Below are 112,626 nucleotides of genomic sequence, written 5' to 3'. Positions count from 1 at the left end.
ATCTCCTCCTCGGCGGTCGCCTCCAGGTGCACGTAGGCGAGGTCGAAGCGGGCGAGTTCGGCGAGCAGGGCCGCGTACAACTCCGGCACCTCCCTCTCCTCGACGCCCCAGAAGGTGCCTCCGGGGGAGAGCCGGATCGCGGTGCGGGCCGCGCCCACGGCGTCGACGGTGGCGGCGACCGCCTCGACGGCGAAGCGGATGCGGTGGGCGATCGGGCCGCCGTAGGAGTCGGTGCGCAGGTTGGCGCTGGACGACAGGAACTGCGAGATCAAGTAGCCGTTCGCGCCGTGCAGTTCGACGCCGTCGAAGCCGGCGTCGACGGCGCGCCGGGCGGCCTCGGCGTACGACCGGGCCTGCTCGGGCACCTCGGAGAGGTCCAGGGCGCGCGGGACCGGCGCGGGCTGCGGCCCGCTGGGGGTGAACACGTCGCCCACGGCGGCGACGGCGGAGGGTCCGACCGGCTGAAGGCCGGTGGTGTCGGGGTGCGAGACCCGGCCGCCGTGCATGATCTGGGCGAAGATCCGCCCGCCGTTGGCGTGCACGGCCTCGGTGACGGGCCGCCAGGAGGCCACGTGCTCGTCGGTGTACAGGCCCGGGGTGCCCGGGTTGGACTGCCCGGCCAGGCTGGGCTGCACGCCCTCGGTGACGATCAGTCCGGCGGTGGCCCGCTGGGCGTAGTAGACCGCCATGGACGGGGTGGCAAGGTCTCCGGCCGCGGCCCGGACCCGGGTCATCGGGGCCATCACGACCCGGTTGGGCAGCTCCAGAGCGCCGAGGCGGTAGCGGTCGAACAACGTGGTCCTGCCGGTCATGCCAGAACTCCTTCATAAGGGTCGAAGGCCCGGGAACGGCGGGCCCGACCGGTACGCTAAAACCTGACATCAATGTGAGGGTCAAGTCCTGAGGCGGGGCACCATCGGGAGGGTGAGATGCGGATCGGCGACCTCGCGGCGCGGACCGGAGCCAGTGTCCGTTCACTGCGTTACTACGAGGAGCAGGGACTGCTCACCAGCACCCGCAGCGGCGGCGGGCAACGGCACTACGCGGAAGAGGACATCGATCGGGTGGACTTCATCCAGCGCCTGTACGCGGCCGGGCTGTCCAGCCGCACCATCCTGGCCCTGATGCCGTGCCGCGACGCGCCCAGCGACGAGAACTCCGACGCCGCGCTGGAACGTATGGCCGAGGAGCGCGACCGGCTCTCCGCCCATGTCGAGGACCTGCTGAACACCCGCGACGCGCTCGACGGCCTGATGGCCGCGGCCCGGGCCCACCGCGACGCACGCCGGACCGCGGCATGAGGGAACCTTTGAACTGAACTTCTCAGCGCACGATGCCGTTCTCCGCGCCGCCGACGACAAAGCCGAAAGCCGCCCCGGGGTCTGCTTGCACGATCTGGGAGCGGCTGGTCCACTCCTTGCCGTTCCTGCGGTCACGGCCACTGAACCAGGCGCCGACCCAGGGGCCTGCACCCGGATCGAAGGCTACGTGGTCGGCGCTCGGACTCCAGCGGTCGGTCGCGGACACATCACTGACCAGTTCGTAGACACGGGCGGGCGCCGCGTCGGCCCAGGCGCGCCGGGTGAAGGCGGAGTCTGCCGCGTCCAGAGCGTCGAAGGGGTCGGTTTCGGCGGTGGCGATACTCAAGGCGCCCTCCCGGGTGCGTACGGGGTGCCGGATTCGGCGGCCTCCCACTGGCTGCCTCCCACTTCATCGATGGTGCCGGCGGGGATCCAGACCCGCCGTTGCCTATCCACAGCCGGGTCAGGCTGGATGTCGAACGGCGGCCCACACTGGGAGCCATGGACGGAAAGACTCGACTCGGGGACTTCCTGCAGACGCGGCGCTCCCAGCTGCGCCCGGAGGCTGTCGGGGTGCCCACCTACGGGGAGCGCCGGCGGGTACCGGGGCTTCGACGCGAGGAGCTGGCGCTGCTGGCGGGCGTGAGCGCCTCTTACTACTCCCGACTGGAGCAGGGCCAGTCGCTGAGCGCATCACCTGAGGTTCTGGATGCGATCGCCAGGGCCCTTCGGCTGGACGAGTCCGAGCGGCGGTACCTGCACGACCTGGCCCGAGCGGACAGGCAGCGCACCCGGGGCCGACGGCCGGCGCCGGAGCGGGTGACAGAAGCGATGCGCCAGCTGCTGAACGTGCTGGGCGACGTTCCGGCGGTCGTGCTGGGCCGGCGCAGCGACGTGCTGGCGTGGAACCGCCTGGGCCACGCGTTGTTCGCCGGACACCTGGACCCCGGTGCCCCCGACCTGCCGGCGCAGCGCCCCGACATGGCCAGGCTGGTGTTCCTCGACTCCCATGTCCGTGACCTGTACGTGGACTGGCCGAGCAAAGCCAGGGCGGTGGTCGGGAATCTCCGCATAGTGGCGGCCCGGCATCCGGAGGACGTGGCACTGCACGCGCTCCTGGGCGAACTGTCCGCGAAGAGCACCGAGTTCGCCTCCATGTGGGCCGACCACCGCATCAAGGCCTGCACCGTCGCCCCCTACGAGATGCGCCATCCGCTGGTCGGGTCCCTGACGGTCGTGCAGCAGACCCTGAGCAGCGGGCCCGGCCCCGGCGTGGTCGTCGCCACCACAGAACCGGGCTCGCCCTCGCGAGCCGCGCTCACCCTGCTCGCCCAGGCGACCGGTGAGGCCACCACGCAGGACAGCCCCTCCTCCGCCCCGGCACGGACGCGGCCCCGCACCGGCAAGGACTGACCTCACACGACGTCACCGGGCGCTCGGCCACAGCGAGTCGGCACCCGTCCCACCCAGGCACGGCCGCCGGCCGACTCTGCCGCGGACAGCCGCGGACAGCCGCGCGCGGCCAGAAGAACCGCCTGTTCCCACCCACGCGTCGCAGTGCCGCTGCGCCATGCCCCAGAACACCCCGAAACCAGAGAAGGAACCATGTTCAAGAAGCTCTCCCCCTCCGCCGTGACACTGGGCGCCCTGGTCGCGACCGCTGCCGCGGCGCTCAGCCCCGCTCCGGCCTCGGCCGTCTCCGCGCCGCTGAGCAGCCCGCGGATCGCCGCGCACTTCGACCTGGCCAAGGGCCAGACGCCGGAGAACGTCGCCCTGGCACCGGGCGGCCGCGCGTACGTCACCTTCGCCAAGGGCCGCCAGATCGCCGAGGTCTCCCGCGGAGGAGCCGTCCGGATCCTGGCCACGCTGCCCGAGCCCGCCGACGGCGGTGTCCGCACCCCGGCCCTGGGCTTCCCGCTGACCGCCGGCATCGTCCGAGCCCACGACGGAACCCTGTACTTCCTGTACGCCACCGGCACCGCCGACCTCACCGGTGTGTGGCGCCTGCGTCCGGGCGGGCAACCGCAGCGGATCGCCGCGCTGCCCGCAAACGGCCTGCCCAACGGCCTGGCACTCGACCCGCACACCCACACCCTCTACGTCGCCGACTCCGCGCTCGGCACCATCTGGAGCGTGCCCACGACCGGCGGCACCCCCACCGCCTGGTCCACCGCCCCCGAACTGGCCCCCACCGGCTTCCTCGGCGCCAACGGCCTGAAGATCCACAACGGCGCGGTCTGGGCCACCAACCTCGACAAGGGCACCGTCCTGCGCATCCCCGTCCTCCGGGACGGACGCGCCGGCAGGCTCCGGACCCGGGCCGACGGCATGCCGGGGATCGATGACATCGCCTTCACCGGCCGCGGCGACCAGCTCCTGGCCGCCCTCGACACACCGAACGAAGTCGCCCTCGTCCAGTCCGACGGCACCCGCTCCACCGTGCTGTCCTCGGCCGACGGCCTGCAGAACCCCACGTCCATCGCCCTGCGCGGCCACACCGTCTACGTGCTGAACGCCGGCTGGCTCACCGCCGAGGACCCCAACCTGACCCTCGCCCACCTGAGCCGGTAGGCCCCGGCCACGGATGACCGTGTCGACCTGGGCCGCGGTCGGCGGGTCCCCGCGCGGATGGTCTCGTCCCCCCTCGCGCTGGTCTTCCCGGTAGTGGTCCTCGCTCTCGCGGGTCTGCTCGCGGTCATGGCCTCCGGGTGGCCCGGTGCACGAAAGCGGGCGGCAGGTTCGCCCACACCGTCTTCGAGCGTTCCAACCGGTCGAAACGGCAGGCCAGTTCGGCGGTGAAGTGACGGGCGGGCGGGGTCCAGGCCGCGTGCAGGTAGGCGAAGGTGGTGAACCGGCCGCCGGGCGCGAGGACTTCGGTCACGGCATCCAGGATGTACCCGCGCTGTTCCCGTGGCATGACCGTCCACGGCAGCCCGGAGACCACCGCGTCGACCGGTTCGCCGACCGCGGCGGCCAGTTCGGCCGCCGTGCCCTGGACCACGGTCAGCCGTGTGTCGCGCCGGGTGGCCGACAGCCGGGCGGCGAGCACCGGGTTGAGCTCGACGGCGACGAGCCGTGCGTCGGAGGCGAGCCGGGCGAGGACCGCGTCGGTGAACACCCCGGTCCCCGGGCCGAGCTCGGCAACGGTCCGGGCCTGCTCCAGGCCGATGCCCTCGGTCATCGCGTACGCCAGTCGTCGTGAACTGGCCGCCACGGCACCGGTCATGAGGGGCCGTCTGAGGAACTCGGTGGTGATCGACATGGCGGCCATGGTGGAAACGCCCCGGGTGGCCGCACGTCGTATCCCCGGCCGGTGTCCGTACGACTGCGGGAGGACCCCGTGACGCCCGCCAGGACGATGCCGGGGAGCGGGCCCCGGCCGTAGCGTGAGGCGGTGCAACGGCTGATTGAGACCCTGCCCCGTCTGCGGCGCGGACATCCGTGGCTGACGGACCTGCTGCTGGTCGTGCTGGTGGCCGTGCCCCCGGTGATCCGCCCGCAGCCGGGCTGGCGGCCGGTCTGGGTGCAGACGGTCGTGTACGCCGCCCTGGTGCTGCCCCTGCTGTGGCGCCGCCGCCGGCCGGTGCTCGTCGCGGCCCTGGTGACGGCCGGGTTCTGGGCGCAGTACCTCGGGCAGGTGTGGGGACAGGAACCGGGACGCGGCGCCGTCGCCCTGGCCGCGGTCCTGGCCACCCTCACGGTGCGCGGCCTGCGCCGGGCCGCCGCGGCGACGGTGGTCTGTGCCGCCGGCTGCGTCGTGCTGTGGATTCCCGCCTGGCAGCGGGACTACGGGGGCCCGGGTGCCCGCGGTGCCTGGCTCACCCCGCTCGCCGTGGGGCTCCTGCTGGCCGGGGCCTGGGTGTTCGGCGAGTACGTCCGTGCCCGGCGCGCCTATGTCGCCGAGTTCGAGCGGCGGGCCGCGCTCGCCGAGTCGGAACGCCTCGCCCTGGCCCGGGTCGCCGTCGCCGAGGAGCGGGCTCGCATCGCCCGCGAGATCCACGACGTCCTCGCACACAGCGTGAGCGTGATGGTGCTGAACGCCGAGGGCGGCAGGCTGATGCGGCACGCCGACCCCACGGTCGTCGACCGCACGCTCGGTGTCATCAGCGCGACCGGCCGCGACGCCCTGGACGAACTGCGCCGGCTGCTGGAGGTGCTGCGCGCCCCCGACGCGGACGCCCCATCCGGCGCCCCCGGACCCGGCAACGGTGGGGCCGGCGAGTCGCTCTCGGCCGATCTGCGGCGGCTGGTCGGGCGCCTCAACACGAACGGCACGCGCGCCCGGCTGGACCTTCGCGGAGAGCCAGGCGGCCTTCCGGCGGACCTCAGCGTGCAGACGTACCGCATCGTGCAGGAGGCGCTCACCAACGTCGTCAAGCACGCGCCGCCGAACGCCACGATCCACGTACGGGTCGACACCGGTACCGAGGGGCCCGCACGGCTGGTCCGCGTCCGGGTGGAGAACTCGGCCGGAGCCGGAGCGGTGGCCGTCCCGGAGCACCCCGCCCGACTGCTCTCCTGCGGTCACGGACTCACCGGCATGCGCGAACGCACCGCCCTGTACGGCGGGAGCGTCGACGCCGGACCCACACCCGACGGGGGCTACCGGGTCACCGCCTCCCTGCGCCCCACCGAGCCCGAGCCCACCACGGCGACGCCATGACCGGCCAGAGCCCGTCATCGTCCCGGGTGCTGATCTGCGACGACCAGGAACTGATCCGGATGGGACTGCGCATGGTCATCGACAGCCAGCCCGATCTCACCGTGGTGGGCGAGGCCGCCGACGGCGACGCGGCGATCGCGGGTGTGGCCGCCCTGGGGCCGGACCTCGTCCTGATGGACGTACGCATGCCCGGCCTGGACGGGCTCGCCGCGACCGAACACCTCTGCGCGCAGCCCCATGGGCCCCGGATCCTCGTCGTCACCACCTTCGACCTCGACGAGTACGCCTACGCGGCCCTGCGTGCCGGCGCGAACGGCTTCCTCGTCAAGGACGCCCCTGCCGAGGAGATCCTGGTGACCGTCCGTGCGGTGCTGCGGGGCGAGGTCGTGGTGGCGCCCTCGCTGACCCGGCGCCTGGTCGAACGCTTCGTCCTGCAATCCCCCGCGTCCGCGGCCGCGCCCGCCCAGCGCAGCCGCCTGGCCGCGCTCACCGAGCGGGAACGGGAAGTCCTCGCCCTGGTCGCCCGGGGACTGGCCAACGGCGAGATCGCCGACCGCCTCTTCGTCGGGGAGACGACCGTGAAGACCCACCTCGGCCGGATCCTGACCAAACTCGGCCTCCGCGACCGTATCCACGCGGTGATCTTCGCCTACGAGAGCGGGCTGATACGGGCCGGGGACTGACTGCCCGGCAGACCGCCCGCGGCTGAGACCGGGGTTCGCGAACGGCCGGAGCTGTTCGTCGACCGGCGGCCACTGCGAGGGGTCCATCGGGGAGCAGTTTCCCCTTCGGGCTGTTTCCTGGATCCATCGGCACACAGCCCGCCGCCCCCGTCCTGCGCCCACGCACCCGCCATTCACTGTCGCCGCTGGGGATGCCCCGAGCACCGTCAGACTTCAAACTCACGAGCAGCGGATTCAGCCCGTTCAGGGAAAGTTGACGTTCCGACACCCCAAAAATGGGCGCGTTTCCACAGGCCAGAGACCTGCGCTGGTGGGGCGGGCGGGGCTCGAACCCACGGCCGACGGATCATGAGTCCTTCGGGGATCCTGGCGGTCCGGAGCGACACGAACGTCAACCGCGCGCAGCCGAGCCGCACCGCGCCCTGAACTCTCCACACCCCGCCGGCGACCTGTCGGCTCCGGCCATTCGGCTCGCCCGAGGTCGGGGTCGCCCTCCTTCTTGGGGAAAACCAGACCTGCTTGGTGAAGCCCCGACCGCCCATTCCGGGTGTGTTCACAGCTGCGCCGGTTCCGGTACACAGGGCGCGACTCTGATGAGCCCGGCACCCGCAGCACGCCCCGAACACCCGGGAGAGACCAGATGTCCAGACGTTACGTCAGACCCGCAGCCGTCCTCGCCGCCACCGGAGTCCTGGCCGGAGTGACCGCCGCCCAGCCCTCCGCGTTCGCCGCCTCCCCCCACCGGGCCGCCACCAGGCATGTCCTGCTGGTCTCCGTCGACGGGCTGCACCAGTCGGACCTGGCCTGGTACATCGCCAGACACCCGGAGTCCGCGCTGGCCCGGCTGGTCGGCGGCGGCGTGGAGTACACCCACGCCAGGACCACCACGCCGTCCGACTCCTTCCCCGGCATGGTCGCCCAGGCGACCGGCGGCAGCCCCGGCACCACGGGCGTCTACTACGACGACACCTACGACGCCGCGCTTCTCCCGGCGGGAACCACCAGTTGCAAGGGCGTCAGGCCCGGGGTCGAGGTGGACCTCACCGAGGACCTGGACAAGAACCAGGCCTCCATCGACGCCGGTCAGGGCCTCGCGGGCCTGCCGGACAGCATCCTGTCGATGACCGGCCACCCGGAGAGCCTGATCAACGCGTCGAAGCTGCCCGTCGACCCGAAGACCTGCAAGCCGGTCTACCCGCACTCGTATCTCAAGGTGAACACGATCTTCGAGGTGGCCCGCCGGGCGGGGCTGCGTACCGCCTGGTCGGACAAGCACGCCGCCTACGAGATCCTCAACGGCCCCTCGGGCACGGGCGTCCAGGACCTGTTCACCCCGGAGATCAACAGCGCCGCCCTCGGCTACGCCACCGGCGACGACTGGACCAAGGACAACAAGGCCACCGAGCAGTACGACGGCTACAAGGTGAAGGCCGTCCTCAACGAGATCGACGGCTACGACCACAGCCGCACCCACAAGGTCGGCACCCCGGCGATCTTCGGCCTCAACTTCCAGTCCGTCTCCACCGCACAGAAGCTGCCCGCCTCCGACGGCCTCACCGGCGGCTACACCGCCAAGAACGTCCCGGGCCCGCTGCTGGTGAAGAACCTGGACTTCGTCAACACGGAGATCGGCGCCCTGACCGCCGAGATCCGCAAGCGGCACCTTTCCGGCAGCACCACCGTCATCCTCTCCGCCAAGCACGGCCAGTCGCCCACCGACCCCGCCGCGCTCACCCGCGTCGACGACGGCCCGCTGCTGGACGGCCTCAACGCCGCCTGGAAGAAGCTGCACCCCGGCGCCGCCGACCTGGTGGCGCACGCGGTGGACGACGACGCCATGCTGCTCTGGCTCTCCGACCGCTCCGCGGCCGCCACCGCCTTCGCCAAGAAGTACCTGCTCGCACAGAGCGGCACCGGCACCGACATCAACGCCGCACCCAAGGCCTACACCCACAGCGGGCTCAGCAAGGTCTACGCCGGCAAGGCCGCGGCCGACTACTTCCACGTCAAGGCCGGCGACGCCCGGGTCCCTGACCTCCTCGGTGTCGCGCAGTACGGCGTCGTCTACACCGGCGGCACCAAGAAGGTCGCCGAGCACGGCGGCGGCCACTCCGACGACCTCGACGTCCCCCTCGTCGTGTCCGGCTCCTCCGTCCCGGGCGGCGTGCGCGACTCCGCGGACGTGCAGACCAAACAGATCGCGCCGACGATCCTGAGCCTCCTCGGTCTCGACCCCCGCTCCCTCAAGGCCGTGCGCGAGGAGCACACCGCCGTGCTGCCGGTCCGCTGACCCGTTCGGTGCGCCCCGGCCGCACACCACGGGGCACACCGGCCTCGGTCCCACCGTCCGGCCGGGCCGTCACAGCCGACGCCCCCGGTGCGCTGCGCCGGGGGCCGGGGGCTCGGGGCCGGGCCCCAACCTCCCGCTGCCGACCGGACGTTCGCGACCGGCCATGAGCTCGCCCGGGTGCCCGGGGAGCGGCTGCGCAACCATCGACCTGACGCGCAGCACACAACAAAGCCGCAGCTCAGAAGGTTTCTCCTCGCGTAGCAAGTGGTAGGGCGGGTGGGACTCGAACCCACGGCCGACGGATTATGAGTCCTTCGAGGATCTCGACAGTCCTTGCCGATCATTGCCGATTCGCGCCGTTCTTGCAGGTCAGACGTGCTGATCGGGGTCAGCCCTGTGCAGTGCTTGTCGGTCTGTTCCTGTCCTTGTGGCCCCTCAATGACCCCTGAGGGTCTTCGAGATGGACGCCGACCGGAGCAACCGCCGCATCCACCCAGTTCAGCCAGAAAGACGGAACCTGCGCACAGCGGATTCCCTTACCGACGAGATGATGCTCCCCCCTGTCCCGGGTGGAGCATCGTCCCTGACGGGTTCATCTGCCGGACATTGTCGTTCCAGCGCATGGCAGGACGTGCCTCCCTCAGCGCGCGACCCTGGTCGCCTCCGATCGTCGTACGCGCAGCTCGGCGATGTACGCCTCGTAGTCCGCGGCCTTCTGCTGGAAGCGGACCGGTGTGGTCGGGTGGGTGTAGATCATGAACTGTTCGTCGCGGAGTGCCTGGATCACGGTTTCCGCCACTGCCTCGACGGTGATCGCATTGCTCAGCAGGTACGGAGCCGCGTCGAGGATCGGGGTGCGGACCGCCTCCGGGCAGAGCACCGAGGTGCGGATGCCCCGGTCGGCATAGGTGAACGCGAGCCATTCGGCGAATCCCACCGCCGCGTGCTTGGAGGCCGCGTAACCGGGGCTGGTGAGTTCGGTGAGCAGCCCGGAGGCCGAGGCCGTGTTGAGCAGATAGCCCTCGCCCCGCTCCAGCATGTGCGGCAGGACGTGCCGGGCCGCCCAGACGTGGCTCATCACGTTGACGGCGAACACCTTGTCCCAGACGCCCTGGGGGGTCATCGGGTCCATCTCGTGGCCGATCCCGGCGTTGGAACAGAACAGGTCGATACGGCCCTCGTGGTCGAGGACGTCGGCGACGAGCCGTTCGATGTCGGCTTCTTTGCTGACGTCGGCCTGGACGTACCGGAGTCCGGCGGTCCCCGCCGGGGTCTGCGCCGCGAGGTCGGAAACGACCACCCGTGCCCCCTCGGCCGCGAACCGGGTCGCGAGGCCCTGACCGATGCCACTGGCGCCGCCGGTCACGACGACGGTCCTTCCGTTCACGTCCACTGCGGGCTTCCTTCGTCCTGGTTCCGGCCGGGCTGTGTACGGGGTGCGGTGTGCGCGGCCGTCACCAGGGCGGAGACGCCGTGGACGATCGCGTAGAAACCGAAGAGGGTGGCAAGGGTGAGCACGCCGACGTCGGGGCGGATGGCGAGGACGACACCGAAGGCCAGGGTGGCCAGGCCGCTCAGGATCCACATCGCGCGGTTGCCTGCGGGCGCGCCGCGCCGGAAGCCGAACCCGACCTCGAACAGACCTGCGACGACCGCCCAGATCGCGATCCACACGGCGAGCGCCAGGGCGGTGATGCCGGGCCACACGAGCGCGGTCACCCCGGCGGCGAGCGAGATGAACGCCAGCAGGAGATGGCCGACGACGGGGCCGGCGCGGTCACCGCGGAACGCGACGGCGGCGTCGTTCCCGGCGCTCATGAAACAGTTCACGGCGAAAAGGATCACCAGGGCGCCGACGGTGATGCCCGGCCAGACGACCGCGGTCAGGCCGAGGACGACGGCCACGACGCCTCTCCAGGCGTAGGGGGAGGACCACACGTTTCTTCTCCTCGTGGATTCATGACTGGACTCGCGGATGAACCGACGGATCTCACCAGCGGCCCTCGGCCAGGTACTGCAGGCCGTTGACGCCGGGCAGGAAGACGTGTTCGCCGCCCTTGGTCACGACGAACGCGGGCAGGCCGCGCAGGCGGCGCCGTACCGGCTTCGCCGCGTAGCTGAAGTCGGCGTCGGTGACGTGGTTGCCCGCGAGCGGGTCCTGGTCGGCGCCGGCCGAGATGAAGTCGCCGTCGTTGACCCACTGGGACTGGACGAACTCGAACTGCCGGGCCGGGTCGGCGTTGGCGAAGGCCAGGATCACGCCCCGGTCGATGCCGTCGTCCTCCAGGACGCCCTCGGGGAGCATCGGCCCGTAGGCGGCCCCCCGGCGCAGAAGCTGGTGGAGGCGGACGTCGACGATGGTGTCCTTGAGCGCGTCCCGCGGGTTGACCCGGCGGATGTGGGAGGCGATCGGGGTCCGCAGACCGCGCGGGTCGTCGTCGTAGTAGGCGAAGTCGTTGAGCCGCTCGGGCTCCACGGTCATGTCCTTCTCCGGCGACAGGGCCAGCGGGCAGCCGCTGCGCCAGCGGCCGGCCATCTTCGCGGCGAGCAGTTCGGCGCCGTACTCGTCCTCGGACCGCGCCGTCAGGAAGCGGCGGAACTCCGCGACCTTCTGGTGGAGTTTGCGGATGGACAGATACGTGCCATTGCGCCACAGCGCCTCGGGGCCCGGGCCGGTGGCGGTCCGGCCCAGTTCGTTGACGTAGCCGAGGACGAACTCCCCCGGTTTCGCGAGGCTCTGGCCGCGCCTCGGGGTGCCGCCCTGGCCCTCGATGTACGGGCGGCTGATGCCGTCGGCGTAACCGAAGTGCTCGCGCAGGTTGTCCGGGGTGCGGATGTCGAGACGGCTCACCCGGCGCACGGAGGGCAGGTCCTCCTGGGCGCCGTGGCCGATCGCCAGCTTCTCGGCGAACGCGGTCTCGTCCGGGGCCATGAGCAGCACCCCTATGTCGAAGGAGCCGTGCTCGGGCAGGTCCCAGTGCGCCGGGTCGCTCTCACCGATGTCGCCCAGGAACTCCTTGCGGGTGCGCATCGGCTCGCGCAGCTCGCGGGGGAAGCCGTCGAGGATCTCGCGCGGAAGCCCGATGCGGGCCAGACCCGGGTGGGTGAGGACGACGTTGAGCCAAGCGTCCTGGGCCGGGTGCTCCCAGCCGGCGGCGGTGGTCACGTGGGGCAGCAGCCGGCGCAGCATGGCACGGCCCTCGGCGGCGTCGCCGACCTCGTACAGCAGGTAGGAGCCGAAGTAGGGCAGCGGCCGTTCGCGGAGGATGGTGCCCTGGATCCGGTCCAGATCCAGGGCACCGACGGCGTCAGTTGGCCGCATCGAGAACCTCGGAGAGGGCGTCGTTGAGACGCTTCATGCGCTTCACGTCGTGGACGCTGCTGTCCGAGGTGGCGTGGAAGTACAGGTCCGCCGAGTAGGAACGGGAGATCACCAGCTCCGGGGTGCCCGGGTCGTCGTAACCGTGGTAGCCCTCGACGATCTCGCCGAAGATCTCGTCCAGCCAGGGCTGGGCGCGGCCGATGTCGGCGAGGTAGGGCTTGAAGTCGCCGTCGTAGACGAGGGTGATGAGCATCCGGGTGTCGTTGTCGATGAGCAGGATGCGGAAGTTGTCGACCGTGCCGACCTTGGTCTCCCAGTAGCCGGCCTGGGCCTGGATGCTCGCCACCCGCTCGCGGAAGATCTTGCCCCCGTCCGGGGTCAGCGGCGTGATGATGGTGAGCTCGCCCTTCTTTCCGATGCGGCGGCCCGGGCCGTCGGGCTGGTCGCTGACGGGCTGGGCATGGGCGTAACGCTCGTCGGTGACATCGATGGCCGGGGCGGTGGTGTCGGTCATGGCGTGCTTCTCCTCGAAGGCTGTTCTCAGTCGTGATACGTGGATGGTCCGGGTCACTTTTTTCATGGGCGTGTCACTCGTAGTGCTTGGCGAACGGGCAGGTGTGCCAGCCGCCGGTCCGGTAGGCGGCGGAGACCTCGTAGACCCCGCGACGGGCCTGGAGGATGGGGTCGTCGTTGAGCTCGATGCCATCGGTGACCTTGGTCGGGTCGTGGTTCATCACGGGGTCGCCGAGCTCTTCGGGTGTGACGGGAGCGGTGATCTGGAGGGTGCCGACGGTGACCCGCTCCCGATCCTCGGGCCACAGGGCGGTCGGGTCGTCGAGGGGGTCGCCGTCCTGGCCGATCTCCAGGACCAGGTCGAAGCCGACCGGGCCGGTCGCCAGGCGCTCGTCGAACTCGTCCAGGAGGACCTCGCGCGACATCGCCGCCAGTTCCTCGACGGGCCGGCCCTCGACCCCGGCCCGCGGGATCCAGTGGCAGCGGACGTTGGTGAGGACGTCGTCCTCGTTGAGGTAGCGGAAGACGTGCACGGCGTGGAACTCGCTGTGCGCGAAGCTGGTCGGGGCCAGCGAGGCGGCGCGCATCCGCAGGACGTTCGCGACCTCGGGGTGTTTCGCCAGGAAGGGCCGCAGGGCCGCCTTGTCCAGCGGGCCGCCGGGCTCCGGAGGCGCCGCCAGCGCGATGGCTTCGAGGAGGTCCTCGGGACTGCGGGCCGGGAACAGGAGCTGGCTGAGCATCACCAGGTTGGTGGTGCGGCCGTTGGGCAGGTAGAAGCGGGTGGCCATGCCGACGGTGGCGCCGAACGGCGCGTCCGGGCGGCCGCCGCCCTTGGAGAAGCGCACCGAGGCCGGGATCAGGTCGCCCTGGAGGTGGGCGGCGCGGGTGTAGTGACGGGCAGCCGGCAGGGCGCGGAAGGCGCCGCGGTAGATCCGGCCGTCGGCGTGCAGGGCACGGTATCCGGGATGGAAGCCGAAGACTTCGTGGGCTCCGTCGACCAGGGCTTCCGCGTGGTCGTACTGGCTGAGTTGCGCCATGGGTACCTTCCGATGTCGCTGGGAACGCCCTCATCGTGGGCTGCGACAGCCGCCGTCCGGATGCGTCAAATGACGATGAGCTGCGACGGCTCCGCCACGGGCCCGGCATCGTCGGATGACCGAGGCGGGCGGGGCGCGGATCGGGGAGGATGGGATGCGCCGGAGAGCGCCTCGCGCGGCGGGCCGGGGGCGGATACGCGTCAGGGCGTGTGCGGCCGGTCCGGCACTCGCACGGCGACGCGTCGGAGCACGTACCGCAGGTCCGTCACTCGCACGGCGAACGGAGGCGACGCCCCTTCAGCCCGCGTGCGGCCGGTCCCGGTACTCGCGTGGGGTCATGCCGTACGCCTCCTTGAAGGACCGGCCGAACCGGGAGGCGTCGGTGAAGCCCCAGCGGTGGGCCACGGCGGCGATGGTGTCGCGACGGGCCCCGGGCGCGGCCAGTTCCCGGCGGGCCCCGTCGAGGCGCTGCCGGCGGATCCACTCGCCGGGGCTGACGCCCTCGCGGGCGAGTACGGCGTAGAGGTGGCGCAGGGAGATGTGGTGGGCCTTCGCCACCGCGCCCGGTGTGAGGTCACGGTCGGTCAGATGGCGGCGCAGGTACTCCAGGATGCGTGGGCCGAGGGTCTCCTCGCGGGCCGCGCGGGCCGCCACCTCCAGGTCACAGGCGTCGGCGATCACGGCCCGGACCATCTCCAGGGTGGTCGCGGCCAGGTGCTCCGCCGCCGGGCCGGTGTGCAGGTCGGGGGCGGCCGCCAGCCGGGAGAGGTAGGAGGCGCCGAGTGCCGCGACCGAGTCGCCGTCGCCGAGCACGCGCGCGGTGACGTCGCCGAGCACGGCGTCCGGCAGGCCCAGTTCGGCCACCGGTATCCGGAAGAAGTGCGTGTCCACCCCACCGTCGAAGAGCAGGGTGTACGGACGGCGGGTGTCGTAGAAGCCGAGGGTGCCGGGCCGGATGGTGGCAGCCCTGCCGTCCTGGACGACGCTGCTGGTGCCGACGTGCTGGAGGCCGAGAAAGAGGCAGGGTTCCCAGTCGGCCGCGGCCAGCCGCAGGGACCGCTCGACGGCCGCCGGGCTGGCCCGGACGGTGCTGAGCTGGACGCGTCCGACGCCGGTGATCGACACCTCGCAGTACACGTCCTCGGGCCGTTCGGGCAGCTCGATGTGCACCGGTACGACGCGGTCCCGGATCGTCTGCCGTATCGCCTCGGCCCGGTCGTCGACGGTGTACGTCGAGGTGCTCCACTGCGTCTTCATGCGTTCCGGGGAGCGTAACCGACCGAGACGGCGCGCGCGGAGGCCCGGGTGCGCGGGCGGGGAGCCGGTGTGCACGGTACGCAGACGGCCGTGCACGCAGGGCCGGTTCCGGTGCCGTGCCGAGCGCCTATTCTCGGGACGGGCCGCGCCTGCCGTGGCCGGCGTCGACCGTTCGAGCAGCCCAGAGGAACCGATCATGACGGCCGTGACCTTCGACGTGCGGGACCTGGCCCCGGAGGACCGGGCCGAGGCGCTCCGCGCCGCCGTCGGCCCCTCGGTCCTGTGGGTCGACGTCGACCACCACGCCGCCGGCGCCATCGCAGCGCGGGGTCTGATCCGCCGGCTCGGAGGGTTCACCCAGTTCTCCGCCCGGACCACTCCCCTGACCATCCATCGCACCCCGCGGCAGACCCGGGACGGCTCCGAGATGCGGCTCATCCTGGCCGTGCAGCGGTCGGGCACCGCCACGGTCGTACAGAACGGCCGTGAGGCCGTCGTCCGCCCCGGCGACATGGTCCTGGTGGACAGCTCGCGGCCCTTCACCGCGGTCAACGCGAGCGGGACCCACCACCACTACTTCTGTCTGCCGCGTGCCGGTCTCGCCCTGCCCGACCGGCTGCTCGGGCGGATCACGGCGACCCGGCTCGGGCCGGCCAACCCCGTGGCCGCCCTGGCGGCGGCCCATCTCTCGCGACTGGCCGACTCGCGCGCGCTGCCGGAAAGTCCCGCCGCGCAGCAGCTGGACCGGTCGACCGTCGAACTGGTCCGGGCGGTGATCGCCACCCAGCTGGGTGCGGCGGACCTCGCCCGCGGTCCGCTGGAGGACACGCTGGCGCTGCGGATCATGGAGCATGTACGGCGCCGGATCGACGATCCCGCGCTGAGCGCGGCGCGGATCGCCGGGGAGTTCGGCATCTCCGTCCGGCGCCTGTACGCCGTCCTCGCCCGCTCGGACATCGAACTGGGCGAGTGGATCCGCGCCCGCCGGCTGGAGGCGTGCCGCGCCGACCTGGCCGACCCGCACAAGCTCCGGCAGACAGTCGCCTCCGTGGCCCGCGGTCACGGCTTCACCGACGCCAGCCACTTCGGGCGGCTGTTCAAGGAGACCTACGGCATCCCGCCGGGCGAATGGCGCGCGCGGAGCCGCCCGGCCGGCGGCACCCGGGCCTGAACGGCCGGGCAGGCGGAAGGAGTCCCATGTCTCCCGACATGTTTCACGGCGTGAATCACGAACTGTCCCCGGCCGGTGCCCGGTTCCTCGGCCGTACCGCCGAACTGGCCGCTGTGCGGGATGTCGTCGGGCGGGCGGACGGCGGCGACGGCGGGGTGTTGGCGGTGCGCGGTGAGCCCGGCGTCGGCAAGACGTCGCTGTTGCGGACCGCGGTGGCCGTGGCCGGCTCCGCCCGGGTGAACCACATCGCGGCGATCGAGTCCGAGTCGGACCTGCAGTACGCCGGACTGCACCTGCTGCTGTCGCCGTTCATGGCCTGTCTGCCCGCCCTGCCCGAGCCGCAGCGCCGGGCGCTCGGCACCGCGTTCGGCCTGGAGTCCGGTCCCGCGCCGCAGCGTTTCCTGGTAGGCCTCGCCGCGCTGGGTCTGCTGACGGAGGCGGCGGCCGAGCAGACCGTCGTATGCGTCGTGGACGACGCCCACTGGCTGGACCGGGAGTCCGCGGACGCCCTCGCCTTCGTCGCCCGCCGCGCCGGAGCCGGCCGTGTCGCCCTGCTGTTCGGCATCCGCGACCCCGACGGCGACGGCGGCCCGGTCTTCGCCGGGCTGCCGGAGCTCCGCCTGGAGGGGCTCCCGGCGGACGTCGCCAGAGACCTGATCAGCGGTGCGCACATCGACGACCGGGTGGCCGAGCGGCTGGTCGCGGGCACCCGCGGCAATCCGCTGGCCCTGCTGGAACTGGCTCGGGAACTGTCGGCCGAGCAACTGACGGGCGCGGCGGCGCTCCCGGACCCGCTGCCGGTGGGGCGCCGTCTCGAAGAGGTCTTCCGACGCCGGGTGGCAGCGGTCCCGGCCGCCACCCGGACCCTGCTGCTGGTGGCCGCCGCCGAGACCTCCGGGGACTCCCACCTCGTGTGGCGGGCCGCGGGCAGGCTGGGTGCCGGCCGGGCGGCGGCCGTGGTGGCCGAGGAACGGGGGCTCCTGGTGCTCGGGCCGGGGGTCGGGTTCCGGCATCCGCTGCTGCGCTCGGCGGTGTACCACGGTGCGTCGGCCGAGGAGCGCCGGCTGGCCCACGAGGCACTGGCCGCCGAGGAGGGCGACCCGGACCGCCGGATCTGGCACCGGGCGTCGGCCGCGGTCCACCCCGACGAGGACCTCGCCCGTGACCTGGAACAGTCGGCGCGGCGGGCGGTGGACCGCGGTGGCTACGCCGCCTCGGCGCGGCTGCTGGGCCGGGCCGTGGAGCTGACCACGAACGCGGCGCGCCGGCCCGGCAGACTGCTGGCGGCGGCGCGGGCGACCCTGGAGGCCGGCAATCCGCTCGCCGCCGAGGCCATGCTCCGGCAGGTCGCTCCGCTGCCCGGGTCCGGGTCCGGGCGGGCTGAACGGCTGCGGCTGCTGGCCGCGATCCGGTTCGCCCAGGGGCAGGTACGGGAGACGGTCCCGCTGCTGCTGGAGGCGGCGGAACTGCTGCTCCAGGACGACGAACGGGCAGCCCGCGACACGCTGTTCCAGGCGCTGGAGGCGGCCACCTGGACCGGCAAGGCCGACATGACGGCGGTGGCGCGGGCCGTACGCGCGCTGACACCCGCCACCCCGGGCTCCGCCTCTCCGGCCGACCTGATCAGCGCCGCGCTGACCACCCGGCTGCTCGACGGTCCCGAGGCCGCCTACCCTCTCTACCGGCGTTGCGTGCGGAGCCTGCTCGGCAGCGAGGACCTGCGCGGTTTCAACCTGGGCAGTGTGCTCGCCGGCGAGATGTGGGACCTGGAGGGCCTGCTGGCGCTCACCTCGCGCTGGGTCGAGCTGGCCCGGACCCGGGGCGCGCACGGCTCCCTGTCGCTGGCGCTGCTGCTGCGGGCCATACCCGAACTGTGGCGCGGCAACTTCACGGCGGCGGCGGAGTTCGGCCGGGCCGCGGCCGACCTGTCCGATCTGACGACACGGCAGCAGGGTCGTACGGGCGGCGGTGTCGAGTTGCTGTACTGCGTGACCGGCCCCGAGCAGGCCGCGCGGGAAGCGGCCGGGGCCCATATCCGGGAGGCGACGGCTGCGGGCCGGGAACACTACGGCGCCCTCGTCCCACACCTGGCCCTGTGCCAGTTGGAGGTGGCGCTGGGCGACTACCCGGCCGCGCTGACCCACGGGCGGCGGGTGTTCGCCGCCGACACCCCCGGGCCGACCAGCGCCAACGTCCTCCCGGAACTGGTCGAGGCGGCCCAGCGGTCCGGGGATCCGGAGACCGCGCGGGCCGCCCTGACCCGACTGCACACCGTCGCGACCGCCAGCGGCACCCCTGTCGCCCTGGGCCTGCTGGCCCGCTCGCGGGCGTTGGTCGCGGACGACGACGAGGCCGAGAAGCTGTACCTGGAGGCGATCGAGCACCTGGAGGCGTCCGCGGCCCGGCCGCAGACGGCCCGCGCGCACCTCGTCTACGGCGAGTGGCTGCGCCGGCGGCGAAGGCGGCGGGAGGCGCGGGACAGTCTGCGGACCGCTCTCGCCCTGTTCGAGGCCATGGGCGCCGAGTTCTACATCCGGCGCGCTCGGACCGAACTGGCCGCCACGGGCGCGCGGTTGCGGCACCGCCCGGTGGAGTCCGCCGTCCATCTCACTCCTCAGGAGGCGCGGATCGCCCGGCTGGCCGCCGCGGGCGCGCCGAACCGGGACATCGCGGCGCAGTTGTTCCTCAGCCCCAGCACCGTCGAGTACCACCTGCGCAAGACCTTCCGGAAGCTGGGCGTGACGGCCCGAGGGCAGCTGCGGGACGCGCTGGCGGCACTCGTGGACGGGAATGCCGGGGGTGATCCGGGCGACGCGGCCGGGTCCGGGGCCCGGGGGCCGTAGGACGGGCGGACTACGGGTCTCAAGGATTCGGCGGGCCCGGCCCGGGGCCTACGGTGACGGCACATGCCTCTTCCGGCTTCCTCCGGCTTCACCGACGAAGGGATCACCATGGGCGGTACGGGCCCGCCGTTCACGACCCGACACCCAGGGCCCGTCGCAGGGACTCCTGGTCGATGAACTCGTACTGCTCGACGATCGCCCCGGCCTGCCAGCGGCAGACCGTGGTGAACGCGACGTCGAAGGTGCGGCCGGTCGCCGCCGCTTCGGTCCCGTCGGGGAGCCGTACCGGCCGCGTCACGCGTCCGCGCAACCGGGCGACGGTGCAGGTCTGGTCACCGTGTCCGAACGCGGCCACGTAGGGCTGGGTGACCACGTGGTTCTCCGGGAAGAGGGTGCAGAACTCCCGTGCCCGGATTACGTGTTCGGCCCGTCCGTGCGGGTCGTCGTCACCGGCCGCCCAGGCCGTCAGGTCCGGGGCGAGGAGCGCTTCGTACGCATCCCAGTCGCGTTCGTTCCACGCGTCGTCGATGGCCCGCATCCGGGTCAGGTTGGAGATCATCTCGGCGCCCTGCCGCCTTTCGTAGCCGCTCCGGTGTGCCGGGACCGGCGCACCGGGAGCCATTCCAGGGCCCGGCGACCGCGTCGGGCCATACGTCACCTGACGGTCTGTCCGCCGTCGCCTTCCCGGCGGCCACTGAGCATGGTGAGGAGCCCGCATGTCCATCAAGCAGTCGTCCGGGCCCGGGCCCGTCGGCGGGGATGCCGTCGGGCTCCTGGGGCGATCGGCGGACCTGGAGTTCTTCGCGGAGCTGCGTCGGCGGCTGGCGGACGGGGGCGCGGGGACGGCTGTCCTGCTGGAGGGCCCGGCCGGCGTGGGGAAGACCGCGCTGCTGGAGGCCGCCGCGGGCGGCGCACGGGCCTCGGGGTTCCGGGTGCTGCGTTTCGCCGGCGTGGAGTCCGAGGTCACGCTGGCCTACTCCGGCCTGCACCAGCTGCTCTTCGGCATGCGTGACGGCTTCGACCGGCTGCCGCCGGGGCAGCGCGCGGTACTGGAGGGGGTCCTCGGCAGTTCGGTGGCCCAGGCGCCGCCGGAGCGTTTCGCGGCCTCCGTCGCCGTACTCGAAGCCCTGCGGCGCACGGCGGAGGACGGCCCGGTCCTCGTCGTGATCGACGACGTCCAGTGGCTCGACCGGGCGAGCGGCGACGTCCTGGAGTTCGTGGCGCGCCGGCTGTCCGGGCTTCCGGTGGACCTGCTGGTCGCGGGCCGGGCGGGCCATGCGCACGCGCTCGACCGGCACGGACTGCTGCGCCGGCGGGTCGAGACGCTGGACGAGCGGTCCGCCGCCGCCCTGCTGCGGGCGGCCCACCCCGGGCTGGCCCCGCACGCCTGCGAACGGCTGCTCCAGGAGGCCGCGGGCAATCCCCTGGCGCTGCTGGAGCTGCCGGCCCTGCTGACCCGGGAGCAGTTCACCGGTGCCGCCCCGCTGCCGCTGTCCCTCCCCGTGGACGACCGGCTGGAGGCGCTGTTCGCCCCCCGGCTCCGTGAACTGCCCGCGGCCACCTTGGAGTTGCTGCTGGTCGCCGCGCTGGAGGGGACCGGCGGGCTACGCACGATCTGGGCGGCGTATCCGGGCGGGATGGAAGCGGCCGACGCCGCGCTGCTGGCCGCCGAGGAGGCGGGCCTGGTGCGGGTGGACGGACGGGCCGGCCGACTGGTCTTCCGGCATCCGCTGGTCCGCTCGGCCGTCGTACGCACCTGCCGGCCCGGTCGACGGCGGGCGGCACACCGGGCCCTGGCCGAAGCACTGGAACGGGACCCGGAACGCCGGATCGGGCACCTGGTCGCCGCCTCCCTGGGGCCCGAGGAGCACCTCGCGGCCGATCTGGAACAGGCGGGGCACGCGGCCCTGGGGCGCGGCAGCGCCGCCCTCGCGGTGACCGCGTTGCGCCGGGCCGCGGAGCTCAGCCCGGAGCCGGCCGAGCGCAGCCGACGGTTGGCGCACGCGGCGTACGCCGCAGCCCAGTCCGGTGCCCTCGACGTCACCGCGGTCCTCGTCGATGACGGGTACTGGGAGCGGGCCTCGCCCCAGGACACCGCACGCGCCACCCTGGCCAGGGTGTACGCGCTGCTGGAGACGGACGGGGACGCGACGGCCGCCCACCGGCTGCTGACCGGTGTGATCGACGGACTGCTCGCCGCCGGGACGGGCGATGCCGAGACGGGTGGTGCCGAGACCGGTGGTGCCGAGACCGGTGGTGCCGGGACCGGTGGTGCCGGGACCGGTGGTGCCGAGACGGACGGTGCCGAGACGGGTGGTGCCGGGCAGCAGCCGTCGCCCGCCGCGATCCGCGAGGTCGTCGGCGAACTGCAGTTCCTGCTCACGCTGGTGGCGTTCTACGCCCAGCGGACCGATCTGTGGCCGGAGGTGCTGGAACGCTGCCAGGACGCCCCCGACCAGGTGCGGCTCTACTGCCTGGCCTTCGACGCCCCGCAGGAGCGGGCCCCGGAGATCCGGCAGCAGATCCGGCGGGCGTTCGCCGCCCTGCCGCCCGACGCGGGCCCCCGGCCGGTCACCCAGCTCTCCATGCTCAGCGTCTACTTCGACGAGGCCTCCGAGTACCGCGAGCACTGGATGCGGGTCGCCCGGCGCTCCCGGGAGGGCGGCACTTTCGTGCAGTGGTCCTACGGCACCATCCTCCTCGGTCACGAGGCCTTCTTCGCCGGCCGTTTCACCGAGGCGGAGGCGCTGGCCCGGGAGGGCCTGGCGATGGCGGAGGAGCTGGGGCACCGCCTCGCGGGATTCCGGCTTGCCTCCCAGCTCGCCCTGGTGGCGGCCGTCCGGGGCGACGCGGAGACCGTCGGCACGCTCACCCGCACCATCCTCGCCTGGAGCGAACCGCGCCGTCTGGGTCTGCTCCAGGTGTCCGCCCGGCAGGCCCGCGCGCTGCTCGCCCTGGGGCAGGGGGACTACGAGACGGCGTACCACGACTGCGCGCTGATCAGCCCGCCCGGAACCCTCCCCCCGCTCAACCCGCGCGCGATCTGGTCGGTGTACGACCTGGTGGAGGCGGCCGTGTACACGGGCAGGACCGCCGAGGCACGCGTCCACGTCGCGATGGCGCGGAGCGCGTGTCTCGGTGAACTCTCGCCCCGGCTGGCGCTGTTGACGCACGCTGCGGCGGCCATCGCCGGTCCGGTGGAGACGGCCGAGGCCGGATTCCGGCGGGCGCTGGCGGTCGCCGACGTCCACGCCCCCTTCGACCGGGCCCGGGTCCAGCTCGCCTTCGGCCGTTGGCTGCGCGCCCACGGCGGCGACCCGGAGGCCGCCCACGAGCACCTGACGGCCGCACTGCACACGCTGGAGGAGCTGGGCGCCGCGCCCTGGGCCGCCGCGGCCGGTACGGAGCTTGCCGCCCTGACGCCGCCGGCGGAGCCGGAACCGCTCGACACGGAAGGCCTGTTGACCCCCCAGGAACTCCAGATCGCCGATCTGGCCGCCACCGGACTCAGCAACAAGGAGATAGGCGCCCGGCTCTACATCTCCCCGCGCACGGTCAGCACCCACCTGTACAACATCTTCCCCAAGCTGGGCATCCGCTCCCGCGCGGCGCTGCGCGACGCCCTCGGGGCCCAGGCACGGGCGGCACACGGCGACGGATACGTCGAATACGTCGACGGACCCGTCATCTGACGGTCGCGTCCCGCGCCCCGCGCTTCCTAGCCTGCCGCCATGTCCGCACACGATGAACACCAGATACAGGCCGCCAACGACTCCGGCAGGACACCCGTGGTCTTCGTCCACGGGCTGTGGCTGCTGCCCAGCAGTTGGGACCGCTGGGTGGAGTACTTCGACCAGGCGGGTTTCGCCGCCGTCTCGCTCTCCTGGCCCGACGACCCGGACACCGTGGCGGAGGCCAACAGCCACCCCGAGGTGTTCGCCGGCAAGACCGTCGGGCAGGTCGCCGACCACCTGGCGGACCTGATCGGCCGTCTCGACCGCAAGCCGGCCGTCATCGGCCACTCCTTCGGCGGCCTGCTAGCCCAGATCCTCGCCGGCCGCGGCCTCTCCGCCGTGTCGGTCGCCATCGACCCCGCGCCCTTCCGCGGCGTCCTGCCCCTGCCCGTCTCCGCGCTCCGCTCGTCCGCGCCGGTACTGAGCAACCCGGCCAACCGGCACCGCGCGGTCCCGCTCACCTTCGAACAGTTCCGCTACGCCTTCGCCAACGCGGTCAGCGAGGAAGAGGCCAAGGAACTCTTCGAGACGTTCGCCGTCCCGGCGCCCGGCGCCCCGATCTTCCAGGCCGCCACCGCCAACCTCAACCCCTGGACGGAGGCGAAGGTCGACACCGAGAACCCCGACCGCGGCCCGCTGCTGATCATCTCCGGCGAGATGGACCACACCGTCCCGTGGGCCATCGCCAACGCCTCCTACAAACAACAGCTGCACAACCCCGGGATCACCGAGATCACCGAGATACCGAGCCGGGGCCACGCCCTCACCATCGACAGCGGCTGGCAGGAAGTCGCCGAAACGGCCCTGACGTTCGTCCGCCGCTTCGCCTGAACAGATCCGGGCCGCCGCCACCGCCCCGGAGGGTGTGAGCGGCGGCTCGGCCCCACGGCCCCCAGAGACAGGAACGCCACACCACCGTGTCCAAGTCCAACGACCCAGCCCCGACGCCGATGCCGGCCTGGCTGCCCAGAGCAGTCGCCGTCGCTCTCGTCCTCACGGCGGTGTTCGAGATGACGGTCTGGGCCGCCCGGCAGCTCGTCGGTCTCGGAGTGCTGCTGCTGGTCTCCTTCTTCCTGTCGATGGTGACGGAGCCGGCTGTGTCCCGTCTCCAGGCCCGCGGTATGGGCCGGGCCGCCGCGACCCTGCTCGTGTTCGCGGTGACCGTGGCCTCGCTCGCCGGTTTCGCCGCCGCCGTGCTCACCCTGCTGATCGACCAGACGGCCGAGGTCTCGCGCCGGCTGCCGACACTGCTCACCACCTTGGCCGAACGGATCAACGACGCCTTCGGGACGACCCTCACCACGGACCGCCTGACCGACGACACGGGAACCGTCGAGACGTACGCCCGGCAGGCCGCCGACCACCTCTGGGGGCTGTCCACCACCGTCGTCGGCGGCGTCTTCGACCTGCTCACCGTCGCGCTCTTCGCGTACTACTTCACCGCCGACGGTCCCCGCCTGCGCCGCGTAGCCCTGTCGCTGCTCCCTCCGCAACGGCAGCCGGCCGCGCACCGGGCCTGGACCGTCGCCCTGGCCAAGACCGGCAGCTACATGTACTCAAGGGCCCTGCTCGCCCTGTTCTCCACGCTCGCCCACGCGGTGGCCTTCATGGTCCTCGGGATCCCGTACCCGGTGGCGCTGGGTATATGGGTGGGCGTCGTCTCGCAGTTCGTGCCCACAGTCGGAACGTACGTGGCCGCGGCCCTGCCGACTCTGGTGGCGCTGACGGTCGAGCCCATGGACGCCCTGTGGGTGATCGTCTTCGCGACGGCGTACCAGCAGGTGGAGAACTACGCCCTGCAGCCGCGTATCACCGCTCGCACGGTCGACGTCCATCCCGCCGTGGCCTTCGGCTCCGTACTCGCCGGAGCGGCCCTGCTCGGCGCAGTCGGTGCCGTCATCGCCATCCCCACCGCCGCGACCCTCCAGGCCCTCGCGAAGGCGTACCTGCCCCGCTACAAGGTCGCCCCCGCCCTGGATTCGACGGGCAACCCGCCCGAGGACCGCCCGATGTGACGGGGCGCCGACGCCGTTCAGCGGCGGCGGGGAAGACGTCGGTCCCCTGTGCCCACTCGCGCGACGACTCGCGTTGCGACCAGGAGCCGGTGGTGGCCCTGGCTCTACTCGTTCGTCGCCGCGCTGGAATCGGGCCGGATCTCGTGGTGCCGGATCCTGGACGCTCCGCGGCTGGGGCTGGCCGGCGATGTCGCCGAGGTTCCCGTGGCCCAGGTCCGCCGGTTGGCCGAGGACCTGGTCGAATGGGCCGTCGGGGCGCGACCCGGCACTCGACCGGCCGCGCCGTGGAAGGCAGTCCATGCCTCGCAGCCACCAGATGCGACGACGAATCGGCCCGTCGACACCGTCAGCCTGGGCACAGCTGTGCCGCCCCGGCCCCTGTGCGGCCCCTGGATCTTGCCTTCAGCCCTCGGGCCAGCCGCCGGGACAGCGAGCGAAAACCTCGATCACTGACTCCACCGCAGGTCGGAGTGGGTTCGGACTCCCTCGATCGCCACCGGACCCCAAACCCCGCGCAGCGGATTCAGTCCGTTCAGCCAAAGTTGACGAACCAGCACCCCAAAATGGGCGTTCCCGCAGGTCAGAGACCTGCACAGGTGGGGCGGGTGGGACTCGAACCCACGGCCGACGGATTATGAGTCCTTTGAGGATCTTGGCGGCCGTTGTCGATCAATGCCCATCTTGGCCGTTCTCCCAGGTCAGACGATGTTTGGCCTCTCAGCCCTTCTCCGCCCGTGTCAGTCATTTCCGATCCTTGTGTCCAACCTGCGTCCAGAATCCGTCCCGGATAGCCACACATACCCGGTTCAAGAATCCTCTCCCCAGCTGGGGAGAGGGTCTAAAAACCATGCGCAGCGAATTCCCTTTCCAATGCGCAGCAACTCAAAGGCAGGTGGATCGGCCCTCAAGTGCACGGGGCCGACAATTCCTCCTCGGCCTCAACGGTGACACCGTACGGACTATCCCCCGCATGCGCAGACCGACTTGACCGTCTCGGAGCCCTGGACACCAGCCTTGGAGCTATCCCCGTGTGTCGCGGGGCCGACGACCAGGTGGGACACCACCCCGACCTGAACCTGGAGCTATCCCCGCGTGCGCGGGGCCGACACCTTCAGCGGGCTCATGAATTTGCTGACCTCGGAGCTATCCCCGCTTGCGCGGGAACCGACTCGTTGAAGGTGTCCAGGAGATCGTCCGCCTTGGAGCTATCCCCGCGTGCACGGGGCCAATTTGGCGCTGGGCATGGTGTGGATTAGGTAGACGGAGCTATCCCCGCGTATGCGGGGATAGCTCAGTCGGGCTTATACCGATGACGGCACCCGTCGGCGGCTCCGCGCACGCGGGGATCGCTCGGAGAGTGGCCCATACAGGTGTTTTACCAACAGTCGGCCCCGGGCACAGGGCGATCAGACTCGTGCGTCTCGCTGCTGGACTTCCTTGAGCACTCCGGCCACCATCGCGAAGTCATTGTCCACGTGGAGGACAGTGTGCCCATGGTGCACAGCTGTCGCACACACCAACAGGTCGATCGCTCCAGCCGCGCGGTGCCGGCCCCGCTGGGTCAGCTTGTACTGGGCGGTGTCGACCCAACGCCAGGCATTCTTCGGAACGGGCGAAAGCATGCAGAGCGCGTCCAACTCTTCCGCGAGCTCGTCCCGGTGGGCAGGGCTGGTTGCCGAGTAGAGGAATTCGGTCCGCGTCGGCTCGCAGAGGTGGAACACCCCGGCAGCGATGTGCCCCTCCCAGGGACGCAGCGCGCCTGGGGTGCGGAACAGGTGCCACAGAGCCGAGGTGTCCACCAGATACGTGATCACTCGAAGGCCTCACGCCGGGCACGCTTCTCGGCGTCACGCGCCGCTGCGGCCTTCTCGAACTCGCCACGCGAACCTCGCGCGGCCAGCTTCTCTGCGGCCTCAAGCCGCTTGATCCGCGCCACGTAGTCCCGAAGGGCCGCGTTGACGGTCTCCTTCTTCGTCGTGGCACCCATGAGTCGCATGGCCTCGGCCAGCGCCTCGTCGTCCAGATCAATCTGCGTGACGGACACCGGACACCTCCAACATCCACGATGTATGCACCCAGGATACATCACCAACATTCGGTACAGGCACAGACCACAAACAGACCACCCGAGGGCAGCGCCGAATGCCGAGGCGTTCCCATGGACCTATTCCCGCTACGAGACGAGCCGGCGGAGGCATGCTCGACGCCGACACGAAGTAACCCATAGGCGCCATGCCCGACTTGACCGGAATCGGCGTCCAGAATTTGTCCAGACGATCATGAAATCATGATCACGACAGGGTCGCCAGGACCCTCACTCCCTCGCCCCGACCAGGAAAGTGCCTGGTCAGAACGGTTCTTCTCGCGTAGCGAGTGGTGGGGCGGGTGGGACTCGAACCCACGGCCGACGGATTATGAGTCCGCTGCTCTAACCGGCTGAGCTACCGCCCCATAGCGGCGTGTCGCGTACATGTGTGCGCGCCGTCTGCCGCAGCATAGCCGCTCATACGATCTCCTGCCTCGGCTGGTCGGCTTCTGCGGACGTTCACGACCTTCAGGACATCAGTGCAGGCCCGGCGGTTCCCGCGGACATGAAAAAGGACCCCGCAAGGGGTCCTCGTTCAGCATGCTCCCCCGACTGGACTCGAACCAGTAACCTGCCGGTTAACAGCCGGCTGCTCTGCCAATTGAGCTACGGAGGACCGAGCTCCCCCGACTGGACTCGAACCAGTAACCTGCCGGTTAACAGCCGGCTGCTCTGCCAATTGAGCTACGGAGGAATGCCTCGTTGCATCGAACGTACCTACCTGGGTATTCGCCAGGGGGCGCTCGCTCGCTGCGACACATACATTAGCGCAAGCAGGGGGGTGCTCCGCCAATCGGTACTCCCCCACGTCGGAAGGGTGGCCGCCATGCGCTACAAGCTCACGTTCGTCGTCGGCCTCGCTCTCGGTTACGTGCTCGGCACGCGAGCCGGACGAGAGCGCTACGAACAGCTGAAGAAGTCCGCCCGCCAGGTCGCCCAGAACCCGGCCGTCCGCAACACCGCCGAGACCGCCGCCCAGCAGGGCCGCGTCTACGCCGGCAGGGCCTTCCACACGGTCAGCGTGAAGGTCGGCGACCACATGCCCGACTCGGTGGCGGCCCGGGTCCGCTCCCTGCGCGAGCGCAACACCAACGGCGTAGCCGGAGACGACTGGGGCACCAGCAACACCTGACGCTCGCTTCCCGACCCGCCCGCCGGCAACCCCCAGGGGCGCGGGGCCGTATCCGATATGCGGCTCCGCCGCGCGGGCGCGACCAGCCCCGACGCACCCGCACCCGCACCCGGCCCTCACCCCAACGGCGCCCGTCGGCCGAACCACAGCGGAGCGTGCGGCAGAATTTCGGGCATGGGGATAGTCGCCGGGTTGGACAGCTCACCCGATTTCACTCGCATCGTGGTCTGCGACACGGACACGGGCGCGGTGCTCCGCCAGGGATACGCACCGCACCCGGTCGACACGCCGGACGGCGGGGTGCGGCCGAGTGACGTCGACCCGCAGGCCTGGCTGCTCTCCCTCGGCGAGGCCGCCGGCGGCGGGCTCCTGGAGGGCGTGCAGGCCATCGGCGTGTCCGCGCAGCAGAACGCCCTGGTCCCGCTTGACGCACAGGGCAACACCGTCCGCCCGGCGATGGTCGGCGGCGACAAGCGCGCCCAGGTCGCGGCCGCCGATCTCATCGACGCGCTGGGCGGGCGGGAGGCCTGGGCACAGGCGGTGGGGTGCGTGCCGCAGGCCGCGCAGCCCGTCACCAAGCTGCGCTGGCTGGCGAAGACCGAGCCGGAGAACGCCCGGCGGACCGCCGTACTGCTGCAGGCCCACGACTGGCTGGTGTGGCAGCTGCTCGGGCGGCCGGTGCGGAGAACGACCGACCGGGGCGGGGCGTCCGGGACCGGGTACTGGTCGGCGGCCACCGGCGGCTACCGGCCCGACCTCGTCGAACTCGCCCTGGGGCACCAGACGATGCTGCCCGAGGTGATCGGGCCCTCCGACGCGGCCGGTACCACCCCGGAGGGGCTGCTGATCTCCGCGGGGACCGGCGAGACCATGGCCGCCGCCTTCGGTCTTGGGCTCGGGTTCGGGGACGCCGTGGTGTCGCTCGGCGCCTCGGGTTCGGTCATGGCCGTGCACACGGAGGCGCTCGCCGACACCTCCGGGATGATCACCTCGCTCGCCGACGCCACCGGCATGCACCTGCCGGTCCTCACCACACTCAACGCGGTGCGGGCCCTGCGCGGCACCGCCGAACTGCTCGGGCTGCCCGATCTGGAGGCCCTCTCCGACCTGGCGATGAAGTCGACGCCCGGGTCGCACGGGCTGGTCATGCTGCCGTACCTGGAGGGCGAGCGGACGCCGAACCTGCCGCACACCGCCGGGACGCTGGCCGGGCTGCGCCGGGAGTCGATGCGGGCCGAGCATCTCGCCCGGGCGTCCTTCGAGGGCATGCTGTGCGGCCTGGCCGACGCGCTGGACGTGCTGCGCGGCCGGGGCGTGGAGGTGCGGCGGATCTTCCTGCTGGGGCAGGCCGCCGAGCTGCCGGCCGTACAGGCGGCGGCGCCGATGCTGTTCGGCGCGCAGGTCGTCGTACCGCAGCCGGCGGACTACGCGGCGATGGGGGCGGCCCGGCAGGCGGCCTGGGCGCTCGGGGTCTCGCAGGGGACCCTGGACCCGCGTACTCCGCCCGTGTGGCAGGGCGCGGCGGCACAGGTGCTGGAGCCCGGTGACGAACTGGCGGTCGGGCAGGCGGTTCGGCAGCAGTACATTTCGGTGCGGGAGCAGACCCATCCGGGGGCGTTCCGGTCGTAAACCCCGCGAAACGCACGCCGCCGTACTTCGCTGTCGGGTTAATCGGTTGAGGTAACGCGGGTGGAGTGTCGGACGATAGGGGCCTAGGGCAAGCGACCCCGCCTTTTCGGGCAAGCGAACCCGCCCCCCACCGCCGACTCCGAGAGACGTAGCGTGCTCATACGACTTCTGCGGACCTATCTCAGGCCCTACAGGAAACCCATCTCCATCCTGGTGCTGCTGCAGTTCCTGCAGACCTGCGCCACTCTCTACCTGCCCACGCTCAACGCACACATCATCGACAACGGCGTCGTGAAGGGTGACACGGATTACATCCTGTCCTTCGGCGCCCTGATGATCGGCATCTCGCTCGCACAGGTCGTGTGCAACATCGGTGCGGTGTACTACGGCGCTCGGACCGCGTCGGCGCTCGGCCGGGACGTGCGGGCCGCCGTCTTCGACCGGGTGCAGTCCTTCTCGTCACGTGAGGTGGGTCACTTCGGGGCTCCCTCGCTCATCACCCGTACGACGAACGACGTACAGCAGGTCCAGATGCTGGTCCTGATGGCGTTCACGTTGATGGCGTCGGCACCCATCATGTGTGTCGGCGGCATCGTGCTCGCCCTCGGCCTGGACGTTCCGCTGTCCGGGGTACTGGTCGCCGTGGTACCCGTGCTGGGCATCTCGGTGGCGCTGATCGTGCGCCGGCTGCGGCCGCTGTTCCGGGCCATGCAGGTGCGGCTCGACACGGTGAACCGGGTGCTGCGCGAGCAGATCACCGGCAACCGGGTGATCCGCGCGTTCGTGCGCGACGAGTACGAGCAGGGCCGGTTCGGGAAGGCCAACGGCGACCTGACCGAGATGCAGCTGGCCACCGGCAACATGCTCGCGCTGATGTTCCCGATCGTCATGACGACGGTGAACGTGTCGTCGATCGCGGTGGTGTGGTTCGGTGCCCACCGGATCGACAGCGGCCAGATGGCGATCGGCGATCTGACCGCCTTCCTCGCCTACCTCATGCAGATCGTGATGTCCGTGATGATGGCCACCTTCATGTTCATGATGGTGCCGCGCGCGGAGGTCTGCGCCGAGCGCATCGAGGAGGTCCTGGACACCGAGTCCAGCGTCGTCCCGCCGCTCGCGCCGGTCACCGAGCTGCGCCGGCACGGCCATCTGGAGATCCGGGCCGCGGGCTTCTGCTATCCGGGTGCCGAGGAGCCGGTGCTCAAGGCCGTCGACCTGGCGGCCCGGCCCGGCGAGGTGACCGCCGTGATCGGCTCCACCGGCAGCGGCAAGTCCACTCTGCTCGGCCTGGTGGCGCGTCTCTTCGACGCCACCGACGGACAGGTCCTGGTGGACGGGGAGGACGTCTCCGGCCTCGAACCGGAGCTGCTCGCGAAGACCGTCGGCCTGGTCCCGCAGAAGCCGTACCTGTTCGCCGGGACCGTGGCGACCAACCTGCGGTACGGCAATCCGGACGCCACCGACGAGGAGCTGTGGCACGCGCTGGAGGTGGCGCAGGCCAAGGGCTTCGTCGGCAATCTGGAGGGCGGGCTGAACGCGCCCATCGCCCAGGGCGGTACGAACGTGTCCGGCGGCCAGCGGCAGCGGCTCGCCATCGCCCGTACGCTCGTGCAGCGCCCGGAGATCTACCTCTTCGACGACTCCTTCTCCGCCCTCGACTACGCGACCGACGCCGCCCTGCGCGGCGCGCTCGCCCAGGAGACGGCCGAGGCGACCGTCGTCATCGTCGCCCAGCGGGTGGCGACCATCAGAGACGCCGACCGGATCGTCGTCCTCGACGAGGGACGCGTCGTCGGCACCGGCCGCCACCACGAACTCATGGCCGGCAACGAGACCTACCGGGAGATCGTGCTCTCCCAGCTGACGGAAGCGGAGGCTGCCTGATGGCCGGGCCCATGGGACGCATGATGGCCGGGGGCGGCCCCGACCAGCGCTCGATGGACTTCAAGAACTCGGGCAAAAGGCTCCTCGCCCGGTTCAAACCCGAACAGCTCACGATCTACCTGCTGCTGTTCTGCGTGGTCGCGAGCGTCACCCTCAACGTGATCGGCCCCAAGATCCTCGGCAGGGCCACCGACCTGGTCTTCGCCGGTGTCATCGGCAAGCAGATGCCCGCCGGGACCACCAAGGACCAGGTCCTGCAGGGCATGCACGAGCGCGGCCAGGACACCGTCGCCGACATGCTCAGGAGCACCGACTTCACCCCGGGCAAGGGCATCGACTTCGGCCAGGTCGGCCAGGTCCTGCTCTTCGCGCTCTGCGCGTACCTCGTCGCCGGCCTGCTGATGGCGGTGGCGACCCGGATGGTCAACCGGGCCGTCAACCGCACGATGTACCGGATGCGCGAGGACGTCCAGGCGAAGCTGTCCCGCCTCCCGCTCTCCTACTTCGACAAGCGGCAGCGCGGCGAGGTGCTCTCCCGCGCCACCAACGACATCGACAACATCGGCCAGACCCTCCAGCAGTCGATGGGCCAGCTCATCAACTCGCTGCTCACCATCATCGGCGTGCTCGCGGTGATGTTCTGGGTGTCGTGGCTGCTGGCCCTGGTGGCCCTGGCCACCGTGCCGCTGTCCTTCGTGGTGGCCACCCGCATCGGCAAGCGCTCGCAGCCGCACTTCGTGCAGCAGTGGCGGACCACCGGCAAGCTGAACGCCCACGTCGAGGAGATGTACACCGGGCACACCCTGGTGAAGGTGTTCGGCCGGCAGGAGGAGTCGGCGCAGCAGTTCGCCGAGCAGAACGAGGCGCTGTACGAGGCCGGGTTCAAGGCACAGTTCAACAGCGGGGTCATGCAGCCGCTGATGATGTTCGTGTCGAACCTGAACTACGTGCTGGTGGCGGTCGTCGGCGGCCTGCGGGTGGCTTCGGGCGCCCTGTCGATCGGTGACGTGCAGGCCTTCATCCAGTACTCCCGGCAGTTCTCGATGCCGCTGACCCAGGTCGCCTCCATGGCCAACCTGGTGCAGTCCGGTGTCGCCTCCGCCGAGCGGATCTTCGAACTCCTCGACGCGGAGGAGCAGAAGGCCGATCCGGTCCCGGGCGAGCGTCCCGCCGAACTGCGCGGCCTGGTGGCCCTGGAGCACGTCTCCTTCCGGTACGACCCGGAGAAGCCGCTCATCGAGGACCTGTCCCTGACGGTCGAGCCCGGCCACACGGTCGCGATCGTCGGCCCGACCGGCGCCGGCAAGACCACGCTGGTGAACCTCCTCATGCGGTTCTACGACGTCTCCGGCGGCCGGATCACCCTCGACGGCGTCGACATCACCCACATGTCCCGGGACGAACTCCGCGCCGGGATCGGCATGGTGCTCCAGGACACCTGGCTGTTCGGCGGCTCCATCGCGGAGAACATCGCGTACGGCGCCTCGCGCGAGGTCACCCGGGGCGAGATCGAGGAGGCGGCGCGGGCGGCCCACGCGGACCGGTTCGTCCGTACGCTCCCCGACGGCTACGACACGGTCATCGACGACGAGGGCACCGGCGTCAGCGCCGGTGAGAAGCAACTCATCACCATCGCGCGGGCGTTCCTGTCCGACCCGACGATCCTCGTCCTCGACGAGGCGACGTCGTCCGTCGACACCCGTACCGAGGTGCTGATCCAGAAGGCGATGGCCAAACTGGCGGACGGCCGGACGTCGTTCGTCATCGCCCACCGGCTGTCGACGATCCGGGACGCGGACACCATCCTCGTGATGGAGAACGGCTCGATCGTCGAACAGGGCGCGCACGCGGAGCTGCTGGCCGCGGACGGTGCGTACGCCCGGCTGTACAAGGCCCAGTTCGCGCAGGCGGTGGCAGAGGTCGACTGAACGGTGCACGGTGCTGCAGGCGCGGGCGGGGGGTTTCACTCGCCCGCGCTTGCGGGGTGCCGCCCGCGCCCACCCGTGCCGCCCCAGCGGCACGACTGCCCGCGGCTGGGAAGGAGCGGCGGGCGGAGCGCCCTGTAAGGGGCGCGGGGAACTGCGCGAGCAACCCCCACGCACCCGCACCCGCACCCGGCGTCAGTCCAGATAGCCCCTCAGCTGATCCGCAAATGCGTGATCCCGCAGCTTGTTCAAGGTCTTGGACTCGATCTGCCGGATCCGCTCCCGCGTCACCCCGAAGATCCGCCCTATCTCCTCCAGCGTCCGAGGCCGCCCGTCGGCCAAGCCGTACCGCAGCTGGACGACCTTGCGCTCCCGCTCCCCGAGCGTGGACAGCACCGCCTCCAGGTGCTCCCGCAGCAGCAGGAACGCCGCAGATTCGACCGGGCTCGCCGCATCGCCGTCCTCGATGAGGTCGCCGAGGGCGACGTCGTCCTCCTCGCCCACCGGGGCGTGCAGCGACACCGGCTCCTGCGCCAGCCTCAGCACCTCGCCCACCCGCTCCGGCGGCAGATCCAGATGCGCGGCGACCTCGTCGGGCGTCGGCTCGTAGCCCCGCTCCTGGAGCATCCGGCGCTGGACCCGGACGACCCGGTTGATCAGCTCCACCACGTGCACGGGGACCCGGATGGTGCGGGCCTGGTCGGCCAGGGCACGGGACATGGCCTGGCGGATCCACCAGGTGGCGTACGTCGAGAACTTGTAGCCGCGGGCGTAGTCGAACTTCTCGACGGCGCGGATCAGGCCGAGGTTGCCCTCCTGCACCAGGTCGAGCATGGTCAGGCCACGGCCGACGTACCGCTTCGCGACCGACACCACCAGCCGCAGGTTCGCCTCGATGAGGCGGCGCTTGGCCATGCGGCCCATGACGACCAGCCGGTCCAGGTCCAGCGCCAGCTCGCTGTCGAGGTCGGGGGCGCCGGCCAGCTTCTCCTCGGCGAACAGGCCGGCCTCGACGCGGCGGGCGAGTTCGACCTCCTCGGCGGCGGTGAGCAGCGGGATACGGCCGATCTCGCGCAGGTACTGGCGGAACAGGTCCGAGGAGGGACCGGCGGTGTCGGCGCGGGCGGCGGCTCGCGACTCGGCGGGCTCGGGCTCGGGCTCCGCGTCCGGGGCGTCGGCCGTGAGCTCCTCCGGAGGTTGGCCCTCCGGCTCGGTCTCGGGGTGCAGTGCGGCCCGGCTCTGCGGCGGTACGCCGGCATAGCCGCCGCTGTCGGCTTCCGGCTCGTCCGTGAGCGTGCTGCTGCCGTCTGTCTGGGTCAGGGTCTGGGTCTGCACGGGGGCGACCTCCAGGATGATCGCTGCCAGGGAGTACGGCAGCGGTACTTCGGGAGCGGAGACGACGGCCTCGCCGCTGTCCGTCCCGTACGCGATGAGTGGAACGGCGGGGGTGTGGGACCCGTCCGGGACGGGCCGGCCGCGCTCCGAGGACTCAGGCACCGCACCCCAGTGTGGGGTAAGACACATCGCCGCCACGAGGGGCGTGCGGTGACTTTTTGCGTCCGGTCCGTGACCGCGTGCTCAGAGAGCGGTGGCGCCGTGCGCCCGCAGTGCTTGGTCGTACTGCTGGAGAACCCACAACTCGTTCTGCACGGCGGCGAATTCGGCGGGATCGCCGTGCTGGTCGAGGCGGGTCAGGGTGACATGGATCTCGGCGACACGCCGCTCGACGGCACGCCGGCGAACGGTGACGAGTTGGGCTCCTGCGTAGGGCTCGTCGACGTTCTTGCGTCTGATGGGCTCGACGGCGAGTTCGGTGACCATCGACTTCACGGTGTCGTCCGGAGCGGTGTCGAGGACCTGGTGCAGGAACTCCTGGGGCTCCTGCAGGCCGTTCTCCACGCCGCCGGCGTCGAGAATGGCCTGGCACACGGCAGCGTAGGGGGCGGCGGTGAACTCGTCGACGCCGAACGCGTCGAAGACGGGTGCCACCAACTCCGGACGCTGGAGGGCCAGTTTGAGCAACTCGCGTTCGGTGATGTAGACGGGGTTGCGGAGGGTGAGGGAGGGGCCGGAGACGGCCGGGCGCGGGGCGGCCTCCTCGTAGCCTCCGGCGCGGAGCCGTGCCGCCGACCCGGAACGCTGCCGTCCGCCATTGCGTCGGCTCGTATGGCCGACCCGCTCCACGACGTACTCCTCGTCGCGGATGCCGACCAGTCCCGCCAGCTGCACCGCGACCTCACGCCGCTGCGTGAATTCCTTGATCTTCGACACCACCGGCACCGCTTCGTCCAGCGCGGCCGCCCGCCCGCCCGGCGTGTCCAGGTCATAGCGCTCGACGATCTGGCGCAGCGCGAACTCGAAGAGCGGCATCCTCGGTTCCGTCAGGTCGGTGACCGCCTCGTCGCCCTTGGCCAGGCGCAGCTCGCAGGGGTCCATGCCGTCGGGGGCGATGGCGATGTACGTCTCGGCGGCGAACTTCTGGTCGTCCTCGAAGGCGCGCAGGGCCGCCTTCTGCCCGGCCGCGTCGCCGTCGAAGGTGAAGATCACGCGGGCCGATCCGTTGTCCATCAGCAGGCGCCGCAGGATCTTGATGTGCTCGCCGCCGAACGCCGTACCGCAGGTGGCGATCGCGGTCGTCACCCCGGCGAGGTGGCAGGCCATGACGTCGGTGTAGCCCTCGACCACGACCGCGCGGCTGGCCTTCGCGATGTGCTGCTTGGCGAGGTCGATGCCGTAGAGGACCTGGGACTTCTTGTAGATCGCGGTGTCGGGCGTGTTGAGGTACTTGGGCCCGTTGTCCGCCTCGTAGAGCTTGCGGGCGCCGAAGCCGACGACCTCGCCGCCGATGTCCCGGATCGGCCACATCAGGCGGCCCCGGAAGCGGTCGATGGGCCCGCGCCGCCCCTCCTGGGACAGCCCCGACAGCAGCAGCTCCTTGTCGGTGAAGCCCTGGCCGCGCAGATAGCGGGTGAGGTGGTCCCAGCCCTGCGGGCTGTAGCCGACGCCGAAGTGGACGGCGGCGGCCTGGTCGAAGCCGCGCTCCGCGAGGAAGAGGCGGCCGGTCTCGGCCTCGGGGCTGGTGGCGAGCTGCTCCGCGTACCAGACGGCGGCGGTCTTGTGCGCCTCGACCAGCCGGATCCGCTCCCCGCGCTGGTGGGACGGGTTGTACCCGCCCTCCTCGTAGCGCAGGGTGATGCCGGCCCGGGCGGCCAGCCGCTCGACCGCCTCCGAGAAGGAGAGGTGGTCCACCTTCATCACGAAGGTGAGGGTGTCGCCGCCCTCCTGGCAGCCGAAGCAGTGGAAGAGTCCCTTGCTCGGGCTGACCTGGAAGGACGGCGACTTCTCGTCGTGGAACGGGCACAGTCCCTTGAGGTTCCCGCCGCCCGCGTTGCGCAGCTGGAGGTACTCGGACACGACGGCGTCGATCGGGACCGCGTCCCGTACCGCCTTCACATCCTCGTCATTGATCCGTCCAGCCACGGATGAATTCTACGGTCACCGAAGCGCCCCGAAGGGGCGCGGGGCTGTGCCCGATATGCGGCTCCGCCGCGTGGGCGCGACCAGCCCCCACGCACCCGCACCCGCGAGACGACAGATCCCGGCAGCCTCTTAGGCGAGCGATTCCAACGGCACATGCGGATCCGCCAACGCATCCGTGTCCACCACAGCCCGCGAAGTGATCAGCTTCTGGATCGGCTCTGTGACATCCCACACGTTCACGTTCATCCCGGCCAGCACCCGCCCCTCCTTCACCCAGAACGAGATGAACTCCCGCTTCCCCACGTCCCCCCGGATCACCACCTGGTCGTACGACCCCGGCGGCGCCCACCCGCTGTACTCCATGCCCAGGTCGTACTGGTCGGTGAAGAAGTAGGGCACCCGGTCGTACGTGACGTCCTGCCCCAGCATCGAACGCGCCGCCGCCGGGCCGCCGTTCAGCGCGTTGGCCCAGTGCTCCACGCGGAGCGTCGTGTCGAACAGCGCATGCGGGAAGGCGGCCACGTCGCCGGCCGCGTAGATGTCCGGGTCGGAGGTCCGCAGCCGTTCGTCGACCACGATGCCCCCGCCGGACGCCCGGCCGGCCAGCTCCAGCCCGGCCGCCTCGGCCAGCCCGACCCGCGGCGCCGCGCCGATCGCCGCGAGGACGTCGTGCGCCGGGTGCTCCTCGCCGTCGTCGGTACGTGCGGCGAGCACCATGCCGTCCTGGCCGACGATCTCGGTGAGCCGCACCCCGAAGCGGAACCGGACCCCGTGCTCCTCGTGCAGCTGGGCGAAGACGTTGCCCAGTTCGGGCCCGAGCACGCTGTGCAGCGGGGTCTGCCCGTGCTCGATGACGGTGACCTCGGCGCCGTACGTCCGGGCCGCCGCCGCGACCTCCAGGCCGATCCAGCCGGCGCCCGCGATGACGAGGTGCCCGTTGTCCCGGCCGAGCGCGGCGAGGACGCCCTTGAGGCGCTCGGCGTGCGCGAGGCGGCGCAGGTGGTGGACGCCGGCCAGGTCGGTGCCGGGAATGTCCAGGCGGCGGGGCTCCGCTCCGGTGGCGAGCAGCAGCTTGTCGTAGCGCACGAGCGTGCCGTCGTCGCCGAACCGGACGGTCTTGGCGGCGCGGTCGATGCGGTCCACGGTCTGGCCGAGGTGCAGTTCGATGTCGTGCTGCGCGTACCAGGCGGGCTCGTGCACGAAGACGCTGTCGCGTTCCTCCTTGCCGAGCAGGTATCCCTTGGAGAGCGGCGGCCGCTCGTACGGGTGGTCGCGTTCGTCGCAGATCAGTATCACCCGGCCGCTGAAGCCCTCGGCTCGGAGCGTCTCGGCCGCCTTCGCGCCGGCGAGTCCGCCTCCGACGATGACGAAAGTCTGGTCCGCGTCGACCACTTGATGCCTCCTCGTAAGGGTGCCGCCACATATGCCGCCCACATGCGCCGCACTGTGAGCCTCCCGCACGCAGCGTGATGCGGGAAGAGGGAATGACCCCCGCTGACGCGATCTTGCCCCGATCAGGCCACAGGGGGTCGCAGAGAGTCACAAAGTGTTCACATACGTCCCGTCAGTCGCGCGTGCAGCGACCGCGCGGAGGCGTCGGTGAGCGACGCGATCTGATCGACGATCACACGCTTGCGGGTCTGGTCGTCGCCGGCCTCGTCGAACAGCGCCCGGAACTGCGGGTCGAGTCCGTCGGGCGCGCGGGCGGTGAGCGCCTCGGCGAGTTCGGCGACGACGACCCGCTGGTCGGCGCGGAGCCGCTCCTGTTCGGCGCGCTGCATGACGTACCGGTGGGCGATGGCCTTGAGTACCGCGCACTCCATTCTGGCCTCGCGCGGTACGACGAGTTCCGCGCCGTACCGGGTGAGCCGCCCGCCGCCGTACGCCTCCCGGGTGGCGCCCTCCGCGGCCAGGCAGAACCGGCCGATGAGCTGGCTGGTGGCGTCCTTGAGGCGGGCCTGGGCGACCGCGGTGCCGTCGTAGCCGTGCGGCCACCACTCCTCGTCCTGGAGCCGGTCGAGGGCGGCGGCGAGTTCGGCGGGGTCGGTGGCGGCGGGCACGTACAGGCCGACGGCGACGGCGAACACCGCCTGCCGTTCCGGCTCCGCGTGCAGGCAGTCGGGGTCGATATGACCGGCGTGCAGGCCGTCCTCGACGTCGTGCACGGAGTAGGCGACGTCGTCCGACCAGTCCATGACCTGCGCCTCGAAACAGGTGCGGGTGCCGGGGGCCTCCTTGCGGACCCAGTCGAAGACCGGCCGGTCGTCCTCGTACACACCGAACTTGGGGGACGCCGGGTCGGTGGGGTGCGCGCCGCGCGGCCACGGGTACTTGGTGGCGGCGTCCAGGGCGGCGCGGGTGAGGTTGAGGCCGACGGAGCCCTCGGGGGTGAACCGTTTGGGCTCGATGCGGGTGAGCAGCCGCAGGGACTGGGCGTTGCCCTCGAAGCCGCCGCAGTCGTCCGCGAACTCGTTCAACGCCTGTTCGCCGTTGTGGCCGAAGGGCGGGTGACCGAGGTCGTGGGAGAGGCAGGCGGCCTCCACGAGGTCGGGGTCGCAGCCGAGGGCGGCGCCCAGTTCCCGGCCGACCTGGGCGCATTCGAGGGAGTGGGTGAGGCGGGTGCGGGGGCTGGCGTCCCATGCCTGGGCGGAGGTGCCGGGGGTGACGACCTGGGTCTTGCCGGCGAGCCTTCTGAGGGCGGCGGAGTGCAGGATGCGGGCGCGGTCGCGCTGGAAGGCGGTGCGGCCGGGGCGTTTGTCGGGTTCGGGGGCCCAGCGGTCGGCTGACGCCGGGTCGTAGGCCGAAGTAGGCGCGGGTGCGGGTACTGCCATGGTTCGACAGTACGGGGCGGTAGTGACAAATGGGTGTTTGGTGCGCCTACTCGTCTGCCGGGTTGGGTTGCGTTTGCGGGTGCGTGGGGGCTTGTCGCGCCCACGCGGCGGTAGCCGCAGATCAAACACAGTCCCGCGCCCCTTTTGGGTCGGCCCAGTGGACCCACCTTCTTGGGGGCGCGGGGAACTGCGCGATCAACCACAACGCACCCGCAGCCGCAAACGCACCCCTAGGCGGCTGCAGTCACCGGCGTTCCCAGTGCCCGCTCGTAGCGGTGGAGGATCAGCTCGGCCATAGCGTCGTGGGCTCCCAGCGGGGCCGCCGCGATCCCCGGGGCCTGCGCCGCGCACTGCGTCGCGAAGCGGCCCGGGGCCGTGAAGTAGGAGGCGATGGCGATGCGGTGGCGGCCCCTGGCCCTCAGGGTGGTGATCGCCTCCTGGACCGTCGGCGCTGCCGCGGAGGCGTAGGCCGGGAGGACCGGGACGCCCAGGCGGGCGGCGAGAAGGCCGGCCATGCGGTTGGTGTCGACCCTGGCGTCGGGGTCGCGGGAGCCGGCCGCCGCCAGGACCACGGCGCTCGCGGGGCGGGGGCGCCAGCCGGCCTCCAGCAGGCGGGCGTGCAGGGTGTCGGCCAGGAGGGGGTGCGGGCCCAGCGGAGCGGCGACGCGCGTCCGCGCGGTGGCGGCGGCCGCCGTCTCCGGGATGTCCCGCTTGACGTGGTAGCCGCGGCTGAGGAGGAGCGGGACGAGGACGGCCTCGGCGTCCCCGAGGGCGGCGAGGGTGTCCGGGAGCAGCGGTTCGTTCAGCTCGATGTGACCGAGGCGCACGGACAGCCCGGGGCGCAGCGCGCGCACCCGGTCCATGAGCGCCCGCACGGTGCTGAGCGCGCGCGGGTCGCGGCTGCCGTGGGCCACCAGGACCAGGGCGGGCGGGCCGGGGCGCGGGGAGAGGTCGGTCACCGTCATGCGAGGATCCTCGCCGGGAGAGGTTGCACGCCCGTTGCCTGACCATCACGAGTCTTTTCCGGCGCATCACGGCACGAACCAGCACGCTGTGAGCGAACCGGAACGTCCCGCGCTGCGTCCTCCAAGGTCGAAGCCCACAGGGGGGAACACGCGTATGAAGATCCGCCGACCGCGGCTGCCGCGGACCCGTGCCGGTTGGCGGCGCCTGGTGCAGGGCGTGATGGCCGGATGCGTGGTGGCACTGCTGCCGGCCACCTGGCTGTACGTCTCGACGGCCGGCCGGCTGCGCACGGTGGCGGACGTGCCGCGCACCGACGTCGCGGTCGTCTTCGGCGCGGGTCTGTGGGACGGCGAGCCGTCGCCGTACCTCGCGAACCGCCTGAACGCGGCGGCGACGCTGTACAAGGAGGGCCGTATCAAGGTGGTCCTCGTCACCGGCGACAACAGCCGCAAGGACTACGACGAGCCGGACGCCATGCGCTCCTACCTGACCGGGCACGGCGTCCCCGCCAGACGCATCGTCAGCGACTACGCCGGCTTCGACACCTGGGACTCCTGCGTCCGCGCGAAGAAGATCTTCGGCGTGGACCGGGCCGTGCTGATCAGCCAGGGGTTCCACATCCGGCGGGCGGTGGCGCTGTGCGAGGCGGCCGGGGTGACGTCGTACGGGATCGGGGTCGACGCCAAGCACGACGCCACCTGGTACTACGGCGGGACCCGGGAGGTCTTCGCGGCGGGGAAGGCGGCCCTGGACGCGATCTTCGAGCCGAACCCCCAGTTCCTGGGGAAGAAGGAACCGGGGGTCGCCCGCGCCCTGGCCGCGGCGCCGCACTGAGCGCTCCGCCGGAAGCGCCGCGATCTGCCGCCTGCCGACTGCGGCGCCTTCGTGGCTGGTCGCGCAGTTCCCCGCGCCCCTTACGGGGCGCTGCCGAACCGCAGCGGACTTCGCCGGACCGCTTACCGCCGCGCCGTCGTCCTCATCGGGTTACCGTCACCGTGCCCGCCGTGCGTCCCCCGGCGAGCCGCAGCAGTGCCCGGGTGTCGGGCACCCCGGGCCGGTCGGCGGTGCGGGCGAGGTGTTCGAGGCCGCCGTCGGGGGTCCAGCGGCCGAGGTCGCGGGTGCGGAACATGGTGCGGTCCTCGCCGAGGAACGGGTCGGGGGCGTACCGCTCGGCGTTCAGGGCGTCGTCGCCGAGGTAGCCGGCCGAGACGCAGCCACCGCCCGCCCACACCTCGCCGACCTCGCCCATGGGCAGCGGGCGGCGGTCGGCGCCGAGGACGTACACCGTGCTGTTGGGGGCCGGACGGCCGGTGGCCGGCCGCCCGGCGACCGGGGCATGGCGGCCCATGGTGGTGACGACGGTCGTCTCGGCCGACCCGCGGCAGTGGAAGAGGGCGGCCCGGCTCGACCAGCGGTCGGCGAGCGGGCGCGGGCAGGGTCCCCCGGCGACGGCGACCGTGCGGACGCGCGGGCATTCGCCGGGGTCGATGCCGGACAGCAGGGCCGGGGTGGTGATCAGGACGGTCGCGGTGCGGGCCGCGGCTGCGGTGTCCTTGCCGCCGATGGCCAGGGTGGCGCCGTGCGTGAGGCAGCCGAGGATCTCCCAGGCGGCCAGGTCGGAGCCGATGCCGAGGAGTTGGGCGACCCGGTCGCCGGGGCGGATGCCGAGCCCGCCGGGTTCGGTGAGCAGCAGGTTGGCGATGTTGCGGTGGGTGAGCTCGACGCCGTGGCGGCGGCCGGTGGTGCCGGGGACGAAGAGGACGCAGCAGCCGTCGTCGGGGTGCGGCGGCAGCAGCGGCACGGGGCCGGGATCGTACGGCGCCGGGTCGTCCAGGGCGATCAGCCGGTGGCCGCCGGGGAGGGGGACGCGCGGGGCGTGTTCCTTCTGGGTGAGGATCACCCGGGTGCGGGCGGTGCGGATGACATGGGCGAGCTGGGCCGGGGGTGTGCGGCCGATGTCCTGGGGGACGTAGGCGGCGCCCGCCTTGAGAACGGCGAACAGGCCGACCAGCATCGGGATGGAGCGGCGGGCGAACAGGCCCACGTGGTCGCCGGGGCGGACGCCCTCGCGGACCAGGCGGGCGGCGAGGGCACCGGCGTAGCGGTCGAGTTCGCCGTAGGTGAGGGTCGCGCCATGGTGTTCGGCGGCGACGGCGTGCGGGTGGACGATCGCATGCCGTTCGATGGCACGGTGGACGAGCGGTTCGTGGACGGGTACGTCGGCGCCGCGGCCGTACTGCCAGAAGAGGTGCTGGTCGCGGGGGGTGAGGTGGCGCAGAGGCATGGCTCGGAGACCTCCTGGCTGGCTCTTTCGAGTGGGGGGAGGCCGAGTCCGGGTGCGGCGGGGGCCCGGTCAGGGCGGTGTGTCGAACGGCGTGCGGGGTCTGGCGGGGTCCTGCGAGGTCTGGCGGGGTTCAGCGGGGTCTGGCGGGGTCCTGCGGGGCGGCGGTGGCAGACGACGACTGTAGTCGTGCCCCTTGAAGTCTCAAACGGGGTGGGACCGGCCAACGGGGGTGGGGAACGAGCCACCCGCGGGGGTCCTGTGCGACAGGGGCCGCGGCAGACCGGCCGTCGGGGGCGGAGGCGGGCCGACATGGGCGGACGTGGGTCGACGTGGACGGACGTGGGTCGGCATCCGCCGGGACGGGACCCGTACCGGCCCGGCGGAGGGGGTCGTACCGGCCCGGTTTCGGCGCGGACCGGCCACGCGTGCACCCGGTGCCGGGGGGCGACCGTCCGGTATCGGTTCTCACGATGGCTGGGATACGGCTGGGAGTTGGCCGTTTCGGCCGGGCAACAAGGGTCCGTCACGGGACGTAACACACCGGCAGCACGCTGGGCGACGTGGAGACCGCCTCGACGCCCACCCACACCCGTACCGCGCCCTGCGGTGCGGGACGGTCCTGTCGCCCCTGCCCGCCGGGGGGCGTCGAGGTCTCCGGCGCGCACGGCGGAACGTGACACGACGGACCGTGAGCCGGTAAGTCCCCGCCCAGCCCCGCCTCCCTCGGTCAGCGGTGGGCCAGCCAGTCGCCGCCGTCGATGCGCCGGCCCTCGGCGCGCAGTTCCCCGGCCACGACGGGACCGGCGACGTACACCCAGGCCCGGACCGCGGCCCCGTCCCGCAGCCGTACGACGTCCCGCGCGACGCGTACGTACAGGCTCGCCGGGTCCTGAGGCACGCACTCCTCCAACTCGTCCAGTTCCAGGAGGAGTCGGTCGTACGACTCGGGGCGCGCGGTGACGAGTTCGCCGCGCACCGCCGCCGGCCCGCGCTCCTCGACGACGTAGGGATAGCCGGGCCCGTCGTAGAGCAGCGCGCCGTCGAGGCGGCCGGGTTCCTCGGTCCGGGTCCGTCCCCGCAGGAAGGCGTCGTGGTTGATCTCGCCGGGGCGGAGCGTGCCGTAGACGAAGAACGGGAGGTGGTGGGGGTTGCGGGTGGTCACAGGAAGGATTCTGCACCCCCTCCACCTCCACACACATCTCCATGGAGGCGCTATGGACATGACTTGTCATGGCCTCTTAAATCGCACTCGTCATCAGCGCCACCCCCACGCCTTCGAGGCGCATCTCCAAGGAGACCGATGAGCCGGACCCGGAACACCCGAGTTTCCCGTCTCGCCACCGCCGGCGTCGCCGCCACCACCGCGACCCTGCTGGCCGCCGCGCTCTCCCCCGCCGCCCACGCCGACGCGAGGCCGACCCGGGCCACCGCGATCGCCGACGCGGCGACGGCACTCGTCCAGCACGCCACCGCCCTGGGCCTCACGTCCGCCGAGGGCACCTCGGTCCGTGACGTGATCGTGGACAAGAACGGCACCCAGCACGTCCGTTACGACCGTACCTACCGCCAACTCCCCGTCCTCGGCGGCGACTTCGTTGTCCACCTCAAGTCGGACGGCGCGTACCGCAGCGCCGACCGGGCGACGCGGAGCAGAATATCCCTGGCCTCGATCGTCCCGGACGTCTCCGCCCCGAAGGCCGCCGACCTCGCGGTGAACGCGCTGCGGGCGGCGAACCTCGGCGACGCGCTGAAGCAGGTGCAGGCCAGACCGCAGCTGGTCGTCGACGCCCTGCACGGCACCCCGAAGCTGGCCTGGCGCACCAACGCCGTCGGCAAGGACTCGCTCGGCAACCCGGTCGCCCGCACGGTACTGACGGACGCCCGCAGCGGCGCCCAGATCGACGCCTGGGACAGCATCGAGACGGCGACGGGCGACGGCAAGTCGCTGTACGGCGGCACGGTCCCGCTGGAGACGACGCTCTCCGGGTCGTCGTACAACCTCACGGACCCGACGCGCGGGAACACGTACACGGGTGACGCGGCGAACAAGACGGACCTGTGCATCTTCGGCATCTGCATCAGCCGGGCGCCGTCGACGGTGTTCACGGACGCCGACAACCACTGGGGCACGGGCGCCACTTCCGACCGCTCCTCGGCCGCGGTCGACGCCCAGTACGGCACCAACGAGACCTGGGACTACTACAAGAACGTCCAGGGCCGCAACGGCATCGCGAACGACGGCAAGGGCTCGTACAACCGCGTCCACTACGGCAACAGCTACAACAACGCCTTCTGGGACGACAGTTGCTTCTGCATGACGTACGGCGACGGTGACGGGACGACCTTCGGCCCGCTGGTGGCCCTCGACGTGGCCGGCCACGAGATGACGCACGGGGTCACCTCCAAGACGGCCGCGCTGACGTACTCGGGCGAGTCCGGCGGCCTGAACGAGGCGACCTCCGACATCCTCGGCACGCTGGTGGAGTGGTACGCGAACAACCCCTCCGACCCCGGCGACTACCTGATCGGCGAGAAGATCGTCCGCTCCGGCTTCGGCAAGGCGGCGCTGCGGTTCATGGACCAGCCGTCGAAGGACGGGAGTTCGGCGGACTACTGGAGTTCGTCGGTGGGCAATCTGGACGTCCACTACTCCTCCGGCGTCGCCAACCACTTCGCGTACCTGCTGGCAGAGGGCAGCGGCGCGAAGACCATCAACGGCGTGAGCTACAACTCCCCGACGTACAACGGCTCCACGGTCACCGGCATCGGCCGCGACAAGCTGGGCGCGATCTGGTACCGCGCACTGACGGTCTACATGACGTCCTCGACGAACTACGCGGGCGCCCGGACGGCGACCCTCAACGCGGCGAAGGACCTGTACGGCAACGGCAGCACGGAGTACAACGCGGTGGCGGCGGCGTGGAGCGCGGTGAACGTGAACTGAGCGGCGCGGCTTCGGACTCGTGACAGCGGCCGCCCCGGTGAACGAACCGGGGCGGCCGTCACATACACCCCAGACAATGGGGAATAGCGCAATTCAAGGAAACACGGAATCACGTAATCCAGGAATACCGAGCACTTCCTGAGTGGATCCCATGGCGATGATGTGCAGCTTCGGTGACGGTATACGGAATTCCCGAACTCCTTTGTCCGGACAGCCACTTGCGGCAATTCTCCGAGTCGACTAACTAGATAAATCATGAACTTGTTCAGCCGCCCCCACACGGCCCGCCGCACCCCCACGGTCCCCCCGCGCCCGACGGCAGCGCCCTCCTCCCCCGCCTCGGCCCCGGTCCTCCTGGACCCCTCCCTCGCCGCCCTCACCGGCGAGTGGGTCATCGACCCGGCCCACAGCAGAATCGGTTTCTCGGTCCGGCACGCGATGGTGACGACGGTCCGTGGGGCCTTCACCGAGTACAAGAGCCGCCTCTACTTCGACGGCCGCGACCCGTCCCGGTCCCAGGCCGAGATCGTCCTCTCCACGGGCAGCGTCGACACGGGGGTGGAACAGCGGGACGCCCACCTGGTCGGCCGCGACTTCCTGGACGCCGCGACCCACCCGCGCATGCGCTTCCAGAGCACGGCGGTACGCCTGAAAGCGCCGGACGTCTACGTCATGACCGGCGACCTGACCATCAAGAGCACGACGCGCCCGGTGGACCTGGAACTCACCTACATAGGCAACGTCACGGACCCCTTCGGCTACCAGCGCGCCGGCTTCGACGGCACCACCACCATCAACCGCATGGACTGGGGACTGGCGTACAACTCCCGCCTTGCGGAGGGCGGGGCGATGGTGAGCGAGACGGTGCGGCTGCAGTTCGACATCGCGGCGATCCGGACGGTGCCGGAAGGGGGCTGAGGCCACGGGCCGCCGCCCTGGAGCCGTTTCAAAGCGAGGGAACGAGCCTGACCACCGTCACGGTCAGGACGGATCCGGAGACGTGGTAAGGCACGATGACACCCAGCACCGTGGCCTCGCGGCGGTCACGCTCGCCTCTGACCGCGGTCGACCCGTGTCCGTAGGGATCCCGTCCGACGGTTGCCGCCATCGCATCTCCGAACGCGGGGGCATTGCCCAACTTGGCCAGGGTGTCGTCGACAGGCGGGGCGTAGGTGACGCGGTAGATCAAGCGACGCCCCGCCTCTCGGCCTCGTCCGCCGCCAGGCGCCGAAGCAGCGCCTCCGCCTCCGGGTCGGGAACGGCTTCGAGCATCCAGTGCCGCATGACCGCGTGGATGTCCTGCACACCGGCCTCATCGAGCTCGCACCACACCACCTTGCCGACGGTGAGTTCGTCGACGCCCCATCGATCGGCGATGCCGCCCACGATGAGCAGCCCGCGGCCGAACAACTCGTCCCGGGACGGATCACGCGGGCTCGTCAGCAACCCAGCCCGAGCGCGAGACAGCAGACTGGCCGCGCACAGCACTCAGGGAGCGGCCAGGTGGCAGCAAGTCAGGTATAGCGGGGAACAGCACATCGAGCGTGCTCGGACGGCGGCTCGGCGCCGAACTCCTCGGTCTCCGCACCGCGGCAGGCCGCACCCAGCCCCAGGCCGCCCAGGCTCTCTCCGCTTCAACGGCCGAGGTCGCCAAGATGGAGGGCGGCTGGGTGCCCGTACGCGACCCGGACATCCGGGCACTCTGCGACCTGTATGACATCCATGACCCTGCCATCGCCGCCCGGCTTGCTCGCAGATGCCGGCTGACCGACGACCGTCCGCTGTCTCTGCGAGCGGTGATCCATGAAGCGGTACTGCGCAACTTCGCAGGGGGTTCATCGACAGCCAGAGCCCAACTCGAAGAGCTCATGGTGACGGCGGACCTACCCAGCGTCGAACTCCGGATCTTCCCGTTCGGCGCGGGTACACACCCAGGCCTCAACGGCTCGTTCAACATCCTTTCGTTCGCCGCCCCCGGCGCGATGGACGTCGTCTACCTGGACGCCCATTTCACCCAACACCGGGTGGAGGGAGGAGAAGCCGCGGCAGCTTACGATGAACTGTGCGAGAAAATCGCCGAACACGCCCTGGACGAGCGGGAGTCGGTGTCCTTCCTCCACAAGCTGCGCAAGGAGCTGTGAACCGTGCCGGGATTCGAGTACCGCAAGTCCAGCTACAGCGACGAAAAGGCCGAGTGCGACGACGTTCCAGGCGGCCCTCCGAGGCGAAGTCGTCGAAGTACCCTTCTCCGGGATATTCCCGCCCGATCCATACGCGCATCTGGTGCGCCTTGTCGGACAGCGCCCGGACGGCGGAGATGACGTTTTGCCGCATCTCCGGGAATCGCACAGTGTCAGCCGAAGATGAGCTCAACGTCTTTCTCCACACAGAGCTGCAGGACGACAATCAGCCGTCGAACGTCATCGATGTGCCGTTGATGAAGCGGATCGGCACCGTATCCGACCGAGCCGTCGGCAATCTCCCGCAGCCGCGGGAGCATCACCGCGCAATCGGCGGCCGGCACATCGGGACCGCCGTCATCGGGATGGTTGAGAAGCGACGCAAGCGAGGTGGAGACATCGCCCCACTCTCGCAACCCGCCGAAACCGCGCATGCCATCAAGAGCGAACCCTTCGGCACACGCCAGCCAACCCCGGAACACCCCGAAGCCAGTGTAAGACCAGGAGACATCCGGGCTGGTGACGTCCCCGTCCCCTGGAAACAATATGAGTCCCATAACATCCTCCTGAGCTATCACGCAGCCCGGACGACTCGCTCACTGGCCGCAGCACCGGCACCGGTCGAACGCGGCGTCGCACGCCTGAAAGCCTGGCGGATCTTCCGCAGATCCCGATGCAGCCCGAACCGCACGACGTCAATCGCCCAAGCCATCCTCACCCTGGAACGGCAACGCTGAAGAAGCTCACCTCAGCAAAGCGCCTGGGAAACATCATCAGGTGAGGTCGCTCTTGTAGAAGATGGTCGACCGGAACTGGACGGGATCGTCGCTGTCGTATTTGCTGGAGAAGCCGAACGCGAGTTGGGGCCCGCTCGAAGAGCGGTAGACCGCGATTCCCTGCGGCTCGCGGCCGGGGAGCACGGTGTCACCCGCGTGGGTCTGGAAGATGTCCCTGACCGACTTCCCGCCGTCGTTCATGTCGAGCGTGACCAGGTAGGACGGCTTGGCCGGATCCGTGGTCTTGTCCGGAGGGCCTCCGTAGAGGAGATAGGCGTACTGGCCGTAGGCGGTCACGCCCTGGAATTCGTCGTCGTCGGTGAGGCCGATATCGCTGTTGCTCGGGAGTTCGCGGGCGGCGAGGCGGGGGAGCGGGGTGTCGTCGACGAAGCCCTTGCTGAGGACGCTGGGGAGGTCGAAGAGCGCGAGGCGCCAAGGGGTGGTGGTTCCCATGTACCGGAGGAGAATCCGGTTGTTGTAGGGATCGATGGCCGGTCTCGGGCAGTCGACGAAATCGGAGAGGTGGATGATGAATTTCCTGACCGCCGAGTCCGCGTAGCTGAGGTCGCCCCCGTCGACGTATTTGAAACGGGCGATGGTGTGGCTGTTTGGCTTGCTGTCGGGGTCCTCGGGATGCAGATTTCTCCAGTCGCCCGGGACCCACATATACGGGGATCCGTACGTGTCCGGCTCGATGGCTATGTTCGAGCCGTGGTCGAACCCGTGGATCGCCATGGCGCCCAGGATCTGACCGGTCATGTCGGTCCTGGTCACCCAGAGATCCCCGTTCGCACTGCCGACCTTCGTCTGCACATAGTAGATGTGGCCGAAGACGTGATCGAAGGCAAAGGACTGCATCGCCCAGTAGGGCTGGTGGAGCGGGGCGTTCACAAAGAAGTTCCCGCCGGCCCCGCCGAGAACGAAGCGCTGCGACGTCCCCACGACAGCGGACGCCGGCTGAGCCGCAAACACGGAAAGGCCGCCGCTCACCGCGGCGGCCGCTATGCCCGTACCGGTTCGGAGGAGAGTGCGACGACTGACGGCGGATGCCCCGCTGTCCTCGGTTCTCTCGCGCAACTGCATCACCCTCTACTGATCACTCAGCTGATGTGGTGGTTCGTGATCACGCTAGCCCGCGGAACGATAGATGTCCATGACGTGAACTCCCGTGCAGATATGGGCACTTCCTGTATCGAAAAGCGATCGCCGGGGTCAATCCCCGAGCCCCGCCGGGCTGCTTGCGCGGCGGGGCGGGCTCGCGGGTCAGCCGCCGTTCGTGTGATGACCGGCCGTCACCCTCTGTCAGGAGACGTGACGACCGCCCCCCTGTGTCACCGTCGCCGACGGGAAGGTGCCGAGGGTCGCGCGATATCGCGGGGGATGCCGGCCTGCCGGACGGCGCCATCAGGCCGAGGCGACGCCCGCGAGGTCCACCGGGATCGCCCCCGTCGACGCGTTCACCGCTGCCGGCCCAGCCGGGCCGCTCCGAAAATCGAGCCCGTCGCCCCGCCCGAGTGCCCGCAGACCCGGAGGCCGTCGCCGAACACGACGATCTCGCCGACGAGCACACCCGGGCCGACATGACGGCGCAGGGGTGAGGGCACGCCGGGAGGCGAAGTTCCGGTACCTCCCGGAGGTGGTCCTGGACGACCGCCCGCTGCGGCCGCCGCGGGCGCAGGGAGCCGCCGCGGGCGGGAGGTCACCCGTTCGTTCCCCCCGGGACCCGCCGTTCATGTGTTCTTCATACCGGTGCCTGTGCAACCCCCTTGACCTGCCCGTATTCCCCCTCAACGGGCCTCCTGGTCGTCCGCCGTGACACCCGTTCATCCCAAAACTGACGGTGCCTCAGAGAGCGGGGCCGGGCGGTTGGCTTTTACCTCGGTAGAGCAAGGGAGTGGACGACCTCGACCGAGGGAGCACCATGCGACGCACCGCCCGTCTGCTGACCGGGACCGCGCTGGCCGTGGCCACGGCCGGACTCTCCGGCGCGCCGGCATACGGCGGCGCCGCCGGCAGCCTCGACGTGTACCCGTCGACCGCGGCGGCCGGCGGCCAGGTCACCGTGAACACGGCGGTGTGCGGCGAGAAGGGAACGGCGGTCGGGGACGCCAGTTCGGTCGGCGCCGGCACGTTCACCCTTGCGCCCAGTACGCACGAGGGCGAGGCGATCGGGCAGTTCCAGGTGCCGCCGAGCGCACAACCGGGGACGTACGAGATCGTCGCGAAGTGCGCCGAGGGGAACCGGCAGGTGACCGGGGACCTGGTGGTGGCACTGACGCCGGCCGCGGGGCAGCTGCAGCCCCACGGCAGTGTGAAGACGGGGGTCGGTGGTGCCTTCGGCTCCGACCCCGTGCAGACCGCGGCGGGCGTGACGGCTCTGGCCGTCGCCACCGCGGGCGGTACCTGGCTCCTGCATCGCCGGGCGAGAGGCGATGTGATCTGACGGACACCCTCCGCTGTCCGTCGCCGGTACCGCACATCCCACCCCCTCCGGGTCCGACGCCCCTCGCGGCCCGGAGGGGGTAGGGGGTCACGTTCGTTAGAGGCTCTCACCATCTCTGGCGCCCTACCCCCTCGTCAGAAGCTCTGACCTCTGGGAGAGGGGTTCACATGCGCAAGATCGGGGACACCGCGATAGCCGCCGTGACCGTCATAGCCCTCGGCTCCGGCGTGTGGCTGCTCGGCCCCGGCATCGGACCGCACACCGCGCCGCCCCAGCCGTCCGCCGCCGAGGGCCGCCCCGACCCCGGCGAGGAACGCCTCGAAGCCCCCGCGCTGCCGCCTTCCCCGCCCACCCGCATCCGCATCCCCGCCATCCACGTGAACGCCCCTCTCATGGGCCTGGCCCTCACCTCCACCGGCAGCCTCGACGTCCCGCCCGCCGCGAAGAAGAACCTCGCCGGCTGGTACGAGGCCGGCACCACCCCCGGCGAGACCGGCACCGCGATCGTCGCCGGGCACGTCGACAACACCGAGGGCCCCGCCGTCTTCTACGACCTCGGCGCCCTCAGACGCGGCGCGACCATCGAGGTGGACCGGCAGGACAGGGGCGTCGCCGTGTTCAGCGTCGACGCGGTGGAGGTCTACCAGGCCCGCGACTTCCCCGACGAGAAGGTGTACGGAGCCGCGAAACGCCCCGAGCTCCGCGTCATCACCTGCGGCGGCGGCTACTCGCGCACGACCGGCTACCAGGGGAACGTCGTCGTCTTCGCGCACCTGACCGGAAGCCGCTGACCGCAAGCCGCCGGCCGCTGGCCCCCTCCCCCGTGTTTCCCCCACCTCACAGACCCCAGCGTCCCTCCCCAGGGACCCCTCACACCCACCCCCCACCCCCGAAGAGGGCAGCGTTCCTCGTGGGAAACAGCGGTGATGCGGCCGGGTAACGTCGGCCACGCACGCTCCTGACATGACCTCGAATACGCGTGTGGTGGTGATCGACGCCGGCCGCGCGGGCGCCCGTCCCGCACGGCGGCCCATCGGCCCGGTGACCACGTCGGCATCCCCGTGACGCGCGAGACGCCCGGGGCAGCCGTCGGCGACGACGAGCACCGCACGTACGGCCGGGTGCCGCTCACCGAGGGGCCGCTCGCCGCGGTGCCGACCCGCCGTCACCCCGCTGCCGGGGCGACCGCCCGCCCCACGCGCTCCGGCCGTGCGGACGGCGGCACGGCGATCGCATACGACACGCCGGACCACGTGCCCGCAGAGTACGGCCGCCCCCTGCGCCGCTCCCTGCTCTTCCCGCCGCTCCACCCCCCGCTCCACCTGCTCACCAACGACGGAGGCTCCTGATGACCACCACCCCCGGGGCCACCCCCACGATCGTGCTCGTCGGTCACGGCATGGTCGGCCAGCGCTTCCTCGAGGCGCTCGCCGAGCGCGGCCTGACCGCCACGCACCGCGTGGTCGTGCTGTGCGAGGAGCCGCGACCCGCGTACGACCGCGTCGCCCTCACCTCGTACTTCTCGGGCCGGACCCCCGACGAACTCTCCATGACCGACATGGAGTTCATCGAGACGCACGGCATCGAGCTGTACGTCGGCGACCCGGCGGAGACGATCGATCGCGCGACGAGGACGGTAACGGCACGGTCCGGCAGGGAATTCAGGTACGACATGCTCGTACTCGCCACCGGCTCCTACCCGTTCGTGCCTCCGGTCCCCCACAAGGACGCGACCGGCTGCTTCGTCTACCGCACGATCGAGGACCTGCTCGCGATCGAGGAGTACGCGAGGTCGAGGGCGACCGTGGGCGCGGTGGTCGGCGGCGGACTGCTGGGGCTGGAGGCGGCCGGCGCGCTGAAGGGGCTCGGACTCACGTCGCACATCGTGGAGTTCGCGCCGAGGCTGATGCCGGTGCAGGTGGACGAGGGCGGTGGCGCGGCCCTGCTGCGCACCATCGAGGAGATGGGCCTGACGGTCCACACGGGCGTCGGCACGCAGGAGATCGTGGTCGACTCCGAAGGTGCCGTGACGGGCATGAAGCTCTCCGACGGTTCCGAACTCGCCACCGACATGGTGGTATTCAGCGCCGGTGTCCGGCCGCGGGACCAGCTCGCCCGCGACTGCGGTCTGACGGTCGGCGAGCGCGGTGGCATCACGGTCGACGAGCAGTGCCGTACCGTCTGCGACCCGCACGTGTTCGCGATCGGCGAGTGCGCGCTGGCGGCGGACGGCCGGGTGTACGGCCTGGTGGCGCCGGGTTACGAGCAGGCCGAGACGGTCGCGGCGACGATCGCCTCCGACGAGGCCGCCTTCACCGGCGCGGACCTGTCCACCAAGCTGAAGCTGCTCGGCGTGGACGTGGCCTCCTTCGGGGACGCGCACGGTACGACCGGGGACTGCCTGGACGTCGTGTACTCGGACTCCCGTTCGGGTTTGTACAAGAAGCTGGTCATAGGGCGGGACGGCACCCTGCTCGGCGGCATCCTGGTCGGCGACGCGGACGCGTACGGCACGCTGAAGGCGTTCACCGGTTCGGTGCCGCCGGTCGCCCCGGAGTCGCTGGTGCTGCCGGCCGGCGCGAGCGGCGGCGCCCAGCTCGGCCCGTCCGCGCTTCCGGACGACGCAGTCATCTGCTCCTGCCACAACGTCAGCAAGGGCACGATCCGCGGCGCGGTGACCGAGCACTCCTGCACCACCGTGCCGGAGGTGAAGAAGTGCACCAGGGCCGGTACCGGCTGCGGCAGTTGCGTGAAGGTGCTCGGTCAGCTGGTCACGGCGGAGCTGGAGGCGTCCGGCGTCGAGGTCGACAAGGGCCTGTGCGGCTGCTTCGCGCAGACCCGCGAGGAGCTGTACGAGATCGTCCTCGCCCTGCGCGTCAACACCTACCGGGACCTGCTCGACCGTTACGGCCGGGAGGGCGCCCGGGGCGGCGACGGCTGCGAGGTCTGCAAGCCGGCGGTGGCGTCGATCATCGCGTCCCTCGCCCCGACGATCGGCGCGAGCGGTTACGTCCTGGACGGCGAACAGGCGGCGCTCCAGGACAGCAACGACCACTTCCTCGCCAACCTCCAGAAGAACGGCTCGTATTCGGTCGTCCCGCGCATCCCCGGCGGTGAGATCACCCCGGAGGGCCTGATCACGATCGGTGAGATCGCCCGTGACTTCGGCCTCTACACGAAGATCACCGGTGGCCAGCGGATCGACATGTTCGGCGCGCGCGTCGAGCAACTCCCGCTGATCTGGACGCGGTTGGTGGACGCCGGCTTCGAGTCGGGGCACGCGTACGGAAAGGCCCTGCGGACCGTCAAGTCCTGTGTGGGGTCGACCTGGTGCCGTTACGGCGTCCAGGACTCGGTCCGGATGGCGATCGACCTGGAGCTGCGCTACCGGGGGCTCAGGTCCCCCCACAAGCTCAAGTCGGCGGTGTCGGGCTGCGCCCGCGAGTGCGCGGAGGCCCAGTCGAAGGACTTCGGCGTCATCGCCACCGCGGCCGGCTGGAACCTGTACGTCGGTGGCAACGGCGGCGCCACCCCGCGCCACGCGGACCTGCTCGCCCAGGACCTCACCGACGCCGGCCTGGTCCGTCTGATCGACCGTTTCCTGATGTTCTACATCCGTACGGCCGACCGCCTGGAGCGCACGTCGACGTGGCTGGAGCGGATCCCGGGCGGCCTGGACCACGTCCGTGACGTGGTGGTCGAGGACTCCCTCGGCATCTGCGAGGAGCTGGAGTCCCTGATGGCGGCGCACGTCGCCAACTACGCCGACGAGTGGGCGTCGACCGTCGACGACCCGGAGAAGCTCGCCCGGTTCGTGTCCTTCGTCAACGCCCCGGACACCCCCGACCCGGTCGTCGGCTTCGTGCCCGAACGCGGCCAGACGAAGCCCGACCTGCCTCTGCTGTCCATCGGCATGCGCCGCCCCGCGGAAGACCCGGCCGACGTTCTGGAAGGAAGCGCCCAGCGATGACCCTGGCACCCGAGACCACCGACCTGAAGGTCCAACTCCAGCTCGCGGAAGGCTGGTTCACCGTCTGTGACCTGAGCCTGCTCACCCCCGGCCGGGGCGTGGCCGCGCTCCTCCCGGACGGCCGCCAGGTCGCCGTCTTCCGCGACCGCGCCGACCGCCTCCACGCCATCGACAACCGCGACCCGTTCGGCGGCGCGGCGGTCCTCTCCCGCGGCCTGACCGGCACCCACCAGGGCCGCCCGTTCGTGGCCTCCCCACTCCTGAAGCAGCGTTTCGACCTGGAGACCGGCGAGTGCCTGGACGACGAGACGGTACGGGTGGCGGTGTACGAGGTACGGACAGCCTGAGCTTTCTTGACTGAGCGTTCCGGAAAAACCTAGGCTCTGTCCCATGGCCAGGACCAAGGAGTTCGACCCGGACGCCGCACTGCTGTCAGCCATGGAGCTGTTCTGGCGGCGCGGCTACGAGGCGACCTCCATGGCCGACCTGGTCGAGCACCTGGGCATCGGCCGGGCAAGTCTCTACGCGACCTTCGGCAGCAAGCACGACCTGTACCTGAAGGCGCTCGACCGCTACCAGGAGGAGCGCCTCCCGCCCCTCCTCCGGGCCCTGTCCGGGCCGGGCCCGGTCCTGCCGGCCGTACGCGCGCTGGTTCGGCAGTACGCCGGCGAGTCCGCGGCCGACGACCTGCGCCTGCGCGGCTGCCTGGTCACGAACACGGCGGCGGAACTGGCCCCGCACGACCCGGCGGCGGCCCGCAGCGTCGAGCGGAACTGGGACCGCGTCGAGACGGTCCTGCACACCGCCCTGGTCCGGGCCCGGGCCCGGGGAGAGCTGCCCGCCGACCGCGACCCCCTGGCCCTCGCCCGCACCCTGCTGGTCCTGCTCCAGGGCCTGCGGCTGGTGGGCAAGGCGTCGACGGACCCGGCCCGGGTCCGGGACGCGGCGGAGCAGGCACTGCGGCTGCTGGACTGACGGACGCTCCCTGCCGAGGGGAGCGTCCTTTTCACGCCTTGATACTGAACCGATCGTTCAAGAAAAGGGGAGATCGTTCATGACTGCCACTGGGGAACGTTTCTCGGGTCGTACGGCACTGGTCACCGGCGCCGGCAGCGGCATCGGCCGGGCCGTCGCCCTGGCGTTCGCGGCGGAGGGCGCGCGGGTGGTCGTGGCGGGCCGTCGCGAGGCGCCCCTGAAGGAGACGGTCGCGCTGATCGAGGAGCGGGGCGGCGAGGCGCTGGCGGTGCCGGGCGACGTGTCGCGGGCGGGGGACGCGGAGACACTGGTGGCGGCCGCCGTGCAGCACTTCGGCTCGCTGGACGTGGCGGTGAACAACGCGGGGACCTTCCGGGGCGGCACACCGCTGGCCGAGCTTCCGGAGGCCGACTGGCACGAGCAGCTGGCGGTCAACGTCACCGGCGTGCACCTGGCGCTGCAGGCGGAGATCCGCCGGATGCGCACCCAGCCGACGGGCGGCGCGATCGTCACCGTCTCCTCCACCTTCGGCATCCACACCACGTCTCCCGGCGCCGCCGCCTACTCGGCGACGAAGGCCGCGGTGACGGCCCTGAGCCGGGGCGCGGCGCTGGACCACGTCCGGGACGGCGTCCGCATCAACGTCGTCAGCCCCGGGGCGACGGCCACACCGATGTCCCTGCGCGCGGGCGAGACGGAACAGGACCGCGCCGAGCGGGTACGGACCGCCCTCCCCCTCGCCCGGGTCTCGTCGACGGAGGAGATCGCGGCGGCCGTGTTGTACCTGGCGTCCGACGCAGCGGCGTCGGTGGTGGGAACGGACCTGGTGGTGGACGGCGGCGGCTCGCTCTAGCCCTCACGGCCGAGTCCCGTCACGGCCGCGCGGGCCGAACCCGGGGTCCGCGGACGCCACTTCGGCGACCGTCCGGTTCCCGCGCTCGTGCCCGGCCGGCGCGTAGGGTGCCAGGATGGTCGGCATTCCGGAGGCGCTGGTGCGGGGCACGATCGACCGCGAGGGTGACCGCGGAGCAAGATGGATCACCGAACTCCCCTCCATTGTCGAGGACTTGCTGCAACGCTGGGACTGCGTACCCGACGGCGAGGTGACGCACGGCGGTGTCGGGGTGGTCGTCCCCGTCCGGCAGCGGCCCGACGCCCGCCCCTGCGTCGTCAAGGTGTCCTTCCCCCACCCCGGCAACGTCCACGAGCCGGACGCGTTCGAGGCGTGGGCGGGCCGTGGCGCGGTCCGCCTCCACCGGCGCGACGACGCCCGCTTCGCCCTCCTCCTGGAACGGGCCCGCACGTCGACGCTGGCGGCGCTGGAGTCCGACGACGAGACGGTGATGACGATCGCGGGCCGCCTGAACCACCGCCTGGCCGTCCCGGCACCACCGGGCCTGCCCCGGCTCCGGGACCGCGCCGACGAATGGGCGGCGGAGCTGCGCGAGAACGCCGCCGGCCTGTCCCACACACTGCCGCCCCGCGCTGTGGACGCGGCCGTCGCCACGGCCCGCGAACTGGGCCGGGCCCAGCCGGACACCCTCGTCCACGGCGACCTGCACGCCCGCAACATCCTGCGGGCGGACCGGGAGCCGTGGCTGGCGGTCGACCCGAAGGGCTACGCGGGAGACCCGGCGTACGACGGCGGCACACTCCTCAAGTCCCGCGCCCTGAACCTCATGCAGGCCGACGACCTTCCGAAGGCCGCCCGCCGCCTCCTGGACGTCTTCGCCGAAGCAGCCCAGCTCGACCGCGAACGCGTCCGCCGCTGGGCCCAGTTCCACGCCGTCCACGCGGCGCTCTGGGGCCGCCGACACGGTTTCCGCATCGCACGCAATGGCCCCCGACGCGACCTCATCACGGAATTCGCCGACAGACTGGCGGAGTCACTGGTCGTCTGAAGGCGGCGCGCAGGGGCGGACCATGCAGGATTCCCCCATGGCCCATCTTCGCGACATGGTCTTCGACTCCGCCCACCCGGCATCGGCGGCCCGTTTCTGGGCGGCGACCCTGGACGACTACGCCGTAGCCCCCTATGACGAGGCCGAGCTGGCCCGCCTCCGCGCTTTGGGCTTCGACGGCCCCGAGGACGACCCGACGGTCCTGCTCGAACCGGTGTCGGGAAGGGGCCCCCGCCTGTGGTTCCAACTGGTGCCGGAGCAGAAGCGCGTGAAGAACCGCGTGCACCTGGACGTCACGGCCGCCGACATGGAGGCCGAGACGCTACGGCTGACCGACCTCGGCGCGACGGTGCGCGCACGCCATGCCGATCACACGGTGCTCGCGGACCCCGAGGGCAATGAGTTCTGTCTGTTTCCCCTCACCGCATAGACGCCCACCCGTGGTTCACCACCTCGTCACCGCCGCCCGCCGAACTCCCATTCGTGCACCTCGACGCCCGCGTACCGGACCGGATCCAGCACGCCCAGTGCCCGCTCCCGGTCCGAGGCCCGGACCAGCGCCGCCGTACCGACCCAGGTGGCGCCGTCGTCGGACAGCAGCGGACCGAAGGCGACCAGGTCGTCGCGGTCGGTGCCGGGCGGCAGGCCGGGATCGGTGACGGCGCCGTCGGCTGCCCGTACCGGCTCCAGGCCCAGCACCAGATACCGGTCGCCGCCGGTGCGGCCGCCGGGGAACTCCCACATGGTGCGCCCCAGCAGATTGCGCCACCGCCGTAGCAGCACGTCCCGGTACACGCCGGCCTGGTAGTTCGGTTCGTCGAAGGCGAACGCGCGGGCAGCGGCGGGGCCGGGCAGGTCGACGACGTGCACACTCCCGGTCGGCACCTCGCCGCCCACCCCGAACGTCGGCCCCCGGGCGATCAACTCGGCCGCGTAACCGTCCATGTAGGCCCAGTGGTCCTCCACCAGCTCCGCACGCAACGCCGCGGAGCCGGCACGGTCACGGTGGTAACAGAAGAACTCCATGACCACGGAGCCTTCCGCAGGACGGCACACCCCCTCAACACGGTTTCCGCGAGCCGCCGTTCCGGCACAGACCCGGGGCACCGAAAGGCGACGGCGCCCACCCCACGGGCCCCGCCTCCCCCATCCCTCAGTCCCGCCGGATCAACTCCGGATCGATCCGCCGCCCGACGAGCGGCACCGCCCCCAACGCGGCGACACCCATCACACCCAGCGTGCCGACGAGGAGGAGAGGAAGCCCGGCGCCGTCCCAGAAGGTCGCGCCCTGGCAATAGACCAGATACCCGGACTCGGCCATCCGCCCGACGGCCACGGCCAGTAGCAGGCCCACACCCAACGGCAGCAGAACCTGCGTGACCTGCACGGCCCGCAGGGTGCTGCGGCGGGCGCCGAGCAGGGAGAGGGCGGTGACCTGGGGACGGCGTTCGACGGCGCGGTCCGCGGCGGCCACCAGGAAGGCGGCGACGGCGATGACCAGTCCGAGGACCATCGCGACGCCAAGCAGAGTCGCCACGATGGCGGTCTCCTGCAGGGCTTCGACGTTCAGACCAACGGTAGTCGGATCGGCGATCGGGGAGACGCGGCTGATGCCGTCGAGGACTCTGCGAACCGTGTCCGGGTCCGAGGCGCTCACGAGCTTCAAGGTGGCTCCCTCTGGCCGGGCGCCGCTGGGCACCATGGACGGGGGGATGAGAATCGATCCGACGTCGACCGCCCCGAGGGCCGACGAGTCGTGGTACCAGACGGTTTTCCGCGGTGCGGTGAAGGTCGGCCCACGGTGCCCGCCCACCAGTGGGAGGAAAAGTCTCCCGCTGGGATACGGCATCTCGCTCTCGGTCAGTTCGGGATTCCGAAGCCGCAGTGGCTGCCCGTCCACGCACCCACCGAGCAGCGACACCACATCGCGGAGCTGGGCGCATGTGGCCAGGACGAGACTGGGCGACGAGGTTTCTTCTGGAACACCGGGGCCTTCTGGGGCACCGGGGCGGTCCGACGGCACTGTGACGACGTGGGTGTTCGTGCCCGGCAGCCGTACGAGGGACCGCTCCTGGGCCGCGCTGAGTCCCTTGGTGGGCACGTCGATGGTCATGACCGGGGACACCGGCTTGGCTGATTCGTTCATCTGGACGACCGCCCCCTGAGCCAGTGACGCCACATAGACCAGCAGGACCAGGCCGGCGGTCACCCTCAGCACACCGCCCGGCTCGGCCTCGTTGCGTCGCATGGCGAGGCCGAGCGCGAGTGAACGGGTGGACCGGGCCACTCTCCGGGCGAGGAGGCGGCACAGCGGTGGAAGGGCCGCCACCAGGCCGACGCCGATGAGGACTACCGACAACGGAATGAGCACCGTGGGAAGGGACCCGGCCGGTACATGCCCTGTTGCGCCGGCGACGCAGTATCCCGTAGCGATGCCGGACCCCGCGAGCAGCGGAAGGAAGCCCCAGGACGAAGGGGCCTTCGCCACGGCGGCCCTGCGGACGGCGAGCGGATTCGCCGCCGCGTTCCGCGCGCCGGCGCGTCCCACGAACCAGGCGAGGGCCGGGCAGCCGACCAGACATGCCACAAGGGTGGATCCGCACAGCGCGCCGTCATCCGGATACCAGGTGAACCCGGGAAGTCCGATACGAGCGCCGAGTTGGTTCAGGAGCCAGTACTCGCCCAGTCCGAGGAAGGCGCCGATCGCTGCCGCCGCCACTGTCTCGGCGGCGTTCACCCGCTGTACTTCCTTGATGCTCATCCCCAGCAGGCGCAGCGCAGCGAGTCGCCGGGCTCGCTCCGCGCCGGACAGGCGTGCGCACACCGAGAGATAGACGGCAAGCGGCAGCAGAACGATGAAGCCCATCGCATAGCGCAGGTTGTCGACCGCCGAGGGGTCCAGGATGGGCAGCGGTGCTTCTTTCCCGAACCCGGTGAAGTGATAGCCGCCCCGGAGGTCGTCCCTGCTCATGCCCACGTAGGCGAGGAGTTCGTCCGGACGTGCCAGCCCCTGCGGCCCGATCAGTCCGGCCTCTCGCCCGGGCAGGCGCCGGGCCAGCTCCGGTTCCTTGCGCAGCACTTCGTGGAGCGCCGGAGAGACGAAGACCTGTCCGCCGTCCGGTACGGCTTCGAGGCCCGGCGGGGGCGGTACGGCTTTGGTCCCCCGGGCCAGGAACGTACGGGTGAGGGGCCGCGAGCCGTATGAATCGGCACGCTCCAGCGCCAGTGGATACCCGCCCGCGTCAGAGATCGCGTAGTAGTCCAGGGAAGTGGGCTGCCTGGCCGTGATTCGGCCGTCCTGTGCCGCCAGAATGCCGGGAATCGTCAGCACGATGGCCAGACAGCAGACCCCGATCGAGCTGCCGAGGGTCATGAGTGCGAACCGCACCCGGTTCCCTCGCCCGCTGCCGAACAGCAGCCGGAGCCCCAGGAACAGTTCCTTCACCGGCTCGACCGTCCCTGCATGGTCAGCACACCGTCGACCATGGTGTACCGGGTGTCCGCCCTGGCCGCGACATCGGCGTCGTGCGTGACGAGTACGACCGCTGTGCCCTGCGAACGGGCCAGAGTGAGGAACTCCTGCAGAACGGTCTGCGCGTTGACGCTGTCGAGCGCGCCGGTCGGCTCGTCGGCGAAGACCACCGCCGGCCGGTGAACGAGCGCACGGGCCACGGCGATCCGCTGGCTCTGGCCGCCGGAGACCTGCGAAGGCCGCCGCTCACGCAGCTCCGCCAGACCCAGTCGGCCGAGCACGTCGCCGGCTGCGGCCAGCGCCTGCGCCTTGCGCCGCCCTGCCAGCCGAAGCGGCAGGGCGGCGTTCTCCTCCACGGTCAGTTCGGGCAGGAGCTCGCCGTACTGGAAGACGAACCCGAGCCGGTCGCGGCGCAATGCGCTCAGTTCGCTGTCACTGAGGTCGCCCAGCTTCCTTCCCTCCAGACGGACTTCACCACCGTGCAGGGGCAACACCCCGGCCAGGCAGTACAAGAGAGACGACTTTCCCGAACCGCTGGGTCCGGTGATGGCGGCGACCTCGCCCCGCCTGAGCAGGATGTCGGCTTTTCTGACAGCCGGCGAGGAGCCGTAACGGAGTTCGACCCCGCGAGCGACAAGGATTTCGGACACCTTGGATCAGCCGGCCCTAGTGCTCGATGTGGTAGTGGTGCTCGCGCGAACAGGAGTTGACCTTGAACGCGCCCTTGTCGACGCAGACCCCGAGTTCGGCGTCGTCCGTGTACCGCTGCGAGCCTTCCCAGTTGAAGTGGTGCATGTAGACCGTCTTCCGCTGTTCCCCGTAGTAGCGGACCCAGTCGTGCCCTTCGACGCGGACCCGCACGAAGGTGTTGCTGCGGTCGTTCGCGTCGGCGTCCTGCAGGTACCCCGTCCACTCGAAGGAACCGTGGTTCCGCTCGGGCGGGTTGAACTGGTAACGCCCCTGCAGGAGGACGGCACCGTTCGCCCTCGTTTCCTGCAGGCTCTGCCAGGACGAGGCGACAGCCGTCCCCGCCCCCGCGAGAAAGACCCCGGCCGCGACGGCACCCATCACTACCTTCTTCACGCGCTACCTCTCCCAGTACTCCAGCAGGCCCGCTGCCAGCCGGAGTTACAGAAAGTAGCGCCTAGATCACGTGATGAATCCTTCAGTCGCCCAGATCGCCACCACATCAGGTGACCCAAAACCAGACAGCGGCCGAAACGCGCCGAAACGCCCCGTGCGGTTTCGGTCGGACGCGGTGCGCGATCCAGCCGTGCAAGCCCTACGGCCGCAACGCGACCCCGACCGCCACGCCCAGCTTGGTCACGAACTCCGTGCGGTCGGGGACGCGGTGTTTCCAGCCCTCGCCGGCCGCCTGCAGGACCTCGGCGATCTGGTGGGGCGTGACGTCGCCGGCCGGCGTCCGCCCGGAGTCGGCGATCGCCGCCGCGAGCGTGTCGAGGAAGGCGTCCCGGTAGTCGTCGTACATGTCGTGGAGCTGTGCGGTCCCGTGCTCCAGCAGTTCGTCGACGCCCTCGTTGAGGTGGGTGCCGACGTACCGGCCGAGGTTCGCATCGAGCGCGGCCACCAGGCGGGCACCGAGGTCCGCGCCGGGCGCGGCCAGTGCCGTACGGACGTCCGCCAGCGCCCGGTCCAGTTCCTGCCGCATGGTCTCGCGGAACAGCTCCTCCTTGCCGGAGAAGAGGAAGTACAGGCCGGGGCGGGAGATGTCGGCGGCCCGGGCCACGGCGTCCATCGACGTCTTGCGATAGCCGAACGTGGCGAAAACGGTGAGCGCCGCCGCGAGCACCTGCTCGCGGCGCTGGGTGTCCCCTCGGGTCGCGGTCATAGGCACACCATACCGACTGGGCGTGCTATACATGTTTTGTTGATTCTGTTTAGCGGGGGGCCGCAGCACACGAGAGCACGAGAGCACGAGAGAGAGCATCATGAGCAAGACCGTTCTGATCACCGGCGCCTCCACCGGCATGGGAGAGGCGCTCACCTTCGAGTACGCCGCGCGCGGCTGGAACGTGGCGGCCACCATGCGTGACACCGCCAGGGCCAACCCGGCCTTCGCCGGCCTCGGCAACGTCCTGGTCACCCGCCTCGATGTCACCGACCGCGCCGGCATCGAGCAGGCCGTCAAGGCGACCGTCGACCGTTTCGGCGCCGTCGACGCCCTGGTCAACGCGGCCGGCTACGGCCAGGTCGGCGCCGTCGAGGAGATCAGCGCCGACCAGCTGCGCGACCAGCTGGAGACCAACGTGGTGGGCCTGGTCCAGGTGGTCCAGGCCGTCCTCCCGCACATGCGGGAGCGCCGCTCGGGCCACATCCTCAACATCGGCTCCATGGGCGGCCACGTCAGCCTGCCCACGATGGCCGTGTACTGCGCCTCCAAGAGCGCCGTGCAGAACCTGACGGAGGGCCTGGCCCTGGAGCTCGCCCCGCTCGGCATCCACGTCACCCTGGTCGAACCGGCGGGCTTCGACACCGGCTTCGAGGGCAACGCGAAGCTCCCCGCCACCTCCATCCCGGACTACGCGCCCGCCTACGCCACCATGGCCGAGTTCTCCGAGCAGGCGGTGCGCGGCAACCTGGTGAAGTCCATGGCGGCCGTCGCCGACGTGACCGGCACCGACGCGCCCCCGCTGCACCTGGCGGTGGCCACCGCCGGCCTGGAGATGGTGCGCGGCCGTTTCGCCGGGCTGATGGACGAGTACGCCCGCTGGGAGCAGGTCACGGCCGGCACCGACTGACCGGTCGACGGCATGGCCGTGCTGGTCAGAGGACCCGTCGGAGCGCCTCCGGGGTGAGGTCCGCGAGGGTCGGGTAGCCGTCGACGGCCATGATCAGGTCGGCCTCGGCGAGCAGCGCCCGCAGGATGTGGACGAGGCCGGGTTCACCGCCGTGGGCGAGGCCGTACGCGTAGGGACGGCCGACGCCCACGGCGGTGGCGCCCAGTGCGACCGCCTTGATGATGTCGGCTCCCGTCCGGACACCGGAGTCGAACAGGACGGGCAGGCCGTCGGCGGCCTCGACCACCTCCGGCAGCGCGTCGAGGGCGGGCAGGCCGCCGTTGGCCTGGCGGCCGCCGTGGTTGGAGCAGTAGATGCCGTCCACCCCGGCGTCCTTGGCCCGGCGTACGTCCTCGGGGTGGCAGACGCCCTTGAGGATCAGCGGCAGGTCGGTGATCGACCGCAGCCAGGGCAGGTCGTCCCAGGTGAGCGGGTTGCCGAAGATCCCCGCCCAGAGCGCGACGGTGGCCTGCGGGTCGTCCTCCGGGTTCTTGCCGAGACGGGCGCGGAAGACCGGGTCGCTGGTGTAGTTGGCCAGGCAGTTCCCGCGCAGCTGCGGGAAGTTGCTGACGCTCAGGTCACGCGGCCGCCAGCCGGTGATCCAGGTGTCCAGGGTGACCACGATCCCCTTGAACCCGGCCTTCTCGGCCCGGTGCACCAGGCTCTCGGCCAGTTCGCGGTCGGTGGGGGTGTAGAGCTGGAAGAAGCCAGGAGTACCGCCGAACTCGGCGGCCACCTGCTCCAGCGGGTCCACGGTCAGCGTGGAGGCGACCATCGGCACGCCGGTACGGGCGGCGGCGCGGGCGACGGCGAGGTCACCGTGGCCGTCCTGCGCGCACAGCCCGACCACCCCGACCGGGGCCATGAACAGCGGCGAGGGCAGCCGCATCCCGAACAGGTCGACGGACAGATCCCGCTCCGTGGCCCCCACCAGCATGCGCGGCACCAGCCCCCAGCGCTCGAACGCGGCGACGTTGGCCCGCTGCGTCCGCTCGTCGCCGGCCCCGCCCGCGACGTACGAGCGCACCGACGCCGGCAGCGCGGCCTGGGCCAGCGGCTCCAGATCGTCGTACGACATCGGGAACCGCGGCACCACGCCGCGCAGCCCGTCGAGGTAGATCTCGTTCTGGTAGTCGGCGAACGCCATGATCCGGCCCTTCCTCACGACTGCGCCCGCGGGATGCGGGCCCCCTCGAAGTACACAGAAGTACACAATGGGAGAGTGGCGCACGACGGCTTCGAAACGCAGGATTCCGGCTCTGACGGCGGACAGACGCAGGATGCTGCCGCCGTACCGGCCGTACCGGCCATGCTGAGCGAGGACGAGCTGGCGCTGGTCAACGCGCTGCAGCTGAGTCCGCGGGCCTCCTGGACCGAGCTCGGCCGCGCCCTGGGCGTCGACCCGGTCACGGTGGCCCGCCGCTTCCACCGCCTCACCGCGCAGGGCGCGGCCTGGGTCGGCTTCTCCCCCGGCCCGCGCCTGCTGGAGCAGATCTGCGTGGCGTACGTCGTGATCGACTGCGCTCCGGGAACCACGGCCCGGGTCGCCGGGGCCCTGGGCGCCCACCCCCACATGGTGACGATCGAGCGGACGGCCTCGGGCCACGACATCCTCGCCACCGTCGCCACCCGCGACCTGCCGGCTCTGTCCCGCTACACCCTCGACCTGCTCCCCCGCCTGCCGGGCATCACCGCCGTACGGTCCCGGATCGTCACCCACATGTTCACCGAGGGCGGCCGCTGGCGCATCGCCGCCCTGGCTCCGGCCCAACGCGCCCGGCTGACGGCCCCGCCCCCGTCCGCCCGGGCCACCACCACCGCAAGGGCCACCGCCAGGGCCACCGCCGCCGCCCACCGGCAGCTCGCCTCAGTCGACCGTGCCCTCGCCGTCCGCCTCGCCCACGACGGCCGCGCGCCCTACCAGACCCTGGCACGGGACCTCGGCGTCAGCCTGTCCACCGCCAAACGCCGCGTCGAGGCCCTCATCCGCCACGGCCTCCTCCGCTTCCGCTGCGACTTCGCCCGCCCCCTCGGCGGCTGGCCGGTCGCCGTCACCTTCTGGGCCAGGGTGCCGCCCGCGGACCTCCCCGAGATCGGCCAGGCCCTCATCCGCCTCCCCGAGACCCGTAACTGCGCCGCCATCAGCGGCCCCCAGAACCTCATCCTCCAGGCCACCCTGCACTCGGTCAGCGACATCCTGCGCCTGGAGACCCACCTGGCGACGACCCACCCGACCCTGGACATCGCGGACCGGGTCGTCACCCTGCGCCAGGACAAACTCCTCGGCCGCCTGCTCGACGAGCACGGCCGCTCCGTCGGCGTCGTACCGGCGGACCTGTGGGCGGAGCCGGCCCTGTGGCCCCGTGACGGCACCCCGGCTCCTGTCACCGGGCTGCCGTAGAGTGCGCCGTGGTGGGGACGCGACATCCGTTCGAGGGGGAGCCGCCATGGATGCGCCGAACAGGAACCGGACCGGCCCGGTACCGATGAGTCCCGAGCAGATGATCGCGGAGGCGCGGAAGGCGTTCTTCGTGATGTTCGGCCTGCTCGCGGTCGTCTGGCTCGTGCAACTGGCCAACTGGGCCGACCACTACGCCCTCGCACGGGACTACGCGGTGGTCTCCGGCGACGTCGGCACCCTGCCCGACATGCTGGTCGCTCCGCTGCTGCACTGGAGCTGGGCGCACATCGAGAGCAACTCCGGCCCCCTGTTCGTCTTCGGGTTCCTCGCCGCCTACCGAGGGGTGGTGCGGTTCCTCGGACTGACCCTGCTGATCGCGCTGAGCAGCGGCCTGGTGGTCTGGTTCTTCGAGCACGGCAACGTCGCGACGGTCGGCGCCAGCGGCCTGATCTTCGGATACTTCGGTTACGTCGTCGTACGGGGACTCTTCGACCGGCACCTGATCGACACGCTGGTCGGGATCGTCATGGGCGCGTCCTTCGCCTACCTCCTCACCGTGGCCGTCCCCGGCACACCGGGCGTGAGCTGGCTCGGCCACCTCGGCGGGCTGCTCGGGGGCCTGGCCGGAGCCTGGCTCTTCCGCGACCGCCGCGCACCCCGGCCGGCCACCGGCGACATCACTCCCCGGACCCCGCCCGGCGACAACACCCCACAGCCCGGCCCCGGTTCCGGCCCCGGTTCCGATTCCGCACGCGCCGACCTGTACAAGGAACTCGGCGACCTCGGGCTGCTCTGACGGGCCGACCGCACCTGCAAGGGCGATGACGCGTTCATGGAAGCAGCGCGCCGGGCCGAGCACGAGTCCCGGCTGCCCGCCGTTCCCCGCTGTTCCTCGGACCGGCCGGTCCAGGGTCGTGCTCCTCCTCGTCCACGAATATCCGCTGGAGCGGTCGTCCGGCTCTCGTAAGGTCCCGCGCATGGACTGGCAGAAGTGGCACGGCAGTTACGACGCGCCCGAGGGGTGATCCCGAACTTCCGCGCGGTCGAACGTCCAGGCCGGTGTCCCGGCATGCATCACACCCGCCAGTATTGTCACTTTCTGCATTCGACAGTCACTCTGTGTATGGTCTTCTCATGGCCGCCCCCAGTGCCGTCCGCCGCCTCCTGCTCGCCACCGGCTTTCTGGTGCTTGTGCAGGCGGGGGTCGGCCTGGTCATCAATCTCTACGGCCTCTATCCGGCTCGCCATCGGGGCTCTCGGGCGGGGGCCCATCGCATCAGTGCCTACGAAAGCCTCGCCTGGGCGGTCGGACACGGCACCCTCGCCCTCGCCGTGCACGCAGCGCTCGGCCTCACGCTCGTCCTGCTGTCGATCGTCGCGGCAGCGCGCGCCGTGCTGCTCCGGCAGCGCGCGGTCGCCTTCTGGACCGTGCTCGGGGCGCTCCTGGTCAGCGGTGCCGCTGTGTTCGGTGGGAGCTTTCTCGCCAACGGCAAGACCCTCGACTCACTGCTGATGGCCCTGTTCGCACTGAGCGCCGAGGTGTGCTTCCACCTCGCCGTCGACCTTCTGCCTTCCGGGCGGCACGGAGCCGTGGCCACACTCCGTTGAAGTCGTCCGGCACCAGCCATACCCGGCTGCCGGCCCAGCCCCGTACATCGGCGCCTTCCGCTGCCCAGCCGAACAGTTCATACGTCCCGCGCCGAGGCTCCCCGAAGAGGCCGTCCACTGCGTCGCACACGCCCCGGACGTAGCCGTGCTCCGTCTCCGTCAGCGTGTACCGTCCGTGCTCGCGATCTTCCCTGTCCCCACGCACGCTGGTCATCATGCCCGGACCAGGCGCCGCGCGCCGGATCGCGTGCAGCAGAATCCGGGCCCGGAGGCCGTGCGGTCCGGAGGCCGTGCGGTCCGGAGGTAAGTCCGGGCCGTCTCTGGGCGCCCGGGTTCGGGCTCAGCTCTCCTGGTCCCCCACCAGGCCGCAAGCGAAGGGAAACCGCTCCACCGGCCCGGTGTCGGTGTCGCCTGCTCTACTTGAGCCCAGGACACGGCGAACGACGGAGGCCGACATGGGTGTGCTGTACGACTACTTCCACGCAGCGGACCACACCACGGCGGTGAACCAGGCCATCGGACCCGACGGCGACTGGCTCCGCGGGACGTCGCTGGAGGAGACGGGCGCGGACTGGATCGACGCGAAGAGCCTGGACCCGAACGTCGTCCTGGGCCAACTGGTCGCCTACGCCGAGGGCATACCCTTCGCCGATCAGCAGGACGCGCCGGAACTGGTCTGGCCCGAACCGCCGTACCCCGAGGACGAGCCCACCGACCTCGACTCCCCCTGGGGCACGGGCCTGGTCCTCCAGCAACTCCCCGATCATTGGCGGGACATCCTTGCCGCCCTCCCCGAGGACGCCGTCCCGATGGTGGCGGCCCAGTGGTACGAGATCGAGGAGGTCGGCTTCGCGGACTACCTCGATGCCAAGGACACGGTTGGCACGTTCACAGCCCTGGCGTTCCGGGCACGGATGGCGGGCGCCCATCTCTACTGCCGGTGCAGCCTGTGAAGCTGCCCGCCGGAGGGCACAACGAGGGCACAGCGGCTTCAGGCGAGTGCAACGGCAGCCAACGCCGGAAAACGCTATTTAGCCTGGTCAGCGACGCGCCTTGGCAGTCTCCGCAGACGACGCACAGAAGGGCGGCACCCCCGCACAGGGTGCCGCCCCTCTTCTTGCGTGCCGGGGCCGCCGTCCATCGGTCTTGAGGGTCGGGGACGGACGGCGGACCCGGGGTTCAACGGAGGCCCGGCGGCCTCCTGTCGGGAGACGTCAGCGGTGGTCGCTGCCCGCCGACTGCGTTGCCGCGCGGCCCGCCTCCAGGCGGGCCACCGGGATGCGGAACGGGCTGCAGGAGACGTAGTCCAGGCCTACCTCGTGGAAGAAGTGGACCGACTCCGGGTCGCCGCCGTGTTCGCCGCAGACGCCCAGTTTCAGGTCGGGGCGGGTGGCGCGGCCGGCCTTCGCGGCTGCCGCGACCAGGGAGCCGACGCCGTCCCGGTCGATCGTCTCGAAGGGGGAGACGCCGAAGATGCCCTTCTCCAGGTATGCGGTGAAGAAGCTCGCCTCGACGTCGTCGCGGCTGAAGCCCCAGACCGTCTGGGTCAGGTCGTTCGTGCCGAAGGAGAAGAACTCGGCCGCCTCGGCGATCTGGCCGGCCGTCAGGGCCGCCCGCGGGAGTTCGATCATCGTGCCGATGGAGAGTTTGAGGCTGGTGCCCGTCGCCGCCTCCACCTCCGCGATGACCTGGTCGGCCTCCTCGCGGACGATCTCCAGCTCCTGGACCGTGCCGACCAGGGGGATCATGATCTCCGCACGGGGGTCGCCCTTCGCGTTCTTGCGTTCCGCGGCGGCCTCGGCGATGGCGCGGACCTGCATCGTGAACAGGCCGGGGATGACCAGGCCCAGGCGTACCCCGCGCAGGCCCAGCATCGGGTTCTGCTCGTGCAGGCGGTGGACCGCCTGGAGGAGGCGGAGTTCGTTCTCGTGGGGCTCCTGGCGGGACTCGGCGAGGGCCACGCGGACCGAGAGTTCCGTGATGTCCGGGAGGAACTCGTGCAGCGGCGGGTCGAGGAGGCGGACCGTGACCGGGAGGCCGTCCATCGCCGAGAAGAGTTCGACGAAGTCCTTCTTCTGGAGGGGGAGGAGGGCCCGCAGGGACTCCTCCCGGTCTTCCTCCGTGTCGGCCAGGATCAGGCGTTCCACCAGTTCGCGGCGGTCGCCGAGGAACATGTGCTCGGTGCGGCACAGGCCGATGCCCTGGGCGCCGAAGCGGCGGGCGCGCAGGGCGTCCTCGGCGTTGTCGGCGTTGGCCCGGACCCGGAGACGACGCTTGCGGTCCGCGAAGGCCATGATGCGGTGGACCGCCTCGACCAACTCGCCGGCGTCATGGGCACCCGCGTGCATCCGGCCCTCGAAGTACTCGACGACCGGGGAGGGGACCACCGGGACCTCGCCCAGGTAGACCTTGCCGGACGAGCCGTCGATGGAGATGACGTCGCCCTCCTCGACCACGTGGCCGCCGGGGACCGTCATGCGGCGGCGCTTGGTGTCGACCTCCAGGTCCTCCGCGCCGCACACGCACGTCTTGCCCATGCCGCGGGCGACGACGGCCGCGTGGGAGGTCTTGCCGCCGCGGGAGGTGAGGATGCCCTCCGCCGCGATCATGCCGTCCAGGTCGTCGGGGTTGGTCTCACGGCGGACCAGGATGACCTTCTCGCCCGAGCGGGACCACTTCACGGCGGTGTACGAGTCGAAGACGGCCTTGCCGACCGCCGCGCCCGGCGAGGCCGCGATGCCACGGCCGACCGGCTGGGCCTTCGCCTGCTCGTCGAAGCGGGGGAACATCAGCTGGGCGAGCTGGGCGCCCGTCACCCGCTGGAGGGCCTCCGTCTCGTCGATCAGGCCCTGGTCCACCAGCTGGGTCGCGATACGGAAGGCGGCCCCTGCGGTGCGCTTGCCGACGCGGGTCTGGAGCATCCACAGCTGACCGCGCTCGATCGTGAACTCGATGTCGCAGAGGTCCTTGTAGTGGTTCTCCAGCGTCTCCATGATCTGCATCAGCTGGTCGTACGACTTCTTGTCGATGTTCTCCAGCTCGGCCAGCGGGACCGTGTTGCGGATGCCCGCGACCACGTCCTCGCCCTGGGCGTTCTGGAGGTAGTCGCCGTAGACGCCCTGGTGGCCGGAGGCGGGGTCGCGGGTGAAGGCGACGCCGGTGCCGGAGTCCGGGCCGAGGTTGCCGAAGACCATCGAGCAGACGTTGACCGCGGTGCCGAGGTCGCCGGGGATGCGCTCCTGGCGACGGTAGAGCTTGGCCCGGTCGGTGTTCCAGGACTCGAAGACCGCCTTGATGGCGAGGTCCATCTGCTCGCGCGGGTCCTGCGGGAAGTCCCGGCCGGCCTCGGTCTTGACGATCTTCTTGAACCTGGTGACCAGCTTCTTGAGGTCGGCGGCCTCCAGGTCGGTGTCGACGGTGACCTTCTTGGCCTCCTTCGCCGCGTCCAGGGCCTCCTCGAAGAGCTCGCCGTGGACGCCGAGGACCGTCTTGCCGAACATCTGGATGAGGCGGCGGTAGGAGTCCCACGCGAAGCGGTCGTCGCCGGCCTGCTTGGCCAGGCCCTGTACCGACTTGTCGGAGAGGCCGATGTTCAGGACCGTGTCCATCATGCCGGGCATGGAGAACTTGGCGCCGGAGCGGACCGAGACCAGGAGCGGGTCGTCGGCCTGGCCGAGCTTCTTGCCCATCCGCTCTTCGAGGGCGTCGAGGTGCGCACTCACCTCGTCACGCAGTGCCACCGGCTCCTCGCCGCTGTCGAGGTAGACCTTGCAGGCTTCCGTCGTGATCGTGAAGCCCGGGGGAACGGGAAGCCCCAGGTTGGTCATCTCGGCGAGGTTCGCGCCCTTGCCACCCAGGAGGTCCTTGAGGTCCTTGTTTCCCTCGGTGAAGTCGTAAACGAACTTCACACCATGGGGATCTTTGTTTTCCGACACGGGTCTCGACTCCCTCGAGGACTCGGTGGCTGCCCTGACGGCCAGGAACATACCCAGATCGAAGGCGCCTGGGTACGTCTGCTTGCGTGTCATGCGCCCGTAACCAGTCGTCTGCCACCGGATCGAAAGTCAAAGCTTGGCAAGCGAAGACCGGGCGATGTTTTCACTTCTTGAACGCAAGACCGCTCAGTACCGCACCTTTCCGCTCAGGTGAGCGGACATCCTGCACGTTTGATTTCGATCGATGAACGATCAAGGGGTGGCACCCAGTGCCACCCCTTGGAGAATTGCAATCGCCCATGATCCGCTCATCTGAGCGCAACCCTTATCAAGGGTGGCGAGAATCACGCTCCCACAGACCGCCCGAGTTCACCATGCGGACGCGGCGGCGGACACCAGAACCCGCCGGAAACGCGCCGGTCACACGCCCAGCGCCAGCAACCGCTCCTCCGCCCGCTCCGGCGCGTACAGGTGCTCCACGACCAGCGCACCGGCCCCGATCAGCCCGGCCCGCTCCCCCAGCCGTGACGTCACGACGTCCAGATGAGCGGTGGAGCGGGGCAGCGCCCGCTGGTAGAGCAGTTCGCGTACGCCGGTGAGGAACGAGGTGCCCGCCAGGTCGCCCGCGATCATCAGGACGCCCGGGTTGAGAAGGGTCACGACCGTCGCCAGCACGTCGCCGACCTGGCGGCCGGCCTCCCGCGCCAGGGCGGCGGCCTCCGGGTGGCCCGAGGCCAGCAGGTCGCGCACGTCCGAGCCGGAGGAGGCCGGGATCCCCGCCTCCGCGAGCCGCCGGGCCACGGCGCCGCCGCTGGCGACGGCGGCGAGGCAGCCGTACGAACCGCACCGGCACTGCGCCTCCGCGCCCACCCTGATGTGGCCGATGTCCCCGGCGCCGCCGTCGATGCCCCGGTAGATGGAGCCGTCCACCACGACCCCGGCGCCGATACCCGTCGAGACCTTCACGAGGACGAACGCCGAGCAGTCCGGGTATCCCGTGCGCTGCTCCCCGTACGCCAGCAGGTTCGCGTCGTTGTCCACCAGGACCGGGACGGCCGGCGCGCCCGTGTGTTCCGTGAACGCCCTGGCCAGCCGGCCCCTTATGTCGTAGCCGTCCCAGCCCGGCATGATCGGCGGCTGGACCACCCGGCCGGTGTCCGTGTCGACCGGGCCCGGCACCGCGAGGCCGATCCCGCACACCTCCGGCGCGTGGTGGCCCGCCTTCTCCAGCAACTCGGCGAACCAGTGGCCGAGTTCGCCGAGCACGGCGTCCGGGCCGTCCTGGATGACCAGCGTGCCCGAGTGTTCGGCGAGGAGCTCGCCGGTGAGCGAGAGCACGGCGGCGCGGGCGTGGCGGGTCTCCAGGTCGGCGGCGAGGACGACCGCGTGGGAGTCGTCGAACTCGAGGGTGATGGAGGGGCGTCCGCCCAGCGGGGAGTCGACCGGGCCGCCGGCGCCCTCGCGCAGCCAGCCCGCGCGGAACAGGCGGTCCAGGCGGTGGCCGACGGTCGCCCGGGAGAGTCCGGTGGCCTGCTGGAGCGCTCCGCGCGTCACGGCCCGCCCGTTGCGCACCAGTTCGAGCAGATCGCCGGCGCTCGCCTGCCCGCCGCCCCTGCCGGTCCTCCCCGGACGTCCGGTCATGCGCACCCCCTTGTGTTTCTCAAGCTTGCATTACATATTGAGTTTTGCGTGTTAAATAGACGTAACCCTACGGTAGCCACTGCCAAACCCGGCCGGCCGGACGTCTTCGGGGAGTCCCGAGTGGATCGCACTGCCCAGCTCACCACCCATGCGCTCGATCGCGGTATTGCATACGATCCGCCGTCCGCCCGCGCGACCGGAACCGGCACCTCCGGCGCCACGAGCACCGTCGGAAGACGGTCCCTGCACGTCAGGGCCGCACAGGTGCTCGACGACAACTGGACCGGCAGCTCCACCGTGCCCTCCCGGAGCCTGTATCCGCACCAGTGGTCGTGGGACTCGGCGTTCATCGCGATCGGCCTCAGGCACCTCTCGCCGCTGCGCGCGCAGACGGAGCTGGAGACGCTGCTGGCCGCCCAGTGGGGCGACGGGCGGATCCCGCACATCGTGTTCAACCCCTCCGTGCCCCTCGACGCGTACTTCCCGAGCCCCGACTTCTGGCGCTCCTCGACCGCGGGGCGCGCTGCGGGCGCCCCGCGCACCGTACAGACCTCCGGGATCGTGCAGCCACCGGTGCACGCGCTGGCGGCCTGGCTGGTGCACCTCGCCGACCCGGGCCTGTCGCGGGCACGCGGCTTCCTGGCCGGTGTCTACCCGCGGCTCGCCGCCTGGCACCGCTACCTGCTGCACCAACGCGACCTGGGCGGCGGCGGGCTGGCGTCCGTCGTCCACCCCTGGGAGCAGGGCATGGACAACAGCCCCTGCTGGGACGCCCCGCTGGCCCGGGTCGTCCCGGCCCCGGCGCGCTCCTTCCGCCGGGCCGACCTGGACCACGGCGCCGCCGAGGACCGGCCGACGGACCTGGACTACGGGCGGTACGTGCGGCTGGCGGCCGACTACCGGGATGCCTGTTACACCGACCGGACCAGGGACTTCGCCGTCGAGGACCCCGCCTTCAACGCGCTCCTGATCGCCTCCGAGCACGCCCTCGCCCGGATCGCGGGAGAGCTGGGCGCGACCGGCACGGCCCGGCACACGCGGGCGGAGCGGCTCACAGCGGCGCTGGTGGACCGGCTGTGGGACCCGGAGAAGGAGATCTTCCTCTGCCGGGACCTGCGGGGCGGCGAGGACGGCCAGGGCGGCACGCTGATCCCCGAGCGAGGGGTGTCCGGGCTGGTCCCACTGCTCCTGCCCGAGCTGCCGCGGGAGATCGCCGCCGCGCTCGTCCGCACCCTGGACGGCCCGCACTTCGGCACCGGCACCCGCCTGGTGCCCAGCTACGACCTGCTCGGCGAGGCCTTCGACCCGCACCGCTACTGGCGCGGGCCCGCCTGGTTCAACACCGGCTGGCTGCTGGAGCGGGGGCTGCGCGAGCACGGCGAGCGGGAGCGGGCGGACGCGCTCGCCGAGGCGGTCGTACGGACGGCCGACGCGAGCGATTTCGCCGAGTACGTCGACCCGTTCACCGGTGCGGCGTGCGGCGCGACCGGGTTCGGCTGGACGGCGGCGCTCGCGCTGGACCTGCACCACCAGCGGAACGCCGCAGCACACGGCGCACTGCACGAAGAGCCACACAGCGAACGTCAAAATCTGGACAAGAGCTGACAAAACGAGGTGTCTTCGGCGGACACCTCACGTTCGACCCGATGAACAAAGGAGGGAACCGGGGATGACGGACCGGCATCATCTGCTCGTGCACGGCGCGACGTTCGCGGCCGTGGACGACCGTGGCGACATCAGCGGCGTGCGGGGCGGCGGTTCCCCGGACGGGTTATTCGTACGGGACGCCCGGCACCTCAGCCGCTGGCAGCTGACGGTCGACGGGGCGCTGCCCGAGGCGCTCACCCCGGTCGGCGACGGGGACGGCACGCGCTGTGTCCTGGTCCCCCGCGGCGGCCGCCAGGAACCGCCCGCACACACGCTCTTCCGTGAACAGGCCGTCGGCGACGGCTCGTTCGTCGAGTCCCTGCGGGTCACCAGCAACCGCCCGGTGCCGACCACGATCCGGCTCGCGATCACCGCCGACGCCGACTTCACCGACCAGTTCGAACTCCGCGCCGACCACCGCACCTACACCAAGGCCGGCGCCGTCCGCTCCCGTCAGGTCCTCGACGACGGGCTGGAGTTCGGCTACCGCCGGGGCGAGTGGCGGTCCTGTACGACGATCACCGCCGAGCCGGCCCCGGACGGCGTGGAGGAGACCGGGACCGGCGCCCGGCGGATGGTGTGGACGCTGGAACTCGGACCGCACGGCACCACCGAACTGCTGGTACGGGTGATGGCACGCCCGCACGGCGACCGGCGGGCGCTGCGGGTGCCCCGTGACCCGGCCGCGCTGAACGAACAACTCCTCGCGCTGGAGGGTGAGTTCGTTGAAGGCGTGGCCTTCCCGACGGGCTGGCCGGAGCTGGCGGCGGCCTGCGCCCGCGGTCTCTCCGACCTCGCCACCCTCCAGGTGCCGGCCACCGGCCCGGACGGCGAGGAGCTCAAGGTCCCGGCGGCCGGGGCCCCTTGGTTCCTCACCCTGCTCGGCCGCGACGCCCTCCTCACCTCGCTCTTCGCCCTGCCCTACCGCCCGCACCTGGCCGCCGCCACCCTGCCCGCGCTCGCCGCCACCCAGGCCACCGAGACCGGCGCGCACTCCGTGGCCCAGCCGGGGAAGATCGTCCACGAGGTACGGCACGGCGAGCTGGCCCACTTCGGGCAGGTGCCGTACGGGCGTTACTACGGGTCGGTCGACGCGACCCCGCTGTTCCTGATCCTGCTGGGCGCGTACGTCGAGCAGACCGGGGACGCCGAGCTGGCCCGGCGGCTCGAACGCAACGCCCGCGCGGCCGTCGGGTGGATGCTCGACCACGGCGGGCTGACCTCGCGCGGCTACCTCGTCTACCGCGCGGACAAGGGCGGCCTCGCCAACCAGAACTGGAAGGACTCCCCCGGCGCGATCTGCTCCGCCGACGGCAGCCGGCCGCTGGGGACCGTGATGGCCGCGGGAGCGCAGGGGTACGCGTACGACGCGCTGCGCCGGACGGCGTGGCTGGCGCGGACGGTGTGGGCCGACGAGACCTACGCGGCCCTCCTCGAACAGGCCGCCGGTGATCTGCGGGACCGTTTCCAGCAGGACTTCTGGATGCGGGAGGCCGCTTTCCCCGCGCTGGCCCTTGACGGGGAGGGACGGCAGGTCGACGCGCTCGCCTCGGACGCCGGGCACCTGCTGTGGTCCGGGCTGCTGGACAAGGAGTACGGAGAGGTGGTCGGGCGGCGGTTGCTGGAGCCGGACTTCTTCTCGGGCTGGGGGGTGCGGACGCTGGCCGCGGGGCAGGCGGCGTACCACCCGCTGTCGTACCACCGCGGGTCGGTGTGGCCGCATGACAACGCGCTGATCGCGCTGGGGCTGGCGCGGTACGGGCTGCACGACGAGGCCCGGGCCGTGGCGCACGGGCTGGTGGACGCGGCGACGGCGGGCGGCCACCGGCTGCCGGAGGTGCTGGCCGGGTACGGCAGGGACTCACATCCGGAGCCGGTGCCGTATCCGCATGCGTGCGTACGGGAGTCGCGGTCGGCGACGGCTCCGCTGGCACTGCTCACCGCGGTGGGCGGGGCGTGAGGGTCGTGCGTGATGTGCGGGTGCGTGGGGGCTGGTCGCGCCCACGCGGCGGAGCCGCAAATTGACACAGCCCCGCGCCCCTAAAGGGGTGCCTGTCGTCGCCGCATGCTGTGTTTGCCCGGTGTTTGCCGAATAGGCTGAGCACGGGCCTAAAGAGAGCCGTACGGAATTGTGGCGGGTTCGGCCTCCGAGCGCCGGCCCGCCCTCCGTTCCACGGGTCTCGTACGGAAGGACCTCCGGGTTGTCTCAGCACACGAGCATTCGCCAGCCATCGGACACGCCGTCCGGGCCGTCCGAACGCGAAAACCCGCCGGAGGAGTCCGAGGTCCTGAAGTCCGAGCGGAACGAGCGGAACGAGCGGGAAACGGCTTCCGAGGTGCCCGGCACTCCCGAGCCCGCTGCCGATGAAGCCGCACCCGAGGCCGCCACCGAGGCCGAGCCCATAGCCGACGCCGGGACCGAAACCGAGGCAGAGCCCGAGCTCATAGCCACCGAGGCCGAACCCGAGCCCATAGCCGACGACGCCGACCCCGGACCCGCGCCCGAGACCGCCACCGAGACCGAAGCCGCCGTCGAAACCGACCCCGGTGCCGAGGCCGAAGCCACCGCCGAAGGCGGCCCCGCTTCCGCCCCGGAAGGCGCTCCCCGCCCCCGTCGTCGCGGCTGGGCCGCCTGGAGTGGGCGGGTTCGGGAGCGGCGGGAGGGGTGGCGGGACGCGCATCCCACCGCTGCCTCCGTGCTGTCGATCAGTGTCACCGTGCTCTGTGCGGCGCTCGTGATCGCGGCGCTGGTGATGCCGAACACCGTCGTCGAGCTGGGGCCCGCGAAGTTCGTGCGGCTGCCGTCCGAGGGGATCATCGCGGCCGCCGTCGCGCTGGCGCTGCCCCGGCGGCCCCGGATCGTGCTGGCCGCGGTGTTCGGCGTCGTGCTCGGCGCGCTGACCCTGGCCAACGCCCTCGACATGGGGTTCAAGCAGTACCTGGGCCGGAGCTTCAACGCCATCCTGGACTGGAGCCTGCTCGGCGACGCGGAGTCGTATCTCGAGGACACGATGGGCCGGACGGCCACCCTCGCCATCAGCATCGGCGCCGTCGTCCTCGTGCTGCTCGTGTGCGTGGTGCTCGCGCTGGCGACGATCCGGCTGAGCAATCTGCTGGCCCGGCATCCGGGGCGGGCCACCCGGGGCACTCTGATCGCCGGTGTCGTCTGGATCACCTGCTCCTCCTTCGGCGTCCAGCTCGCCGGCGGTGTGCCGCTCGCCGCCGACAGCACCGCGACCACGCTGGAGATCAAGGCCCGGCAGGTGAAGGACACCCTGCACGACGAGGCGGAGTTCCAGAAGGTCGCCAAGGTGGACGCCTTCGGGAACACCCCGCCCGACCAGCTGCTGACCAGCCTGCGCGGCAAGGACGTGGTCTTCACGTTCATCGAGAGCTACGGCCGCAGCGCCATCGAGGACCCGATCGAGGCACCCGGCGTCGACAACACGCTCGCCGTCCGCACCCAGGCGCTCGCGAAGGCCGGCTTCCACGCGAAGAGCGGCTGGCTGACGTCGGCGACCTACGGCGGCAGCAGCTGGCTCGGGCACTCCACGACCATGTCGGGGCTGTGGGTCAGCAACCAGCAGCGCTACCGGACCGTCATGGCCAGCGACCACCTCAGCATCACCAAGGCGTTCCAGAAGACCGGTGCCTTCGACACGGTCGGTGTGATGCCGGGTATCCAGAAGGGCTGGCCGGAGCAGAGCTACTACGGCCTCGACAAGGTCTACAACGCCTTCCAGCTCGGCTACAAGGGACCGAAGTTCAGCTGGTCGACGATGCCCGACCAGTACGCGCTCCAGCAGTTCCAGGACCGGGTGCACAGCAAGAAGCCGGCCGACGGCAAGTCCCGGATGTCGTTCGTGATCCTGACCTCCAGCCACCAGCCGTGGGCGCCGATCCCGAAGATGGTGCCGTGGGACCAGCTGGGCGACGGCTCGATCTTCAACGCCATCCAGAAGGCCGGCAACAAGGCCTCAGACGTCATCGCCGACACCACCAAGTCCCGCCAGGAGTACGGCAAGTCGGTCCAGTACTCGGTGACCGCACTCACCGAGTGGCTGGAGCGCTACGGCAACGACAACACGGTGCTCGTCTTCCTCGGCGACCACCAGCCGATCGCCCGGGTCAGCGGCAACCACGCCAGCCGTGACGTGCCGATCTCGATCGTCGCCAAGGACCCGAAGGTCCTTGACGCGATCGACTCCTGGAACTGGACCGACGGTCTGCGCCCGGCGCACAACGCCCCGGTGTGGAAGATGAGCGCGTTCCGCGACAAGTTCCTGACGGCGTACGGCTCCACGCCGCACCCGAAGACCAACTAGCCGCACCGGCCGCCGTGGGTGCCGGCTCAGCCGCCGGACGTATCCAGTTCCGCGTCCTCGCCGATACCCGCGCAGTCGTACGGGTCCTTCAGCCAGCCGTCCGGCAGCACCACCCGGTTGTTGCCGGACGTACGGCCGCGGGGCCCGTCGGCGCCGGCGGGCCAGGGCTGGTCGAGGTCCAGCTCGTCCAGCCCCGCGCGGAGTTCCGCCAGGGACGAGGTGATGGCGAGGCGCTTGCGCATCTCGCTGCCGACCGCGAAGCCCTTGAGGTACCAGGCGACGTGCTTGCGGAAGTCGACCACGCCCTTGGACTCGTCGCCGAGCCACTCGCCGAGCAGGCCGGCGTGCCGGACCATGATGTCGGCGACCTGCCGGAGAGAGGGCTTCAGGATCTCCTGTTCCCGGCCCTCGAAGGCGGCGACCAGGTCGGCGAAGAGCCACGGCCGCCCCAGGCAGCCGCGTCCCACGACCACTCCGTCGCAGCCCGTCTCCCGCACCATCCTGAGCGCGTCCTCGGCCGACCAGATGTCGCCGTTGCCGAGGACGGGGATCTCCGGGACGTGCTCCTTCAGGCGGGCGACGGCCTCCCAGTCGGCGGTGCCGCCGTAGTGCTGGGCGGCGGTGCGGCCGTGCAGGGCGATCGAGGTGACGCCCTCCTCGACGGCGATCCGGCCGGCGTCGAGGTAGGTGATGTGGTCGTCGTCGATGCCCTTGCGCATCTTCATGGTGACCGGGAGGTCGCCGGCGCCGCTCACCGCCTCGCGCAGGATGGCGCGCAGCAGGTTCCGCTTGTAGGGGAGGGCCGACCCGCCGCCCTTCCTGGTGACCTTCGGGACCGGGCAGCCGAAGTTCAGGTCGATGTGGTCGGCCAGGTCCTCCTCCGCGATCATGCGGACGGCCTTGCCGACGGTGGCCGGGTCGACGCCGTACAACTGGATGGACCGGGGCCGCTCGCTCTCGTCGAAGCGGATCAGCTGCATGGTCTTCTCGTTGCGCTCGACCAGCGCCCGGGTCGTGATCATCTCGCTGACGAACAGCCCTTTGCCCCCACTGGCCCCATCCTTTGCTTCGCCTCCGGCGAAGGCTTCGCCTTCGGCGAAGTGCCGGCACAGGGTCCGGAAGGGCGCGTTGGTGATCCCCGCCATGGGGGCGAGGACGACCGGCGGCCGGACGGTGTGCGGGCCGATCTGGAGGGGCGACGTGGGCTCGGGCATTCCCCCATTGTCCCGTACGGCGCGCGGTGCTCGTCCGGCGTTCGCCGCACCTGTGGACAACCGCCCCACCCGCAGCGTCCGTCACGATCATGTATCACTCATTAGTTAGACGCACTATCGAAATGGGCGTACGATGAGAGCCATGCCCGAGCTGAGCCCCCGCAGACGCATGCTCGTCCTCGCGATCTGCTGCATGAGCCTGCTGATCGTGAGCCTCGACACGACCGCCCTCAATGTCGGACTGCCGTCCATGCAGCGCGAGCTGCACGCATCGACGGCGGGTCTGCAGTGGACGATCGACGCGTACACGCTGGTCCTGGCCTCGCTGCTGATGCTCGCGGGGTCGACGGGCGACCGGGTCGGCCGCAAGAAGGTCTTCATGACGGGCCTGGTCGTCTTCTCGGTCGGCTCGCTGCTCTGCTCCCTGGCGCCGAACCTCGACTCGCTGATCGCGTTCCGCATGGTCCAGGCGGTGGGCGGCTCGATGCTCAACCCCGTGGCCATGTCGATCATCACCAACACCTTCACCGACCCGCGTGAGCGGGCCCGGGCGATCGGGGTGTGGGGTGCGGTGGTCGGCATATCCATGGCCGCCGGCCCGCTGGTCGGCGGCCTGCTGGTGGAGTCCGTGGGCTGGCGGGCGATCTTCTGGGTCAACATCCCGGTGGGCCTCGCGGCCGTGCTGCTGACGCTGCGCTTCGTGCCGGAGTCCCGGGCACCGAAGGCCCGCCGCCCCGACCCGGTCGGCCAGGTCCTGGTGATCGCCCTGTTCGGTTCCCTGACGTACGCGATCATCGAAGCGCCGACGGCGAGCACCGGCACGGTCCTCCCCTTCGCCGCGGTGGCCCTCGCCGCCCTGCTGGGCCTCCTCTGGTACGAGCCGAGGCGCGACGAACCCCTGATCGACCTGCGCTTCTTCCGCTCCGCGCCGTTCAGCGGCGCGACCGTGACCGCCATCAGCGCGTTCGCCTCGCTCGGCGGCTTCCTGTTCCTGTCCACGCTCTACCTGCAGAACGTGCGCGGCCTTGACGCCCTGCACGCGGGCCTGTGGATGCTGCCGATGGCGGTCCCGATGTTCCTGTGCGCCCCGCTGGCGGGCCGCCTGGTCGGCAGCCGGGGCCCGCGCCTGCCACTGGTGATCGCCGGGGTCGCGATGACCGCCAGCGCGGTCCTGTTCGCCGCGTTCGAGGCGGAGACCTCGGACACCACCCTCTTCCTCGGCTACGTCCTGTTCGGCATCGGCTTCGGCTTCGTGAACGCCCCGATCACCAACACGGCGGTGTCGGGCATGCCCAGGACCCAGGCGGGCGTGGCCGCCGCGGTCGCCTCCACCAGCCGCCAGCTGGGCCAGACCCTGGGCGTCGCGGTGATCGGCGCGGTGCTGGCCTCCGGGATCGGCTCGTCGTCGTACGCCGACGAGTTCGTGTCCGCCGCCCGCCCCGGCTGGTGGATCCTCGCGGGCTGCGGCCTCGCGGTCCTGCTCCTCGGCGCCGTCACGAACGGCCGCTGGGCCCGCGCGACCGCCGAGCGCGCCGCGCAGCGGCTGGAGTCACCGGAGATCCGGGAGGCCGTGGGGGCGGCGGAGCGGGTTTGACGGACGCGTACGCTCACGGCTGATCACCACCGGACCGGTGGCACCCGCAGCCGCACCGGCGGATGAGCAGCAGGCCGTTCGAGTGCGGCAGTCTCACGTCGGCGATCTGCCTGCACTCACGGTGCAGGTCCTGGTAGCCGGGCCGCTTCGCCGGCGTGCACTCGGCGGACAGGGTCACCTCGTCGGAAACCGGCGCGCTCATCCGCACCCCCGCCGGAGCACGTCGGCGAGCCGCAGCGCGACGTCCGCGCGTACTCGCCCCAGGTCGATCAGGTTCAGGGCGGGGGAGGCTGTGTCGGCCCCCAGGGACGGCAGGACGATGCCCGCCCCCGCCAGCGCTCCGCGCAGTACGCCGACCGCCTCGACGGCTTCGGACGCGCCGGGCTTCTGTGCAGTGGTCATGAACTCAGCGTCGGCTTGCGGGAGTTCCGGGCGACAGCGGATATTCGCCGTTATTCTCACATGGCAGTGACTTATGCACGGACATTCTCATGCGGCGGCACTTGAGTCGTAGCAGGCGAGCAAACGATGACGCAAAGCTGGTGAAGACCCGAGGGCACTACGTGATCCACACCTGACAAAAGGGGCCTGATCATGAGGCGATTGCGCTTCAACGGCACGGGCAGCGGCGAGGGCGGCTGCCCGTCCGTGCACGAGGACGCGGACAGCGGCGAGATCATCGTTCACGGGCCGCCGCTCACCGACCCCGAGGACATCGCACAGCTGCGGCACCTGAGCGAGGGAGAAGTTCCGATCGTCGTACCTCGCGAACTCGTCGCGGACTGGGGGCCCAAGGACGTGACGCGCAACGCGAGGATCATCGACCTGGACGCGTTCGGACAGCTCTTCGAGCGGTTCGAGCACAGCGCCTGGCGGTTGGAGACCCGGCGCCGGTACGCCTCCGACGAGGCGACCGACACATGGGCACAGTTCGTCCGGGGTGAAACGCCGACCTGGGATCTGAGCAGCCCGTATTCCGTGACGATCCGCGGGAAGACCACGGGCGGCGCACGAGTCGGACGCGTGCGCCTCGTCGACGACCCCGCCACCCAGGGGCAGCGCTACCTGCTCGCGTACGCGGAGAAGAACACCGCTCTGGGCGAGGACATCCGCAATCTCTCGCGCACCGAGGCGGATCGCCTGCATCTCCCGACCGAGGACTTCTGGCTCTTCGACTCCCGGCTGGTGGCGCTTCTCAACTTCACCGACGATGACGAACTGGTCGACGTCGAGCTGATCACCGAACCGGCCGAGGTGGTCAGGTACGCCATGGTCCGGGACGCGGCCATGCACCACGCTGTCCCGTACCGGGATTTCCTGGCCGGCATGAGCACCAGGGAGCAGTGACAGGACCGGTGAGCACCGACTTCCAGCAGGCCCGCGCGGCGCTTGGTGAGCGTCTGCGAGAGCTGCGCGAGTCCGCCCCCGGCGGTCGGCTCACCGGCACCGTCCTCGCCCAGCGGCTGGGCTGGCCCCAGTCGAAGATCAGCAAGCTGGAGAACGGCAAGCAGACGGCCACCGCCGACGAGCTCCGGGCCTGGGCCGAGGCCACCGGCCGGCCCGAGGCGGACGGGGAACTCCTAGCCCGCCTCCGGGGGCTCGAGTCCCACATCCGCAGTTGGCGGCGCCAGCTCGCCGCCGGCCACAAGGCGGTCCAGGACGCGCACAACGAGGCTCAGGCGCGGGCGGCGGTGCTCCACGCCTGGGAGTCGTCGTGGATCGTCGGCGTGCTCCAGACGCCCGACTATGCGCGGGCGATTCTCACCCGATTCACCGAACTGCACGGCTCGGTACGGGACATCGAGGCGGCCGTGCGCTCCCGGATGAAGCGTCAGGAGGGGCTCTACAGCGCGGGCCGGAGGTATCACATCCTCCTCTGGGAGCCCGTGCTCAGCGCGTTGGTCTGCCCGCCTTCTGTGCTCGCCGCACAACTCGACCGGCTCGCCGGCGTGATCGGCCTGGACACCGTCGAGCTCGGAATAGTACCGATCGGCGCCACTCTGAAGATCCCGCCCGGCGGCGGCTTCTGGATCTACGACGAGCAACAGGTCGTCGTAGAGAACTGGCATGCCGAGCTCTGGCTCGACGACGCCGACAGCGTCGCGACCCACTTCAAGGTCTGGCGCACCCTGCGGGAGTCGGCCGTCTTCGGCGCGGACGCCCAGAACCTCGTCAACCGGGCCCGCCGGACCCTCGACCGCGCCTGACACGCGGGAAGGGCTCACAGGGCCTTGCCCGGGTTGAGGATGCCGTGCGGGTCGAAGGCGTTCTTGAGGCGGCGTTGCAACGCGTGGGCGGCAGGGCCGAGTTCGTCGGCGACCCACTGGCGCTTGAGGACGCCGACGCCGTGTTCGCCGGTGAGGGTGCCGCCCAGGCGCAGGGCCAGGGCGAAGATCTCGCCCGCCGTCTCCCAGGCCGCGTCCGGCAGGCGGTCCAGGGCCGGGTCGACCACGATGATCGGGTGCAGGTTGCCGTCGGCCGCGTGGGCGATGGTGAAGACCGGTGTCCCGTGGCGGGCGGAGATCGCGCGGATCCCGGCGGCCGCCTCGGCGAGCCGGGAGCGGGGTACCGCGATGTCCTCGATGAGGGGGCGGCCGAGGCGTTCCAGCGCGGGGAGCGCACGGCGGCGGGCGGACAGCAGGGCCTCCGCCTCGGCGGGGTCGGTGGTGGTCCGCACGCTCGTGGCCAGGGGGGTGAGGACGTCCGCCACCGCCTGCGCCTCGGTGGCCGCCCCGGCGCCGTCGCACTGCACGATCAGCAGGGCGGCGCCGCGCTCGCGCAGGACCGGGTCGACGGCCTCCAGGACCGGTCCGTCGAGCAGTTCCGCGAGGGCCGGCACCACCCCGGCGCGCGCGATCGCGTACGACGCCTGCGCCGCCGCCTCGAAGGTGGCGAAGTACGCGGCCAGTGTCGCTGTGGCGGCGGGCAGCGGCCGTAGTCGCAGAGTCGCCCCGGTGATCACCGCGAGGGTGCCCTCCGAACCGGTCAGCAGCCCGGTGAGGTCGTAGCCGGTGACGCCCTTGACAGTACGGCGGCCTGTCGCGACCACCGTGCCGTCCGCGAGGACCGCCTCCAGGCCCAGCACGCTGTCCCGGGTCACGCCGTACTTGGCGCAGCGCAGGCCGCCCGCGTTGGTGGCGATGTTCCCGCCGATCGTGGACAGGGCGGCGCTCGCCGGGTCGGGCGCGTAGCGCAGCCCGTGGGCGGCCGCCGCGCGGTCCAGGTCCGCCGTGATCACGCCCGGTTCGACGACCGCCAGCTGGTCCTCCGGGGACAGCTCGAGGATCCGGTTCATCCCGGACAGGTCCAGGACCAGGGAGCCGTCACCGGCCGCCGCCCCGCCCGACAGGCCGGTGCCCGCGCCCCGGGGGACCACCGGTACCCGCAGGGCGTGCGCGTGCCGCAGGGTCACCGTCACGTCCTCGGTGCGCCGGGCGTGGACGACGGCCAGGGGCAGCCCCTCGGGGCGGGTGCCGGAGCGGTCGCTCGCGTGCGCGGCCAGCGTGCGGGGGTCGGTGGCCAGCCGGTCGGGCGGCAGGTCCCGGGCGAGCAGGCCGAGCAGCCGGGCGGGGGCGGTAGTGGTGGTGGTCGTGGTGGTGTCCGCTGTGGTCACGGGGTCAGGGCCTTCGTTCCGATCGCCAGTAGGGAGATGTCCTCCTGGGGTGCGTGCACCGGCGCGCACTGGATGTCGCGGAAGTGCCGCTCCAGGGGGTTGCCGCGGGCCAGCCCGGGGTTGCCGAGCAGGCGTACGGCCAGTTCGACCGCCCGTACCGCGTGCCGGTCGGCCAGCACGCGCGCGCCGAGGGCCTGTTCCGGGGTGTACGAGGTCTCGGCCGCGTCGACCCGGGTGGCCCCGTCGAACACCAGCTGTTCGGCGGCCGTGAGGAGCACCTCGATCTCGCCGGCCGTTCTGCGGAAGCGTTCCGTGCGGGCCACCGGGTGGCCGAGGTTGGCGGGCACGCGCGTGTGCGCGAACGTGTGGAAGAAGGACTGCGCCGACCGCGCCACGCCCAGGTAGAGCGCCGCGAGAGGCAGGTGCAGGGCGGCGCCTGCCCGGTTGTCCTGCTCGGCGGCGGTGCCGTACGGGCCGATGCCGATGACGTGCTCGTACGGTACCTCGACGGCCCGGAACGTCACGTCGTGGCTGCCGCTCGCCCGCAGGCCCAGCTGGTCCCAGCGGCCGGTGACCTCGATGCCGGGTGAGTCGCCCGGCACCAGGAAGGTGCCCACCCTCGGCTCCGGTTCGTCGGTCGTCGCCCACACCAGGAACCAGTCCAGGCCCTCCGCGCCGGTCACGAACCTCTTCGTGCCGCTGATCGACCAGCCGTCCGGGGTGCGGCGGGCGAGGGTGGCCGGGAGGCCGCCCCGGGCCGGGGAGCCCAGTTCGGGCTCCACGCGCGCGTGGTTGACGAGGACCGGGCGCTCCGCGGATTCCTTCAGCACGCGCGCGTAGAGCGCCTCCGGCCAGTGCGGGCGCGCCGCCTGGCGGGCGTGGGTGGCCAGGGTCATCGCCGTGATGAGGGCGACGGAGGGGTCGCCCTGACCGATGGTGTGCAGGATGCGGGCCGTCTCCTCGACGCCGGCGCCCCGGCCGTCGTACTGCCGGCCGATGGTCGCGGTGAGCCAGCCCGCCTCGTGGACCAGGTGCAGGGACTGGGCGGGGAACTCGCCGGAGTGGTCGTGACCGGCGGCCAGTTCGGCTATGCGCTCCACGGTCTCGGGCACGGTCACAGGGCCTTCTTCAGGTCGGCGTCGAGGGCGGTGGTCCAGAACGACTTCACGTCCAGGCGGGAGGGCAGGGCGCCGAGTTCGGTGAAGGCGTCGGCCACCTTCTGCTCGGAGGCGATCGCCGTGCCGTCGACCGTGCGGGCCCGGGTGGGGCGCTGTTTCTGCTGGGCGGTGAGGTCCTGTTCGGCCTGGGCGACGGGCTGGTGGGTGTTCTGCGAGATCACCTTGGCGAAGGCGGCCTCGTGGCCGTCGCGGACGTACGCGTACGCCTTGGTGATCCGGGCGATCAGGTCGGCCGCCGCCGTCTTCTCGGCGGAGTTCTTCAGGACGCTGTCGCGGGCCGACCAGAGGAAGTTGCCGGAGAGGATGTCCGCGCCGGAGCCGACGGTCGTGGCGCCCTGCTGGTGGGCGGTGATGATCGAGGTGCCGTAGGAGGCGAAGGCGTCGATGGAGCCGCCGTTGAGGGCGGCCAGGCCGTCGTTGGGGAGGAGGGGCTTGGCGTCGATGTCGGACCAGGTCAGGCCCGCCCGCTTCAGGAGTTCGTAGAGGAAGTAGTGGGCGGTGGTGTTCTTGACGTAGCCGACCTTCTTGCCCTTCAGGCCCGCGATGCCGGTCACCTTCGAGCCCTTGGGTACGACGACCTCCTGGTTGAGGGTCGTGCCCTGCTGGACGGCGACGACCTTGAAGTTCGGTCTGCCGTCGGCGGCCGAGAAGACCGGCGGGATCTCGCTGGAGGAGGCGAGGTCGAGGGCGTTCGCGCGGACGGCCTGCAGCTGCTGGTCGCCGCCCTGGAACACGCTCCACTTCACCTTGTAGGGGGTGTCGTCGAGGTGGGCGAACTTCAGGACCGCCTCCTCGACCTTCCAGCCGGTCGCGCCGACCCGCAGGGTGACGTCGGCCTCGGAGTCGGCCTGGGCGCTGCCGCCGCAGGCCGCGGCGAAGGGCAGCAGGAGGGCGGTGAGCAGGGCGGCGGGCGTGCGCAGGGCGCGGGGCAACAACACGGGGTCTCCATGGGGTACTCGCAGAGTCGACAGGGGTGTCAGGCGGCGGGTGCGGTCGCGGCGCGGTGGGCCAGTTCCTGGCGGACCAGGGGGAGGACGTGCCGGGAGTAGTCGATGGCGTCGTTGAGCGGGTCGTAGCCGCGGATCGACAGCAGGTCGCAGCCGATGTCGACGTAGTCGAGGAGGGCCTGGGCGACGGTCTCGGGGGTGCCGACGAGGGCGGTGGAGGCGCCGGCCGCGTTGGTGGCGACGGCGGGGGCGGTCCACAGGCAGCGGTCGTGGACCTCGCCGCGCTCGGCGATGTCGAGCAGCCGCTGGGAGCCGACGTTCGCCGGACGCCCTGCGGTGCGGTAGTGGCGGAGCAGTTCGGTGTTGCGGGCCTGGTCCTTGAGGACGCCGAGGGTGCGGTGCGCCTTCTCCCAGGCGAGTTCCTCGGTGGGCGCGATGATCGGGCGGAAGGAGACCCAGATCCTGGGGTGCGGGCGGCCGGCCGCGTCGGCGACCGCGTTGACGGCGGCGATCTGCTCGGCGGTCTCCTTGAGCGGCTCGCCCCACAGGCCGAAGATGTCGCCCTGCTGCCCGCCGACCCGGTAGGCGTCCTGCGAGGAGCCGCCGACGGAGATCGGGACCAGGCCGTGCACGGGCTTCACGTCCGAGTAGTAGCCCTCGAACCTGAAGTGCCTGCCCTCGTGCGAGACCGGGCCGTCGGCCTGCCAGACCTTCCGGAGGATCTGGATGTACTCGTCGGAACGCTCGTACCGCTCGGCCTTGTCGAGGTAGTCGCCCTCGCGGCGCTGCTCCTCGTCGTTGCCGCCGGAGATGACGTGGAGAGTGAGGCGGCCGTCGCTGATCTGGTCGAGGGTGGCGAGGGCGCGGGCCGCGTGGGTCGGGAAGATCACGCCGGGGCGGTGGGCGAGGATCGGGCGGACGCGTTCGGTGTGGGTGGCGACGAACTGGGCGACCTGGAAGGCGTCCGGGGAGGCCGAGTGGTAGGCGACCAGGGTGTGGTCGAAGCCGCCGTCGTCCAGGGCGCGGGCGTACCTGCGCAGGTGGTCGACGTCGAGGCCGGTACGGCTGGAGGCGGCGGGTCCTGAGGCTCCGGCGTCGGTGTGGACGGCGCTGATGAACTCGACGGGCATGGTGGACTCCTGTGTCGTAAAAGTCACTTGAGGAGAGAGGTGTCGGCGGACTTCGCCACGTCGACGTTCGGGTCGAGCACGCCGATGCCGTTCATGAGGTCGGCGACGCCCTGGACGGTCGTGTTCACGTCGGAGGTGATCGGCAGCACCTGGCTGTACGCGGCGGAGGCGAGGGTCTTGGCCACGGAGGCGTCGGCGCCGTTGCGCTGCTCGATGGCCTTCGCGTACGCGTCCTGGTGGGTGCTGGTCCACTTCAGGGCCGTGCCGAGGCGCTTGAGGAAGTCGGACAGCGCGGCCTTCTTCGAGGTGTCCGCGAGGGCCTTGTCGGAGGCGTTGACGAAGCCGATGCCGCTGACCCGGCCGTCCCCGCCGTCGACGAGCAGCCGGCCGCCCTGCTCCAGACCGACGGCCTGGTAGACGCCGAAGGTCGCCCAGATCTTGATCTTCCCGGAGGAGAAGGCGGCCTGCGCGTCGGTCGGCAGCAGGTACTGCACCTGGACGTCCTTGTAGCTGAGCCCGTTCTGCTTGAGCACGTTGGCCAGCAGGTACTCCGAGACGCTGCCCTTGGCCGAGGAGACGACGACCTTCTGGCCCTTGAGGTCCTTGACGCTGTCGATGCCGGAGTCCTTGCGGACGACGATGCCGACATGGGTGCCGTCGTTCTTGAGGGCGGCGATGTTCTTGAGCTTCACCCCACCGCTGAGCGCCTGCAGGGCGGGCAGGTCGGCGGAGAACCCGGTGTCGGCGGCGCCCGCCTGCACGGCCTGGTAGAGCGGGGCCGCGCCCTCGAACTCGGCCCACTTCACCTTGTACCCGGCGCCCTTGAGGGCGTCGGAGGCGGCCACGATCGTCTGCAGGGTCTTGGCCTGGTCGCCGATGGTGAGGGTGACCTGCCCCTTGGAGGAGGCGTCCGCCGAGGAGTCCGCGCCGCAGGCGGTCAGCGCCAGGAGGGTGAGAGCGCTCAGCACGGTGGCGGCGATTCTGCGGGTTCCGCTGGTCACGAGGGGGTTCCTTCCAGAGTGCGGGTGACGCCGAGCCAGCCGAGCAGCCGGGCGCGCAGGGAGACGAAGTCGGGGGTGGTCAGGTCGCGGGGGCGGGGCAGGTCGACGGTGAGTTCGTGGGCGATCCGGCCGCCGTCCATCACCAGCACCCGGTCGGCGAGCAGCAGTGCCTCCTCCACGTCGTGGGTGACGAGGAGGACCGCGCAGCCGTGCGACTGCCAGAGTTCGGCGACGAGTTGCTGGACCCTGCCGCGGGTGAGGGCGTCGAGGGCGCCGAACGGCTCGTCCAGGAGGAGCAGTTCGGGCTCCCGGACCAGGGCGCGGGCCAGCGAGACCCGCTGGGCCTGGCCGCCGGAGAGGGTCTTCGGCCACACCGCGGCGCGGTCGGCGATGCCCACCTCGTCCAGGGCCTTCGCGGCGAGTGCGCGGTCGGGGCGGCCGGGCAGGCCGAGGACGACGTTGCGCCACACCTTCAGCCAGGGCAGCAGCCGCGGCGACTGGAACGCGGCGCTGCGGCGCACCGGTACGGTCACCTCGCCGCCGATCTCGTCGTCGAGTCCGGCGAGGATCCTGAGCAGCGTCGACTTGCCGCAGCCGCTGTGCCCGAGGAGGGCCACGAACTCGCCCTCGCGCAGGTCGAGGTCGAGGTCGTGCAGGACGGTGTTGCCGTCGAAGGCCCGGGAAAGCCCGCGTATCTCCACGCTGTTGGCCATGGTGCTCACGCCTCGCCCTCGAAGTTGGCCCGCCAGGCCAGCAGCCGGCGGGACAGGATCCGTACGGCGAAGTCGCAGGCCAGGCCCAGCAGGGCGTAGACGACCAGGCAGAGCACGATGACGTCGGTGCGGAAGTACTGCTGGGCGTTGCTCATCAGGTAGCCGAGGCCCGCGTCCGCGTTGATCTGCTCGGCGAAGACCAGCGCCAGCCAGGCCGTCGACAGGGCGTACCGGAGTCCCACGAGGGCACCGGGCAGCGCGCTCGGCAGGATCACGTACGTGACGAGACCGAGCCGGCCGAGGCCCATCATGCGGGCGGCCTCGACGAGTTGGGCGTCGGTGGAGCGGATGCCGCCGTAGATGTTGAAGTACAGGGGGTAGGTGACGCCGAGTGCGACCAGGGCGATCTTCGGGGTCTCCTCGATGCCGAACCAGACGATGAACAGCGGGATCAGACCGACCCAGGGGATCGCCCGGAACATGCCCATCGAGGAGTCGATGACGTCCTCGCCGAGCCGGAACAGGCCGGCGAGGAGGGAGAGGACGAGGGCGACCGTGGCGCCGATGAGGAAGCCGATGGCGGCCCGGCGGCCCGACGCGGCTATGGCGCGGGGCAGTTCGCCGTCCTTGGTGAGGTCGACGGCCTGTCCGATCACGTCCACCGGGGAGGCCAGCACGGACTCCGGGAGGATGCCGGTGGCGGAGGCCAGGAACCAGAGCAGGACCAGGCCGACCGGTCCGGCGGCGCGGCGCACGGAACGGGGCACGGACGGCCGACGGCCCTGCCGGACGGTGCCACGGATCGTGACCCGCCCGGCCGTGGGCGCGGCCTGCGGCGCGGGAACGGCGGCCTTCAGCGATTCGGCCGTCATGAGGAACCCCCCGTGGAGCCCCCCACGGAAGAACCCACGGCGGAATCCACGGCGGAACCCCTCACGACAGAGTGCGGCCCGGACGGCAGGGGGCCCGTCGCCGCCGGGCGGGCGGGATCCGCGGACCACGCCGACCAGGAGCCGGGGAACAGCACCGCCTCGAACCCGGCGATCTCCAGGGCCGCGATCTGGTGGGCGGCGGTGACCCCGGAGCCGCAGTAGACGCCGATCCGGGTGGCCTCGCCCGCGCCCGCCTTCCCGAACCGTTCGCGCAGCGCGTCGGCGGGGAGGAAGGTGCCGTCGGCGGCGAGGTTCTCGCCGGTCGGTGCGGAGACCGCGCCCGGGATGTGCCCGGCCCTCGGATCCACCGGCTCGGCCTCGCCCCGGTACCGCTCACCGGCCCGCGCGTCCAGCAGCAGCCCGCCGGCGGCGAGTTCGGCGGCGCCGTCGGCGTCCGTGACCGGCAGTGCGCCCGCCCGGAGTACGACGTCTCCGGGCGCCGTAGCGGCCGGGGTCCCGGTCTCCAGCGGCAGCCCGGCCGCCCGCCAGGCGCCCAGCGCCCCGTCGAGGAGCGTGACGTCGGCGAGGCCCGCGTACCGCAGCAGCCACCAGGCCCGTGCGGCCGCCGTGTTGCCCAGGTCGTCGTAGACGACGACGGCCTGGCCCTCGCGCACGCCCCAGCGCCGTACCGCCGACCGGAAGGTGTCGAGGTCGGGCAGGGGATGGCGGCCGTCCCGCGGCGAGGGCGGCGCGGCCAGTTCGGTGTCGAGGTCGACGTAGACCGCGCCCGGGAGGTGGCCGTCGGCGTAGTGGTCGCGGCCGTGCGGGTCGCCCAGCGCCCAGCGGACGTCCAGGACGGCGGGCGGCCGGTCGGAGCCGAGCAGGTCGCGCAGTTCGGCGGCGGTGGTCAGGACCCGGCGGCTCATGCGAGGCCCTCCGCGATCAGGGGCAGCTCGGGCGAGAGGCGCAGCCGCTCCAGGAACAGCACGACGGTGGCGGCGGCCGTGCGGTGCAGGGCGTCGTTGAGGACGTCGTGGCGGCCGCCGGTGAACTCCACCAGGTGCGCCGGGGAACCCGCGTAGGCCGCGCGGGCCGCCGCCAGGGGGCTGACCGTGTCGTCCTTGCCGTGCAGGGCCAGTACCGGCACCCGCACCCGGTCCAGGCGGAGTTCCGGCAGGTCGGGTGTGGTGTCGAGGGCTCCGCGGCGGAACGCGGGGTCGCCGGTCAGCCGGGCCTGGTGGGTGGGGCAGGCGGTGCGCGCCTCGATCTCGGTCTCCCAGTCGCCGGCCGCCCAGGGCCCGGTGGGCAGCCCGGCCAGGATCAGGGCGTCGGCGCCGGAGGCCGGTTCGGCGGCCAGCTGTACGGCGTACCGGGCGCCGGTGTCCGAGCCGACCAGGACCTTGGGGCCGGGCAGTGACCCGTCGGCGAGGAGTTTGGCGGCCTCGTCGAGGACCGCCGGGTCGGCGACCGGGTCGCCGAGGGCGCGGACGCGGTAGGCGTCGAAGGCCAGCCGGCGGCCGAACCGTTCGTACACACCGCCGTGTTCGCCGCGGCCGGCCAGCACGATCAGGGTGCCGCGCGCGGCGAGGCCTTCGGGTTCGTCCCAGGAGAAGGACATGAGAGGGCAACTCCCGTTCCGGAGCAGAGGGATGAGAAAAAAAGGGGAGGAAAGGCGGCCGTCACCGGCACGTGTCAGTCACGGGGCGGGTTCGCCGGGGGCAGCGGAAGGGCGCGCGTACGCGCGGAGGAATCAGCGACAGCGGGCGCTGCACGCCACGCCGAAGTCGATGACTCGGCGCTGCGTCAGAAGGGCAGCCGTGGCGGTCGCGAACATGCGTCCATCATGAGCGGCGGTGACCGAACGCGTCCAACGATGATTCCGCATCGAAACCGATCAGGGATCGCGATCGGTCGGGGAAACGGCTACCGTCACCGCTATGTCCCGACCCGTCCTCGACATCGTGGCCCTGCGCAGCCTGACCTCGGTGGCCGACTGCGGCGGCTTCCACCGGGCCGCCCGCGCGCTCGCCCTCAGCCAGTCGGCGGTGAGCCAGCACGTGCGCAGACTGGAGAAGGCGCTGGGGCACCCCGTGGTCGAACGCGAGGGCCGCGGCACCCGGTTCACCCCCGAGGGACGCCTGCTGCTCGAACAGGCCCGGCGCATCCTCGCCGTCCACGACGAGGCCGTGCGGGTGCTGTTGGACGCGGAGGGGGACACCGTCACCATCGGCTCCACCGAGCACGCGGCGGACCAGTTCCTGCCCCGGCTCACCGCCGCCGTCCAGGAGGTGCGGCCCGGCTGCCGGGTCCGGTACCGCATCGACCGCTCCGCACGGCTGGTGGAAGCGGTCGAGCGGGGCAGCGTGGACGTGGCGGTGTACGTCACCGAGGCCGCCGCCACCGAGGGCACGCCCGTCGGCGGCCTTCCGCTCTCCTGGCACGCGACGCCCGGCTGGCGGCGGCCCGACGCCCCCTCCCCCGTGCCGCTGGTCGCCATCGAGGAGCCCTGCGCCATCCGCCACCGGGCCATCGCCACCCTCGCCGCGCAGGGTGTGCCGGCCACGGTCGTCGGTGACGCCGGCTATCTCGCGGGCGTCCTGGACATCGCCCGCACCGGGCAGGGCGTCGCCCTCATCGCCGCGGTCGGCGCGGCCCCGGACGGCCTGACCCGGTACGACGGCCTGCCCGCCGTCACCCCCATCCCGATGAGCGCCCTCGCCCGCCCCGGCGCCGACCCCACGACGGTACGGGCCGCGTTCGCCGCAGCCCGGGAACTGCTCGGCGGGGCGGCGACGGACGGGATCTGACGGCTGCCCTGCCGCGAAGACGGCTGCCCTGCCACGGCGACGTGCACCCTGTCGTGAAGACGGCGGGCCGCGGTCAGCAGGAGTGGACCGAGCGGCGGTGCCGGGCCAGGACGGCCTGCCGCAGGACGCCCAGGACCAGGGACTGGAGCAGCGCCGAGACGACGACCGTGCCGATGAAGAACCAGTTCGGGGTGTCCGTGCGCCAGGCCGTCCGGCCGAGCGCCGAGAGCAGCGGGAACACCGGGAACGTGACCAGGGGCGGCCAGAGCCAGGCGTAGTCGGAACCGTGGCCGTCCGCGTTGCCGGAGTCGACGGTGGCCTTGGCGATGACGACGGCGACCAGGACGAGGTAGGCCACCGAGAGGCGGTTGGTGAGCATCAGCCGGACAACGGTGCGGGCCGGGCCGGTTTCCATCGTCGTCTCCCCCGTGGCCGGTCGTCGGTTCCTCTCCCTCACTGCATCGTCGGGGCAGGACGGCGCCCCGGTCCTGAGTACGCGTACTCACTTGTGCGAACTGATTCCCTTGTCCCGGTCAGGAGTTCGGCGACGCCGCCCGCGCCAGGTCGTACAGCTGCTCCAGCCGCTCCCGCGTGTCGTCGTCCGCCGGGACGTAGGTGACCAGCCGCGCCCCGGACCCCGGGTTCAGGAACAGGTCCGTGTGTTCCAGGGTGAGGAAGCCGACGTACGGGTTGAGGAACTGCTTGGTTCTGGCGCGCAGGTCCACCACCTCGTAGCGCTCCCAGTTCTCGCGGAACTCCGCGGACTCCGCCGCCAGCCGCTTGACCAGCATCTTCCAGGCCGGCTCGGCGAGATGGCCGGCCATGGACGCGCGGAGTTTCGCGGCCATCAGACGGCGGGTCTCCTCCAGGTGCACGATCGAGCGGCGCCAGTCGGGGTCGGTGTAGACGAGGATCATGCAGTTGCGGTCCTCGGGCGGCACCGCGTCGAGGTCGCCCAGCAGGCGGGCGTAGGTGCGGTTGTAGGCGAGGATGTCGTAGCGGCTGTTCTGGACGGAGGCCGGGAGGGGTTCCAGGGCGCGGAGCATCTCGTGCAGCGCCGGGGTGACGCCCGTGCAGCTCGCGGCCGGGGTCGGGTCGACGGCTTCGGCCAGCTGGAAGAGGTGGGCGCGCTCGGTGCCGTCGAGCTGCAGGGCGCGGGCGAGGGCGTCCAGGACCTGGACGGAGACCTGGATGTCCCGGGCCTGTTCGAGCCAGGTGTACCAGGTGACGCCCACCGCGGAGAGCTGGGCGACCTCCTCGCGGCGCAGACCGGGCGTACGGCGGCGGGTGCCGCGCGGCAGGCCCACCTCCTCCGGGGTGATCCGCTCACGCCGGCTGCGCAGGAACGCGGCCAGCTCGTGCCGCCGGATGTCGGCACCCCGGCCCGGGGCGGGGGCAGCGGTCTGCCGAAGGGGCGTCGTCTCCTGCGCCGTGGTCGTCATGTGTCCAGCCTGCCGCGTCGCCGATCCTGTTGCCAGGTACTTCTACTACCAGGACAAGGAGACTCTGGTACCAGTCTCAGGGAGGCCGCAGGCTCGGTGCATGACCGAAACCGTCACCACCGCGAACGTACGGTCCCCGTCCGCACCACCGGCGCTCGGCGGCCCCGGACTGTTCACCGTCCTGCTGGCCGCCGCCCTTCCCCTCATCGACTTCTTCATCGTCAACGTCGCCCTGCCCACCATCGGCGCCGACCTGCACGCGGGCGAGGCGGTCCTGGAACTCGTCGTCGCCGGGTACGGCGTCGCCTACGCCGTGCTGCTGGTGCTCGGCGGCCGGCTCGGCGACCTGTTCGGGCGCCGCCGGCTCTTCCTCGGCGGCATGGCCGCGTTCGGGCTGACCTCGCTGGCCTGCGGACTCGCGCCCAGCGCCTGGACGCTGGTGGCCGCCCGGGTCGCCCAGGGCGCCGCGTCCGCCGCGATGCTCCCGCAGGTCCTCGCCACCATCCAGGCCGCCACCAGCGGCGGCCGCCGCGCCCGGGCCATGAGCCTGTACGGCGCCACCGCCGGCCTCTCCATGGTGGCCGGGCAGATACTCGGCGGGGTGCTGGTCGCCGCCGACATCTGGGGCACCGGCTGGCGCTCGGTGTTCCTCGTCAACGTGCCGGTCGTGGTCGCCGGACTGGTGCTCGGCGCCCAGTTCGTACCGGAGACGAAGTCGCAGAAGCCCCAGCCCGTCGACGGCCCCGGAACCGTGCTCCTCGCCGCCTCTCTCCTCGCCCTGCTCGCCCCGCTCACCGAGGGCCGGGCGGCGGGCTGGCCGCTGTGGACCTGGCTGTCGCTGGCCGCGTTCCCGGGCGTGGCCGTGGCCTTCTACGCCGTGGAGCGCCGCGCCGACCGCGCGGGCCGTACGCCGCTGGTCCCGCCGAGCCTGTTCGAACTCGCCTCGCTGCGCCGGGGTCTGGTGCTGATGCTGCCGTTCTCGATCGGGTTCAGCGGGTTCATGTTCGTGATCGCCGTGGCCCTGCAGAGCGGGGAGCATCTGGGCCCGGTCGCGGCGGGCATGGCGCTCGCCCCGATGGCGGTCGTGTTCCTGTTCGTCTCGCTCGCCGGGCCGCGGCTGATCGCCCGGTACGGCAGCCGGGTGGTGACCGCCGGGTCCGTGATCCAGGCGGTCGGCATCGTCCTCATCGTGCTCGCCGCCCGGCGGGACTGGCCGCACCTGGACTTCGCCGGGCTGCTGCCCGGGGTCGCGGTCGCCGGCGCCGGTCAGGCGCTGCAACTGCCCAACGTGCTGCGCCTTGTGATGTCGGAGGTGCCGTCGGCGCGGGCCGGGGTGGGCAGCGGCGTGATGGTCACCACCCAGCAGTCCGCGCTCGCCCTCGGCGTGGCCACCCTGGGCACCCTGTTCCTCTCCCTGGTCCCGCACCAGGGCGTGCGGGACGCCCTGGTCATCACCCTGCTGGTCCAGCTGGGCCTGGTGGTGCTGACCGGCCTGCTCAGCCTGCGCCTGCCCCGCACCGTGAACTGACCGGCCCGCGCTCCGACAGCGCCCCGTAGGGGCGCGGGGCCGTATCCGATATGCGGCTACCGCCGCGTGGGCGCGACCAGCCACAACGGCGCCGCAGACGCCAGACGACCCGAAGCGGCACGTCCAGCGGCGCACTCACCCCCCGCTGCCACCCAGTTCGAACCAGACGATCTTGCCGGTACCGAGCCGGGTGGTCCCCCACCGCCGGGCCAACCGGTGCACCAGGTAGAGCCCGCGGCCGTGTTCGTCGGTCGCCTTCGCCTGCCGCACCCTCGGCAGCTGCGGCACGTCGTCACCGACCTCGCAGCGCAGCACCTCCGTGCGCAGCAGCCGCAGGCTGATCGGACGGGAGGCATGCCGTACGGCGTTGGTGACGATCTCGCTGACCAGCAGCTCGGCGGTGTCGGTGAGATCCTCCAGGCCCCAGCCTGCCAGGGCCTGCCGGGTGAGCCGGCGGGCCCGGCCGGGGGCGCCGACCTCCGGCTCCAGGGTCCAGTACGCCACGTCGCTCGGCGCGATGCCGTCGAAGCGGGCGGCGAGCAGCGCGATGTCGTCGTCCCGGTCGCCCGGCCCGAGCATGTCGAGCACCTCGTCGCACAGGGCCTCAAGGGGCGGGGGCCGGTCGGGCCCGGTCAACTGGGCGGTGGCGGCGATCCGTTCGCGCAGCTGCTCGATGCCGGTCCACACGTCACGCAGCCGGGACTCGACCAGACCGTCGGTGTAGAGGAGCAGGGTGGCCCCGGTGGGGGCGTCCAGCTCCACCGCCTCGAAGTCGATGCCGCCGACACCGATCGGGGCGCCCGGCGGCACCGTGAGGACCTCCGTCTTGCCGCCCGGGTACAGCAGGATCGGCGGCGGGTGGCCGGCGTTGGCGATGGTCATGCGGTGCGAGACGGGGTCGTATACGACGTACAGGCAGGTGGCCATGCGGTCGGTGCCGAGCCGCTGGGCCTGTTCGTCGAGGTGGTGCAGCACCTCCTGCGGGGGCAGGTCGAGGCCGGCCAGGGTCAGCGCGGTGGTGCGCAGCTGGCCCATGACGGCGGCCGACGTCATGGAGTGGCCCATGACGTCGCCGACGACCAGCGCCACCCGGCTGCCGGGCAGCGGGATCGCGTCGTACCAGTCGCCGCCGACGCGCGCGGTCTCGGCGGCGGGCAGGTAGCGGGAGGCCAGCCGGACGCCGGTCGGCCGGGGCAGTGTCTGCGGCAGCATGGCGCGCTGCAGCCGGTCGGCGATGAACGCCTCCCTGCTGTACAGCACGGCCTTGTCGACACCGAGCGCGGTGTGGGTGGCGAGCTGGGCGGCGACCAGGAGGTCGGCGGGCTCGAACGCCGGGCGTTCGGGCCGGCGCAGGAAGACGACCGCGCCGGTGACCCGGCGGCGGCCGCGCAGCGGGGCGAGGATCGCGTGCGAGCCGACCCAGTCGTTCAGCGCGCTGTCCGCGCCGACGAGTTCGCCCAGTGCGGCGCGGGTCGGCGGGGTGTCGGCGAACACCGGCCGGACCCCGCGGAGCACCTCGGCGAGGGCGCCGCCGGGCACCACCTCGCTCCAGTCGGAGGCGTCCAGGTCGTCCTGCTCGTCGTCCACCGTCTCCGCGGGCCAGACCAGGCCCTCGGCGCCGGGGCCCTTGAGCCGGTCGGTGCGGCGCAGCCGCAGCACGGCCGGGCCGGCAGGCCGTTCGTCGCCGACCGGCAGCGGGTCGCGCAGGTAGACGAGGGCCGCGTCGGAGTACGTCGGTACGGCGGCCCGGCACAGGCCGAGCACGATCTCGTCGGTGTCGAAGCCGCGGGCGATCCGCCGGGTGGCCGCGCCGACGTAGCGGAGGCGGTCCTCGTCGGGGGCCTTGGGTGCGGCGGGCGGCCCGGACCCGAGGGTGTCCTCGCGCACGCCGAGCGCGGTCTGCGCCGACAGCGCGTCGGCCAGGGCGATGTCGTCGTCCACGAAGTCCTCCCGGTCCGGGCGCCGCAGGAACACCACCACGCCCACAATCGCGTCGGGGGCACGCAGCGGGGCGAGCAGGACCCGGTTCCCCTGCGGGAGCCGGGTTTCCGTCCCCAGGAGTTCACGCAGGGCCTCGTCCACGTCGTCCGGGCCCCGGCCGCGAGCCCTGCCGCACCGCATGAGTGCGGCGAGCGCGCCGTCGGGCGCCACGGGTCTCGACCGCGGGGGCATCCAGCCCATGGCGCCGCCGAGTTCGGGCGGCGCCCCGTCCAACTCCAGGTGCTCCGGCTCGGACCGGTCCGGTGAGCGGTCGCCGAGGTAGACGAACATCCCGTCCGCCAGGTCCGGGACCGTCACGCGGTACAGCTCACGGACGGCCTGGTCCGCGCCCTCGGCGCGGGCGATCCGGCGGCCGGCAACGGCCAGGAAACGTTGAGGATCCGGCAGCATCGCCTCTCCGTGCCGGTGGCCGCTTCACACAAGGTCGCTTTCATCTTGAGCCAGGGTCAATTCCCTGTCCAGGGTTTCCGCCGGTAGACCAAGTCCGGCTCATGATCCGGCGGTTGGGACCAAGACGTGCGGAAGCCGCTTCTCGGACACCCGCACCACCGGCCCGTCCGGCCGATCCGGCGCGTCCGTGCCCCGGCCGCCGTGTGAACTCCGGCGACATCCTCGGCAAAACCCGGTGAAGAAGTCCCCGTTGATGTTGGTCTTGCTGCACACTCCTTGCCGTCGACCAGGCGTCGACACGTGCCGAACAGCAGACCGGGTACGGACTCCGGAGGCGTCATGTCGCAGATCGACGAGAGCAAGGTCAGCCGCTGGGACCAGCACGGCCGGGAACACGTGGTCCGGGTGCAGCGCACGGGTGTGCAGCGCACGATCGAATGCGACACCTGCGGCTGGCGCAAGGGCGCGCAGTTCCTGCCCTGGCTGAAGGCGGAGGAGCATCTGGCCGAGGCCCACCAGGCCACCGTGGACCCCGCGGGTGCCCAGCCCTCGCGATGACTTTCCGCCGGTGCGGGAGTCGTGACACCTGAGACCGCACCCACCGGAAGGACGACCGATGACCGTGTCCCCGCTGCAAGCCGCCCTGCGCCGCCACGTCGACGCGGGCACCGTCACCGGAGCCGTGGGGCTCGTCGCCCGCGGCGACGACGTCGAGGTGGTGGCCGTCGGGCACACCGACGTCGAGGGGTCCGCCCCGATGGCCCGGGACTCGGTCTTCCGGATCGCGTCGATCACCAAGCCGATCGTGGCCGCCGCGGTGCTGATGCTGGTGGAGGAGGGCCGGATCGGGCTCGGCGACCCGGTGGCCGAGTGGCTCCCGGAGCTCGCGAAGCCGACGGTGGTCCGTACGCCGTCGAGTCCCGTCGACGACGTGGTGCCGGCGGACCGCCCGGTCACCGTCGAGGACCTGCTCAGCTCCCGCACCGGCTGGGGCTTCCCCGACGACTTCTCCCGGCCCGCCGTGCAGGCCCTGTTCACCGTGCAGCGGGACGGCCGCGCCCTGCAGGACTGGCCGGACCCGGACACCTGGCTGGGCCTGCTCGCCCAGGTGCCGATGCTGCACCAGCCGGGCGAGGCCTGGCTGTACGGCACCTCGTCCGACCTCCAGGGCATCCTGGTCGCCCGGGTGTCGGGCCGTACCCTCCCCGACTTCCTGGCGGAGCGGATCTTCGAGCCGCTGGGCATGCGGGACACGGCGTTCGAGGTGCCGGCGTCGAAACGGCACCGCTTCACCTCCTCCTACGCCCCCGCCGAGGACGGCACCCTGCGCCTGACGGACGCCCCGGACGGCGAGTGGAGCCGCCTGCCGCGCTTCCACTCGGGCGGCGGCGGCCTGGTCGCCACGGCCGACGACTGGCTGGCGTTCGGCCGGCTGCTGCTGAACGCCGGCACCGGCCCCGACGGCCGCCGGCTGCTGACCCCCACCTCGGTCAGCCGCATGACCACCAACCACCTGACGGCGGCCCAGCGCGACAACGCCACCCTCTTCCTGGAGGGCCAGGGCTGGGGGTACGGCGGCCAGGTCGACGTCACCCCGGCCGACCCCTGGTCGGTGCCGGGCCGCTACGGCTGGGTCGGCGGCACCGGCACCACCGCGCACATCGTGCCGGCCACCGGTACGGTCACGGTCCTCATGACCCAGACGGCCATGACGAGCCCGACGCCGACCCCGCTGATGCGGGACTTCTGGCGGGTCACCGCCTGAGCGCTCCGCCGGAAGTGCCGCGACATGCCGTCTGCCGACTGCGGCGCCGTCGTGGCGGGTCGCTCCCCCGAGTTCTCGGCTTCGCTCGAACCCGGGGGACCCCCGTCGCGGCGGTGGCCGCATACCGGACACGGCCCCGTGCCCCTTCGGGGCGCTGCCCGACCGCAGCGGACTTCGACCAACCCGCCGAGCCCGCGCACTACGCCGTTCGGGTGAGCCTTCGGGGCGGAAGCGCGAGGTCAGGGCGCCCGTCGCCACCTGCGGACTTTACCGGGGCGAGGGGCGGCGCCCACCCGCTCCCGAGACCGCTCGGGTCGCCGCCGGGCGGGACCCGGCCAACCCTTGACGAGTCCCCCCGTCACTCGACAGGAGTACGTCCATGCACACCACCCTGCGCCAGATCTCCCGAGCCCTCGCCGCCGGTGCGCTCTCCGTGGCCCTGCTGTCGGCCGGTAGCACCGGGGCCCTCGCCGGCGAGGCCAAACCGAAGCCGAGCCCGTCCCCGTCCACGTCCGCCATGGCCTCGATCTCGATCAAGGCGAGCACCGCCTCGGTCAACGCGGGTGGCTCGGTGACCTTCACCGGCCGCACCTCCGGTCTGAAGGTCGGCTGGCCGCTGGTGCTCCAGCACCAGAAGGCGGGCAAGTGGATCCCGCTCAAGGCGACCACGAAGACGAAGAACGGCAGCTCCTACTCGCTGACCGCCAAGCTCAACACCGTGGGCACCGAGCATCTGCGGATCTCCGCGGTCGGCAAGAAGGTCTACTCCCCGGCCGTGACGGTCAACGTGACCTGAGGCCCCGCAGCAGCAGCTCCACCAGCGACACGAAGTCCGCCTCCGCCTCCGGCCGCACCCACTCGCGCGCGTAGCCCGGGTCGTGGAAGCGGCCGGTGGCCTGGAAGACGATCCGGGCCGCGGCGGCGGGGTCGGGCACGGTGAAGGCACCCGTCCCGGCCCCGTCCCGGATGATCCCGGTCAGCTGGCCGGTCAGGTCGGCGATGTGCTCGGTGACCGCCGGGCCGTTCTCGTCGACCAGCACCATGTAGGTGGCGAACAGCTCCGGGTCGGCGCCGGCCTTGCGCCGCTTCGCGTCGAACAGGGCCTGCAGCCAGTCGCGCAGCCGGGCCTCCGGGTCCCCGTTCCCGGCCGCGATGCCGGACAGCTGCGCCGAGGTGCGGTCCAGCCACCTCTTCGTCACCGCTTCCCGCAGCGCCGCCTTGGTCCGGAAGTGCCGGTAGACACTGCCGTGGCTGACGCCGAGCGCGCGGGCCACGTCCACCACGGTGGCCTTGGCCGGGCCGTGCCGGCGCAGCACCTCCTCGGTCGCCTCGAGGATGCGCTCGGCGGTCAGGGCCGGGGTCGGGGTCGGGGACGTCGCTGCCATGGCCTAGACGGTACCTGGCGCCGCGGTCAGTGCTCGGTGCCGAGATGGCTCATCTGCGCGGCCGGGTAGCGGGTGCCCGCCGCCGCGTCCGCCGGTACGGCCTCCTCGATCGCCGCCAGGTCGGCCGCGTCCAGGGTGACGTCCAGCGCGCCCAGGGACTCGGCGAGCCGCTCGCGGGTGCGGGCGCCGACGAGCGGCACGATGTCGTCGCCGCGGGAGAGCACCCAGGCGATGGCGATCTGCGCGACGGTCACGCCCTTCTCGTCGGCGATCTTGCGCAGCGCCTCGACGAGGTCGAGGTTGTGCTGGAGGTTGTCGCCCTGGAAGCGCGGCGAGAAGGCCCGGAAGTCGCCCGCGCCGAGCTGCCGGTCGCGGGTGAAGTGGCCCGAGATCAGCCCCCGGGAGAGCACCCCGTACGCGGTGATGCCGATGCCCAGCTCACGGGTGGTCGGCAGGATCTCGCGCTCGATGTCCCGGGTGATGATCGCGTACTCGATCTGCAGGTCGGCGATGGGCGCGGTGGCGGCGGCCCGCCGGATGTCGGCCGCGCTCGCCTCGCTGAGGCCGATGTGCCGGACGTGCCCCTTCTCGACCAGCTCGGCGATGGCGCCGACCGTCTCCTCGATCGGCACGTCCGGGTCGACGCGGGCGATCCGGTAGACGTCGATGTGGTCGACGCCGAGGCGCTGGAGGGAGTAGGCGGCGAAGTTCTTCACGGCGGCCGGGCGGCCGTCGTAGGCGTTCCAGCCGCCGTCCGGGTCGCGCAGGGCGCCGAACTTGACGCTGGTCAGCGCCTTTTCCCGGAGGGCGGCGGGGGCGGTGCGCAGGGCCTCGCCGATCAGCATCTCGTTGTGGCCCATGGCGTAGAAGTCGCCGGTGTCGAGCAGGGTCACGCCCGCGTCGAGGGCGGCGTGGACCGTGGCGATCGACTCGGCGCGGTCGGCCTCGCCGTACAGCGCGGACATGCCCATGCAGCCGAGGCCGAGGGCGGAGACCTGGGGGCCGGTGGATCCGAGGGAGCGGGTGTGCGTCGTCATGGCTCCACCCTGGCATGACAGCTGACAGATTTCAATATCTGTCATTCCATAGCTGTCAGGCCATCCATCGACGCACCCGCCGCCCCGCCCGTCGGTCACCCGTCAGTCACCCGTCGGCCCACCCGTCGGCCCACCCGGAATGGTCCAGACCTATTGACGGGAGGTCTGGACCACGAGCATTGTCATGACTACGACATCCGTGCGCCCCGACCCGACCCCACCGGGAGGCCCCGCATGATCCGCCGCACCCTCGCCCTGCTCGCCGCGGCACTCGCGACCGCGACACTCACCCAGCTCCCCGCCGCCGGCTCCGCCTCCGCCGCCGACACCTGCGCCGTGAAGTCACGGCCCGCCGGAAAGGTCCTCCAGGGCTACTGGGAGAACTGGGACGGCTCCGCCAACGGCGTCCACCCGCCCTTCGGCTGGACCCCGATCACCAACTCCGCGATCGCCACCCACGGTTACAACGTGATCAACGCGGCCTTCCCCGTGATCCGTTCCGACGGAACGGCTCTCTGGGAGGACGGCATGGACACGGGCGTGAAGGTGGCGACACCCGCGGAGATGTGCGCGGCGAAGGCCTCCGGCCAGACGATCCTGCTGTCGATCGGCGGCGCCGCCGCGGGCATCGACCTCAGCTCCGCCACCGTGGCCGACAAGTTCGTCTCGACGATCGTCCCGATCCTGAAGAAGTACAACTTCGACGGCATCGACATCGACATCGAGACCGGCCTGGTGGGCAGCGGGTCGATCACCCAACTCTCCGCCTCCCAGGCCAACCTGGTCCGCATCATCGACGGGATCCTCGCCCAGATGCCGTCCAACTTCGGCCTCACGATGGCCCCGGAGACGGCGTACGTCACCGGAGGCAGCATCACCTACGGCTCGATCTGGGGCGCCTACCTGCCGATCATCAAGAAGTACGCCGACAACGGCCGCCTCTGGTGGCTCAACATGCAGTACTACAACGGCAGCATGTACGGCTGTTCCGGCGACTCCTACTCGGCCGGCACGGTGGCCGGCTTCACCGCGCAGACCGACTGCCTCAACAAGGGGCTGGTCGTACAGGGCACCACGATCAAGGTGCCGTACGACAAGCAGGTCCCGGGCCTGCCCGCGCAGTCCGGGGCGGGCGGCGGCTACATGTCACCGTCCCTGGTCTCCCAGGCCTGGAACCACTACGGCACGTCCCTCAAGGGTCTGATGACCTGGTCGATCAACTGGGACGGCTCGAAGAGCTGGACCTTCGGCAACAACGTCAAGTCCCTGCAAGGGCGTTGAGCCCGCCCGGTGCCGGGGCGAGCGGGGCGGGGCCGGGCGGCATGAGGCCGGCCCGGCCCTCCGTTCGACAGACGCCGTCCGGGCTCCGAGAATGGAAATGCCGGCGAGCAGTCACCGGCGGCGCCTGCCGCCGGCCGTTCCGGGCGGTGTTCTCGCGCCGCCGAGGAGGCCCGCCATGACCATCCGTATCGCCACGTTCAACATGGAGAACCTCTTCCGCCGGCCCACTGTCTTCCGCCTGGAGAATCCGGCCGACCGGGAGCAAGTCCTCGACGACTTCGCCAAGTTGGTCGCCATCCTCGACCTGCCGACGTACTCGGACGCCGACAAGGCGGAGATCGTCCGGATCGTCACGAAGTACCGGGCGTCCGACATCGACGACCCGAAGCACCCGAACCCGAAGGGCCCGCCGCCGATCGTCATCAACCAGTCCCGCCCGGGGAAGCACACCGGGCTCTTCGACACGACCAGGCCGCTGAAGACCCCCGCCGACATCATCGCCACCGGCCGGGGTTCATGGACCGGCTGGGCCGAACTCGGGCAGGACGACCTCGACATGAGCATGGTGCGGAACACCGGGCGGGTGGTCGCGGAGGTCGACGCCGACATCCTGCTGACCGTGGAGGTGGAGGACCGGCTCACCCTGGAGCGCTTCAACACCCACGTCCTGGCGGATGCGCTGGGCAGACGGCCGTACCCGTACAACCTGCTCATCGACGGCAACGACCCCCGGGGCATCGACGTCGGGATCCTCAGCCGTCACCCGATCACGTCCGTCCGGTCCCACCTCTTCGACACCGACCCGGACCATCCGGCCGACCGGCTGTTCAGCCGTGACTGCCCCGAGTTCGAGATCCAGCTCGACGGAACACCGCTGGTGATCCTGGGCAACCACCTCAAGAGCAAGTTCCGCGACGACCCGGAGCTGCGGCTGGCCCAGGCCAGGCGGGTCACGGAGATCTACCGGGCGGCGGCGGAGCGCACCCCGCACGTCATGGTCGCCGGGGACCTCAACGACGACCCGGAGAGCGATGCGGTGGCGCAGCTGCTGGCCACCGGGCTGCGCGACGTCATGAGCCACCCCTCCTACCACGGGGAGCCCGGCACGCACGGGCAGTGCTCCCGGCTCCAGGACAAGATCGACTACCTGCTGCTTCCGCCGCCGCTGTGGCACGAGGTCCAGCACGTGGGCCTGGAGACCCGCGGCATCTTCGCGGACGGCATCAAGTCCTTCGACACGGTGACGTCGAAGCTCACGGAGGCGTCGGACCACGCGGCGCTGTACGTGGACCTGGACCTGTAAACGCCGATTCCCCGCGCCCCATAGGGGCGCGGGGAACTGCGCGACCAGCCACGGCCAACCCGCGGCCGGCCACCCACACGAGCCAGGCAGACGCTGCCCCGCTCAAACGCCTAGCACCCGATGAGGCGCCCCGCGAGGTAACCCTCGATCTGGTCCAGCGACACCCGCTCCTGCTTCATCGAGTCACGCTCGCGAACCGTGACCGCGTTGTCCTCGAGCGTGTCGAAGTCGACGGTCACGCAGTACGGCGTACCGATCTCGTCCTGGCGGCGGTAGCGGCGCCCGATCGCACCGGCGTCGTCGAACTCGATGTTCCAGTGCCCGCGCAGCGCCTGGGCGAGGCCCTTGGCCTTCGGGGACAGCTCGGGGTTGCGGGACAGCGGAAGCACCGCGACCTTGACCGGGGCCAGCCGGTGGTCCAGGCGCAGCACCGTGCGCTTCTCCATCTTGCCCTTGGCGTTCGGCGCCTCGTCCTCGACGTAGGCGTCGAGCAGGAACGCCAGCATCGCGCGGCCGACACCGGCCGCGGGCTCGATGACGTACGGCGTCCAGCGCTCCTGGGCCTCCTGGTCGTAGTAGTGGAGGTCCTGGCCGGAGGCCTTGGAGTGCGCGGTGAGGTCGTAGTCGGTGCGGTTGGCGACACCCTCCAGCTCGCCCCACTCGTTGCCGCCGAACTGGAAGCGGTACTCGATGTCAGCGGTCCGCTTGGAGTAGTGGGAGAGCTTCTCCTTGGGGTGGTCGTACCACCGCATGTTCTCCTCGCGCAGGCCCAGGCCGGTGTACCAGTTCCAGCGCTGCTCCATCCAGTACTCCTGCCACTTCTCGTCCTCGCCCGGCTTGACGAAGAACTCCATCTCCATCTGCTCGAACTCGCGGGTGCGGAAGATGAAGTTGCCGGGCGTGATCTCGTTGCGGAAGGACTTGCCCATCTGCGCGATGCCGAACGGCGGCTTCTTGCGCGAAGCGACCTGCACCTGGGCGAAGTTGGTGAAGATGCCCTGGGCGGTCTCCGGGCGCAGGTAGGCGACGGAGCCGCTGTCCTGGGTGGGGCCGAGGTGGGTGGAGAGCAGACCCGAGAACTGCTTCGGCTCGGTGAACTGGCCCTTGTTGCCGCAGTTGGGGCAGTTCACGTCCGCCAGGCCGTTCTCCGGGAGGCGGTGGTGCTTGGCCTCGTAGGCCTCCTCCAGGTGGTCCGCGCGGAAACGCTTGTGACAGGAGGTGCACTCGGTCAGCGGGTCCGTGAAAGTGGCGACGTGACCGGAGGCCACCCAGACCTCGGGGGCCAGGATGACGGACGAGTCGATACCGACCACGTCCTCGCGCGACGTCACCATGTAGCGCCACCACTGGCGCTTCAGGTTCTCCTTGAGCTCGACACCCAGCGGTCCGTAGTCCCAGGCGGCCTTCTGGCCGCCGTAGATCTCACTGCACGGGAATACGAAGCCACGGCGCTTGCTCAGGCTGACGATGGTGTCGATCTTGTCGGCGGCCACGGTGCTCTCTTCATTACGACGACGGGCGACGAAGCGAGACGCTTCAGAGCGAATGCTTCAGGGTACCGGCGGGGCCTCCCCCTCAACCAAATCGGTTCCCTTCCAGAGGTTTGTTGACAACGGTTTCCATGTTTGTTGAAAATGACTCTCATGAACGTACGACGAGGCCTCATACCCGCGGCCGCCGCGACCACCGTCACCGCACTCGGCATAGCGACCCTCACTGCCTGCGGCGGCGACGCCACGGCGGCCCAGACCGGCAAGTTCGACGTCGTCGCGTCGTTCTACCCGATGGCCTACCTCGCCGATCAGATCGGCGGCAGCCACGTCCACGTCACCAGTCTCACCCAGCCCGGCCAGGAGCCGCACGACCTGGAGATCAGCCCCAAGCAGATCATCGGGATCGAGAAGTCCGACGCGGTCCTCTACCTCAAGAACCTCCAGCCCTCCGTCGACGACGCGGTCGCCCAGTCGTCCGTCGAGACGAAGATCGACGCCGCTTCCCTGACCACACTGGAGAAGCACGGCAACGAGGTCGGCGGACACGCGGCCTCGCACGACACCTCCCAGAACGAGGAGCTGTCCGGCCTCGACCCCCACATCTGGCTCGACCCGGTGCGCTACGCCCAGGTCGCCGAGGGCGTCGGCAAGGCCTTCGAGAAGGCCGACCCGGACCACGCGGCCGACTACAAGAAGAACACCGCGGCCCTGGTGAAGAAGCTGGACGCGCTCGACAGCCAGTTCAGGAACGGCCTCGCGCACACCAGGTCCAAGGTCTTCATCACCACCCACGCGGCCTTCGGCTACCTCGCCGAGCGCTACGGCCTCACCGAGGAGGCCATCAACGGCCTCGACCCCGAGTCGGAGCCGAGCGCGGCCCGGGTGCGGGACCTTGAGACCATGGCCGAGGCCGACGGCGTCACCACCGTGTTCTACGAGACGCTCGTCAGCGACAAGACCGCCAGGACCGTCGCCGCCGACGCCGGACTGAAGACGGACGTCCTCGACCCGATCGAGGGCATCACGGCCAAGTCCCGCGGCAAGGACTACTTCGCGGTCCAGGAAGCCAACCTCAAGGCGCTCCAGCAGGCGCTGGGCACCAAGTGACAGGAGACGACGAGATGAGCGGCGAGCCCGTCATATCCCTGCGCGGCGTGACCGCCGAGCTGGGCTCGCGCCCCGTCCTGCGCGGCATCGACCTCACCGTGCACCGCGGTGAGGTCGTCGCGCTGCTCGGCGCGAACGGCTCCGGCAAGTCGACCGCGATCCGCACGATCATCGGCCAGGTGCCGGCGAGCGGCGGCGACATAGCCCTGTTCGGCACTCCCCGCCGTACGTTCCGGGACTGGTCGCGGGTCGGCTACGTCCCGCAGCGCACCACCGCGGCGGGCGGAGTCCCGGCGACGGTCACCGAGGTCGTCTCCGCCGGCCGCCTCTCCCGCACCCGCTTCGGCCTCTTCCGCAAGGCCGACCACGCGGCCGTCCGGCACGCCCTGGACCTGGTCGGCATGGCGGACCGGGCCAAGGACAACGTGGAGGCGCTCTCCGGCGGCCAGCACCAGCGGGTGCTGATCGCCCGCGCACTGGTCGCCGAGCCCGAGCTGCTGATCATGGACGAGCCGATGGCGGGCGTCGACCTGGCCAGCCAGGAGATCCTCGCGCAGACCCTCCGCGAGCAGGTCGAGCAGGGCATCACGGTCCTCCTCGTCCTGCACGAACTGGGCCCGCTGGAGCCGCTGATCGACCGCGCCGTGGTCCTCCGCGACGGCTGCGTCCTGCACGACGGCCCGCCCCCGCGGGCCCTCGGCCAGCATGCCCTCCCCGGCCACGACCACGTCCACCCCCACGACGAGCACACACCACTGCGCACGGGACTGCTGAGCTGATGGACTTCCTGAACTACGCCTTCATGCAGCGGGCCCTGCTCGCCGCCGTCCTGGTCGGCATCACCGCCCCCGCCGTCGGCATCTACCTGGTCCAACGCCGCCAGGCCCTGATGGGCGACGGCATCGGCCACGTGGCGATGACCGGCGTCGGCCTCGGCTTCCTGCTCTCGGCGTCTCCCGTCTGGATGGCGACGGCGGTGTCGGTGCTGGGCGCGATCGTGATGGAACTGATCCGCTGGTACGGCCGCACCCGCGGCGACATCGCCCTCGCGATGCTCTTCTACGGCGGTATGGCCGGCGGTGTGATGCTGATCAACCTCGCGCCGGGCGGCTCCAACGCCAACCTGATGTCGTACCTCTTCGGCTCGCTGTCGACGGTGTCGGAGTCGGACGTGACCGCGATCTGCCTGCTGGCGGCCTTCGTCCTCGTGGTCACGCTCGGTCTGCGCCGGCAGCTGTTCGCGGTGAGCCAGGACGAGGAGTTCGCGCGGGTGACCGGCCTGCCGGTACGGGCGCTGAACCTGCTGACGGCGATCACGGCGGCGGTGACCGTGACGGTCGCGATGCGTGTGGTGGGCCTGCTGCTGGTCTCCGCGCTCATGGTCGTCCCGGTGGCCGCGGCCCAGCAGCTGAGCCGCAGCTTCGCGGCCACGTTCGCGATCGCCGTCGCGATCGGTGTGACGGTGACGATCGGGGGCACGATCACGTCGTACTACCAGTACGTCCCGCCGGGCGCGACGATCGTGCTGTTGACCATCGCCGCGTTCGTCGCGCTGAGCGTGCTCGCCACCCCGCTGGCCCGCCGACGCGCCCGCGCGGCCGCCGCGCGACGGCCCGCCGGAGATCCGGCGGAGTGCGCGATTCCGGCCACCCGGGAGGCCGCCGACGAGGTCGGCGTCTGAACGCCCTCAGCCCGGGCTGGCACAATGGCCCGGCAGAGGCAGTGATGTGAGGAGGCAACCGGTGACGACCGCTGGACCGCCCGTGAAGGGCCGCTCGACCCGCCAGCGGGCAGCCGTGGCGGCGGCCCTGGACGAGGTCGAGGAGTTCCGCAGCGCGCAGGAACTGCACGACATGCTCAAGCACAAGGGCGACTCGGTCGGCCTGACCACGGTCTACCGCACGCTCCAGAACCTCGCGGACGCCGGCGAGGTCGACGTCCTGCGCACGTCCGAGGGCGAGTCGGTGTACCGCCGCTGCTCCACCGGCGAACACCACCACCACCTGGTCTGCCGCGTGTGCGGCAAGGCGGTGGAGGTGGAGGGGCCGGCGGTGGAGAAGTGGGCGGAGGCGATCGCCGCCGAGCACGGGTACGTCAACGTGGCGCATACCGTGGAGATCTTCGGCACGTGCGCGGACTGCGCCGCGGGCTGAGCCGGGGCGCTGCAGTCGCGTCAGCCACATAGCGGCGGGCAGGCGTGCCGCAGGGCGGCACGGGTGGGCGCGGCGGCACCCGGCAAGCGCCGGTGAGCGTCCCCGCCCCCGGCCCCCACCCCGGCTCAGCTTCTGTCGAAGCAGCGCTCCAGTTCGTTCAGGTCGTAGAACCTGCTGTGCTTCGAGATCGGCTTGCAGCCCGCCTTGAAGGCGATCTCCTTCTCGTTGTAGAGCATCCGCACCAGGTAGTCGTCGCCCTTCCTGAAGACGTCCCACTGGATGTCGGAGGCGAGGGAGGCGACCTGGGCACCGCGCCACGGGTTGTTCGCGTACGTGTACGTCTCGCCCGGCGTCGCCGCCTTCTCGCTGCCCGGCAGCCGCATCAGCGCGGCCAGCGGGATGATCTCCTCGGCGTGGGTGAAGCGGAGCTCCGCGCCCAGCGTGCTGGTGCCGTCCCGCTTGGCCTCGGCCTGCTTGAAGAGGTCGTCGAGGAGGACGTCCGCCATCTTGTACGTGATGTCGCTGTCCGAGAAGCTCGGGCCCTTCTCGTAGAAGTCCTCGGCATCGCTGAGGTAGCCGAACCAGGCCGCGTCGCGCGGGGCGATGT

101 protein-coding genes, 3 tRNA genes and 3 pseudogenes (2 of these 107 only partly in view) are annotated in these 112,626 nt (G+C 71.4%); 52 read left to right on the top strand and 55 right to left on the bottom strand.

Going from position 1 to position 112,626, the window contains the following annotated elements; all coding sequences use genetic code 11:
• Positions 1–812, bottom strand: partial view of an alkene reductase gene (locus tag ACFWPS_RS02950; protein WP_383700190.1) — the 5' portion only. It extends 271 nt beyond the left edge of the window; the window shows 812 of its 1,083 coding nt (coding positions 1–812); the start codon lies at positions 810–812; its stop codon lies off the left edge, out of view.
• Positions 813–929: 117 nt separating this feature from the next.
• Between ACFWPS_RS02950 and ACFWPS_RS02945 the strand changes: the two genes are divergently transcribed.
• Positions 930–1,301 carry a MerR family transcriptional regulator gene (locus ACFWPS_RS02945; RefSeq protein ID WP_383700188.1) on the top strand — a complete coding sequence of 124 codons (372 nt, stop codon included), beginning with the start codon at positions 930–932 and terminating at the stop codon, positions 1,299–1,301.
• Between the two features lie 22 nt (positions 1,302–1,323).
• Here the strand turns inward: ACFWPS_RS02945 and ACFWPS_RS02940 are convergent, their stop codons facing one another.
• The gene (locus tag ACFWPS_RS02940) at positions 1,324–1,647 is read right to left on the bottom strand and encodes an SRPBCC family protein (RefSeq protein ID WP_383700185.1); all 324 of its coding nucleotides are present in this window, start codon (positions 1,645–1,647) and stop codon (positions 1,324–1,326) included.
• A gap of 155 nt (positions 1,648–1,802) precedes the next feature.
• Here ACFWPS_RS02940 and ACFWPS_RS02935 point away from each other — a divergent pair, with 155 nt between their 5' ends.
• Together ACFWPS_RS02935 and ACFWPS_RS02930 are read left to right on the top strand one after the other, a co-directional pair.
• The gene (locus tag ACFWPS_RS02935) at positions 1,803–2,714 is read left to right on the top strand and encodes a helix-turn-helix domain-containing protein (RefSeq protein ID WP_383700183.1); all 912 of its coding nucleotides are present in this window, start codon (positions 1,803–1,805) and stop codon (positions 2,712–2,714) included.
• Positions 2,715–2,906: 192 nt separating this feature from the next.
• Positions 2,907–3,872, top strand: a complete 966-nt coding sequence (locus ACFWPS_RS02930) for an SMP-30/gluconolactonase/LRE family protein (protein ID WP_383700181.1) — start codon at positions 2,907–2,909, stop codon at positions 3,870–3,872.
• 124 nt (positions 3,873–3,996) lie between these two features.
• Here the strand turns inward: ACFWPS_RS02930 and ACFWPS_RS02925 are convergent, their stop codons facing one another.
• Positions 3,997–4,563 carry a class I SAM-dependent methyltransferase gene (locus ACFWPS_RS02925; RefSeq protein ID WP_383700179.1) on the bottom strand — a complete coding sequence of 189 codons (567 nt, stop codon included), beginning with the start codon at positions 4,561–4,563 and terminating at the stop codon, positions 3,997–3,999.
• A gap of 132 nt (positions 4,564–4,695) precedes the next feature.
• On the opposite strand from ACFWPS_RS02925, the gene ACFWPS_RS02920 reads away from it, so the two are divergent.
• The 3 genes from ACFWPS_RS02920 (at position 4,696) to ACFWPS_RS02910 (ending at position 8,937) form a co-directional block, all read left to right on the top strand.
• Positions 4,696–5,964: a sensor histidine kinase gene (locus ACFWPS_RS02920; RefSeq protein ID WP_383700177.1), complete on the top strand. Its 1,269-nt coding sequence runs from the start codon at positions 4,696–4,698 to the stop codon at positions 5,962–5,964.
• On the top strand, positions 5,961–6,647 hold the full coding sequence (locus ACFWPS_RS02915) for a response regulator (RefSeq protein ID WP_383700175.1): 687 nt from the start codon (positions 5,961–5,963) through the stop codon (positions 6,645–6,647). Before ACFWPS_RS02920 ends, ACFWPS_RS02915 begins: the two co-directional genes overlap by 4 nt.
• 640 nt (positions 6,648–7,287) lie before the next feature.
• Positions 7,288–8,937, top strand: coding sequence for an alkaline phosphatase family protein (locus tag ACFWPS_RS02910; protein ID WP_383700173.1), 1,650 nt, complete (start codon positions 7,288–7,290; stop codon positions 8,935–8,937).
• 640 nt (positions 8,938–9,577) lie between these two features.
• Here ACFWPS_RS02910 and ACFWPS_RS02905 read toward each other — a convergent pair.
• The 6 genes from ACFWPS_RS02905 to ACFWPS_RS02880 form a co-directional block, all read right to left on the bottom strand.
• Complete coding sequence (locus ACFWPS_RS02905; protein WP_383700171.1) at positions 9,578–10,324, bottom strand: SDR family NAD(P)-dependent oxidoreductase; 747 nt, start codon at positions 10,322–10,324, stop codon at positions 9,578–9,580.
• Entirely contained in the window at positions 10,321–10,875 is a 555-nt protein-coding gene (locus ACFWPS_RS02900) for an HdeD family acid-resistance protein (RefSeq protein WP_383700169.1), read from the bottom strand. Before ACFWPS_RS02900 ends, ACFWPS_RS02905 begins: the two co-directional genes overlap by 4 nt.
• 52 nt (positions 10,876–10,927) lie before the next feature.
• Complete coding sequence (locus ACFWPS_RS02895) at positions 10,928–12,259, bottom strand: Dyp-type peroxidase (protein WP_383700167.1); 1,332 nt, start codon at positions 12,257–12,259, stop codon at positions 10,928–10,930.
• On the bottom strand, positions 12,246–12,773 hold the full coding sequence (locus tag ACFWPS_RS02890; protein ID WP_383700165.1) for a hypothetical protein: 528 nt from the start codon (positions 12,771–12,773) through the stop codon (positions 12,246–12,248). The genes ACFWPS_RS02895 and ACFWPS_RS02890 overlap by 14 nt, the downstream gene beginning before the upstream one ends.
• 73 nt (positions 12,774–12,846) lie before the next feature.
• Positions 12,847–13,809 (bottom strand): catalase, encoded by a 963-nt coding sequence (locus ACFWPS_RS02885; RefSeq protein WP_383700162.1) that lies wholly within the window; start codon positions 13,807–13,809, stop codon positions 12,847–12,849.
• A gap of 297 nt (positions 13,810–14,106) precedes the next feature.
• Positions 14,107–15,066: a helix-turn-helix domain-containing protein gene (locus tag ACFWPS_RS02880; protein WP_383700160.1), complete on the bottom strand. Its 960-nt coding sequence runs from the start codon at positions 15,064–15,066 to the stop codon at positions 14,107–14,109.
• Between the two features lie 196 nt (positions 15,067–15,262).
• Here ACFWPS_RS02880 and ACFWPS_RS02875 point away from each other — a divergent pair, with 196 nt between their 5' ends.
• Entirely contained in the window at positions 15,263–16,237 is a 975-nt protein-coding gene (locus ACFWPS_RS02875; protein WP_383700158.1) for a helix-turn-helix domain-containing protein, read from the top strand.
• A 50-nt stretch (positions 16,238–16,287) separates the two neighbouring features.
• Positions 16,288–19,080 (top strand): ATP-binding protein, encoded by a 2,793-nt coding sequence (locus tag ACFWPS_RS02870; protein ID WP_383700156.1) that lies wholly within the window; start codon positions 16,288–16,290, stop codon positions 19,078–19,080.
• 130 nt (positions 19,081–19,210) lie between these two features.
• On the opposite strand, the gene ACFWPS_RS02865 is transcribed toward ACFWPS_RS02870, so the two are convergent.
• Positions 19,211–19,639 (bottom strand): ester cyclase, encoded by a 429-nt coding sequence (locus ACFWPS_RS02865; RefSeq protein ID WP_383700151.1) that lies wholly within the window; start codon positions 19,637–19,639, stop codon positions 19,211–19,213.
• A gap of 157 nt (positions 19,640–19,796) precedes the next feature.
• On the opposite strand from ACFWPS_RS02865, the gene ACFWPS_RS02860 reads away from it, so the two are divergent.
• The 4 genes and pseudogenes from ACFWPS_RS02860 to ACFWPS_RS02845 form a co-directional block, all read left to right on the top strand.
• Positions 19,797–22,772 (top strand): AAA family ATPase, encoded by a 2,976-nt coding sequence (locus ACFWPS_RS02860; RefSeq protein WP_383700149.1) that lies wholly within the window; start codon positions 19,797–19,799, stop codon positions 22,770–22,772.
• Between the two features lie 39 nt (positions 22,773–22,811).
• Complete coding sequence (locus ACFWPS_RS02855; protein WP_383700147.1) at positions 22,812–23,645, top strand: alpha/beta hydrolase; 834 nt, start codon at positions 22,812–22,814, stop codon at positions 23,643–23,645.
• Between the two features lie 86 nt (positions 23,646–23,731).
• Positions 23,732–24,829 carry an AI-2E family transporter gene (locus ACFWPS_RS02850; protein ID WP_383700145.1) on the top strand — a complete coding sequence of 366 codons (1,098 nt, stop codon included), beginning with the start codon at positions 23,732–23,734 and terminating at the stop codon, positions 24,827–24,829.
• 99 nt (positions 24,830–24,928) lie between these two features.
• Positions 24,929–25,090: pseudogene (locus tag ACFWPS_RS02845) on the top strand (transposase); the annotation flags it as partial.
• A gap of 1,145 nt (positions 25,091–26,235) precedes the next feature.
• On the opposite strand, the gene ACFWPS_RS02840 reads toward ACFWPS_RS02845, so the two are convergent.
• The 5 genes from ACFWPS_RS02840 to ACFWPS_RS02820 form a co-directional block, all read right to left on the bottom strand.
• Positions 26,236–26,643, bottom strand: a complete 408-nt coding sequence (locus ACFWPS_RS02840) for a PIN domain nuclease (RefSeq protein ID WP_383700143.1) — start codon at positions 26,641–26,643, stop codon at positions 26,236–26,238.
• Positions 26,640–26,873, bottom strand: a complete 234-nt coding sequence (locus ACFWPS_RS02835) for a type II toxin-antitoxin system VapB family antitoxin (RefSeq protein WP_089101547.1) — start codon at positions 26,871–26,873, stop codon at positions 26,640–26,642. The genes ACFWPS_RS02840 and ACFWPS_RS02835 overlap by 4 nt, the downstream gene beginning before the upstream one ends.
• A 330-nt stretch (positions 26,874–27,203) precedes the next feature.
• Positions 27,204–27,280 (bottom strand) — tRNA-Ile (locus ACFWPS_RS02830).
• Between the two features lie 178 nt (positions 27,281–27,458).
• Positions 27,459–27,531: transfer RNA gene (locus tag ACFWPS_RS02825), tRNA-Asn, on the bottom strand.
• A gap of 5 nt (positions 27,532–27,536) precedes the next feature.
• A tRNA-Asn gene (locus ACFWPS_RS02820) sits at positions 27,537–27,609 on the bottom strand.
• Positions 27,610–27,741: 132 nt separating this feature from the next.
• On the opposite strand from ACFWPS_RS02820, the gene ACFWPS_RS02815 reads away from it, so the two are divergent.
• The 4 genes from ACFWPS_RS02815 to ACFWPS_RS02800 all read left to right on the top strand — a co-directional run bounded on the left by ACFWPS_RS02815 (position 27,742) and on the right by ACFWPS_RS02800 (position 33,491).
• Positions 27,742–28,047, top strand: coding sequence for a YtxH domain-containing protein (locus ACFWPS_RS02815; RefSeq protein ID WP_383700141.1), 306 nt, complete (start codon positions 27,742–27,744; stop codon positions 28,045–28,047).
• 174 nt (positions 28,048–28,221) lie between these two features.
• Positions 28,222–29,676 carry an FGGY family carbohydrate kinase gene (locus ACFWPS_RS02810; RefSeq protein ID WP_383700139.1) on the top strand — a complete coding sequence of 485 codons (1,455 nt, stop codon included), beginning with the start codon at positions 28,222–28,224 and terminating at the stop codon, positions 29,674–29,676.
• Positions 29,677–29,829: 153 nt separating this feature from the next.
• Positions 29,830–31,563 (top strand): ABC transporter ATP-binding protein, encoded by a 1,734-nt coding sequence (locus tag ACFWPS_RS02805; RefSeq protein ID WP_383700137.1) that lies wholly within the window; start codon positions 29,830–29,832, stop codon positions 31,561–31,563.
• Positions 31,563–33,491: an ABC transporter ATP-binding protein gene (locus tag ACFWPS_RS02800; RefSeq protein WP_383700135.1), complete on the top strand. Its 1,929-nt coding sequence runs from the start codon at positions 31,563–31,565 to the stop codon at positions 33,489–33,491. Before ACFWPS_RS02805 ends, ACFWPS_RS02800 begins: the two co-directional genes overlap by 1 nt.
• Before the next feature lie 192 nt (positions 33,492–33,683).
• Here the strand turns inward: ACFWPS_RS02800 and ACFWPS_RS02795 are convergent, their stop codons facing one another.
• The 5 genes from ACFWPS_RS02795 to ACFWPS_RS02775 all read right to left on the bottom strand — a co-directional run bounded on the left by ACFWPS_RS02795 (position 33,684) and on the right by ACFWPS_RS02775 (position 40,764).
• Positions 33,684–34,985 carry an RNA polymerase sigma factor gene (locus tag ACFWPS_RS02795; RefSeq protein WP_383700133.1) on the bottom strand — a complete coding sequence of 434 codons (1,302 nt, stop codon included), beginning with the start codon at positions 34,983–34,985 and terminating at the stop codon, positions 33,684–33,686.
• A gap of 81 nt (positions 34,986–35,066) precedes the next feature.
• Entirely contained in the window at positions 35,067–36,968 is a 1,902-nt protein-coding gene (gene dnaG, locus ACFWPS_RS02790) for a DNA primase (RefSeq protein WP_383700131.1), read from the bottom strand.
• A gap of 129 nt (positions 36,969–37,097) precedes the next feature.
• The gene (locus ACFWPS_RS02785; RefSeq protein ID WP_383700129.1) at positions 37,098–38,360 is read right to left on the bottom strand and encodes an NAD(P)/FAD-dependent oxidoreductase; all 1,263 of its coding nucleotides are present in this window, start codon (positions 38,358–38,360) and stop codon (positions 37,098–37,100) included.
• 158 nt (positions 38,361–38,518) lie between these two features.
• A complete protein-coding gene (locus ACFWPS_RS02780) occupies positions 38,519–39,799 on the bottom strand; it encodes a deoxyguanosinetriphosphate triphosphohydrolase (protein WP_383700127.1) in 1,281 nt (426 codons plus the stop codon).
• Positions 39,800–40,029: 230 nt separating this feature from the next.
• Complete coding sequence (locus tag ACFWPS_RS02775) at positions 40,030–40,764, bottom strand: sirohydrochlorin chelatase (RefSeq protein ID WP_383700125.1); 735 nt, start codon at positions 40,762–40,764, stop codon at positions 40,030–40,032.
• Between the two features lie 154 nt (positions 40,765–40,918).
• On the opposite strand from ACFWPS_RS02775, the gene ACFWPS_RS02770 reads away from it, so the two are divergent.
• Entirely contained in the window at positions 40,919–41,599 is a 681-nt protein-coding gene (locus ACFWPS_RS02770; RefSeq protein ID WP_383700123.1) for a vancomycin high temperature exclusion protein, read from the top strand.
• Positions 41,600–41,741: 142 nt separating this feature from the next.
• Here ACFWPS_RS02770 and ACFWPS_RS02765 read toward each other — a convergent pair whose 3' ends face one another.
• A complete protein-coding gene (locus tag ACFWPS_RS02765; RefSeq protein WP_383700121.1) occupies positions 41,742–43,049 on the bottom strand; it encodes an AMP-binding protein in 1,308 nt (435 codons plus the stop codon).
• Between the two features lie 727 nt (positions 43,050–43,776).
• Entirely contained in the window at positions 43,777–44,211 is a 435-nt protein-coding gene (locus tag ACFWPS_RS02760) for a gamma-glutamylcyclotransferase family protein (RefSeq protein ID WP_383700119.1), read from the bottom strand.
• Positions 44,212–44,349: 138 nt separating this feature from the next.
• Here ACFWPS_RS02760 and ACFWPS_RS02755 point away from each other — a divergent pair, with 138 nt between their 5' ends.
• Together ACFWPS_RS02755 and ACFWPS_RS02750 are read left to right on the top strand one after the other, a co-directional pair.
• The gene (locus ACFWPS_RS02755) at positions 44,350–45,993 is read left to right on the top strand and encodes a M4 family metallopeptidase (protein WP_383700117.1); all 1,644 of its coding nucleotides are present in this window, start codon (positions 44,350–44,352) and stop codon (positions 45,991–45,993) included.
• A 255-nt stretch (positions 45,994–46,248) separates the two neighbouring features.
• A complete protein-coding gene (locus ACFWPS_RS02750) occupies positions 46,249–46,911 on the top strand; it encodes a YceI family protein (protein WP_383700115.1) in 663 nt (220 codons plus the stop codon).
• 28 nt (positions 46,912–46,939) lie between these two features.
• Here the strand turns inward: ACFWPS_RS02750 and ACFWPS_RS02745 are convergent, their stop codons facing one another.
• The gene (locus tag ACFWPS_RS02745) at positions 46,940–47,182 is read right to left on the bottom strand and encodes a hypothetical protein (protein WP_383700113.1); all 243 of its coding nucleotides are present in this window, start codon (positions 47,180–47,182) and stop codon (positions 46,940–46,942) included.
• On the bottom strand, positions 47,179–47,370 hold the full coding sequence (locus ACFWPS_RS02740) for a hypothetical protein (RefSeq protein WP_383700430.1): 192 nt from the start codon (positions 47,368–47,370) through the stop codon (positions 47,179–47,181). Before ACFWPS_RS02740 ends, ACFWPS_RS02745 begins: the two co-directional genes overlap by 4 nt.
• 167 nt (positions 47,371–47,537) lie before the next feature.
• Here ACFWPS_RS02740 and ACFWPS_RS02735 point away from each other — a divergent pair, with 167 nt between their 5' ends.
• Complete coding sequence (locus ACFWPS_RS02735) at positions 47,538–48,134, top strand: helix-turn-helix domain-containing protein (RefSeq protein WP_383700111.1); 597 nt, start codon at positions 47,538–47,540, stop codon at positions 48,132–48,134.
• Between the two features lie 212 nt (positions 48,135–48,346).
• Here the strand turns inward: ACFWPS_RS02735 and ACFWPS_RS02730 are convergent, their stop codons facing one another.
• Positions 48,347–48,730 carry a hypothetical protein gene (locus ACFWPS_RS02730; protein WP_383700109.1) on the bottom strand — a complete coding sequence of 128 codons (384 nt, stop codon included), beginning with the start codon at positions 48,728–48,730 and terminating at the stop codon, positions 48,347–48,349.
• A gap of 36 nt (positions 48,731–48,766) precedes the next feature.
• Here ACFWPS_RS02730 and ACFWPS_RS02725 point away from each other — a divergent pair.
• A pseudogene (locus ACFWPS_RS02725) lies at positions 48,767–48,910 on the top strand (IS5/IS1182 family transposase); the annotation flags it as partial.
• A gap of 36 nt (positions 48,911–48,946) precedes the next feature.
• Here ACFWPS_RS02725 and ACFWPS_RS02720 read toward each other — a convergent pair.
• Both ACFWPS_RS02720 and ACFWPS_RS02715 read right to left on the bottom strand, forming a co-directional pair.
• Positions 48,947–50,026, bottom strand: coding sequence for a hypothetical protein (locus ACFWPS_RS02720; protein ID WP_383700107.1), 1,080 nt, complete (start codon positions 50,024–50,026; stop codon positions 48,947–48,949).
• A gap of 380 nt (positions 50,027–50,406) precedes the next feature.
• A complete protein-coding gene (locus tag ACFWPS_RS02715) occupies positions 50,407–50,553 on the bottom strand; it encodes a hypothetical protein (protein WP_383700106.1) in 147 nt (48 codons plus the stop codon).
• A gap of 317 nt (positions 50,554–50,870) precedes the next feature.
• Between ACFWPS_RS02715 and ACFWPS_RS02710 the strand changes: the two genes are divergently transcribed.
• The 9 genes from ACFWPS_RS02710 to ACFWPS_RS02670 all read left to right on the top strand — a co-directional run bounded on the left by ACFWPS_RS02710 (position 50,871) and on the right by ACFWPS_RS02670 (position 58,668).
• Positions 50,871–51,392, top strand: coding sequence for a hypothetical protein (locus tag ACFWPS_RS02710; RefSeq protein ID WP_383700104.1), 522 nt, complete (start codon positions 50,871–50,873; stop codon positions 51,390–51,392).
• Positions 51,393–51,559: 167 nt separating this feature from the next.
• On the top strand, positions 51,560–52,183 hold the full coding sequence (locus tag ACFWPS_RS02705) for a class F sortase (protein WP_383700102.1): 624 nt from the start codon (positions 51,560–51,562) through the stop codon (positions 52,181–52,183).
• Positions 52,184–52,453: 270 nt separating this feature from the next.
• Positions 52,454–52,741 (top strand): hypothetical protein, encoded by a 288-nt coding sequence (locus ACFWPS_RS02700; protein ID WP_383700100.1) that lies wholly within the window; start codon positions 52,454–52,456, stop codon positions 52,739–52,741.
• Entirely contained in the window at positions 52,741–55,362 is a 2,622-nt protein-coding gene (gene nirB, locus ACFWPS_RS02695; RefSeq protein WP_383700098.1) for a nitrite reductase large subunit NirB, read from the top strand. Before ACFWPS_RS02700 ends, nirB begins: the two co-directional genes overlap by 1 nt.
• Positions 55,359–55,709, top strand: coding sequence for a nitrite reductase small subunit NirD (gene nirD / locus ACFWPS_RS02690; RefSeq protein WP_383700096.1), 351 nt, complete (start codon positions 55,359–55,361; stop codon positions 55,707–55,709). Before nirB ends, nirD begins: the two co-directional genes overlap by 4 nt.
• Before the next feature lie 43 nt (positions 55,710–55,752).
• Complete coding sequence (locus ACFWPS_RS02685; protein ID WP_383700094.1) at positions 55,753–56,337, top strand: TetR/AcrR family transcriptional regulator; 585 nt, start codon at positions 55,753–55,755, stop codon at positions 56,335–56,337.
• A 79-nt stretch (positions 56,338–56,416) separates the two neighbouring features.
• Positions 56,417–57,190, top strand: coding sequence for an SDR family NAD(P)-dependent oxidoreductase (locus tag ACFWPS_RS02680; RefSeq protein WP_383700092.1), 774 nt, complete (start codon positions 56,417–56,419; stop codon positions 57,188–57,190).
• 115 nt (positions 57,191–57,305) lie between these two features.
• Entirely contained in the window at positions 57,306–58,238 is a 933-nt protein-coding gene (locus ACFWPS_RS02675; protein ID WP_383700090.1) for an aminoglycoside phosphotransferase family protein, read from the top strand.
• A gap of 37 nt (positions 58,239–58,275) precedes the next feature.
• Positions 58,276–58,668 carry a VOC family protein gene (locus ACFWPS_RS02670; protein ID WP_383700088.1) on the top strand — a complete coding sequence of 131 codons (393 nt, stop codon included), beginning with the start codon at positions 58,276–58,278 and terminating at the stop codon, positions 58,666–58,668.
• Between the two features lie 26 nt (positions 58,669–58,694).
• Here ACFWPS_RS02670 and ACFWPS_RS02665 read toward each other — a convergent pair whose 3' ends face one another.
• The 5 genes from ACFWPS_RS02665 to ACFWPS_RS02645 all read right to left on the bottom strand — a co-directional run bounded on the left by ACFWPS_RS02665 (position 58,695) and on the right by ACFWPS_RS02645 (position 63,559).
• Positions 58,695–59,264, bottom strand: a complete 570-nt coding sequence (locus tag ACFWPS_RS02665) for a YciI family protein (protein ID WP_383700086.1) — start codon at positions 59,262–59,264, stop codon at positions 58,695–58,697.
• A 127-nt stretch (positions 59,265–59,391) separates the two neighbouring features.
• A complete protein-coding gene (locus ACFWPS_RS02660; RefSeq protein ID WP_383700084.1) occupies positions 59,392–61,683 on the bottom strand; it encodes an ABC transporter permease in 2,292 nt (763 codons plus the stop codon).
• On the bottom strand, positions 61,680–62,360 hold the full coding sequence (locus tag ACFWPS_RS02655; RefSeq protein ID WP_383700082.1) for an ABC transporter ATP-binding protein: 681 nt from the start codon (positions 62,358–62,360) through the stop codon (positions 61,680–61,682). Before ACFWPS_RS02655 ends, ACFWPS_RS02660 begins: the two co-directional genes overlap by 4 nt.
• Positions 62,361–62,376: 16 nt before the next feature.
• On the bottom strand, positions 62,377–62,793 hold the full coding sequence (locus ACFWPS_RS02650; protein ID WP_383700080.1) for a hypothetical protein: 417 nt from the start codon (positions 62,791–62,793) through the stop codon (positions 62,377–62,379).
• 199 nt (positions 62,794–62,992) lie between these two features.
• Positions 62,993–63,559, bottom strand: coding sequence for a TetR/AcrR family transcriptional regulator (locus ACFWPS_RS02645; RefSeq protein ID WP_383700078.1), 567 nt, complete (start codon positions 63,557–63,559; stop codon positions 62,993–62,995).
• A gap of 100 nt (positions 63,560–63,659) precedes the next feature.
• Here ACFWPS_RS02645 and ACFWPS_RS02640 point away from each other — a divergent pair, with 100 nt between their 5' ends.
• On the top strand, positions 63,660–64,469 hold the full coding sequence (locus ACFWPS_RS02640; protein ID WP_383700075.1) for an SDR family NAD(P)-dependent oxidoreductase: 810 nt from the start codon (positions 63,660–63,662) through the stop codon (positions 64,467–64,469).
• Between the two features lie 25 nt (positions 64,470–64,494).
• On the opposite strand, the gene ACFWPS_RS02635 is transcribed toward ACFWPS_RS02640, so the two are convergent.
• On the bottom strand, positions 64,495–65,655 hold the full coding sequence (locus ACFWPS_RS02635) for a lactate 2-monooxygenase (RefSeq protein ID WP_383700073.1): 1,161 nt from the start codon (positions 65,653–65,655) through the stop codon (positions 64,495–64,497).
• Positions 65,656–65,730: 75 nt separating this feature from the next.
• Between ACFWPS_RS02635 and ACFWPS_RS02630 the strand changes: the two genes are divergently transcribed.
• The 3 genes from ACFWPS_RS02630 (at position 65,731) to ACFWPS_RS02620 (ending at position 68,517) form a co-directional block, all read left to right on the top strand.
• Positions 65,731–66,909 (top strand): Lrp/AsnC family transcriptional regulator, encoded by a 1,179-nt coding sequence (locus ACFWPS_RS02630; RefSeq protein ID WP_383700071.1) that lies wholly within the window; start codon positions 65,731–65,733, stop codon positions 66,907–66,909.
• A gap of 46 nt (positions 66,910–66,955) precedes the next feature.
• A complete protein-coding gene (locus tag ACFWPS_RS02625) occupies positions 66,956–67,705 on the top strand; it encodes a rhomboid family intramembrane serine protease (RefSeq protein WP_383700069.1) in 750 nt (249 codons plus the stop codon).
• Between the two features lie 338 nt (positions 67,706–68,043).
• Positions 68,044–68,517 (top strand): hypothetical protein, encoded by a 474-nt coding sequence (locus ACFWPS_RS02620; protein ID WP_383700440.1) that lies wholly within the window; start codon positions 68,044–68,046, stop codon positions 68,515–68,517.
• Between the two features lies 1 nt (position 68,518).
• On the opposite strand, the pseudogene ACFWPS_RS02615 reads toward ACFWPS_RS02620, so the two are convergent.
• Positions 68,519–68,734: pseudogene (locus tag ACFWPS_RS02615) on the bottom strand (hypothetical protein); the annotation flags it as partial.
• Between the two features lie 238 nt (positions 68,735–68,972).
• Between ACFWPS_RS02615 and ACFWPS_RS02610 the strand changes: the two are divergent.
• Positions 68,973–69,470, top strand: a complete 498-nt coding sequence (locus ACFWPS_RS02610) for a hypothetical protein (RefSeq protein ID WP_383700067.1) — start codon at positions 68,973–68,975, stop codon at positions 69,468–69,470.
• A 261-nt stretch (positions 69,471–69,731) separates the two neighbouring features.
• Here the strand turns inward: ACFWPS_RS02610 and ppdK are convergent, their stop codons facing one another.
• Together ppdK and ACFWPS_RS02600 are read right to left on the bottom strand one after the other, a co-directional pair.
• On the bottom strand, positions 69,732–72,452 hold the full coding sequence (ppdK, locus tag ACFWPS_RS02605; protein WP_383700065.1) for a pyruvate, phosphate dikinase: 2,721 nt from the start codon (positions 72,450–72,452) through the stop codon (positions 69,732–69,734).
• Positions 72,453–72,872: 420 nt separating this feature from the next.
• Positions 72,873–74,093: an ROK family protein gene (locus ACFWPS_RS02600; protein ID WP_383700063.1), complete on the bottom strand. Its 1,221-nt coding sequence runs from the start codon at positions 74,091–74,093 to the stop codon at positions 72,873–72,875.
• A 120-nt stretch (positions 74,094–74,213) separates the two neighbouring features.
• Here ACFWPS_RS02600 and ACFWPS_RS02595 point away from each other — a divergent pair, with 120 nt between their 5' ends.
• The 3 genes from ACFWPS_RS02595 to ACFWPS_RS02585 all read left to right on the top strand — a co-directional run bounded on the left by ACFWPS_RS02595 (position 74,214) and on the right by ACFWPS_RS02585 (position 80,065).
• Positions 74,214–75,698, top strand: coding sequence for a trehalase family glycosidase (locus ACFWPS_RS02595; protein WP_383700060.1), 1,485 nt, complete (start codon positions 74,214–74,216; stop codon positions 75,696–75,698).
• 64 nt (positions 75,699–75,762) lie between these two features.
• On the top strand, positions 75,763–77,700 hold the full coding sequence (locus ACFWPS_RS02590) for a glycogen debranching N-terminal domain-containing protein (protein WP_383700058.1): 1,938 nt from the start codon (positions 75,763–75,765) through the stop codon (positions 77,698–77,700).
• A 793-nt stretch (positions 77,701–78,493) separates the two neighbouring features.
• The gene (locus ACFWPS_RS02585; protein ID WP_383700428.1) at positions 78,494–80,065 is read left to right on the top strand and encodes a sulfatase-like hydrolase/transferase; all 1,572 of its coding nucleotides are present in this window, start codon (positions 78,494–78,496) and stop codon (positions 80,063–80,065) included.
• Between the two features lie 26 nt (positions 80,066–80,091).
• On the opposite strand, the gene dusB is transcribed toward ACFWPS_RS02585, so the two are convergent.
• Entirely contained in the window at positions 80,092–81,279 is a 1,188-nt protein-coding gene (dusB, locus tag ACFWPS_RS02580) for a tRNA dihydrouridine synthase DusB (RefSeq protein ID WP_383700056.1), read from the bottom strand.
• A gap of 142 nt (positions 81,280–81,421) precedes the next feature.
• Between dusB and ACFWPS_RS02575 the strand changes: the two genes are divergently transcribed.
• Positions 81,422–82,873 (top strand): MFS transporter, encoded by a 1,452-nt coding sequence (locus ACFWPS_RS02575; RefSeq protein WP_383700054.1) that lies wholly within the window; start codon positions 81,422–81,424, stop codon positions 82,871–82,873.
• Between the two features lie 13 nt (positions 82,874–82,886).
• Here the strand turns inward: ACFWPS_RS02575 and ACFWPS_RS02570 are convergent, their stop codons facing one another.
• Together ACFWPS_RS02570 and ACFWPS_RS02565 are read right to left on the bottom strand one after the other, a co-directional pair.
• Positions 82,887–83,075: a hypothetical protein gene (locus ACFWPS_RS02570; protein WP_383700052.1), complete on the bottom strand. Its 189-nt coding sequence runs from the start codon at positions 83,073–83,075 to the stop codon at positions 82,887–82,889.
• Entirely contained in the window at positions 83,072–83,275 is a 204-nt protein-coding gene (locus ACFWPS_RS02565; protein ID WP_383700050.1) for a hypothetical protein, read from the bottom strand. Before ACFWPS_RS02565 ends, ACFWPS_RS02570 begins: the two co-directional genes overlap by 4 nt.
• A gap of 189 nt (positions 83,276–83,464) precedes the next feature.
• Here ACFWPS_RS02565 and ACFWPS_RS02560 point away from each other — a divergent pair, with 189 nt between their 5' ends.
• Both ACFWPS_RS02560 and ACFWPS_RS02555 read left to right on the top strand, forming a co-directional pair.
• Entirely contained in the window at positions 83,465–84,220 is a 756-nt protein-coding gene (locus ACFWPS_RS02560) for a DUF6879 family protein (protein ID WP_383700426.1), read from the top strand.
• An 8-nt stretch (positions 84,221–84,228) separates the two neighbouring features.
• Positions 84,229–85,080, top strand: coding sequence for a helix-turn-helix domain-containing protein (locus ACFWPS_RS02555; protein ID WP_383700048.1), 852 nt, complete (start codon positions 84,229–84,231; stop codon positions 85,078–85,080).
• Positions 85,081–85,094: 14 nt separating this feature from the next.
• Here ACFWPS_RS02555 and ACFWPS_RS02550 read toward each other — a convergent pair whose 3' ends face one another.
• From ACFWPS_RS02550 to ACFWPS_RS02510, 9 genes are read right to left on the bottom strand one after another with little or no spacing between them, the layout of a single operon-like run.
• Positions 85,095–86,486: an FAD-binding oxidoreductase gene (locus tag ACFWPS_RS02550; RefSeq protein WP_383700046.1), complete on the bottom strand. Its 1,392-nt coding sequence runs from the start codon at positions 86,484–86,486 to the stop codon at positions 85,095–85,097.
• Positions 86,483–87,604, bottom strand: coding sequence for an acyl-CoA dehydrogenase family protein (locus ACFWPS_RS02545; RefSeq protein WP_383700044.1), 1,122 nt, complete (start codon positions 87,602–87,604; stop codon positions 86,483–86,485). The genes ACFWPS_RS02550 and ACFWPS_RS02545 overlap by 4 nt, the downstream gene beginning before the upstream one ends.
• Entirely contained in the window at positions 87,601–88,602 is a 1,002-nt protein-coding gene (locus tag ACFWPS_RS02540; protein WP_383700042.1) for an ABC transporter substrate-binding protein, read from the bottom strand. Before ACFWPS_RS02540 ends, ACFWPS_RS02545 begins: the two co-directional genes overlap by 4 nt.
• A gap of 38 nt (positions 88,603–88,640) precedes the next feature.
• Positions 88,641–89,741 carry an LLM class flavin-dependent oxidoreductase gene (locus tag ACFWPS_RS02535; RefSeq protein WP_383700040.1) on the bottom strand — a complete coding sequence of 367 codons (1,101 nt, stop codon included), beginning with the start codon at positions 89,739–89,741 and terminating at the stop codon, positions 88,641–88,643.
• Between the two features lie 23 nt (positions 89,742–89,764).
• On the bottom strand, positions 89,765–90,742 hold the full coding sequence (locus ACFWPS_RS02530; RefSeq protein WP_383700038.1) for an ABC transporter substrate-binding protein: 978 nt from the start codon (positions 90,740–90,742) through the stop codon (positions 89,765–89,767).
• Complete coding sequence (locus ACFWPS_RS02525; protein WP_383700424.1) at positions 90,739–91,455, bottom strand: ABC transporter ATP-binding protein; 717 nt, start codon at positions 91,453–91,455, stop codon at positions 90,739–90,741. The genes ACFWPS_RS02530 and ACFWPS_RS02525 overlap by 4 nt, the downstream gene beginning before the upstream one ends.
• 5 nt (positions 91,456–91,460) lie before the next feature.
• Positions 91,461–92,327 (bottom strand): ABC transporter permease, encoded by an 867-nt coding sequence (locus ACFWPS_RS02520; protein ID WP_383700036.1) that lies wholly within the window; start codon positions 92,325–92,327, stop codon positions 91,461–91,463.
• Complete coding sequence (locus tag ACFWPS_RS02515) at positions 92,324–93,253, bottom strand: sulfurtransferase (protein WP_383700034.1); 930 nt, start codon at positions 93,251–93,253, stop codon at positions 92,324–92,326. The genes ACFWPS_RS02520 and ACFWPS_RS02515 overlap by 4 nt, the downstream gene beginning before the upstream one ends.
• Entirely contained in the window at positions 93,250–93,945 is a 696-nt protein-coding gene (locus tag ACFWPS_RS02510) for an alpha/beta hydrolase (protein ID WP_383700032.1), read from the bottom strand. The genes ACFWPS_RS02515 and ACFWPS_RS02510 overlap by 4 nt, the downstream gene beginning before the upstream one ends.
• A 319-nt stretch (positions 93,946–94,264) precedes the next feature.
• On the opposite strand from ACFWPS_RS02510, the gene ACFWPS_RS02505 reads away from it, so the two are divergent.
• Entirely contained in the window at positions 94,265–95,134 is an 870-nt protein-coding gene (locus ACFWPS_RS02505; protein WP_383700030.1) for a LysR family transcriptional regulator, read from the top strand.
• A gap of 73 nt (positions 95,135–95,207) precedes the next feature.
• Here the strand turns inward: ACFWPS_RS02505 and ACFWPS_RS02500 are convergent, their stop codons facing one another.
• A complete protein-coding gene (locus ACFWPS_RS02500) occupies positions 95,208–95,549 on the bottom strand; it encodes an SCO4225 family membrane protein (RefSeq protein ID WP_383700028.1) in 342 nt (113 codons plus the stop codon).
• A gap of 118 nt (positions 95,550–95,667) precedes the next feature.
• Positions 95,668–96,576, bottom strand: a complete 909-nt coding sequence (locus ACFWPS_RS02495; protein WP_383700025.1) for a helix-turn-helix transcriptional regulator — start codon at positions 96,574–96,576, stop codon at positions 95,668–95,670.
• Between the two features lie 100 nt (positions 96,577–96,676).
• Here ACFWPS_RS02495 and ACFWPS_RS02490 point away from each other — a divergent pair, with 100 nt between their 5' ends.
• Positions 96,677–98,104 carry an MFS transporter gene (locus tag ACFWPS_RS02490; RefSeq protein WP_383700023.1) on the top strand — a complete coding sequence of 476 codons (1,428 nt, stop codon included), beginning with the start codon at positions 96,677–96,679 and terminating at the stop codon, positions 98,102–98,104.
• Positions 98,105–98,239: 135 nt separating this feature from the next.
• Here the strand turns inward: ACFWPS_RS02490 and ACFWPS_RS02485 are convergent, their stop codons facing one another.
• Positions 98,240–100,495 (bottom strand): SpoIIE family protein phosphatase, encoded by a 2,256-nt coding sequence (locus tag ACFWPS_RS02485; protein WP_383700021.1) that lies wholly within the window; start codon positions 100,493–100,495, stop codon positions 98,240–98,242.
• A 339-nt stretch (positions 100,496–100,834) separates the two neighbouring features.
• On the opposite strand from ACFWPS_RS02485, the gene ACFWPS_RS02480 reads away from it, so the two are divergent.
• From ACFWPS_RS02480 to ACFWPS_RS02470, 3 genes are all read left to right on the top strand, one after another.
• On the top strand, positions 100,835–101,053 hold the full coding sequence (locus ACFWPS_RS02480) for a hypothetical protein (RefSeq protein ID WP_383700019.1): 219 nt from the start codon (positions 100,835–100,837) through the stop codon (positions 101,051–101,053).
• A 58-nt stretch (positions 101,054–101,111) separates the two neighbouring features.
• A complete protein-coding gene (locus tag ACFWPS_RS02475) occupies positions 101,112–102,260 on the top strand; it encodes a serine hydrolase domain-containing protein (RefSeq protein WP_383700017.1) in 1,149 nt (382 codons plus the stop codon).
• 379 nt (positions 102,261–102,639) lie between these two features.
• Complete coding sequence (locus ACFWPS_RS02470) at positions 102,640–103,056, top strand: hypothetical protein (protein ID WP_383700015.1); 417 nt, start codon at positions 102,640–102,642, stop codon at positions 103,054–103,056.
• On the opposite strand, the gene ACFWPS_RS02465 is transcribed toward ACFWPS_RS02470, so the two are convergent.
• Entirely contained in the window at positions 103,043–103,645 is a 603-nt protein-coding gene (locus ACFWPS_RS02465; RefSeq protein WP_383700013.1) for a TetR family transcriptional regulator, read from the bottom strand. The genes ACFWPS_RS02470 and ACFWPS_RS02465 overlap by 14 nt on opposite strands.
• 26 nt (positions 103,646–103,671) lie before the next feature.
• On the bottom strand, positions 103,672–104,682 hold the full coding sequence (locus ACFWPS_RS02460) for an aldo/keto reductase (RefSeq protein ID WP_383700011.1): 1,011 nt from the start codon (positions 104,680–104,682) through the stop codon (positions 103,672–103,674).
• Positions 104,683–104,916: 234 nt separating this feature from the next.
• On the opposite strand from ACFWPS_RS02460, the gene ACFWPS_RS02455 reads away from it, so the two are divergent.
• On the top strand, positions 104,917–105,963 hold the full coding sequence (locus tag ACFWPS_RS02455; RefSeq protein ID WP_383700009.1) for a chitinase: 1,047 nt from the start codon (positions 104,917–104,919) through the stop codon (positions 105,961–105,963).
• A 175-nt stretch (positions 105,964–106,138) separates the two neighbouring features.
• Positions 106,139–107,266 (top strand): endonuclease/exonuclease/phosphatase family protein, encoded by a 1,128-nt coding sequence (locus ACFWPS_RS02450; protein ID WP_383700007.1) that lies wholly within the window; start codon positions 106,139–106,141, stop codon positions 107,264–107,266.
• A gap of 110 nt (positions 107,267–107,376) precedes the next feature.
• Here ACFWPS_RS02450 and ACFWPS_RS02445 read toward each other — a convergent pair whose 3' ends face one another.
• Positions 107,377–108,759 carry a glycine--tRNA ligase gene (locus tag ACFWPS_RS02445; RefSeq protein WP_383700006.1) on the bottom strand — a complete coding sequence of 461 codons (1,383 nt, stop codon included), beginning with the start codon at positions 108,757–108,759 and terminating at the stop codon, positions 107,377–107,379.
• Between the two features lie 150 nt (positions 108,760–108,909).
• Between ACFWPS_RS02445 and ACFWPS_RS02440 the strand changes: the two genes are divergently transcribed.
• From ACFWPS_RS02440 to ACFWPS_RS02425, 4 genes are all read left to right on the top strand, one after another.
• Positions 108,910–109,866, top strand: coding sequence for a metal ABC transporter substrate-binding protein (locus tag ACFWPS_RS02440; protein ID WP_383700004.1), 957 nt, complete (start codon positions 108,910–108,912; stop codon positions 109,864–109,866).
• A 14-nt stretch (positions 109,867–109,880) separates the two neighbouring features.
• Positions 109,881–110,645 carry a metal ABC transporter ATP-binding protein gene (locus ACFWPS_RS02435; protein ID WP_383700002.1) on the top strand — a complete coding sequence of 255 codons (765 nt, stop codon included), beginning with the start codon at positions 109,881–109,883 and terminating at the stop codon, positions 110,643–110,645.
• Positions 110,645–111,547, top strand: coding sequence for a metal ABC transporter permease (locus ACFWPS_RS02430; RefSeq protein WP_383700000.1), 903 nt, complete (start codon positions 110,645–110,647; stop codon positions 111,545–111,547). The genes ACFWPS_RS02435 and ACFWPS_RS02430 overlap by 1 nt, the downstream gene beginning before the upstream one ends.
• A gap of 61 nt (positions 111,548–111,608) precedes the next feature.
• Positions 111,609–112,019: a Fur family transcriptional regulator gene (locus tag ACFWPS_RS02425; protein ID WP_089106734.1), complete on the top strand. Its 411-nt coding sequence runs from the start codon at positions 111,609–111,611 to the stop codon at positions 112,017–112,019.
• 125 nt (positions 112,020–112,144) lie between these two features.
• Here the strand turns inward: ACFWPS_RS02425 and ACFWPS_RS02420 are convergent, their stop codons facing one another.
• Positions 112,145–112,626 carry the 3' portion of a histidine-type phosphatase gene (locus tag ACFWPS_RS02420; protein ID WP_383699998.1) on the bottom strand. Its footprint extends 871 nt past the window's final position, so only the last 482 of its 1,353 coding nucleotides appear in the window; its start codon lies beyond the right edge, outside the window — the gene reads right to left on this strand; it ends in the stop codon at positions 112,145–112,147.

The sequence above is a fragment of the Streptomyces sp. NPDC058457 genome (assembly GCF_042720695.1).
In the GTDB taxonomy this organism is placed as follows: Bacteria; Actinomycetota; Actinomycetes; order Streptomycetales; family Streptomycetaceae; genus Streptomyces.
The sequence above is the reverse complement of the archived record's forward strand: the minus strand, read 5'-3'. Positions and strand labels throughout refer to the sequence as shown.

Excerpts from the sequence above, each read along its gene's own strand:
- ACFWPS_RS02945 (WP_383700188.1), top strand. The coding sequence starts at position 930 with ATGCGGATCGGCGACCTCGCGGCGCGGACCGGAGCCAGTGTCCGTTCA.
- ACFWPS_RS02935 (WP_383700183.1), top strand. The coding sequence starts at position 1,803 with ATGGACGGAAAGACTCGACTCGGGGACTTCCTGCAGACGCGGCGCTCC.
- ACFWPS_RS02930 (WP_383700181.1), top strand. The coding sequence starts at position 2,907 with ATGTTCAAGAAGCTCTCCCCCTCCGCCGTGACACTGGGCGCCCTGGTC.
- ACFWPS_RS02925 (WP_383700179.1), bottom strand. The coding sequence starts at position 4,563 with ATGTCGATCACCACCGAGTTCCTCAGACGGCCCCTCATGACCGGTGCC.
- ACFWPS_RS02915 (WP_383700175.1), top strand. The coding sequence starts at position 5,961 with ATGACCGGCCAGAGCCCGTCATCGTCCCGGGTGCTGATCTGCGACGAC.
- ACFWPS_RS02910 (WP_383700173.1), top strand. The coding sequence starts at position 7,288 with ATGTCCAGACGTTACGTCAGACCCGCAGCCGTCCTCGCCGCCACCGGA.
- ACFWPS_RS02895 (WP_383700167.1), bottom strand. The coding sequence starts at position 12,259 with ATGCGGCCAACTGACGCCGTCGGTGCCCTGGATCTGGACCGGATCCAG.
- ACFWPS_RS02890 (WP_383700165.1), bottom strand. The coding sequence starts at position 12,773 with ATGACCGACACCACCGCCCCGGCCATCGATGTCACCGACGAGCGTTAC.
- ACFWPS_RS02885 (WP_383700162.1), bottom strand. The coding sequence starts at position 13,809 with ATGGCGCAACTCAGCCAGTACGACCACGCGGAAGCCCTGGTCGACGGA.
- ACFWPS_RS02880 (WP_383700160.1), bottom strand. The coding sequence starts at position 15,066 with ATGAAGACGCAGTGGAGCACCTCGACGTACACCGTCGACGACCGGGCC.
- ACFWPS_RS02875 (WP_383700158.1), top strand. The coding sequence starts at position 15,263 with ATGACGGCCGTGACCTTCGACGTGCGGGACCTGGCCCCGGAGGACCGG.
- ACFWPS_RS02865 (WP_383700151.1), bottom strand. The coding sequence starts at position 19,639 with ATGATCTCCAACCTGACCCGGATGCGGGCCATCGACGACGCGTGGAAC.
- ACFWPS_RS02860 (WP_383700149.1), top strand. The coding sequence starts at position 19,797 with ATGTCCATCAAGCAGTCGTCCGGGCCCGGGCCCGTCGGCGGGGATGCC.
- ACFWPS_RS02855 (WP_383700147.1), top strand. The coding sequence starts at position 22,812 with ATGTCCGCACACGATGAACACCAGATACAGGCCGCCAACGACTCCGGC.
- ACFWPS_RS02815 (WP_383700141.1), top strand. The coding sequence starts at position 27,742 with ATGCGCTACAAGCTCACGTTCGTCGTCGGCCTCGCTCTCGGTTACGTG.
- ACFWPS_RS02810 (WP_383700139.1), top strand. The coding sequence starts at position 28,222 with ATGGGGATAGTCGCCGGGTTGGACAGCTCACCCGATTTCACTCGCATC.
- ACFWPS_RS02800 (WP_383700135.1), top strand. The coding sequence starts at position 31,563 with ATGGCCGGGCCCATGGGACGCATGATGGCCGGGGGCGGCCCCGACCAG.
- ACFWPS_RS02780 (WP_383700127.1), bottom strand. The coding sequence starts at position 39,799 with ATGGCAGTACCCGCACCCGCGCCTACTTCGGCCTACGACCCGGCGTCA.
- ACFWPS_RS02775 (WP_383700125.1), bottom strand. The coding sequence starts at position 40,764 with ATGACGGTGACCGACCTCTCCCCGCGCCCCGGCCCGCCCGCCCTGGTC.
- ACFWPS_RS02770 (WP_383700123.1), top strand. The coding sequence starts at position 40,919 with ATGAAGATCCGCCGACCGCGGCTGCCGCGGACCCGTGCCGGTTGGCGG.
- ACFWPS_RS02765 (WP_383700121.1), bottom strand. The coding sequence starts at position 43,049 with ATGCCTCTGCGCCACCTCACCCCCCGCGACCAGCACCTCTTCTGGCAG.
- ACFWPS_RS02755 (WP_383700117.1), top strand. The coding sequence starts at position 44,350 with ATGAGCCGGACCCGGAACACCCGAGTTTCCCGTCTCGCCACCGCCGGC.
- ACFWPS_RS02750 (WP_383700115.1), top strand. The coding sequence starts at position 46,249 with ATGAACTTGTTCAGCCGCCCCCACACGGCCCGCCGCACCCCCACGGTC.
- ACFWPS_RS02730 (WP_383700109.1), bottom strand. The coding sequence starts at position 48,730 with ATGGGACTCATATTGTTTCCAGGGGACGGGGACGTCACCAGCCCGGAT.
- ACFWPS_RS02710 (WP_383700104.1), top strand. The coding sequence starts at position 50,871 with ATGCGACGCACCGCCCGTCTGCTGACCGGGACCGCGCTGGCCGTGGCC.
- ACFWPS_RS02705 (WP_383700102.1), top strand. The coding sequence starts at position 51,560 with ATGCGCAAGATCGGGGACACCGCGATAGCCGCCGTGACCGTCATAGCC.
- nirB (WP_383700098.1), top strand. The coding sequence starts at position 52,741 with ATGACCACCACCCCCGGGGCCACCCCCACGATCGTGCTCGTCGGTCAC.
- nirD (WP_383700096.1), top strand. The coding sequence starts at position 55,359 with ATGACCCTGGCACCCGAGACCACCGACCTGAAGGTCCAACTCCAGCTC.
- ACFWPS_RS02685 (WP_383700094.1), top strand. The coding sequence starts at position 55,753 with ATGGCCAGGACCAAGGAGTTCGACCCGGACGCCGCACTGCTGTCAGCC.
- ACFWPS_RS02680 (WP_383700092.1), top strand. The coding sequence starts at position 56,417 with ATGACTGCCACTGGGGAACGTTTCTCGGGTCGTACGGCACTGGTCACC.
- ACFWPS_RS02675 (WP_383700090.1), top strand. The coding sequence starts at position 57,306 with ATGGTCGGCATTCCGGAGGCGCTGGTGCGGGGCACGATCGACCGCGAG.
- ACFWPS_RS02670 (WP_383700088.1), top strand. The coding sequence starts at position 58,276 with ATGGCCCATCTTCGCGACATGGTCTTCGACTCCGCCCACCCGGCATCG.
- ACFWPS_RS02665 (WP_383700086.1), bottom strand. The coding sequence starts at position 59,264 with ATGGAGTTCTTCTGTTACCACCGTGACCGTGCCGGCTCCGCGGCGTTG.
- ACFWPS_RS02645 (WP_383700078.1), bottom strand. The coding sequence starts at position 63,559 with ATGACCGCGACCCGAGGGGACACCCAGCGCCGCGAGCAGGTGCTCGCG.
- ACFWPS_RS02640 (WP_383700075.1), top strand. The coding sequence starts at position 63,660 with ATGAGCAAGACCGTTCTGATCACCGGCGCCTCCACCGGCATGGGAGAG.
- ACFWPS_RS02635 (WP_383700073.1), bottom strand. The coding sequence starts at position 65,655 with ATGGCGTTCGCCGACTACCAGAACGAGATCTACCTCGACGGGCTGCGC.
- ACFWPS_RS02625 (WP_383700069.1), top strand. The coding sequence starts at position 66,956 with ATGGATGCGCCGAACAGGAACCGGACCGGCCCGGTACCGATGAGTCCC.
- ACFWPS_RS02620 (WP_383700440.1), top strand. The coding sequence starts at position 68,044 with ATGGCCGCCCCCAGTGCCGTCCGCCGCCTCCTGCTCGCCACCGGCTTT.
- ACFWPS_RS02610 (WP_383700067.1), top strand. The coding sequence starts at position 68,973 with ATGGGTGTGCTGTACGACTACTTCCACGCAGCGGACCACACCACGGCG.
- ACFWPS_RS02600 (WP_383700063.1), bottom strand. The coding sequence starts at position 74,093 with ATGACCGGACGTCCGGGGAGGACCGGCAGGGGCGGCGGGCAGGCGAGC.
- ACFWPS_RS02590 (WP_383700058.1), top strand. The coding sequence starts at position 75,763 with ATGACGGACCGGCATCATCTGCTCGTGCACGGCGCGACGTTCGCGGCC.
- ACFWPS_RS02585 (WP_383700428.1), top strand. The coding sequence starts at position 78,494 with ATGCCGAACACCGTCGTCGAGCTGGGGCCCGCGAAGTTCGTGCGGCTG.
- dusB (WP_383700056.1), bottom strand. The coding sequence starts at position 81,279 with ATGCCCGAGCCCACGTCGCCCCTCCAGATCGGCCCGCACACCGTCCGG.
- ACFWPS_RS02575 (WP_383700054.1), top strand. The coding sequence starts at position 81,422 with ATGCCCGAGCTGAGCCCCCGCAGACGCATGCTCGTCCTCGCGATCTGC.
- ACFWPS_RS02570 (WP_383700052.1), bottom strand. The coding sequence starts at position 83,075 with ATGAGCGCGCCGGTTTCCGACGAGGTGACCCTGTCCGCCGAGTGCACG.
- ACFWPS_RS02565 (WP_383700050.1), bottom strand. The coding sequence starts at position 83,275 with ATGACCACTGCACAGAAGCCCGGCGCGTCCGAAGCCGTCGAGGCGGTC.
- ACFWPS_RS02535 (WP_383700040.1), bottom strand. The coding sequence starts at position 89,741 with ATGCCCGTCGAGTTCATCAGCGCCGTCCACACCGACGCCGGAGCCTCA.
- ACFWPS_RS02525 (WP_383700424.1), bottom strand. The coding sequence starts at position 91,455 with ATGGCCAACAGCGTGGAGATACGCGGGCTTTCCCGGGCCTTCGACGGC.
- ACFWPS_RS02520 (WP_383700036.1), bottom strand. The coding sequence starts at position 92,327 with ATGACGGCCGAATCGCTGAAGGCCGCCGTTCCCGCGCCGCAGGCCGCG.
- ACFWPS_RS02515 (WP_383700034.1), bottom strand. The coding sequence starts at position 93,253 with ATGAGCCGCCGGGTCCTGACCACCGCCGCCGAACTGCGCGACCTGCTC.
- ACFWPS_RS02510 (WP_383700032.1), bottom strand. The coding sequence starts at position 93,945 with ATGTCCTTCTCCTGGGACGAACCCGAAGGCCTCGCCGCGCGCGGCACC.
- ACFWPS_RS02505 (WP_383700030.1), top strand. The coding sequence starts at position 94,265 with ATGTCCCGACCCGTCCTCGACATCGTGGCCCTGCGCAGCCTGACCTCG.
- ACFWPS_RS02500 (WP_383700028.1), bottom strand. The coding sequence starts at position 95,549 with ATGGAAACCGGCCCGGCCCGCACCGTTGTCCGGCTGATGCTCACCAAC.
- ACFWPS_RS02495 (WP_383700025.1), bottom strand. The coding sequence starts at position 96,576 with ATGACGACCACGGCGCAGGAGACGACGCCCCTTCGGCAGACCGCTGCC.
- ACFWPS_RS02490 (WP_383700023.1), top strand. The coding sequence starts at position 96,677 with ATGACCGAAACCGTCACCACCGCGAACGTACGGTCCCCGTCCGCACCA.
- ACFWPS_RS02485 (WP_383700021.1), bottom strand. The coding sequence starts at position 100,495 with ATGCTGCCGGATCCTCAACGTTTCCTGGCCGTTGCCGGCCGCCGGATC.
- ACFWPS_RS02480 (WP_383700019.1), top strand. The coding sequence starts at position 100,835 with ATGTCGCAGATCGACGAGAGCAAGGTCAGCCGCTGGGACCAGCACGGC.
- ACFWPS_RS02475 (WP_383700017.1), top strand. The coding sequence starts at position 101,112 with ATGACCGTGTCCCCGCTGCAAGCCGCCCTGCGCCGCCACGTCGACGCG.
- ACFWPS_RS02470 (WP_383700015.1), top strand. The coding sequence starts at position 102,640 with ATGCACACCACCCTGCGCCAGATCTCCCGAGCCCTCGCCGCCGGTGCG.
- ACFWPS_RS02465 (WP_383700013.1), bottom strand. The coding sequence starts at position 103,645 with ATGGCAGCGACGTCCCCGACCCCGACCCCGGCCCTGACCGCCGAGCGC.
- ACFWPS_RS02460 (WP_383700011.1), bottom strand. The coding sequence starts at position 104,682 with ATGACGACGCACACCCGCTCCCTCGGATCCACCGGCCCCCAGGTCTCC.
- ACFWPS_RS02455 (WP_383700009.1), top strand. The coding sequence starts at position 104,917 with ATGATCCGCCGCACCCTCGCCCTGCTCGCCGCGGCACTCGCGACCGCG.
- ACFWPS_RS02450 (WP_383700007.1), top strand. The coding sequence starts at position 106,139 with ATGACCATCCGTATCGCCACGTTCAACATGGAGAACCTCTTCCGCCGG.
- ACFWPS_RS02440 (WP_383700004.1), top strand. The coding sequence starts at position 108,910 with ATGAACGTACGACGAGGCCTCATACCCGCGGCCGCCGCGACCACCGTC.
- ACFWPS_RS02435 (WP_383700002.1), top strand. The coding sequence starts at position 109,881 with ATGAGCGGCGAGCCCGTCATATCCCTGCGCGGCGTGACCGCCGAGCTG.
- ACFWPS_RS02430 (WP_383700000.1), top strand. The coding sequence starts at position 110,645 with ATGGACTTCCTGAACTACGCCTTCATGCAGCGGGCCCTGCTCGCCGCC.